General features: G+C 48.0%; 97 protein-coding genes, 1 tRNA gene and 1 pseudogene (1 of these 99 running past the window's edge). 74 read left to right on the top strand and 25 right to left on the bottom strand.

Annotated features, from left to right (window positions below; all coding sequences use genetic code 11):
• The 4 genes and pseudogenes from EOE67_RS11810 to EOE67_RS11825 all read right to left on the bottom strand — a co-directional run.
• Nucleotides 1–353 (bottom strand): annotated as a pseudogene (locus EOE67_RS11810) (IS21 family transposase); the annotation flags it as partial.
• A 382-nt stretch (nt 354–735) separates the two neighbouring features.
• Nucleotides 736–1707: a transposase gene (locus tag EOE67_RS11815; RefSeq protein WP_164852307.1), complete on the bottom strand. Its 972-nt coding sequence runs from the start codon at nt 1705–1707 to the stop codon at nt 736–738.
• A 132-nt stretch (nt 1708–1839) separates the two neighbouring features.
• The gene (locus EOE67_RS11820; RefSeq protein WP_127699288.1) at nt 1840–2271 is read right to left on the bottom strand and encodes an OsmC family protein; all 432 of its coding nucleotides are present in this window, start codon (nt 2269–2271) and stop codon (nt 1840–1842) included.
• A gap of 47 nt (nt 2272–2318) precedes the next feature.
• Nucleotides 2319–3260, bottom strand: a complete 942-nt coding sequence (locus EOE67_RS11825; protein ID WP_127699289.1) for a pirin family protein — start codon at nt 3258–3260, stop codon at nt 2319–2321.
• 218 nt (nt 3261–3478) lie between these two features.
• On the opposite strand from EOE67_RS11825, the gene EOE67_RS11830 reads away from it, so the two are divergent.
• Nucleotides 3479–5605 (top strand): TonB-dependent siderophore receptor, encoded by a 2127-nt coding sequence (locus tag EOE67_RS11830; protein ID WP_127699290.1) that lies wholly within the window; start codon nt 3479–3481, stop codon nt 5603–5605.
• Nucleotides 5606–5823: 218 nt separating this feature from the next.
• Here EOE67_RS11830 and EOE67_RS11835 read toward each other — a convergent pair whose 3' ends face one another.
• The 6 genes from EOE67_RS11835 to ppsR form a co-directional block, all read right to left on the bottom strand.
• Entirely contained in the window at nt 5824–6288 is a 465-nt protein-coding gene (locus EOE67_RS11835; RefSeq protein WP_127699291.1) for a hypothetical protein, read from the bottom strand.
• Nucleotides 6289–6361: 73 nt separating this feature from the next.
• Nucleotides 6362–7483 carry a PepSY-associated TM helix domain-containing protein gene (locus EOE67_RS11840; protein WP_240652798.1) on the bottom strand — a complete coding sequence of 374 codons (1122 nt, stop codon included), beginning with the start codon at nt 7481–7483 and terminating at the stop codon, nt 6362–6364.
• A gap of 394 nt (nt 7484–7877) precedes the next feature.
• Nucleotides 7878–9299, bottom strand: a complete 1422-nt coding sequence (locus tag EOE67_RS11845) for a DASH family cryptochrome (RefSeq protein WP_127699293.1) — start codon at nt 9297–9299, stop codon at nt 7878–7880.
• A 42-nt stretch (nt 9300–9341) separates the two neighbouring features.
• Complete coding sequence (locus EOE67_RS11850) at nt 9342–10667, bottom strand: M24 family metallopeptidase (protein ID WP_127699294.1); 1326 nt, start codon at nt 10665–10667, stop codon at nt 9342–9344.
• The gene (locus EOE67_RS11855) at nt 10664–11626 is read right to left on the bottom strand and encodes an HAD family hydrolase (protein ID WP_127699295.1); all 963 of its coding nucleotides are present in this window, start codon (nt 11624–11626) and stop codon (nt 10664–10666) included. Before EOE67_RS11855 ends, EOE67_RS11850 begins: the two co-directional genes overlap by 4 nt.
• A gap of 70 nt (nt 11627–11696) precedes the next feature.
• The gene (gene ppsR, locus EOE67_RS11860; protein ID WP_127699296.1) at nt 11697–12506 is read right to left on the bottom strand and encodes a posphoenolpyruvate synthetase regulatory kinase/phosphorylase PpsR; all 810 of its coding nucleotides are present in this window, start codon (nt 12504–12506) and stop codon (nt 11697–11699) included.
• A 139-nt stretch (nt 12507–12645) separates the two neighbouring features.
• Between ppsR and ppsA the strand changes: the two genes are divergently transcribed.
• The 12 genes from ppsA to EOE67_RS11920 all read left to right on the top strand — a co-directional run bounded on the left by ppsA (nt 12646) and on the right by EOE67_RS11920 (nt 24616).
• Entirely contained in the window at nt 12646–15021 is a 2376-nt protein-coding gene (ppsA, locus tag EOE67_RS11865; RefSeq protein WP_127699297.1) for a phosphoenolpyruvate synthase, read from the top strand.
• 84 nt (nt 15022–15105) lie between these two features.
• Nucleotides 15106–16089, top strand: a complete 984-nt coding sequence (rfbD, locus tag EOE67_RS11870) for a dTDP-4-dehydrorhamnose reductase (protein WP_127699298.1) — start codon at nt 15106–15108, stop codon at nt 16087–16089.
• Between the two features lie 78 nt (nt 16090–16167).
• Nucleotides 16168–17157, top strand: coding sequence for an ADP-ribosylglycohydrolase family protein (locus EOE67_RS11875; protein ID WP_127699299.1), 990 nt, complete (start codon nt 16168–16170; stop codon nt 17155–17157).
• 534 nt (nt 17158–17691) lie between these two features.
• The gene (locus EOE67_RS11880) at nt 17692–18072 is read left to right on the top strand and encodes a hypothetical protein (RefSeq protein ID WP_127699300.1); all 381 of its coding nucleotides are present in this window, start codon (nt 17692–17694) and stop codon (nt 18070–18072) included.
• A gap of 116 nt (nt 18073–18188) precedes the next feature.
• Nucleotides 18189–19412, top strand: a complete 1224-nt coding sequence (locus EOE67_RS11885; protein ID WP_127699301.1) for a hypothetical protein — start codon at nt 18189–18191, stop codon at nt 19410–19412.
• Between the two features lie 254 nt (nt 19413–19666).
• A complete protein-coding gene (locus EOE67_RS11890; protein WP_127699302.1) occupies nt 19667–20800 on the top strand; it encodes an alpha/beta hydrolase in 1134 nt (377 codons plus the stop codon).
• Nucleotides 20801–20903: 103 nt separating this feature from the next.
• Entirely contained in the window at nt 20904–21794 is an 891-nt protein-coding gene (locus EOE67_RS11895; RefSeq protein WP_127699303.1) for a hypothetical protein, read from the top strand.
• 158 nt (nt 21795–21952) lie between these two features.
• Nucleotides 21953–22384, top strand: a complete 432-nt coding sequence (locus EOE67_RS11900) for an acetyltransferase (RefSeq protein ID WP_127699304.1) — start codon at nt 21953–21955, stop codon at nt 22382–22384.
• Between the two features lie 93 nt (nt 22385–22477).
• On the top strand, nt 22478–22996 hold the full coding sequence (locus tag EOE67_RS11905) for a GNAT family N-acetyltransferase (protein WP_127699305.1): 519 nt from the start codon (nt 22478–22480) through the stop codon (nt 22994–22996).
• An 87-nt stretch (nt 22997–23083) separates the two neighbouring features.
• A complete protein-coding gene (locus EOE67_RS11910) occupies nt 23084–23527 on the top strand; it encodes a VOC family protein (RefSeq protein WP_206099579.1) in 444 nt (147 codons plus the stop codon).
• A gap of 81 nt (nt 23528–23608) precedes the next feature.
• Nucleotides 23609–23872 carry a hypothetical protein gene (locus tag EOE67_RS11915; protein WP_127699306.1) on the top strand — a complete coding sequence of 88 codons (264 nt, stop codon included), beginning with the start codon at nt 23609–23611 and terminating at the stop codon, nt 23870–23872.
• Between the two features lie 204 nt (nt 23873–24076).
• A complete protein-coding gene (locus EOE67_RS11920) occupies nt 24077–24616 on the top strand; it encodes a GNAT family N-acetyltransferase (protein ID WP_127699307.1) in 540 nt (179 codons plus the stop codon).
• A 318-nt stretch (nt 24617–24934) separates the two neighbouring features.
• On the opposite strand, the gene EOE67_RS11925 is transcribed toward EOE67_RS11920, so the two are convergent.
• Nucleotides 24935–26320, bottom strand: a complete 1386-nt coding sequence (locus EOE67_RS11925; protein ID WP_127699308.1) for a Na+/H+ antiporter NhaC family protein — start codon at nt 26318–26320, stop codon at nt 24935–24937.
• A 298-nt stretch (nt 26321–26618) separates the two neighbouring features.
• Between EOE67_RS11925 and EOE67_RS11930 the strand changes: the two genes are divergently transcribed.
• On the top strand, nt 26619–28070 hold the full coding sequence (locus EOE67_RS11930; protein WP_164852308.1) for a diguanylate cyclase: 1452 nt from the start codon (nt 26619–26621) through the stop codon (nt 28068–28070).
• 21 nt (nt 28071–28091) lie between these two features.
• Here EOE67_RS11930 and EOE67_RS11935 read toward each other — a convergent pair whose 3' ends face one another.
• The 3 genes from EOE67_RS11935 to EOE67_RS11945 all read right to left on the bottom strand — a co-directional run bounded on the left by EOE67_RS11935 (nt 28092) and on the right by EOE67_RS11945 (nt 32605).
• On the bottom strand, nt 28092–29090 hold the full coding sequence (locus EOE67_RS11935; protein ID WP_127699310.1) for a malonyl CoA-ACP transacylase: 999 nt from the start codon (nt 29088–29090) through the stop codon (nt 28092–28094).
• Entirely contained in the window at nt 29087–31327 is a 2241-nt protein-coding gene (locus tag EOE67_RS11940) for a thiamine pyrophosphate-dependent enzyme (protein ID WP_127699311.1), read from the bottom strand. Before EOE67_RS11940 ends, EOE67_RS11935 begins: the two co-directional genes overlap by 4 nt.
• Nucleotides 31328–31429: 102 nt before the next feature.
• Nucleotides 31430–32605, bottom strand: a complete 1176-nt coding sequence (locus EOE67_RS11945) for an acyl-CoA dehydrogenase (RefSeq protein ID WP_127699312.1) — start codon at nt 32603–32605, stop codon at nt 31430–31432.
• A gap of 96 nt (nt 32606–32701) precedes the next feature.
• Here EOE67_RS11945 and EOE67_RS11950 point away from each other — a divergent pair, with 96 nt between their 5' ends.
• Nucleotides 32702–33556, top strand: coding sequence for a LysR family transcriptional regulator (locus EOE67_RS11950; protein ID WP_127699313.1), 855 nt, complete (start codon nt 32702–32704; stop codon nt 33554–33556).
• A 419-nt stretch (nt 33557–33975) separates the two neighbouring features.
• Here EOE67_RS11950 and bdpA read toward each other — a convergent pair whose 3' ends face one another.
• Nucleotides 33976–35478, bottom strand: a complete 1503-nt coding sequence (gene bdpA, locus EOE67_RS11955; protein WP_127699314.1) for a BAR domain-like protein A BdpA — start codon at nt 35476–35478, stop codon at nt 33976–33978.
• Nucleotides 35479–35738: 260 nt separating this feature from the next.
• Here bdpA and EOE67_RS11960 point away from each other — a divergent pair, with 260 nt between their 5' ends.
• The 11 genes from EOE67_RS11960 (at nt 35739) to EOE67_RS12010 (ending at nt 45325) form a co-directional block, all read left to right on the top strand.
• Nucleotides 35739–36611, top strand: coding sequence for a hypothetical protein (locus EOE67_RS11960; RefSeq protein WP_127699315.1), 873 nt, complete (start codon nt 35739–35741; stop codon nt 36609–36611).
• Nucleotides 36612–36829: 218 nt separating this feature from the next.
• A complete protein-coding gene (locus EOE67_RS11965) occupies nt 36830–37504 on the top strand; it encodes a thermostable hemolysin (protein WP_164852309.1) in 675 nt (224 codons plus the stop codon).
• Nucleotide 37505: 1 nt separating this feature from the next.
• On the top strand, nt 37506–39110 hold the full coding sequence (locus tag EOE67_RS11970; RefSeq protein WP_164852310.1) for an AMP-binding protein: 1605 nt from the start codon (nt 37506–37508) through the stop codon (nt 39108–39110).
• Nucleotides 39107–39799 (top strand): iron-containing redox enzyme family protein, encoded by a 693-nt coding sequence (locus EOE67_RS11975; protein ID WP_127699318.1) that lies wholly within the window; start codon nt 39107–39109, stop codon nt 39797–39799. The genes EOE67_RS11970 and EOE67_RS11975 overlap by 4 nt, the downstream gene beginning before the upstream one ends.
• The gene (locus tag EOE67_RS11980) at nt 39796–40665 is read left to right on the top strand and encodes an SDR family oxidoreductase (RefSeq protein ID WP_127699319.1); all 870 of its coding nucleotides are present in this window, start codon (nt 39796–39798) and stop codon (nt 40663–40665) included. The genes EOE67_RS11975 and EOE67_RS11980 overlap by 4 nt, the downstream gene beginning before the upstream one ends.
• Nucleotides 40665–41336 carry a tetratricopeptide repeat protein gene (locus EOE67_RS11985; protein ID WP_240652799.1) on the top strand — a complete coding sequence of 224 codons (672 nt, stop codon included), beginning with the start codon at nt 40665–40667 and terminating at the stop codon, nt 41334–41336. Before EOE67_RS11980 ends, EOE67_RS11985 begins: the two co-directional genes overlap by 1 nt.
• A 41-nt stretch (nt 41337–41377) precedes the next feature.
• Entirely contained in the window at nt 41378–42037 is a 660-nt protein-coding gene (locus tag EOE67_RS11990; protein WP_127699320.1) for a response regulator, read from the top strand.
• Nucleotides 42034–43368 carry a sensor histidine kinase gene (locus EOE67_RS11995; RefSeq protein WP_127699321.1) on the top strand — a complete coding sequence of 445 codons (1335 nt, stop codon included), beginning with the start codon at nt 42034–42036 and terminating at the stop codon, nt 43366–43368. Before EOE67_RS11990 ends, EOE67_RS11995 begins: the two co-directional genes overlap by 4 nt.
• Complete coding sequence (locus EOE67_RS12000) at nt 43365–43862, top strand: cupredoxin domain-containing protein (RefSeq protein ID WP_127699322.1); 498 nt, start codon at nt 43365–43367, stop codon at nt 43860–43862. Before EOE67_RS11995 ends, EOE67_RS12000 begins: the two co-directional genes overlap by 4 nt.
• Nucleotides 43852–44604: a hypothetical protein gene (locus tag EOE67_RS12005; RefSeq protein WP_127699323.1), complete on the top strand. Its 753-nt coding sequence runs from the start codon at nt 43852–43854 to the stop codon at nt 44602–44604. Before EOE67_RS12000 ends, EOE67_RS12005 begins: the two co-directional genes overlap by 11 nt.
• Nucleotides 44588–45325: a hypothetical protein gene (locus EOE67_RS12010; RefSeq protein WP_127699324.1), complete on the top strand. Its 738-nt coding sequence runs from the start codon at nt 44588–44590 to the stop codon at nt 45323–45325. Before EOE67_RS12005 ends, EOE67_RS12010 begins: the two co-directional genes overlap by 17 nt.
• A 94-nt stretch (nt 45326–45419) precedes the next feature.
• Here EOE67_RS12010 and EOE67_RS12015 read toward each other — a convergent pair whose 3' ends face one another.
• From EOE67_RS12015 to EOE67_RS12025, 3 genes are all read right to left on the bottom strand, one after another.
• On the bottom strand, nt 45420–47084 hold the full coding sequence (locus EOE67_RS12015) for a phosphoethanolamine transferase (protein WP_164852311.1): 1665 nt from the start codon (nt 47082–47084) through the stop codon (nt 45420–45422).
• Complete coding sequence (locus tag EOE67_RS12020; protein WP_127699326.1) at nt 47077–47790, bottom strand: phosphatase PAP2 family protein; 714 nt, start codon at nt 47788–47790, stop codon at nt 47077–47079. Before EOE67_RS12020 ends, EOE67_RS12015 begins: the two co-directional genes overlap by 8 nt.
• A 125-nt stretch (nt 47791–47915) precedes the next feature.
• Nucleotides 47916–49937: an LTA synthase family protein gene (locus EOE67_RS12025; RefSeq protein WP_127699327.1), complete on the bottom strand. Its 2022-nt coding sequence runs from the start codon at nt 49935–49937 to the stop codon at nt 47916–47918.
• Between the two features lie 294 nt (nt 49938–50231).
• On the opposite strand from EOE67_RS12025, the gene EOE67_RS12030 reads away from it, so the two are divergent.
• The 4 genes from EOE67_RS12030 (at nt 50232) to EOE67_RS12045 (ending at nt 52533) form a co-directional block, all read left to right on the top strand.
• Nucleotides 50232–50639 carry a hypothetical protein gene (locus EOE67_RS12030; RefSeq protein ID WP_127699328.1) on the top strand — a complete coding sequence of 136 codons (408 nt, stop codon included), beginning with the start codon at nt 50232–50234 and terminating at the stop codon, nt 50637–50639.
• A 155-nt stretch (nt 50640–50794) separates the two neighbouring features.
• Complete coding sequence (locus EOE67_RS12035; RefSeq protein ID WP_127699329.1) at nt 50795–51505, top strand: HupE/UreJ family protein; 711 nt, start codon at nt 50795–50797, stop codon at nt 51503–51505.
• Nucleotides 51506–51514: 9 nt separating this feature from the next.
• Nucleotides 51515–52153 (top strand): hypothetical protein, encoded by a 639-nt coding sequence (locus EOE67_RS12040; protein WP_127699330.1) that lies wholly within the window; start codon nt 51515–51517, stop codon nt 52151–52153.
• A 35-nt stretch (nt 52154–52188) separates the two neighbouring features.
• Nucleotides 52189–52533, top strand: coding sequence for a DUF6488 family protein (locus tag EOE67_RS12045; RefSeq protein ID WP_127699331.1), 345 nt, complete (start codon nt 52189–52191; stop codon nt 52531–52533).
• Between the two features lie 100 nt (nt 52534–52633).
• On the opposite strand, the gene EOE67_RS20990 is transcribed toward EOE67_RS12045, so the two are convergent.
• Nucleotides 52634–52741, bottom strand: a complete 108-nt coding sequence (locus EOE67_RS20990; protein WP_276317442.1) for an MYXO-CTERM sorting domain-containing protein — start codon at nt 52739–52741, stop codon at nt 52634–52636.
• A 157-nt stretch (nt 52742–52898) separates the two neighbouring features.
• On the opposite strand from EOE67_RS20990, the gene EOE67_RS12050 reads away from it, so the two are divergent.
• The 36 genes from EOE67_RS12050 to EOE67_RS12225 all read left to right on the top strand — a co-directional run bounded on the left by EOE67_RS12050 (nt 52899) and on the right by EOE67_RS12225 (nt 100213).
• A complete protein-coding gene (locus tag EOE67_RS12050) occupies nt 52899–53804 on the top strand; it encodes a carboxylesterase family protein (RefSeq protein WP_127699332.1) in 906 nt (301 codons plus the stop codon).
• Nucleotides 53805–53902: 98 nt separating this feature from the next.
• Complete coding sequence (locus EOE67_RS12055) at nt 53903–54214, top strand: DUF6172 family protein (protein ID WP_127699333.1); 312 nt, start codon at nt 53903–53905, stop codon at nt 54212–54214.
• Between the two features lie 190 nt (nt 54215–54404).
• Nucleotides 54405–55784 carry a DEAD/DEAH box helicase gene (locus EOE67_RS12060; protein WP_127699334.1) on the top strand — a complete coding sequence of 460 codons (1380 nt, stop codon included), beginning with the start codon at nt 54405–54407 and terminating at the stop codon, nt 55782–55784.
• Between the two features lie 148 nt (nt 55785–55932).
• On the top strand, nt 55933–56112 hold the full coding sequence (locus EOE67_RS12065) for a hypothetical protein (RefSeq protein WP_127699335.1): 180 nt from the start codon (nt 55933–55935) through the stop codon (nt 56110–56112).
• 15 nt (nt 56113–56127) lie between these two features.
• Nucleotides 56128–56727 carry a Fic/DOC family protein gene (locus EOE67_RS12070; protein ID WP_127699336.1) on the top strand — a complete coding sequence of 200 codons (600 nt, stop codon included), beginning with the start codon at nt 56128–56130 and terminating at the stop codon, nt 56725–56727.
• Nucleotides 56728–56996: 269 nt separating this feature from the next.
• Nucleotides 56997–57227, top strand: coding sequence for a transposase domain-containing protein (locus EOE67_RS12075; RefSeq protein WP_127699337.1), 231 nt, complete (start codon nt 56997–56999; stop codon nt 57225–57227).
• Nucleotides 57228–57900: 673 nt separating this feature from the next.
• The gene (locus tag EOE67_RS12080; RefSeq protein WP_127699338.1) at nt 57901–78378 is read left to right on the top strand and encodes a putative Ig domain-containing protein; all 20478 of its coding nucleotides are present in this window, start codon (nt 57901–57903) and stop codon (nt 78376–78378) included.
• Nucleotides 78353–79267, top strand: a complete 915-nt coding sequence (locus EOE67_RS12085) for a hypothetical protein (RefSeq protein ID WP_127699339.1) — start codon at nt 78353–78355, stop codon at nt 79265–79267. The genes EOE67_RS12080 and EOE67_RS12085 overlap by 26 nt, the downstream gene beginning before the upstream one ends.
• Nucleotides 79268–79744: 477 nt before the next feature.
• The gene (locus tag EOE67_RS12090) at nt 79745–80875 is read left to right on the top strand and encodes a tetratricopeptide repeat protein (protein WP_127699340.1); all 1131 of its coding nucleotides are present in this window, start codon (nt 79745–79747) and stop codon (nt 80873–80875) included.
• Complete coding sequence (gene fliQ, locus EOE67_RS12095) at nt 80865–81128, top strand: flagellar biosynthesis protein FliQ (protein ID WP_127699341.1); 264 nt, start codon at nt 80865–80867, stop codon at nt 81126–81128. Before EOE67_RS12090 ends, fliQ begins: the two co-directional genes overlap by 11 nt.
• A complete protein-coding gene (locus EOE67_RS12100; protein ID WP_276317443.1) occupies nt 81129–81857 on the top strand; it encodes a flagellar biosynthetic protein FliR in 729 nt (242 codons plus the stop codon).
• A 9-nt stretch (nt 81858–81866) separates the two neighbouring features.
• On the top strand, nt 81867–82931 hold the full coding sequence (locus EOE67_RS12105; protein ID WP_127699343.1) for an EscU/YscU/HrcU family type III secretion system export apparatus switch protein: 1065 nt from the start codon (nt 81867–81869) through the stop codon (nt 82929–82931).
• Nucleotides 82928–84994, top strand: coding sequence for a flagellar biosynthesis protein FlhA (locus EOE67_RS12110; RefSeq protein WP_240652800.1), 2067 nt, complete (start codon nt 82928–82930; stop codon nt 84992–84994). The genes EOE67_RS12105 and EOE67_RS12110 overlap by 4 nt, the downstream gene beginning before the upstream one ends.
• A 7-nt stretch (nt 84995–85001) precedes the next feature.
• Nucleotides 85002–85673, top strand: coding sequence for a flagellar hook-basal body complex protein (locus EOE67_RS12115; RefSeq protein ID WP_164852312.1), 672 nt, complete (start codon nt 85002–85004; stop codon nt 85671–85673).
• Nucleotides 85670–86434 (top strand): flagellar hook-basal body protein, encoded by a 765-nt coding sequence (locus tag EOE67_RS12120; protein ID WP_127699345.1) that lies wholly within the window; start codon nt 85670–85672, stop codon nt 86432–86434. Before EOE67_RS12115 ends, EOE67_RS12120 begins: the two co-directional genes overlap by 4 nt.
• Before the next feature lie 8 nt (nt 86435–86442).
• Nucleotides 86443–87099, top strand: coding sequence for a flagella basal body P-ring formation protein FlgA (locus tag EOE67_RS12125; protein ID WP_164852313.1), 657 nt, complete (start codon nt 86443–86445; stop codon nt 87097–87099).
• Nucleotides 87071–87649, top strand: a complete 579-nt coding sequence (locus EOE67_RS12130; RefSeq protein WP_127699347.1) for a flagellar basal body L-ring protein FlgH — start codon at nt 87071–87073, stop codon at nt 87647–87649. The genes EOE67_RS12125 and EOE67_RS12130 overlap by 29 nt, the downstream gene beginning before the upstream one ends.
• Nucleotides 87649–88752, top strand: coding sequence for a flagellar basal body P-ring protein FlgI (locus EOE67_RS12135; protein ID WP_127699348.1), 1104 nt, complete (start codon nt 87649–87651; stop codon nt 88750–88752). Before EOE67_RS12130 ends, EOE67_RS12135 begins: the two co-directional genes overlap by 1 nt.
• Nucleotides 88753–88761: 9 nt before the next feature.
• Complete coding sequence (locus EOE67_RS12140) at nt 88762–89112, top strand: hypothetical protein (protein ID WP_127699349.1); 351 nt, start codon at nt 88762–88764, stop codon at nt 89110–89112.
• A complete protein-coding gene (locus EOE67_RS12145) occupies nt 89112–89495 on the top strand; it encodes a flagellar basal body rod protein FlgC (RefSeq protein ID WP_127699350.1) in 384 nt (127 codons plus the stop codon). Before EOE67_RS12140 ends, EOE67_RS12145 begins: the two co-directional genes overlap by 1 nt.
• A 9-nt stretch (nt 89496–89504) precedes the next feature.
• Entirely contained in the window at nt 89505–89783 is a 279-nt protein-coding gene (gene fliE, locus EOE67_RS12150; protein WP_127699351.1) for a flagellar hook-basal body complex protein FliE, read from the top strand.
• Between the two features lie 14 nt (nt 89784–89797).
• Nucleotides 89798–91129, top strand: a complete 1332-nt coding sequence (locus EOE67_RS12155; protein WP_127699352.1) for a flagellar M-ring protein FliF C-terminal domain-containing protein — start codon at nt 89798–89800, stop codon at nt 91127–91129.
• Entirely contained in the window at nt 91122–91403 is a 282-nt protein-coding gene (locus tag EOE67_RS12160; RefSeq protein WP_127699353.1) for a hypothetical protein, read from the top strand. The genes EOE67_RS12155 and EOE67_RS12160 overlap by 8 nt, the downstream gene beginning before the upstream one ends.
• Complete coding sequence (locus EOE67_RS12165) at nt 91403–92131, top strand: FliH/SctL family protein (RefSeq protein ID WP_127699354.1); 729 nt, start codon at nt 91403–91405, stop codon at nt 92129–92131. Before EOE67_RS12160 ends, EOE67_RS12165 begins: the two co-directional genes overlap by 1 nt.
• Nucleotides 92131–93465, top strand: a complete 1335-nt coding sequence (locus EOE67_RS12170) for a FliI/YscN family ATPase (RefSeq protein WP_127699355.1) — start codon at nt 92131–92133, stop codon at nt 93463–93465. Before EOE67_RS12165 ends, EOE67_RS12170 begins: the two co-directional genes overlap by 1 nt.
• Entirely contained in the window at nt 93462–93902 is a 441-nt protein-coding gene (locus EOE67_RS12175; protein WP_127699356.1) for a hypothetical protein, read from the top strand. Before EOE67_RS12170 ends, EOE67_RS12175 begins: the two co-directional genes overlap by 4 nt.
• Nucleotides 93903–94098: 196 nt before the next feature.
• Nucleotides 94099–94917: a hypothetical protein gene (locus EOE67_RS12180; RefSeq protein WP_127699357.1), complete on the top strand. Its 819-nt coding sequence runs from the start codon at nt 94099–94101 to the stop codon at nt 94915–94917.
• The gene (locus EOE67_RS12185) at nt 94907–95320 is read left to right on the top strand and encodes a flagellar hook assembly protein FlgD (protein ID WP_127699358.1); all 414 of its coding nucleotides are present in this window, start codon (nt 94907–94909) and stop codon (nt 95318–95320) included. The genes EOE67_RS12180 and EOE67_RS12185 overlap by 11 nt, the downstream gene beginning before the upstream one ends.
• A gap of 17 nt (nt 95321–95337) precedes the next feature.
• Entirely contained in the window at nt 95338–96519 is a 1182-nt protein-coding gene (flgF, locus tag EOE67_RS12190) for a flagellar basal-body rod protein FlgF (protein ID WP_127699359.1), read from the top strand.
• A complete protein-coding gene (locus tag EOE67_RS12195) occupies nt 96519–97250 on the top strand; it encodes a hypothetical protein (RefSeq protein WP_127699360.1) in 732 nt (243 codons plus the stop codon). The genes flgF and EOE67_RS12195 overlap by 1 nt, the downstream gene beginning before the upstream one ends.
• The gene (locus EOE67_RS12200) at nt 97247–97564 is read left to right on the top strand and encodes a FliM/FliN family flagellar motor switch protein (protein ID WP_127699361.1); all 318 of its coding nucleotides are present in this window, start codon (nt 97247–97249) and stop codon (nt 97562–97564) included. Before EOE67_RS12195 ends, EOE67_RS12200 begins: the two co-directional genes overlap by 4 nt.
• On the top strand, nt 97561–97905 hold the full coding sequence (locus EOE67_RS12205) for a hypothetical protein (protein ID WP_127699362.1): 345 nt from the start codon (nt 97561–97563) through the stop codon (nt 97903–97905). Before EOE67_RS12200 ends, EOE67_RS12205 begins: the two co-directional genes overlap by 4 nt.
• A complete protein-coding gene (fliP, locus tag EOE67_RS12210) occupies nt 97898–98602 on the top strand; it encodes a flagellar type III secretion system pore protein FliP (protein ID WP_127699363.1) in 705 nt (234 codons plus the stop codon). The genes EOE67_RS12205 and fliP overlap by 8 nt, the downstream gene beginning before the upstream one ends.
• A complete protein-coding gene (locus tag EOE67_RS12215) occupies nt 98599–99327 on the top strand; it encodes a sigma-70 family RNA polymerase sigma factor (protein ID WP_127699364.1) in 729 nt (242 codons plus the stop codon). Before fliP ends, EOE67_RS12215 begins: the two co-directional genes overlap by 4 nt.
• Nucleotides 99324–99869 (top strand): tetratricopeptide repeat protein, encoded by a 546-nt coding sequence (locus EOE67_RS12220; RefSeq protein WP_127699365.1) that lies wholly within the window; start codon nt 99324–99326, stop codon nt 99867–99869. Before EOE67_RS12215 ends, EOE67_RS12220 begins: the two co-directional genes overlap by 4 nt.
• Nucleotides 99870–99886: 17 nt before the next feature.
• Nucleotides 99887–100213, top strand: coding sequence for a hypothetical protein (locus EOE67_RS12225; protein WP_127699366.1), 327 nt, complete (start codon nt 99887–99889; stop codon nt 100211–100213).
• Between the two features lie 420 nt (nt 100214–100633).
• Here EOE67_RS12225 and EOE67_RS12230 read toward each other — a convergent pair whose 3' ends face one another.
• Nucleotides 100634–101098 carry a hypothetical protein gene (locus EOE67_RS12230; protein WP_127699367.1) on the bottom strand — a complete coding sequence of 155 codons (465 nt, stop codon included), beginning with the start codon at nt 101096–101098 and terminating at the stop codon, nt 100634–100636.
• 569 nt (nt 101099–101667) lie between these two features.
• Nucleotides 101668–101744 (bottom strand) — tRNA-Met (locus EOE67_RS12235).
• Between the two features lie 229 nt (nt 101745–101973).
• Between EOE67_RS12235 and rlmKL the strand changes: the two genes are divergently transcribed.
• The 5 genes from rlmKL to rmf all read left to right on the top strand — a co-directional run bounded on the left by rlmKL (nt 101974) and on the right by rmf (nt 108558).
• Nucleotides 101974–104094, top strand: coding sequence for a bifunctional 23S rRNA (guanine(2069)-N(7))-methyltransferase RlmK/23S rRNA (guanine(2445)-N(2))-methyltransferase RlmL (gene rlmKL, locus EOE67_RS12240; protein WP_127699368.1), 2121 nt, complete (start codon nt 101974–101976; stop codon nt 104092–104094).
• 4 nt (nt 104095–104098) lie between these two features.
• Complete coding sequence (locus EOE67_RS12245) at nt 104099–104344, top strand: glutaredoxin family protein (protein WP_127699369.1); 246 nt, start codon at nt 104099–104101, stop codon at nt 104342–104344.
• A gap of 3 nt (nt 104345–104347) precedes the next feature.
• Nucleotides 104348–106306, top strand: a complete 1959-nt coding sequence (gene uup / locus EOE67_RS12250; RefSeq protein WP_127699370.1) for an ATP-binding cassette ATPase Uup — start codon at nt 104348–104350, stop codon at nt 106304–106306.
• Between the two features lie 9 nt (nt 106307–106315).
• Nucleotides 106316–108019: a DUF3466 family protein gene (locus tag EOE67_RS12255; RefSeq protein ID WP_127699371.1), complete on the top strand. Its 1704-nt coding sequence runs from the start codon at nt 106316–106318 to the stop codon at nt 108017–108019.
• A 356-nt stretch (nt 108020–108375) separates the two neighbouring features.
• On the top strand, nt 108376–108558 hold the full coding sequence (gene rmf, locus EOE67_RS12260) for a ribosome modulation factor (RefSeq protein ID WP_068065521.1): 183 nt from the start codon (nt 108376–108378) through the stop codon (nt 108556–108558).
• 268 nt (nt 108559–108826) lie between these two features.
• On the opposite strand, the gene fabA is transcribed toward rmf, so the two are convergent.
• Entirely contained in the window at nt 108827–109339 is a 513-nt protein-coding gene (fabA, locus tag EOE67_RS12265; protein WP_127699372.1) for a 3-hydroxyacyl-[acyl-carrier-protein] dehydratase FabA, read from the bottom strand.
• Nucleotides 109340–109480: 141 nt separating this feature from the next.
• On the opposite strand from fabA, the gene EOE67_RS12270 reads away from it, so the two are divergent.
• Nucleotides 109481–109738, top strand: coding sequence for a hypothetical protein (locus EOE67_RS12270; protein WP_127699373.1), 258 nt, complete (start codon nt 109481–109483; stop codon nt 109736–109738).
• Nucleotides 109739–109825: 87 nt separating this feature from the next.
• On the top strand, nt 109826–110680 hold the full coding sequence (locus tag EOE67_RS12275) for a 6-pyruvoyl trahydropterin synthase family protein (RefSeq protein WP_127699374.1): 855 nt from the start codon (nt 109826–109828) through the stop codon (nt 110678–110680).
• 87 nt (nt 110681–110767) lie between these two features.
• Here the strand turns inward: EOE67_RS12275 and EOE67_RS12280 are convergent, their stop codons facing one another.
• The 3 genes from EOE67_RS12280 to EOE67_RS12290 all read right to left on the bottom strand — a co-directional run bounded on the left by EOE67_RS12280 (nt 110768) and on the right by EOE67_RS12290 (nt 115104).
• On the bottom strand, nt 110768–112282 hold the full coding sequence (locus EOE67_RS12280) for a pectate lyase family protein (RefSeq protein ID WP_127699375.1): 1515 nt from the start codon (nt 112280–112282) through the stop codon (nt 110768–110770).
• A 99-nt stretch (nt 112283–112381) separates the two neighbouring features.
• The gene (locus EOE67_RS12285) at nt 112382–113065 is read right to left on the bottom strand and encodes a PEP-CTERM sorting domain-containing protein (protein WP_127699376.1); all 684 of its coding nucleotides are present in this window, start codon (nt 113063–113065) and stop codon (nt 112382–112384) included.
• Between the two features lie 236 nt (nt 113066–113301).
• The gene (locus EOE67_RS12290; protein WP_127699416.1) at nt 113302–115104 is read right to left on the bottom strand and encodes a M61 family metallopeptidase; all 1803 of its coding nucleotides are present in this window, start codon (nt 115102–115104) and stop codon (nt 113302–113304) included.
• Nucleotides 115105–115173: 69 nt separating this feature from the next.
• On the opposite strand from EOE67_RS12290, the gene hinT reads away from it, so the two are divergent.
• Nucleotides 115174–115343 carry the 5' end (the start) of a purine nucleoside phosphoramidase gene (hinT, locus tag EOE67_RS12295; RefSeq protein ID WP_127699377.1) on the top strand. It continues 181 nt past the right edge of the window, so the window shows 170 of its 351 coding nt (coding positions 1–170); it begins with the start codon at nt 115174–115176; its stop codon lies beyond the right edge, outside the window.

The raw sequence follows: 115343 nt of genomic DNA on the forward strand, positions 1-115343 counted from the left end.
CACGTTTGATAATGCTCACAAAACTGTGTGTAGCCATAGGCCGTGGCCGTATCGAGATCTCGATATTCCTGCCATAACAGCAGCTTGGTCATCCCTTTACGTTTGAGTTCCTGATGCATCAAAGCGATGTCAGGCTGGCGTTTGAGCCTGGACGAGTTTTTACCTTTATAGACAGCTTTTTCTAACTCGGTATCGCTGGTTTCATCAGGCAATGGCCAGCTTAAACCGCTGGTCGAAAAGCGCGACAAGATCTCGCTAACAGTGGCGGGCCCGACAGAGCAGCACTTACTGATGTCTCGTAAGCTGAGGCCAGCATCAAAGCGAAGTCTCAGAATGTCTTTAATTTTGCTCATATCTGTTCTCTTTCTAGCCATGGTCAGCTTTTCCTAAATGCATTAAAGTTAGGGCGAGCTTACCAGTTGATTTAGTTAGAAAAAGAACGGCATTTCGGTATTCCGATCAGTGATTCCGGCATTCCGAACATCGATTTCGGAAAATGGCTAAAAGTGATCGGATAAAACCGAAATAGGCGATCGGATTAAACCGAAATGGGTGATCGGATTGGACCGAAATGAGTGTTCGGATTCATCCGAAACATGCAAAAATTAAGTTTTTGGTGTTAATAGTCAACATTTGGGGAGGTTTTTAACAAAAAAATGCCAACAGTTGGCGCAACCGTTCAGTTTGGATCAGCAATGTTTTAGTTCAGCTTTGGAATTTTTACCTTCGGAATATTTACCCAAATGCCTCGCGACACGGGGTTAATCCTCGAAGCCATTTTTGTTTTAGCTTGTCGCAGAACTGCTGGATGTCAGCCGCCGGGCCAATGACTCTGTGGTAAATTCTTTCGAGCTTACTGCAGTTGCGCAGCCAGATGCTGGGAGACATTTGTAAGCGCGCCAATAGCGGTGGAATATCTTCGCTAATATATCCGCGTTTGTTGGGGTTAATTTGCCTGCCGGTCCATTCAACCAGTTGAATATATTCGATTAAATTGTAAGAGATATGATTCGGGTCATTGATTTGATGTGAGTCACCTGCAAAAGGTAATAACAATTTTTTCATCGGCGATGTGGAATTGCAATCTGATCTCGCCTGGATTGAGGTGAAGTCTGATGTTTCCAAAGAATCAGCGATTCCGGCGCGGATAGGGTTTAAATCGACATAGATCATTAATTGAATTTCGGCGACGTCTTTGAGCAATGCCTGAGATTTGAAGCGGCTTTCCCAAAAATGGCCGGTGCAACCGTCTTCAGCGTTGGCCATTCGGGCAATTTTTTCATTTAAACAGCGCATAAACCAGCTCAGGTCGTATAAACGCTCGCGCCATAATGCAACTTTGGCACGAACAAAATCGAGTTCAGCGTCCGACATCAAATCTTTGTTGATGAATCGTTCCACCAAAAACGGCAAATGAAACAATGCTTTCCAACGGTGAATGACTTCATGGCTATCCCAGATTTTGGCTTGTTGTCGTTGAATTCTCACGACTAAATGGTAATGGTTCGGCATGATGGCGTAGGAAGTAACTGCAATTGCAAATACCTTTGCAATTTCTTTCAGTCGGTGTTCAATCCAGTCGCGACGATGACTGAAGTCTTTGTTTTCAAAGGTTCCACATAAAAAAGTGCGCCGGACACAACGACTCACCACATGATAACTTGGTGTCGTATCAACAGACACCAGCGCCTTCCTTGGTACTGGCATAATCTTCTCCCTGGAAAATGTAGACATTAAATTTAGTTGCAAAAAAGTTAATGTCAACTGCAGAAACAGGGATTAGATGGATGTCCTAGGTTTTATTACTAGGTCTTAGGGATTAAATGGATGTCCTAGGTTTTACAAACCTTCGCTACCGCTCTGCACTAACCGTGTATTTACCTGCACTGTAGCCGCCGTCATCAGTTTATGAATAGGGCACTTATCGGCAATCGCCAGTAGTTGTTGCCGATCACCATCGGACAAGCTACCAACCAATTTCAACACAACATTTAACTGATAAAGCCCCTGAGCTTCCTGGCTGTTGTCGCGGTTGATTTCGACATCAACCCAATCGAGCGGCAGTTGTTTACGTTTGGCGTACATCAGCAGCGTGATGGCTTTGCAGGCGGCGAGGGAGGCGTCAAAAATATCATGTGGATCCGGGGCTGAATCGTCACCGCCTAATGCCGCAGCAACATCGGCAAATAGGGTGTGTTGATGGCTGTCCTGATGTACACGGATGGTTTGTCGAAAGGCGCCGCTATCACTTTTTTGCAAATATATCGTCATAAAAGACCTGTCTTGATTAAGTTTGTGTTTGTTGTATTTTTGCTTGCTTACACTTTCGGCAGTGGAATAAATTCCACTTCATCACCAACCACTTTCGGAAACTTGCCGTCTTGCCAATCCTGTTTCGCCTGCGTAATTCGCTCTTTACGGCTCGAGACAAAATTCCAGTCGATAAAACGAGGGCCAATCGCAGCTCCTCCAATTAACGCAATCCGGCAGTGACTCAACGCCTGAATAGTGACACCTTCGGCAGCGGCAAAAATAACCATATTAAATTCTTCAATCTGCTGATCTTTGATTTGCAGCGTGCCCTTGGCCAGATATAGCGCCCGTTCTTCGGTATCTGGCAGCTCTAGCGTCTGGCCAGGTTGCAATTCGGCTTCCAGATACAAAGTTTCGCTATAAGTTTTAACGGGCGACAACAGGCCATACGCACTACCAATCAGGACCCGCACCGGCACCTCATTGACAATAGTTGCCGGAATAGTGGCCGCTGGGTAATGGTAAAAAGCCGGGGCAATTTCTTCAAATTCAACAGGTAAAGCCAGCCACAATTGCAAACCATGCAAACGATGTGGCTGTCCTGTTACTTCAGGTCGTTCGCGTTCGGAGTGGACAATACCGCTGCCGGCGACCATCAGATTAAGATCACCCGGCGTGATGGTTTGCAGGCTGCCCACTGAATCGCGGTGCAGAATTTCGCCTTCAAACAAATAGGTGACAGTCGCCAGATTAATATGCGGATGTGGCCGGACATTGATGCCTGAACCCGCAGCAAATTCGGCCGGGCCCATATGGTCAAAGAAAATCCAGGGGCCTACCGTTTTGCATTGGCGGTTGGGCAGGGTGCGGCGCACTGAAAACTCACCTAAATCGGTCGAGCGTGGTGTGATGATGAGTTTGATGGCGTCGCAACCATTGGAAAAATCGCATTCATGTTCTAAATCAGCTTGCTGTTGGTCAGGGGTCGACAGGTCGGTGCTGGTCATTGGTGTTCCTTTTGCTAAAAAGAAGCAAGATTGCCGCAAGATTGAAGCTAGCAAGATGTAAGCGCTTTGCGTATTGATGCAGCATCGCTGTAAAGAGCTGGTATTTCAAGCAATTTTGATCGGAAATTAATCGCAATATTAATGCGAATCATTGTCAATGGCGTTTCTTTGTTGGGTTTCCTTCGGTATGATGTGCGCAAATATGAGGAGACACTGATATGCCAAACCAAAACCACTTTATCAAATTGCCGTTAGTGATTGCGACCCAACTGGCATTGTTCAGTTTAAGTGTGAGCGCGCAGGATAATACTGCTGAAAAAGATCTGGAACGAATTGAAGTTGTTGGGAAATACACTGTTAATGAAAATATCGATACCGCGACCGGTCTTGGTTTAAGTCTGCTGGAAACACCGCAGTCGGTCAGTATCATTACTGCTCAGCGAATTGCGGATCAGGCCTTTAGTTCAATTAACGAAGTGGTGGGTCAGACGGTCGGTTTGTCGGCCAAACAAGTCGACTCTACTCGGAATACTTTTAGTGCCCGTGGCTTTGATATTGATAAATATCAGATTGATGGTGTGCCAATGGCCTGGTCTTTGGCTGGAGATTCCGGCGAGACCATTACTGATGTTTCTATTTACGAACGAATTGAAGTAGTGCGGGGCGCGACTGGCCTGTTAACCGGCGCTGGCGATCCATCGGCGTCAATTAACCTGGTGCGTAAACATGCCACCGCCACCGAATTAACCGGTTATGTAAACGCAGGGATTGGCAGCTGGAACAACAAATTTATCACTGCCGATGTTTCTTCTGCGGTGACCGTTGACGGCAAAGTGCGGGCAAGATTAGTGGCGAAAAAAGAGGCCGGTGATAGCTTTATGAGCATCGCTTCGGAAGATAAAACGGTGATTTACGGCGTGATTGATGCCGATCTGACCGATAGCACGCTGTTCAGTTTTGGTAGCAGCTATCAGGACAACCAACCTGAAGGCTCGACCTGGGGCGGCTTAGCAGCCTGGTTTACCGATGGGACTCAAACCAACTGGGACGCGTCAGTCACTTCTTCCGCCGACTGGACCTACTGGCAATCGACCAACGTCAATACTTTTGCCAATCTGGTACATAACTTCAGCAATGGTTGGCAGGGCAAAATCAGCTTTAACCACAACAAAAATACCGCCGACACCAAGCTATTATATGTCTATGGCATGCTGGATAAACAAACCGGCATCGGTTTAGAACCATGGCCCTATAAAAGCAGTGGTTTTAGTAAGCAAAGTAGCTTGGATCTACAATTAAAAGGCGATTTTGAGCTGATTGGCCGCAGTCATGAATTTGTTGTCGGCGCGCTTAAAAGCAAGCAAGAAGCAGAAACCGACACTTATCAGCAAACGTCCGCTTATGTCGGAGTTGGTAACTTTTATCAATGGGATGGCAGTTATCCGGAGCCAACTTTTGCTGCAACTGGTGCCCGTCAGGAAGACGTTGAAACCGAACAGGATGGTTTTTACGCAGCAACCCGGCTGACGTTTACCGACGATTTAAAGCTGATTGCCGGTGGCCGCTTGTCGAGCTGGCAGCGCGAAGGCGTCAGTTGGGGTGTTGATGCAAACTTCGGCGACGATAGTGTTTTTGTGCCTTATGCCGGTTTGATGTATCAAGTCGCACCAGCGCATAATTTGTACATCAGTCAAACTGAAATTTTTAAACCACAAAACGCCCGTGATGTGACCGGCAAATATATAGATCCGGTCACCGGTACCAACCGTGAATTAGGCTTGAAAAGTGCTTTGTTGAATGGCGCTCTGCAGACGTCAGTCGCAGTGTTTCAGGTACAACAGGACAATCTGGCACAAAACACCTTGGTGCCGTTCCCGGATAGACCGATTGAGATGATTTACGCCGCCGCTGACGGTGTAGAAAGTACCGGGTTTGAACTGGAAGTTATTGGTCAAATCTCTGATATTTGGAAACTTTCGGCTGGTTATTCACAGTTTAAAGCTGAAGATGCCAAAGGCACTGAAGTGAATACCGATCACCCACGCAAAAAGCTGAATATTTTTACCACGCTAGATATAGCGCAGTTCGTGCCGGGACTGGAAATTGGCGGTGGCGTGAGCTGGGAAGGTTCACAGTACAGTGGTATCGGTGCGAAAAAATTAACTCAGGATGCCTTTAGCCTGGTGAATTTGATGGCCCGTTACAATGTTTCTGAACAGTTTTCTGTGCAGCTGAACGTCGACAACCTGTTTGATGAAACCTACTTCAGTCAGATTGGTTTCTTTGAGCAATACGGCTACGGCAGCCCACGGAATGTTAGTTTAGGTGTGACTTATAACTTCTGATGATGAGGCAAGGATGTCTTTGTAAAAGTGAAAACCAACAAGGCCAGCAGTTGCTGGCCTTGTTGTTGATATAGAGTTCAAAAAGTAGGGCGCCACTCACCGTGTCAGCGGCAGTGCGCCGGGTTGTGATTTGATTCATGCCCGCGACACGGCGGACAAATATTTAAATAAAGATCATTGCCGCATAGCGCCATCGAACATGTGCCATGCAAAATAAATTACTTCAACAAAGTCTCTGGTAATTCCCAACTTGCCGTCAATTGCTGACCTTGCCAGGTTTCAATGGTGACCCACATTTTATCGGTTGCTGCAAAGGTCGCTGGTGCTATGGCATGCACGTGTTGGCCGTGGCGATTGCCGTGCAGTATGCCATCTTCGGTTTGTTGTAAAATGCCAAGCGGCAATGGGGCTGGCCCGATATTGACATACCCCTGGCGAATATCGCCAATTTTCCCTTTGTTAAACATCAACATAAAGTCTTTTACATAAGCCTCATGATGAACATAAGGTTGCTCTAAATCCAGCGGCATCGGGGTAATTTCGAAATCGCCGACCTGCTGCGCCGGCCAGGCCGGTGGAAAAACCGGTGTCATTGACTGATATAAAAACCAGAACGGCAGCACCAAGACGGAGCCGCTGAGTTGATAGCGATATTTGCGCCAGAACGAAGGTTTGTTGGTCATAAAATTCCTAAATTCGAAAAGTAGCGAAAGTCTGCTCCAGCCACGAACAAAAACTGATCACAGAGACAAGCAATTATGCGAAAGCCGATGCCGCGTCTTCACGCATGGCCTTTTTCAGCCGGGTTGCCCACATCATAAAGCCGGTGATCGACATGCCGGTTAAAATCACGCCAAAGAAAAACCACAAAAACTTGGTCCACAAACCGCCTAAGGTACCGTAGTGCAGCGGATCAGCGATATGCATCAAGGTTTGCACTGCGGTCAGGGATTCAGGTGATTTTTCGCTGGCGATGATGCCTGTCCACGGATTTATACTCAGCGCATAGGCATATTGGTCATAAAAGATATGGTCGCCACCGCCGGAAATCTGATACATGCCACGTTGATGTTCGGGCAGCATGATGAAAGAAGGTTGCAGCTGCGGGAACCGCTTGGTGGCGATATCCATCGCATCGGCTAATGACAATTTCGGGCTTTGGCTATCGGTCGGCACTTCGTTGATTGCCACGATGGGCGCATGCGGCTCAATATCAATTTCGTTGTGCCACATGATGGCCTGCGCTAAATACCAAAAACCAGTAGCCGACATCAGCATTAAAAACCAAATTGACCAGACTCCGGCCAGACGGTGCAAATCGGCCAACACTGTGGCTTTATTCGCGGTGAGTCGCACCTTCGGCTGCGTAAACGAGCGCCAGAATTTTTTGTACACCATCAGACCGGTAATCAGCGCACCCAACATTACAAATGCCATTGCTGACACCAGGTAATAACCGACGCTATAACTTTGTTGCCATGGGAACAATAACCAGCCGTGTAAACTGCGCATGAAACCAATAAAAGTCAGACCTTCATTAATTTCCTGAATCTCGCCGCTGTATTGGTTGACATAAGCAATGGCGTAGGGCTTGTCGTGATCAGTAAAGGTGATGGCGTGGACAAGATACGGTTCAAAGGTCATGACGCCGCTCACATCAGCGGTCGGGAATTTCTGTTGCACCGCCGCCACTAACTGGCTGATCGGTAGCGCTGGTTTATCCTGCGGATTGCTGGCGCGCGCAGCAGGGTTGGTCAGCCAGGTCAGTTCGTGACTCAGTACCGCAATAGTACCCGTCAAGCAAACAAAACAAAAAATCAGCCACACCGGCAATGAACACCAACCATGCAGCTTAAACCAGGATTTATTACTCAACATTGCCATCTACATCATTAAAAACGGAACAAAGTGCCGCCAGTTTAATGGTAAGAGGAATGATTATCAATAAGTTTGGGTGGCTGACACCGATTTTTGAAAGCACTTACTTAAAGGCGTCGTAATTTCAGGACAGCCACCAATGGATGGCTGTCCTGACAAAATTCACAGTGCCTTGTTGCGCGATGGCCAGTTCTGTGGCACACGGGTCAATCGCGGCAACTTGAGGCGGTTAAACTAGCCATTCGTCATCAGTAATTGCCTGCAAGCCATGGATCAGTGAGATAAGAGTTTGGACATTCGATGTTCAGGCCCTGTTTTAAGATTTCAACCTGATTTGTGCTGGTCTGGTTGATCAAAACGCCGGCAAATAAGATAAAACTCGTTCTTTGAAGCACTATGCCCCCAATTCACGTCGCCACAACTTCTGATACGCATGCTCAGGGTCATAACTCTGGATCTGTTTCTCCAGATTAAAACGTCGGTTTGAACGTGGATCGGTGCCAAATCCGGCGAGATAGAGCCAGTTGCCCTGATTGCTGTAAACGTCATAGTCAATCAACTGCGCTTCAAACCAAGCCGCACCAGCGCGCCAGTCGCATTGCAGATCGTTCACCAGATAACTCGCCACAATTTGCCGCATCCGGTTTGATAAATAACCGGTCGCCTTTAGTTCAAGCATACCGGCATCAATCAATGGCTGTCCTGTATTACCCTGGCACCAGCGCCGAAAATATTCTGGCTGGTGCGGGATTTTGCGTGGTGGTGTTGCCGAACGTTGTGGGGTTGGTTGCTCTGCTGTTTTTAAACCGTGTGCCCAATACAGCTTCCGGCCAAAACGCAGATGTAAAAAACGGAAATAGTCTCGCCATAGCAGTTCGAACCAAATCCAATAGGTACTGTCGTTTTGACCATGTTCGGTTTCGTGAGCAGTCAGCTGCTGATAAATCTGCCGGGCAGAAATGGCGCCACTGGCCAGCCAGGGTGAAAATTTGGTTGAATAATCAAAGCCAATCAGACCGTTGCGGGTTTCTTTGTAGTGCCGGGGCAAGTCCGACCGGAAATAGCTTTGTAAATGCGCCAAAGCTGCGACTTCGCCGCCGCGGGCAACAGGCTGTTGGTAAGGAAATGCGCTGCGTGTATCAGCTGTGGCAATCCCAGCCCAGCTGTGTAGATCAATGCATTCTATGGCAGTCGCTTGCTCCGGACACGCCGGCAATTGTGAAACTCTAGGCAAAGGTGGTTGCGGGCGGCAGGCCGCTTTTTCCAGCAGATTTCGAAATGTCGTAAAAACCAGCGGTAATTCGGTCATTTCAAAAGGCAGTGCTGTGGGCTCTATTAAGCTTGATTGCCACTTGGTTAAAATGAGCGGGGAAATTTGAAATCCGTTCACCAAAACAGCTTGTTGCCGCAATACCGCAATTTGATCAATTTCCTCTGGAGCGGCAATGTCTTCACAGTAAAGTGTACTGGCACCAAGCTTGTGCATTAAATCCGGTAGCGCCGTCGACGGATCTCCGGCAATCAACAGCAGCTTGTTGCCCAGAAGCTCACACTGAGCCGCCAGTGCGCGCACAGTGTCCGCCAGATACACTTTTCGATGTGGGCCAATCCGCGCAAAACCCCAGTGGGTCTGTTGGTCTTCTGGTAAGCAAACCACCAGCGCTAATCTGCTGCCGTGCTGCAAACTTTGCTGGCAGGCGAAGCTAAGCGCCGGGTTATCGGCCAACCTGAAGTCATTGCGAAACCAATACACCGCTGTGGTTGGCTGGTTTGGCTGAGTCTGTTGCTCGTTTTGTTGTTGTGGTATCTGTTGCATGGCCGCGTCCAAAAACACCCGGCAAATCACCGGGCGCTCTTTCTACGGCGTTTGGATCAGATGCAGTTCAGTCTGGCGGCCACTAAAATATTGGAATTTCTGGCCATCAAAATAGCCGTCTTCTTCCAGCATCACCCGAATGCTATTACCCCATTCAGGGATATCAACAGCAACATTGAGCTCAATCGAATAAGCGGTATTGGCAGTCAATGGATAATCACCACTGCCGGCAACCCCTTGCTGTGCATCCCACATCCCAATAGTGGGGCCAGCGCCGTGACCATGATGGCCCAGCGGGTGACTGTAAATAGTCGCTTGCAGCTGCTGCTTTTTGGCTTGTTGCAGGCTGATGTTCAGCAATTCATTACCGCTGCGACCCGTTTTAAAGTTGGAAGTTAAAATATCCTGCAGTTGATTGCCTTTCTTCAAAGCTCGTAGCAAATAATCCGGCGCTTTGGTTTCCCCCGGACGCAGCACATAAGCATGTTGCTGCTGATCCGAGTTCAGTCTTAAATAAGTCAGACCAAAATCAACATGCAATAAGTCGCCGGGCAAAATGACATTGTCGGTTTTGGCTGCGCTAAAGGCCGTAATCTGATCAAATTTATCAGAACTTGCGCGTTGCAATGAGACTGTAGGATGGAACCAAACCGGCAACCCAAGTTCGGTGCTTTGTTGACGTAACCACCACACCACATCTTCGGTGGTGGTTTTACCAGGCGTCACCACTTCATTAGAAAAAGCGCGTTTGATAAGCATGTGGCCAATTTGGGTTAGATTTGGGTATTGCTGTAGTTCAAGTTTGGAACGGGTTTCCAGCCAACCCACGGCCAGTTTTTCTGCACTGACTAATTTTTTGCTCAAATCAACGCCAAGCTGTTGTTTTAGAGTGGCAAGTTCAGTTGCAACCATGCCATCGGCATGACCAAAAAATTCCGACTGATTGATGCCAATGTTCCGCGGCTTTTTACTTTGAATAAGGTCACGCAACGCCTGCCATTGATCAGATTGCTGCTCGACATTCCAGGTTTTTTTAAATAATTCGCCAACGTCATAGCGCGCGACTGCATGCAATTGCAGCGGTTTCCCCAGTCCGGGGTTATAAATTACCAGCATGGTACGACGCCTGGCGGATAACCAGGTGGCGGGTAACATGGTTTTTAACACCGGATCTTCGTTATATTCGCGCGAAATCAGCAGCCATAAATCGATATTCTCGCGCTGCATCAAAGGTTGTAATAACTGACTAAAACGCTGGCTGAGAATTTGATCCTGTAATTGCGCTTGATTTTGTTCACTCAGAACAGCCGCAGCGCCAGCGGCAAAACCTGGCAAATATAATAAGCTAATCAACAACAACACTTTCATTCGGCGATCTCTGTGCAAGGTGGAAGGGGTTCTGGAAACACCAGTCGCCAGTCATTTTTCATATCGATCAGCGGCCAGCCATATTCGGTCGCGGCGTCCAGCACCTTACTACCCGGGCTGTATTGATATTCGCGTTCAGCATCGGTGTGATGCACCATCATGCACAATGCGCCTGGGGTGCTGCTGGCCCAGCGTAACATTTTGATATCGCCGCTGCTGTTACCAAAAGCGGCAATTGGATGGCGGTCGATCCGGCTTTCAATGGCCAGCACTTTGCCGGCGCCGTTATCAAAAAACCACGGAATAGGGCGCAGTTCCACCTGTAACTGACCGCCATGATCGGTCAGACGGGTCAACAACTGGCTGCCAATCGCTTGCTCTGGCGGAATGTGATAACAAGGTTCGCACATGGCACGGACAAAATAGTTACTGCCGCCGGAGACGATGTAATTTTTAAACCCATGCTCGGCAAACAACTTCAGCACTTCCAGCATTGGCTGATACACCAGCTCGGTATAAGGGCGCTGAAAGCGTGGATGTTGCGCCTGCGCCAGCCACGACTGCGCCCAAAGTTTATATTCATCGGTACTGATACCATCGATAAATTCGCGCACCAGCCAGCGGCCATCTGACAACATTTCTTTAATTTTTACTGCCAGAAAATGTCGTGCTTTGCTGAGGACGCCGCCCAGTGCAGCCCCAAACAACCCGCCAAAAAAGCTGTTGCCGTCAGTCACGGCCTGCTGTGGATTGTGTTTGAGCAGATCGGTGATAAACACAATCTCAGTGACTTTCGGTTTTTCGAGCCACAAAGTGCCGTCATTATCAAATACCGCAATCCGGGCAGCGTGTTGCACAAAATACGGCGACTTGTGATCGGTGGTTCGATGAATAAAGTCGAGGATCGCCTGTTTATTGGCACCCTCGTGCCAGGATGGTAATGGATCAATGCCATGCATCTGTGCCTTCCTTTGCTTAAAGTTAAGGTTCTATCCGTACAACATTGTCCATCGCATCTGCGGCAGTGACTTAATACTTCTGCCGCTTTAAGCCGGTTTCTGCCATGATTTTGGCCGAAATTTCTTCAATCGACAAGGTAGTCGAATTTAGGAACGGGATCCGCTCTTTTTTATACAGATTTTCCACTTCATCCAGTTCCAGTTTGCATTGCCGGAGCGAAGCGTAGCGGCTATTAGGCCGGCGTTGTTCGCGGATTTGCGACAACCGTTGTGGGGTGATGGTCAGGCCAAATAATTTGGTTTTATTGGCTTTGAGCACATCCGGCAGCTTCAGGCTGTCCATGTCTTCTTCGACAAAAGGATAATTGGCAGCTTTAATGCCATATTGCAAAGCTAAATAAAGGCTGGTCGGGGTTTTGCCGGAGCGACTAACGCCAACCAGAATAATATCCGCCTTTGCGTAGTCTTTAAGGTTTGAACCATCGTCATTGGCCAAAGCATAGTTCACCGCATCTATCCGAAAATCATAGGTTTTTTCGTGAATGCTGTGCGTGCGGTGCGTTTTTGGCATCGCCTGAATGCCGAGCTCTTTTTGCATCGGTTCGACAAAGGCATTTAAAAAGTCGTAACAAACGCCGTCGGAGCTATTGATGATGGCTCTAAGACCTTCATCGACAAAGGTCAAAAACACCAAAGGCCGCACTCCGGTAGTTTTATAACGATCGTTAATTCGTTGTTTGGTATGTAAGGCTTTGTCAGAAGTTTCAACAAACGGGATGGTGACATGGTCAAATTCTGCTTCAAATAGAGAGAGTAAGGCGTGTCCAAACACTTCTGACGTAATGCCGGTGCCATCAGAGATATAAAAGGCTGTACGCATCATTGATCCTTAGTTGTCGTTATAAAATTACATTATAAATTAAGGTTTTATTTAAGCCGTCTGGCAGTGTAAAATCTTTGCGCTTATGTCGCGCGCTTCGTAAGCTTACCTAACCTGCAACAAAAATTGGAGACATACTGTGCAAGAATTCGTTGTTTGGTATCAGGACTTGGGCATGCACGATGTTCCTCGGGTCGGCGGCAAGAATGCCTCATTGGGTGAGATGATCAGTAACCTGGCAAACGCCGGGGTACAAGTACCAGGCGGATTCGCCACTACTGCCGAAGCTTTTAATCAGTTTCTGGAGCAGAGCGGCGTCAACGAGCGGATTTATCAACTGCTCGACAAAACTGATGTAGACAATGTAACTGAACTTGCCAAAGCCGGCGCACAAATCCGGCAATGGGTGATTGAAACGCCGTTCCAACCAGAATTCGAACAAGCCATTCGTACCTCTTATGCTGAGCTTTGTGCCGGCTTCGAAAACGATGCTTCATTTGCCGTACGTTCCTCCGCCACCGCAGAAGATATGCCAGACGCATCTTTTGCCGGTCAGCAGGAAACTTTCTTAAACGTCCGTGGTTATGACGCTGTTATTGAAGCCATCAAACACGTATTTGCCTCTTTATTTAATGACCGCGCCATTTCTTACCGGGTACATCAGGGTTATGACCACCGCGGTGTGGCATTATCTGCCGGTATCCAGCGGATGGTGCGTTCAGATTGCGCATCTTCCGGCGTGATGTTCTCCATCGACACTGAATCCGGTTTTGAAGATGTGGTGTTTGTCACTTCGTCTTACGGTTTAGGCGAAATGGTGGTGCAGGGCGCAGTCAACCCTGACGAATTTTATGTGCACAAACCAACAGTCACTGCAGGTCGTCCGGCCGTGGTGCGCCGCACTTTAGGCTCGAAGTTGGTACAAATGGTGTACTCCTCTGAGCAAGGTCACGGCAAACAAGTCAAAATTGAAGATATTCCACAAGCCAAAAGCCGTCAGTTCTCGCTGACCGATGCGGAAGTGGAAGAACTGGCGCGTCAGGCCATCACCATCGAAAAACACTATGGCCGCGCCATGGATATCGAATGGGCGAAAGATGGTATCGACGGCAAGCTGTATATCGTCCAAGCCCGCCCGGAAACCGTGCGTTCTCGCGAAGACAGCAATCTGATGGAACGCTATCAGCTTGAAGGTACAGCGCCAATTGTGGTTGAAGGCCGCGCCATTGGTCATAAAATAGGTTCTGGCACCGCTAAAGTGCTGTCCAGCATCGCCGATATGGACCAGATTTTACCAGGTGATGTCCTCATCACCGACATGACCGATCCGGACTGGGAACCGATCATGAAACGCGCTTCAGCCATTGTCACCAACCGCGGTGGTCGTACTTGTCATGCGGCTATTATTGCGCGTGAACTGGGTATTCCGGCAGTAGTGGGTTGTGGTAACGCGACCAGTACGGTGAAAACCGGTCAACAAGTGACGGTTTCTTGTGCTGAAGGCGACACGGGTTTTGTCTACGACGGTATTTTGCCATTTAACGTGGTGACATCGCGCGTGGACCAAATGCCACCGCTGAAAATGAAAATCATGATGAACGTCGGTAACCCGGAGCGCGCTTTTAGCTTCGCCAAGTTGCCACATGCCGGTATTGGTCTGGCGCGTCTGGAATTTATCATCAACCGCGGTATTGGTGTGCACCCGAAAGCTTTGCTGAATTACGACGTACAACCGTCTGATATTAAAGCCGTGATCGATGAGATGATGGCCGGTTATGCGTCGCCGAGGGAATATTATGTCGGCAAGCTGACCGAAGGTATTTCGACATTGGCAGCAGCCTTTTCACCAGAGCGGGTGATAGTGCGGATGTCCGATTTTAAATCGAACGAATACGCTAACTTAATCGGTGGTCAGCAATACGAGCCACACGAAGAAAACCCAATGATCGGTTTCCGTGGTGCGTCGCGGTATATTTCCGAAGATTTCCGCGACTGTTTCGCCATGGAATGTGAGGCGTTAAAACGGGTCCGTAATGACATGGGCTTTACCAATGTCGAAATTATGATCCCCTTTGTGCGCACTTTAGAAGAAGCGGCATCGGTGATTGAGTTGTTGGCAGAACAAGGCTTAAAACGCGGCGAAAATGGCCTGAAAGTCATTATGATGTGCGAATTGCCAAGTAACTGTTTATTGGCCGAAGAATTCCTCGAATATTTCGATGGTTTCTCAATTGGCTCTAACGATTTAACCCAATTAACGCTGGGTTTAGACCGTGACTCAGGCTTAATCGCGCACTTGTTTGACGAGCGTAATCCAGCAATCAAAAAGCTGTTATCGATGGCGATTTCCACCGCCAAAGCCAAAGGCAAATATGTTGGGATCTGTGGCCAGGGCCCATCCGATCACGAAGATTTCGCCGCCTGGCTGATGGAGCAAGGCATTGATTCAGTGTCGTTAAACCCGGATACCGTGCTGGAAACCTGGTTGTATCTGGCGAAAAAATACGGCGGTTAATTTTCGTTCTTAACCTCTGAAAACCAAAAAGCCAACTCTTGCAGGGTTGGCTTTTTTGTCTGTAAAAGGCACACTCGGCGGCTGGTGGTGTTGCCACAGAGCACTTTGCTTTCACTACAACTCAGCGAACAAGGTTTTATGGTGATTATCGGATTATTTGGCGGCGGCGGTCAGTTAGGTCGGGCATTACAGCGGGATCTGGCGCCACTTGGCGACGTTTTAGCGCCAACGCGGCAGCAGCTTGATTTATCAAATCCGGCGGCAGTGCGGCAATGGTTACAGCAAAATCGTTGTGATTTGCTCGTCAACGCAGCAGCCATGACCCAGGTTGATATCGCTGAAACGTCCATCGGGCTTGCTACGCAGCTGAACCAGCATGTTGTGCAACAGCTGGCGGAATATGCCGCACAACAACAGATCTGGCTGGTGCATTTTTCGACTGATTATGTGTTTGACGGATCCGGTGATACACCTTGGCTAGAAACCGATGAATGCCGTCCCTTGCAGCAATATGGGCGCACTAAAAGAGCCGGCGAGCTGGCTATTATCAATTCCGGTTGTCAGCATTTATTAATCCGCACCAGTTGGTTGTATGACAGCCAGGGGCAAAATTTTCTGCTCACCATGTTGCGGTTAGCGCAGCAAACACCCACCAGTTTAAGCATAGTGTCGGATCAAATCGGTGCGCCGACCTATGCGCCGGAACTATCGGCTGTCGTCAGCGCAATGCTGACACAGCTCCTGAGCACGCAGCTACGGACCAGGCAACAACAGCATGCCACAGCGCTGAGTGGCATTTACCATGTTTGTGCTACCGGACACTGCAGTTGGCTGGAATTCGCGACCACAATTTTTGCCGGAGCCAACACAAAAGGTCTATTGGATGAATTACCGGTTCTTGCCGCGATCAAGAGTGATGAACTCGCTCGGCCAGCAGCAAGACCAAAGAATTCCAGACTAAGCACCAGCAAAGTACAGGCAACTTTTAACCTGCAGCTGACTGACTGGCAACATCAGCTGGATCTATGCCTGGATACGCTAAAAAACTCAGCTAAAACTGGAAAATAATCAATCTCTTAAGTAAGCTGAGTGCAACCGTCCTTCGCAACTGCCCGTTGCAACCGCCCGACAAAAAAGGAGAACCTGATGGAGATTGTCAACACTGCACCTGATCAGGCGGCCATAGCGGCAAAAGTTGCACGGGCACAAGCGGCCATGTTAAGTTTTCTGGCGGCCGACGCGCTGGGTGTGCAGGTGGAGTTTTTACCACTAGCGGAGCTGTCACATCGGGATCCGCAGACGTTGTTGACGATGCAGGATAACGGCCCCTGGCATTCGCTGGCCGGTCAGCCGACCGAAGATGGCGAGCTGGTGATATTACAGACCAGGATGTTGTTGTTTTATGGTTGTTACCGCGAAGATACCGCCTGGCAGGCTTATCAATACTGGTTACAAACCGATCCATTTGCCATTGCGCCTGCACTACAGCGCGCATTAACCCATCACCCCAGTGAACACGATTGCAGCTTGGCGGCCCTTTCCCGCTTACTGCCGATTTCTGTGCTGGGTGTGCATTTTTCGTTGCCACAAATTGCTGCCTGGGCAATGGAGGATACCGCCTTAACCCAGCCTGCGTTGTTATGCCAGCAAGCCAGTGGTTTGTATGCGATGTTATTGGCCAAAGCGATTGACGAAGGGACGTCAGCTGATGATTTATATCAGGATTTACAACAATGGGCGCGTGACTTAAAAGTTGATTCAGTGCTGAAACAGCTGATTGATCAGGCGTTATTTATGCCACCTGCCAACTACCAGGATCCGGCACAACCGGTGTTATGTGCTTTTCACAATGCCATCTGGCAAATGTTGTACGCAAAATCAGTCGGCGACGCCATCAGCGAAAGTATCAAACAGGGCGGTGATACCGGCAGTTACGCCGCCATCGCCGCTGCCGTGGTGGGGGCTATCCACGGCCTGTCATCGGTGCGTCAAGACTGGGTTGATGTTATGCAACACTGCAAACCGCAAGAAGGCGTCACCGGCGTCGACCAACCAAGACCCGAAGCCGTCTGGCCAACCGATGCCGCAGAGCTTGCGAAAAAGTTAGTGGAAATGACCCCTGCGGAATTGGTTTAGTTAGGAATGCTGTAGTGATTTAGTGTTGAGATGTTGTTGATTTGGCGCGGCTTGTCCATGAGCTAACTGCCTTGTTTAATTTATTGTATTTTGTGATCTTGATTGTTCTGGACTTTTATTGTTGTGCCAGCCGTTTTGTCCCGAATCTGCTGTTGAATTCGCTTGTATAGCGCCACTTTACAATTTCCGCAAATAGCCCATTTTTTGCCAGTTAAAGCCGAAGCATTGTTCCTGCAGAAATAGGGTAGCAATTTCGAGTGCAATAATTCCAAATCAGACAAATTAATCCTGTTCGTAAACACATTAGTTTTACTGAGTTTTTTCAACACCGTCTCGCGGGCTTTCCGCCGTTGTTGAGCTGATACAGATTTCTTGGGCTGCACTGAAATTGTTGATTTAATGGGGATTAAAGGTTAACTTCTCACAGGTGAAATTCATGAAAGAATGCAACAGAATTTGCGTCTTGCGGGTTTTGTCCATTTTATTAAGTTGTTAGGTTTTTTAGAGTAACTACTATTTAGCAAGGACTAAAGGATGAAGCAAAAACTCACCTTATTTTTTACAGTATTACTCATGTGTAGTTGTGCTATTGGTAACGTACCATTTGCTAAAAGATTGGATGGTGAAGTTGGCACAAAAGCTACAATTTTAGATCCTACTCGCTATGGCAATTCTGGTGATCTTATAAGAGCAGATTATTTAGTCTCAGGTGAAGGTTTCACGCACATCACAATAAATGGAAATGGTGACATCATTCAGCATTGGTTTTTAAGTGAAGTTTTACCTACTCACAGTATCAAAGAATGGGTAGGTAAATGTAAAATTTATTATGTAGTAGATTCGAAAACTAACATCATAAAAAATTGGGGCTATGATAAAGATTCAAACCCAGAAAGCTGCAGAGATTGGCTTTAGTGATTAAAGTTAAACCTAACAATCCGCAGCACAACGTGGCTACGCCACTCGGACGCGCTAACGCGCGCCCGTGTGCGGGTCGTTAGCTTAATTTTTATCGAGATTGACATTGAAATATGCAGTTACCAAAATTTCTAATCGATTTTTTCATCTACTTAAATGATTTGGAGAATGAGTCTTTAAAGAGAATATTTGAAGGCGATTTTTTTGATATCGGTGGGGTTACAATCCTATGTCAAAAGTTCGTTGAAAACAATGAGGTTTTAATAAGGAAAGTGTTACCTTTTTTTAAAAATTTCTTGGAAAATGAAGATAACCAGAGATTACTGCTGTTCGTTAAAAAAGAATCAATAAATAATGAACTGAGCGTCCTATATCAAAAGCTAGAAAAGCAACCTGGTAAATATTACGAATATCAGATTGAGCATAAAGAAAAAGAACTCTCAATGTTATCTATAAAATCATTAAGAAAAGATGCCTTTTCAATATTTGACGAGGTTCTTAGTGAAATTGAAAGCATAAAGGATAACCCTGACACGCTTACCGCCGAAAATTATTTCTATTTTAGTGCGTTAGATATTCTTTATGAAAAATTTAAATGCGATAAGGCGGTGGAAAGAAAGTATACAAAAACAAACAAGCATGACAATAAACTTTATAAATATTATGCATCTCTTGATATAAATATAATTTCTGAAGATCGCCAGTTCCACAAATATGATTTGTTGTCAATTGATGATTATGAGCAGTTAGTCATTGGGTTTCCATCCAGAATCTTTGATAAAGAAAACAATGTTCAGTTCTTACTAGACATTCCAGAACGTTTGTTGAGTGTTTTTAGAGCACTAATGGACTCGTCGGAGATTAAACAGATTTCATTTCTTGTGGAATCTGAAGTGTTTTTTGAAACAAGTGAGCAAATCTTTATTCTTCTTGGAAATGAAAGGCCGGAAGAACCTGTCAACCTAGAAAGTTTCCGTAATGACATGAGGGATAACTCTGTAACAAGGCACGTAATAAAAAAACCAGAGGAGAAGGGTGTCTTTCCATTATATATTTCAGCTGGTTTCTTTATAGAAAATAACGATAGATCTTGGTATTTTATCGATAAGTCCAATATTTATTTAGAAGAGATAATCGATGATTACGAGGTGCTGGATGACTGCGTTGTAACTCAACTAATTCATGTCGAGTATTACACGAGTGATAGTGGAATATTTATTTCACACATTGATCATGAATATATATTTTATTCTTACGACGAGTTTGATAAAAGGCAGAAAGATTTTTCACAAAAGGGAAGCGCGAGGAAAAGAATAAAAACATTCAAAATTGATTAATCTAGAATACCTCTTGTTGCAGAAGATAATACATTATTATTGAGCACGATATTGGAGTGCTACTTTGCGAAGCCATATTTACTTAATGGATTCATTCGTGAGTTAATGGTGAACAGCTAACAAGGCGTTCAAAAACAGTCGCTACGCTCCTTGGAACCTCCAAAGCTTCGCTTTTTCGGCCCTTTAACGCAGCGTTAGCGCAAAAATCGCCACATTCAAATCTCGGGTAGACGATTAAAATAAAGGGAATAAAAATGAAAACAATAATATATGGACTACTGCTGCTCATACTAGGAAGCCACTGGAGTAGTTGGGCTACAGCGAATCTCCCTGCAGTAAAAGAGCAGGTGATTGATAGTGCTTTACTTGGCGAAAAGCGCGATTTAGTGATTTACCTGCCAGCGGACTATCAAAATAGTCAGCATCGTTATCCGGTGTTATACCTGACCGATGGCGACATTCAGGGCCCACATACGGCTGGTACGGTAGATTATCTGGCAAAATTCGAGCAGATGCCGCCGATGATTGTGGTCGGTATTGTCAATCCGCCAGAAACACGTGCCAGAGACCTGACTATAACCCCTTCAGACAAGCAAAACCCCAATCAATTGGAAAATGCAGACAGATTTTTAGCCTTTGTCGAAAACGAAGTGATTCCTTTTGTGAAACAACAGTACCGCACTCTGGACTATCAAGTTCTGTCTGGTACGTCGCATGGTGGTCAGTTTGCAATCAATGCATTGGTAAAACGACCAGGCTTGTTTCATGGTGTTATCGCCATCAGCCCGTCTTTATATTGGAATAAAGACCAACTGCTTGGGTTATCTGAGATCGCTTTAAAAAGTCATCGCTTACAAGGGCGTTTTTATGTATCGATGGCCAATGAAGAATCGACCATGACAGAGTCGTATCAACGATTTGTTGATTTGCTTGCTCGTTACCCATCTGACAAGTTGGTAGTCGCGTCCCAGACTTTTAGCAATGAAACTCACAATACGACCGTATTACAAGGGCAGTATGCCGGATTAAAGTATTTGTTTGCCGAATGGCCTATTCAAGAAGATGAGCCTAAAGCTTTGGCTGATTTGCAGACAAAATTTGCCAGTCGCTCGAAACTTCTCAAAACAGACATCATGATCCCGGAAGATAAAGCCAACGGTTACGCGGGGTGGTTACAATATTTAAATCGGCAAGATGATGCATTGGCATTGCTGAAGTGGAATCGAGCAAATTATCCTCAATCGTTGAATGCGCATACAGCCTTAATCAAGGCTTATTTACATTTCAAAATGGCAGAAGATGCCAAAGCAGCACTTAAAGACGCATTGCAGATACTAAATGAGCTTAGTCCTGAACAAAAAGCACAGCTTGAGGCTTTGTTTACTTAGTATTTATTCGAGCCCAGATGCGCTAATAAACGCCAGCATACAGCGCCAGGTTGCTCGCCTGTGTGGCTGGCGTTATAAAAATCTACACCGGAGCAGAAGTTATATGGCCAAACAACATATTCAATCACTGAGAACCTTAACGCGTGTGACTTGCATCAGTCTGCGATGCTTGGTGGCTTTTTGCATGTCCGCTAGCATGTGGAAAAAGGCAATGGTCTGGAAGGTATGTTTCATAGTGGCGTCATGTGCATCGAGTAACAATGTTGTCAGGCAATCGCCGACAGAAATAATTGTAATTGGAACAACCCACGCAGAAACTGCTGATTACAGCAGTCTTGCACTGGAGCAAATGCTTGGTCGGGTTAGGCCTTCAGTCATTCTCTATGAGGTTGATTCGTCATTTTTCGATTCAGACGGGCGTTTAAAGGCTCAATACCGGGATGGGCAGGAAGGCAAGGCTGTTTGGCTGTACCATCTAAACACTGGGGTACCCATTGCGCCTTACGAAATGGAAGGTCGGAATCAATATTATGAAAAAACAAATTATTTTGCTCGTGAAGCCGCGTTTTCCGAAAAACTTTCAGCTCTTTTTGAACATGGTCAGCTTACCCCGAAATCTACAGCACAAGTAACAGCAGTATTGGCATCGTTCGAGCTGCGCGATGCATGCAGCAATGCAAAACCAGAATATATTAATTCACCGGTGTGCGACGCCATTGTTCGGAAAAAGCACTATTACATGTACGAAGTTTTACGAAGTGTTGCTGAGGAAAATGAGGGCTTGCATGAGTTTACCGACTTTTTAACGGAAGCCGCTAAATTCTGGAAAATTCGCAATGATGCTATGGCGGCTAATATTATCGCTCACGCCAAAAATCGCCTTGGTCAGCGCATTGTGGTTATTACCGGATTTGAACACAGGCCGGAGATCCTTGATCGTCTGCATTCTCAAGCCAATGACTTTGGGTACTCAGTTCGGGAATTCCATCTATGAGCGCCTATGTATTTGCGATGTTTCAAAAGAGCGGTTGTTCTTTAGTGAAGACGTAACCTCTGTAGTGAATTTACCAACATCAAGCCTCGTCATTCGGGGCCTTCTGTCCCTGCGACACGCGCATGCGCTCAGAGTTAAATTTTCAATCGGGTTTTGTGATGAATATTGAGATCGTAGAAAAAGCAGACCACCTCAAGTTGATAGAAATCTGGGGGTCCTCGGTCAGAGCAACGCATGACTTTCTGGTTGAAGATGATCTACAAGAGTTAAAGCCATTGATCTTAGAGCAGTATTTTGACGCAGTTGATCTAAGGTGCGCTAAAAATGCTCACGGCGAAATTCAAGGTTTTTGCGGCGTCCATAGCGGTAATATTGAGATGTTGTTCATCTCACCTGATGCTCGTGGAAAAGGAATTGGTGCAATGTTGTCAGCTCATGCTATCAAAGAGCAGGGCGCTTCAAAGGTCGACGTAAATGAACAAAACAGGCAAGCGCTAGGTTTTTATCAGCATATTGGCTTTAAAGTGATAGGCCGCTCAACAATTGATAGACAGGGTAAGCCATATCCACTGTTGCATATGGTGCTATAAAAAATTTAACAAGGGCAGGCTCGGCGACGACTTTTCTGTTGCGGTGTTACAACAAAGCCGCGCGCTGGCTGGCGTTAAGAGTTAAATGAAGCAATGAATATACGTCTGACCACAAAAGATGATGAAAGCCGATTAGCTGACTATTACAGTTCCAATGCACAGCACTTCTATCTTTGGGAACCTTTCCGGGAACCTGGCTATTACAGCGAGGCATCGATTCAGATTAGGTTGTTTGAATATGAAGAACAACATCGAGTTGGCAGTGCCGCTCATTTTATTGGACTTGATGATGGAAAAGTGATTGCTCATTGTTCTTTGACGAATATCGTTTACGGCCCTTTCAGGGCATGTTTTATCGGTTATGGAGTTTCAAAAGAATTTGAAGGCACGGGAACTATGAGTAAGTTATGCCTGGCAGCAATAAAGTATGCTTTTGATGTGCTTGAACTAAATAGAATTATGGCGAATTATATGCCTTGCAATGAACGGTCCTGCCGTTTACTCAAGAAGCTTGGTTTTTCCGAAGAAGGTCTGGCAAAGAAGTATCTGAAAATTAATGGTTCCTGGGAGGATCATGTCCTCACAGCATTGGTTAATCCTGCAAACGCTTAACAAGGCACAGCATTAGGCAATAAAACTATGGTCGTCAGACACTTTTTTCATAATTTATTCGCTGCACAAACCAGAAGCAAAATGACGATGATCATGATTGCCTCTGTTGCAATGTTGGTTTCAGCTTGTTCAATTCATGAGAGTAAAAATATGGTACAGAAACCGAACCCGGCGATGTATTTTGAAATTCCGGTAACCGACATGACGCGAGCCATGGCGTTCTACGAAAAAGTCTTTGGTTTTGATTTTCAACTCGAACAGATCCATCACAATCAGATGGCGCTCATGCATTTTGACCTTAATGGATCTGGGATTAGCGGCGCATTAGCAATGGGCGAGATCTACAAACCATCACTACATGGCACGCTGATCTACTTACATGCTGAAAGTATCGACAGCACGCTGACCAGCGCGCAACTGGCTGGTGCAAAAGTACTTTTCCCTAAAACTAAGGCGGGTGAGTATGCTTATGTTGCTGAAATCGAAGATAGCGAAGGTAACCGAATCGGCCTCATTGAGCCATTGCCTTGAATCGTAACGCAAAGATACGTAAAAAATAACTATTGTCGCCAGTAAAAGAACTTGCTGTGACGTCGCAAACAAGGATACAAAATGGACTTTAATTTTAGTAATTTCAATCCGGATCAAATCATGACTTTTGGCCTTACCTGGACTGTTCTGCCAATGATCGGGGTACTTTTGGTACATCTTGGTTTTGGAGCCGCTGTATTTAACGACGCCAACAGACTGCAGAAAGAGCATGGCGCTTTGGTATTTGTGAATTCTTGGTTATGGGCGTTAGCGGTTGTCGTTGGCGGAGTATTTGTAGCTTTAGCTTATTGGGTTATGCATCATTCTACACTTGCTAAGCATTAGATTGTATTTATAAAACTCAGGAATTTCGAGTTGGTCATACAATGGATATGATGGTTTCGATCCTGATGCATTTATCGAGCACTAAACCTGAGTTATTTAAACCGTGATTTTTGATCGCTTCAGTAATTCTCCATATCAGCAGCGCCATCAACACACTTCGGTGTGGCTTGGCGGCGCGGCAGTTATTTCGGATTTGGTAAAATAATGAACATACGCCTGATCACAAAAGACGATGCGCGACAGCTGGCTGACTACTACAGTACCAATGCGCATCATTTTCATCTTTCGGAACCTATTCGGGCAACTGATTATTACAGTGCAGCGTCGCTTCAGGCGCGATTGTCTGAATACGAGGAACAACATCGGCTTGGCAGTGCAGCCCATTTTATCGGGCTCGATGATGGCAGGGTGATTGCGCATTGTTCTTTAACAAATATCGTCTACGGCGCTTTTCGGGCATGTTTTATTGGTTATGGCGTGTCAAAAGACTTTGAAGGCACCGGAGCCATGCGCAAGTTATGTCAGGCGGCAATTCTATATGCGTTTGAGGAGCTCGAATTAAACAGAGTGATGGCGAATTATATGCCGTGCAATACGCGGTCAGGGAATTTGCTGCAGAAGCTCGGCTTTGCCAAAGAGGGGTTGGCAAAGAAGTATTTGAAAATTAATGGCTGCTGGGAAGATCATGTACTCACGTCCTTGGTCAATCCGGCGAATTTGGAACAAGACGCTTTGAACGGATGATTTAATCTATGCTGTTAACTTGTCACAAAATTTGTTACAAGGCGACCTAAAATGTCTGACACCCATCTCTTTCGCAACGTCCTAACCGCCTATGCAGAGGCCGTTCTCAGCAAGGATGTTGACACATTCGCTGCACTTTATGCTGACGATATCCATGTGTTTGACATGTGGGGGAGCACGTCGTTGCGTGGCCTGCCAGCTGGTGGGTGATTGGTTTTTGTCGTTAGGATATGCGCACTCACAACCTGCTTTAAAACGACCCTGTTCCAGATAAAACAAAGCCCGGCGCGAGCCAGGCTTTGTTTTAATTCGCCGATGTTAAATCATCCACCAACCCAGTATCAGATATGCGATAAAACTCAATACCGCACAAAATACCGCATAAGGTAGCTGTGTTTTGACGTGCTCTAATAAATCGCAGCCAGCCGCAACCGCACTAACGGCCGTGGTGTCGGAGATGGGGGAGCTGTGATCGCCGAAGACACCACCACCTAAAATTGCGGCCAGTACCAGCGCCGGCGGTAGGTTTAGCTCTACCACCAATGGCATGCCGATGGGGATCAAAATAGCAAAGGTGCCCCAGGATGTGCCGGTGGTAAATGAGATCAGCGCACCTGCCAAAAAGATGGCCGCCGGAATTAAAAACAACGGCATCGATTCAGCAACTAACCCGGAAATATAAGTACCAGTACCTAAGGTTTTTAAGCTGGCACCAAGCGCCATTGCCAGCAGTAAAATGGTCACCAGCCCCAGTAATTCACTCATGCCTTTATAACCAATATCAACCAGTTGCTGATGGTTAAAATGTTTGTCAAAAGCCAGCAGCAGGTATGCCACCAAACAGGCCAGAGTTGTGGAATACAGCACTGATTTAGAGCCTGAGCCCGCGGCTAGATCGCCATTACCGGTCCAGTACATAAAACCAACCATCGACACGATCATGGTCAGCAAGGGCAATAACATGTACCGGCTTTTGCTGGCCGGGATCTCGATTTCCGGCGCTTTATTGCTGTTGTTGCTCAGCAGTAATTGCTGATTCGCAAGGCGCATGGGTCCGAAATGGCGACCACTGACAATGGTAAACAGCACCACGGCTAGCGTAAATAAGGGGTAAAAATTAAGCGGGATGGTTTGCACTAAAATTGAAATTGCGCTTTCCGGCAGCTGATAAGTGCCAAGCAGTCCCAAAATATAAGCACCCCAGCCATTGAGTAAAATCAGAATACAAATCGGCGCACTGGTGCTGTCGATGATATAAGCAAGTTCGGCCCGGCTGAGTTTAAATTTGTCGAACAAACCGCGGGATAAAATACCGGCGGTCAGTACCGACAAGTTGGACTCGATAAAAATGACCACACCCGTGGTAAAGGTTAACAAACGGGTTTGGCGGGCGTTTTTGGCAATGCCTTTACTAATCAGCAGGTTGACCAGCGCACTGACACCACCGGAATAGCGCATAAACGCCATCAAAGCGCCGACTAACAAGGCGAATAACAACAAGCGGGCGTTGCCAGCATCGGTCATCACCAGCACCATCGATTCCAGCACATTAAAACCGCCTAAGGTGCTGGCTTCAACCACACCGTGGCCGGATTTGAGTAACAGGAGCAACTCAGCGCTAAACAACGACAACAGCAGGGCGACAATTACTTCTTTTTTCCACAGTACCACCACCAAAGCCACCAGGGCCGGGATAAGGGTCATCCAATCCGCCAACTTACACCTCAGAATTTTTTATGATTGTTGTTACAGATCAGACGATAACATAAAATTTATCGCCTTCGCTATGCACGAAGCGCCCGCGAGAGTTGCTATTCGAGGCATTTCCGAACCTGGTGCCAATGCGCTCACTCCACTTGCGAGGCGCAATATTCTGCAGTTGCAGTGCCCAGCATCATTATGACTTAAGCAATCACTGATATATTATTCAGCAGTCCTTGCACCTGTGCAGAACACTGTTTATGTTGAATACTGCAGGTGGTGGGTAATGGGTGAATGCGCGATGTTGAATCGGTTCAGTCTGATGTTGAGCATGCTGGCAGCAATAGTGTTGCTCAGTACAGTCTCGCAGGCGCAGCAGCCGGACGCGTTACTTTTTACTGCCGAAGAAATTGCTTATTTAAAGCAAAAACAACAGCTTCGGTATTGTATCGATCCGAACTGGTTGCCGTTTGAAGCCCTGGACGCGCAGCAAAAACACATCGGCATGTCAGCCGATTACCTGAAGCTGCTTGGTCAGTTGTTGCCACTAACCATGCAACTGGTACCAACCAAAGACTGGAGTGAATCGTTATTATTCCTGCAACAGCAACGTTGTGATTTTTTACCGCTGGCCATGCGCACGCCGTCGCGCGAAAAGTTTTTACTGTTTACCAAACCTTATCTGACCATTCCTAGTGTGATCGCAACGACCATTGATAAACCTTATCTTGAGGACTTACATCAGGTTGCCAAAATGCCAATTGGTATTCGCCGCGGTTTTGGCTTTATTGAGCTTTATCAGGCGCAATATCCGGACTTGCAAATTATACCCTACGACAGTTACGAAGAAGGGCTGCTGCAAGTGCAAAGTGGTTTGTTGTATGGGTTTTTAGGCAATATGGGCAGCATCAGTTTTAGTTTGCAGCAAAATAAAATGACCAACCTAAAAATCAGCGGCCGCCTGACCGGGGACAGTGAAATGAGCATCGGCAGCCGGATTGATGAGCCGCTGCTGTCGTCGGTGTTACAAAAAGCCTTGCTGCGGATTGATGCTAACGCGCAGCAGCAGATTAATAATCAATGGCTAAAAGTGCAGTTTGAACACAAAGTTGATTATCGCCTGTGGTGGCTGCTGGTGAGTGTCGTGCTGGTGTTGTCGCTGCTTGGCAGTTGGTTTTACTTAAAAACCAGTAGCCTAAACCGCGCTTTGCGCTTGGCGAATGCCGAGCTGGAACAGCTGAGTCAACATGATCCCTTGACCGGTTTATATAACCGGCAGTATCTGGACACCAAATTGCAGCAAGCGCTGGCGTTATGTCAGCGTCAGCAGTTGCCATTAACGCTGGCGATGATGGATTTGGATCATTTTAAGCAAGTGAATGATGAGTGCGGCCATTTGTTTGGCGATCAGTGTTTGCGCCATTTTGCTGCCTTATGTTTGCAAAATTTTCAGCGGCCACAGGATATGCTGGTCCGATACGGCGGTGAAGAATTTATTCTGATTAGCGTCGGTACCCCGGCGGCGGATATGAAAAAGCTGCTGCAAGCTTTTGTTGGCAAATTCGCCGCTGATGCGGTGGAATGGGCTGGTCAGCAGCGATTTTGTACCATTAGTATTGGTGCTTATTGTCAGGTTCCACCGCTGTCATTGGACGCAAAACAGCTGCTGCAACTGGCCGACGAAGCCTTGTATGTTGCGAAAAACCAAGGCCGCGACCAGCTGCATTTGGTAGAGCCCACTGCAGCAGAGTAAAAAAAACAACTGCAGCCGCACTTAAATCAGCGAAGCCGCTTCAATTAAAAACGGGGTCGCAGATTGTTGTAAATCAACAAAATCCTGTTTTGAACGAAGCCCACGCCAACCAATTTCGATCAGACTTTGCGCCACCGCACCACCCAGATTCTGGCCAGGGCCCAGCAAGATGATGTGATCCGGCGAAAACTCCTTCACCGCCAGCTGCACGGCCTGGGTAAAGTTGTAACAGCTGCTGACTTGAGTACCAAAAGTATATTGCTGTAGTTCGCACAGATTGTTATGCCCAGCCGGCCAAATCCGTCCGGCACCGTCGATCAGCGGTAGATTTGGCTGTTGCCAATGCTCGGGCTTAAATTTCGCGAGTGCCGCTGCAGATGCCTGTTGCATCAACGGACTGTGAAAGGCGGCATGTCCTTGTAATAACAGCGGAAAACGCTCATCCAGTGGTGGCAGGGCGGCAATCGCACTTGTCACCGCATGGTCGGTGCCGGCGAGTACCGCGTAACCACCATATTGAATCGAACGGTATAAATCCGGCGCTTGTTGCTGTAATTGGGCAGCGACCAGCGCTTGTTTTTCCGGATCTAAACGCCAGTCGGCATCTAACAGCGGATAGATAAATTGTTTGCCAGCTGCGCCTGCGGTCAGTTGTGCCATGGTGGAGACTACTTCGGTGCCCAAAGCGGCGTCCCAGACTCCGGCGCAGCTCATCGCGGTATACCAGCCCATCGAATTACCGCTGACGGCGACGATTTGATAATCATCCCGTGAAATGGCAGCAAACTGACTTAAACCGGCGGCGTAAATAAGAGCGGCATTATTGGCCGGTTGTTGATGCAGCGCCGGTAAATATTTGTCGGCGCCGTCCAGCTCGCTGACCGTCGGCAGATTTAACGTACGGCGTGTTTTATCAATCTGCGACAAAGTATCGCTGTGATAAAACGGCCGTAAACAGCCAAATTCGGCTTTTTGATAGGTGCCACGACCGGGACATAACGCCAGGGCTGTTGGTTTCATGGCAATTCCTTGCTAAGTGTAGTTTTAGAAGACGACGTGGCCAGTACCGGCTGCGGCAATAGCAATTTAGTGTGGGCGATAATTTGCGCCACTGACGGCAGCACGGTATAAGCCGCTGCTCCCAGCGGAATAAAACTGTCTTCTGCGCATAACCGTTGCAGCTGATAAAAAACCGGTTTGGTTTCATGTAAAGCGGTAAACAATTCTTCGCTTAATGAACCTCTGCGGCGACACTCATCAACAATCAGCACTTTGTGCTCGGAGCCCAAAGCGGCAACGATTTTTTCAATATTGAGCGGGATCAAATAACGTAAATCCAAAACAGTGACGGCAACACCTTGTGCCGCCAGCTGTTGCTGCGCTTGCAAGCTTAAATGCAGGCCATTGGCGTAACTGATGATGGTCAGTTGTGACGCACCAGCCGCCGGGTAAATCGCCGGTGTGCCAAGTTCTGGCAGCGGCGTATCCAAAGTTGGTAACTCGCGCGCCCATAAATTATCGCCGGGCTGATGTAAATCGCGGGTCATATAAAGTGCAATCGGCTCTAAAAAAATCACCAATCGCTGTTGTTGTTTGGCGAGCTGTATCGCCTGGCGCAGCAATAACGCTGCATCATGGCCGTTTGATGGGCAAAACAGCAAAATACCCGGAATATCGCGAAACACCGCAAACGAGTTGTCATTATGAAAGTGACCGCCAAAGCCGCGTTGATAGCCCAAACCGGCAATTCGGATCACCATCGGGTTCTGGTACTGGCCGTTGGAGAAAAACGGCAATGTCGCGGCTTCACCACGAATTTGATCTTCAGCATTATGCACATAAGCTAAAAACTGAATTTCCGGAATAGGTAAAAAACCTTGTTGGGCTAAACCAATGGCAAGACCCAGAATACTTTGCTCGTCGAGCAGCGTGTTTAATACCCGGTTAATGCCAAATTGCTGCACTAACTGACTGGTGACGTTATAGACACCGCCTTTTTTACCGACGTCTTCACCCAGCACCACCGCATTTGGGTACTGCGCCATCGTTTCGTGCAGGGTCCAGTTAATTAGTTTTGCCATATGCTGGGCTTTACCCAGATTATGTTTATCAAAATTCAGTACTTCTTCGCGTGGCGCGTTGGCAGGCAAAGGCGTGAGCGTTGTTGGTTTTGGAATAATGCTTTGCATCACGGCCGCAGCAGAAGTGAGTTTCGGTCGGCTGCAGGCAGCATCGGCAACCCGGGCAATTTGCTGATCTAAAGTTTCAGCACAAAGAGCCAGACTTGCCGGTGTATGAAGGATACGCGCGAGCAGCAGGGCGCTGGCGTACAGCAATGGGTCTTGCTCCAGTTCACCTTCAATTTGCTGTTTACGCCGGTACGCCACTTCGGCATCGGCTCCGGCATGACCAAATAAACGGAAAGTTTTCAGATGCAACAAGGCTGGTTTACGCTGGGTGCGCACAAAAGTAGCTGCGGCTTGGGCGGCAAGTTTGACTTGATTTAAATCGCGCGAATCGGCACTAAAAGTCTGCATGTGCGGGCTTAAGCTGTGTTGGATCCAGCCACAAGGGGTTGGCGTGGAAATGCCAAGACCGTTGTCTTCGCACAAGAACAAGACCGGTACCGGTAAATGCTGATAATCAGCCCAACTGGCCGCGTTAATCGCGCCTTGTGCGGTGGAGTGATTGGCAGATGCATCCCCAAAACTACAAAGCGCAATGGCATCTTCTGGCCATTGCCCGGGAATTTGTAACCGCTTGGCTAAGTCGATGGCAAAAGCAGTGCCAACAGCTTTGGGCAAATGCGAAGCGATGGTGCTGGTTTGTGGTGGAATAGCCAGCGCCAGACTGCCCAGGACTTTATGGCGGCCGCCGGAAATAGGGTCATCGCTGGAGGCAGTAAAAGACAATAACAAATCATAAATTGGCGTGCTGCCCGGCAGTTGTTTACTGCGTTCAATAAAAAAGGCACCACTGCGATAATGCAAAAACGCCGGATCGGTGACGCGTAACTGCGCTGCGACGGCCGCATTGGCTTCATGGCCGCTGGAGCCGATGGTGTAAAAGCTCTGGCCTTTGGCTTGTAGCAACCTTGAGCGTAAATCTAATAAACGGCTACTGAGCATCGATAAAAACAGCTGATTCAGCTCAGCATCGCTTAAATCCGGTGCCAGATTCAGCGGCGTTGGCAGCTGCGCGTTGCGGCATTTTTCAAAGTAAGCCGTAGCCCAGGCATGGGGTTCGTAGTTACTCATACAGGTCCTTTATTATTGTTTTTGGACAAGCCGCGATGCAGGTTAAGTTCGCGGCTGCTGGCCATGGCCGGATTGTGTTACCGGTTCTTCGCGAGCCACGTGTTAACAAAACGCCTGCAAGCCAGTCATGGCACGACCTAAAATCAGCGCATGCACATCATGGGTACCTTCGTAGGTATTGACGGCTTCCAGGTTCATCACATGGCGGATCACATGGTATTCGTCGGCAATACCGTTACCGCCGTGCATATCGCGGGCGATGCGGGCAATGTCCAGCGCTTTGCCACAGGAATTGCGTTTAATCAACGAGATGGTTTCCACCGGCAAAGTACCGGCGTCCATCAAGCGGCCGGCTTGCAAGCAACCTAATAAACCCAGGCTGATGTCGGTTTGCATATCGGCAAGTTTTTTCTGAATGAGCTGGGTAGCTGCGAGTGGCCGACCGAACTGATGACGATCGAGGGTATATTGGCGGGCGGCGTGCCAGCAGAATTCAGCGGCGCCCAAAGCACCCCAGGCAATGCCATAACGGGCTTTGTTTAAACAGCCAAAAGGTCCGCCTAATCCCTGAACATTGGGCAGTAACTGCGATTCCGGCACTTCCACTTCGTCCATCACAATTTCACCGGTAATCGAGGCGCGCAGTGAAAATTTGCCTTCAATTTTTGGTGCGCTCAAGCCTTTCGTGCCTTTTTCCAAAATAAAACCACGGATCACACCATCAAGTTTGGCCCAAACCACAAACACATCGGCAATGGGCGAGTTGGTGATCCACATTTTGGCGCCGGACAACAAATAACCACCGTCGATTTTTTTCGCTACAGTACGCATGCTGGCTGGATCCGAACCTGAATCTGGTTCGGTTAAACCAAAACAGCCAATCCATTGACCGGTGGCTAGTTTTGGCAGATATTTCTGCCGCTGTGCTTCGCTGCCGTAGGTATAAATTGGATGCATCACTAACGATGATTGCACGCTCATGGCGCTGCGATAACCGCTGTCGACCCGTTCTACTTCCCGCGCAATCAGGCCATAACTAACGTAATTGATGCCAGCACAACCATATTGCTCCGGCAAAGTGGCGCCTAAAAAGCCCAAAGCACCCAGCTCCTGCATAATGGCCGCATCAAAATGTTCGTGGCGATTGGCTTCCAGAATGCGCGGCATCAACTGTTCCTGACAATAATCCTGTGCTGCTTGCTGGATCATCCGTTCTTCTTCGGTCAGTAAAGTATTGAATGCAAATGGGTCTTGCCAGTTAAATGCGGTTTTGCTCATGGTGGTGGTTCGCCTCTGTGATTCTGATTGCCATCTTATGAAGGCTGCGTATAAAGTTAAATCATATACAACCTGTTGCAGGTATAGATAATAGCTATGGATACACGTCAGTTGGGTTATTTTGTCGCGGTTTTTGAGCAAGGCAGCATCAGCGCAGCGGCCCGGCATTGCTTAGTCGCGCAGCCTTCGGTGTCAGCGGCGCTGTTACAGTTAGAAACTGAACTTCATTGCAGTTTGTTTATTCGCTTGCCTAAAGGCGTCAAACCAACCGAAGAGGGCGAACGGCTGTACAGTCAGGCCAGCCAAATCATCAGCCAGTTGCAGGCGGTCAAAGCCTCTTTTAGCAAACCGCCGAAACGGTTGCAATTCCGGCTTGGATTGGTACGTGCTTTGGGGGTAGAGCGGATGAGTCAGTTGCTGAAAGATTTTCACAGCCAGCTGCCAGGGCTGGAGCTGCACTTAGTCGAACCGGACGAGCCTTGTGATGCGCGGATTATCAATATCCGGCAGCTGAAAGCCGGTGAGCAATATCAACATTTGTGGAGCGACGCCTATTTGCTGGCGATCCCGGCGTTGCATCCACTTTGCGCCAAGGCAGAAATCGCGCTGGAAGATTTTAAAAAGTTACCGCTGATTAAACGCACGCCTTGTGACGCCTGGGATCAACTGCAAACCGCACTCAATCGGCAAAATATCAAAGCCGATATCCGCGCCAATATTCATACCATCGAATATGCCATTGGCTTGGTGGGCGCCGGTATTGGCTGCGCGTTATTACCGGCCTTTGAAAGTCATCGCAACCGCGCGGAGATGCAAATCCGGCCGTTGCAATTGCCACTGGCAGAGCGGGAATTGGTGCTGGCTTTTAGCAAAGAATTGCAGCACCAAAGTGCGGTGAAAACCTTGTGTGAGGTGGCGAAAAAGCAGTCGTTGCTGGGTGGTTGGAACTAGGACAAGAACGGGCTGAGCAGCAAAGCCAGTATCACCAACAACCAGGCCGGTTGTCGTCAATACATTAAAAAAGTGGTCGCGAGCAGGGCTGCCACTGTGACAACACAGGCTGTAGGGAAAACCAAATGATGCCAGATTTTGGTGACAAGATTAAAACCTACATTCATCTATTTTCAAGGGCGCCACTCACCGCGTCAGCGGTAGTGCGCCGGATGATCACCCGCAATTTGGCCACCTAACGGCGGACTAGCTTCGCTGAATCCGCCCTCCGTTTTACCGACATTCGTATATTTCCGTAGGGCGTCACTCACCGCGTCAGCGGTAGTGCGCCGGATGGTCACCTGTATTATTTGAACAATGGCTGGTGGCCAACGTTTTAACCCAAGTGAGCTATTGCTCTTTGCGACCTGCCATCGCACTTACATATAAGCTTTACTAAAGCCTTCTTTCGACTGCTGAATATAAGTCCTGGCCTTTTTTGCATGTTGCTCCCAGGCGGCTTTATCTTTTGGATCGGTGAAGGGGTTTTGCTCCGGCGCTATCGAGCGTTCAAACCTGTCATAGAAGGTAATAGCCGACGCCGTAATTTGATTAAAACGCTCTTTAAATTCCTGCATCCCGTCGAGTTGCTCAGAGGTTTTCAGCATATATTGCACCAGCTCGGTGGTATTTTCGCTGGCGAGGTAACCTTGGGCTTTATTGGTGACATGGTTGCTGACCTGCTCGGCAATTTGCTGGCGATTGCTTTCTTCTTTGCTCATCACCTTGCTGTAATTTTCCTGGGTGCGCGCCATACCGCCGTGTTGCAGGTAATCGCGCAGGTGTTTGTCGAGATCTTTTCGAAACACTTCGACGTTGCGCAGCATCAGTTGCAGCTCAGCATCCAGCGTGCTGACCTGTTGCAGCTCTTTTTCCAGCTCAGATAAAAAGGTCTCGGCTTTTTCATAGACTTTCAGCCCGTTTTCTTCGGCGAATTTGCGGTCTTTGCGGTTTAAATCGGCGTTTTCATAGTTAGAACGGTCAAATGTACTGGCCAAAAACGATTTAAAGGGTTCGGCAAAAGCGGCATAAGTGCCGGCGCTGACCACGGTTAAAGTGGCAGTGACTAAATCACCAAAGGGTTTCACCATTGAATTTAATCGTGCTTGCTGCAGCGGCGACGCCACGCGTTTGGCATCCGCTAAGATGGTGCGAAACGAGGCATAGGCCATCGGATTGGACATTTTATTACGCTCGGAACTCGCGAGCACAAAAGTGATACTGGAATAAATGGCGTTGGCGTATTCGAGATATTGGCGCTGACTTTCCAGCTGCGCGGCGTAATTTTTGCCCAGCGCCCGGAATGATTCGGCCTGTACATCGTAGTTTTTATTGGTTTTTAGCTGGTCTAAAATGCCGCTGATAATCTTCTGTTCGTTTTTCTGTAGAGCGGTATCGAGCAAAATCCGGTCCAGCACAAAATCATCGAGTGCCAACTGGCCGTTGATTGATTCAATGTCGATGCGGATAAACTTGCGGCCCGGATCGTCGATGGAAATACGATGCGCCAGATAATCGGTTGCACCGGCGGCGTTTTCAATCAGGCCCACTTGTTGCCATTGGCTGTCAACCCGCACCGAGGCCGAGGTTAGAATATTGATGCGATAGCTGGTTTGGTTGCTTAAAGGTTTCACCCATAATTCGAGTAATCCCAGCTCCGAAACCGGGTAACGGCTGATCAACGATGCATTACCACGCTCGCACAACAATCCACCCTGACCGAGGCGGGCGACTTCACGGCTGATTTGGCAACCGGACAAAATATTAAAATGCTGATTATTGCTTTCAAAATCGCTGCTAAATACCGCCGATTGCGGATTGGCGACACTGGCCTGACTTATGAAACCGAATACAGTGACCAGACTTGCCACGAACCAACGCATATAAACCTCTGAATTTAAACATTCAAAACTTCTAACTTGAAGCATTAACTTGCACAGTGCTGCACGGCGAATTTACCGCAGCTGAATCGCGGTGCTAAGTGGTTGTTACCTTAGCCGAAATCGCCTTGGGCATAAAGCCTGTTCTGGGCTTTGTCGTAGTGGATTGTGCGTGTTGCAGCTGCATTACATTTGCCTGTTTCTTATTGGTGATTAAACTGTTAAGTTTGTGATACTTAGTATCGTCATACAGGGACAAGCAGATGCTCATTCAACATCGTCACCGCAGCGTTTTTCATCGTCGTTTTGGTTCTTGTCTGATATCGCTGCTTGCCACGGTGCTGGCGACGGGCGCTGCGCAAGGCCGCACTGATACGTTAACCACGGCCGAAATCAGAACCTTAAAAAATGCCGTCACAGTGTTGCAATATCGGCCGCAGATCGACGCACTTGCCAAAAATTGTTCGGCAGATGTTTTGCAGTATGTACCAACGGCGATAGCAGATACAGATGACACGTTGTTGCAGTCGTTATTGCAACAAAAGTTGAATATGACATCTGCGCAGTTGCTTGAGTTAATTCAGGAAAACGAAAAATTCGCTGATTTGACCCGCCCGGCAACGGTGAACACGCCCGATTGCAGTGACCGTGAAGCTATTGTTGATTTGTCTGAACAATTCAGCAATAACTACACTGCTCTGGAATTAAGTAATCCTTTAGGGTCATGGCTGCAGCATTTTGCCACGCCGGTCAGTGTGCCCTCGATGGACCCAGACCAACTATCTGGTTTAATCAGTAACAGCCACAGCATTGTATTGGTAAACATCCAGCCTAAATCTGTCCTGACGCCGTTACAACAAGCCAACTTTTTGCATATTCATGACAAAAGCAGCTACGTTTTCGAAGTACAACAAGGCTGGAAGGCAGTAGGGCCGCGCTTTCAGGGGTTACATATCCATATCAGCCCGAAAAATTACCCGCAGCAACCCAAACGCTGGTTATTACTGCTCGATGCCAGCTTTCATCCGAAAACTGCGCTGCATGGTGCAGAGTTGCAACAAGCATTACAACTGCTAGGTTCGCCTAACTGGTCGTTTAACCGGCAGGGAGATTTGGTAAGGGCAGGGAAGTCGTAAATGTAGGTTGGTATCGAGCCATGTACCCGCCTTAACCAGATTGCATCACTTCCATCTAAAAACCATGTTCGAACCTTAAGTTTTCTTTAAGCTTTATCGATGACACTAACCCTGTCCGCAATTGGCAGGGGAACAGCATGACCGTATTAGCTCCTACACATGAACAGTTTTGTACTGATGCTTTCAGTACCGTAGTTACGGCTGGATCCGCAGCAAACATGTCCACATTGCCCGCCGGGCAAGTTCTATCGGCACCATCACACGAACCGCAAGTCTGCTTGATCCAGCGCACCGATGTCCGGCGTCAGCAAGTCGAACAGTTTATTGCTGCGGGTTTTGCCGCGGTTTATCAGGCCGATATTCAGCAATTTATGCCGCAGTTGCTGGCGGTCAGTGCCCGCGATTCATTACAGGCAGTGCTGGGTGTACGTGGTGGCCAATCCGAAAAATTGTTTGTGGAACAATATCTGGATGCAGATATTAGTTTTGTGCTGCGTGATATCGGCGTGCTGACGTCGCGCTCGCAGATTGTCGAAATCGGCAATTTGTATGCGGCCAACCGGCACTACACCTTGTTGCTATTTGTAGTGACTGCTTACGCCTTGTATCAGGCCGGTTTCCGGCATTTAGTCTGCTGCGCGACGCCACAGGTACAAAGTTTATTAAGCCGCCATGGTTTATTACTAAAAACTCTGGCCGAAGGCGACCCGGCGCGTCTGACCGGGGATGCCAGTGCCTGTGGCACTTATTATCAAAGCCATCCGATGGTTTGCCACCTGGATTTAGCGCAAGCGATGACGCTGATTAGCGCTGACGCCAAACTCAGTCAACTGACACAGCAATTCTGGTCCTCGAGTCAGCCGTTAGTTGATGGCCAGGCGCAGGAGAATTGAGATGAATTTTTCTGCGCAGCATCAACGAACAATCAGTTCGAAATTACCATTCCCAGAAACCGCCCGTTTAACCGATGCGGTCACTGGCGAAAGTTTTAGTCTCGCTCAAATCCGGCAGCAGCAACACGCCTGGCAACAGCAGCTGCAATCATTCCAGCCCCTGAAATCAGTCAATGCGCGCCGCATCGTCTTTCGGGCACAAAGCTCGGTGCAATGGGCGTTATTGGATCTGGCTTGTTTGGAAGCTGATGTGCTGTTGGTTCCAGTACCGGCTTATTTAAGTGAAACGCAATGGCACCATGTATTGCAGCAAGTTGCACCTGATTTAATCGTTAGCGATGTACCTTTTGGCGTCGCCGCACCGTTTTTGGCGGCAAATGAGATGCGTTGGGTCACAGAATTTTCTGGTTTCCAGTTGTATCAATGTCTTACAACGACCAGGGTAGCAACCCCGATTGGCACGCAAAAAATTACCTTTACTTCAGGCTCCACCGGCCAGCCCAAAGGTGTGTGTTTATCCGCTTCGGCGCAAGTAAAGGTCGCGCAAAGCCTGGTAAGCCGGATTAACATCGAAGCGCCAAGGCATTTATGTCTGTTGCCGCTGCCAACGTTACTGGAAAACATCGCCGGTATTTATGCACCTTTGCTGGCCGGTGGTGAAGTGTTGATTGCGCCAGAAGCGGCTCGTGGTTTTAACGGTAGTCGACTGGAAACCCCGGCATTGTTACTGGGCTTAATCAGCAAAGTGCAACCACAAACGTTAATTCTGGTACCGGAACTCCTGCAGCTGCTGGTGCACGCCTGTCGCCAGGGCTGGACAGTACCTGCGAGCTTAAAATTTATTGCGGTTGGCGGCGCCAAAGTGGCGGTTGATTTACTCAAACAAGCGGCACTTTGTGGTCTGCCGGTCTATCAGGGCTATGGTCTTAGCGAATGTTGCTCGGTGGTGGCCTTATCGGGTGAAAGTGCCTTACACGCCAGTCCTTTACAGCTGCAACAAGTCGGCAAAGTATTACCTCATCTGGAAGTGAAGATTGTCGACGACGAAATCTGGGTAAAAACCCCATTTTTAGGCTACCTCGGCGATACCGCAGCTGACCATACGGAGTGGGTCGTGACCGGCGATTTGGGGGCGCTCAGTCCTGACGGCCATTTAGTGATTTGGGGTCGCAAAAAAAATCTGCTGATTTTAAGTTCCGGCCGTAACGTCAATCCGGAATGGGTCGAAGCTGAGCTGACCAAAACCGGTGTAGTGCAACAAGCAGTGTTGTTTGGCGATGCAAAACCTTATTGTGTCGCGCTGTTGTTCTGTGGCAACCCAACGATCACTGATGTTCAGCTGGCAGCCTTTGTCAGCGGTATCAATCAACAACTACCGGATTACGCCAGAGCCGAGCATTTTATCCGGTTAGCGGCACCTTTGTCAGAACCCCAAAACACCTTAACCGCCAATGGTCGTCCAAAGCGGGACGTCATTGCCGCGCTGTATGCCGCTGAGCTGGCTGCGCTATATGCTTCAAAAGAGTATGCATCTGCTGCGCAGCCGTTCGAACCATCTTTCACACCACCTTTCGCCCAAACGCAGACCGAGGAGTACCCAGTATGAGTTTTCATCGGCAGTTAATCGCAGCAACCAGTCAGGCGCGGGATTATTTACTGGCAGCACCGGTGATTAGCCGTTGTTTTCACGGCGAAATCACGCTGGACGATTATGTCGCTTTTCTCAAAGAGGCGTACCACCACGTCAAACATACCACGCCGTTATTGATGTCGGTCGGCGCCTTGTTGCCGGAATCAAAAGAATGGTTGCGTAACGCAGTCGCCGAGTATATCGAAGAGGAACTGGGGCATCAGGAATGGATCCTCAATGACATTAAAAACTGTGGCTACGACAAAGAACAGGCCCGCGCCAGTCAACCTGGTTTTGCCACCGAACTGATGGTGGCTTACGCCTATGACTCGGTGCGGCGGATCAATCCATTGAGCTTTTTTGGCATGGTGTTAGTGCTGGAAGGGACGTCTACCGCACTGGCCGACCATGCTGCTGCCACCATTGCTGCGAAGCTGCAGCTACCGAAAAAAGCATTTTCCTATTTAACTTCGCACGGCGCGCTGGATCAGGAACACGTGAAGTTTTATGCCGGATTGATGGACAAAATTACCGACCCCGCCGATCAGCAGCAAATTATCCATAGTGCCAACTGCTTCTACCGTTTATATGGTGATATTTTCCGTAATTTAACGCCTGCGCACGGTATCGGTAAAACTCTGTTTGTTGCTGAGGTATCGGTATGAAGATTCCACATGCAGTCAATCATCAGTTAGCGGGCAAAAGAGTATTATTAACCGGTGCCACCGGCGGTATTGGCCGTGCTGTAGCGAGGCGTTTAGCTACAGCAGGCGCCAGCTTATTGTTGGTAGCGCGTCAGCCGGAAGCATTGTTAGCGCTTCGCCAACAACTACCGGGTCAACATAGCTGTTTTAGTGCGGATTTAACGTCCACTGAGGAATTACAGGCGTTAGCCGAATTCGTCAACACGACCGGCGGCATTGATATGCTGATCAACAACGCCGGCACCAGCCAGTTTGCTTTGACGGCAGAGCAGAATTATCCGGCCCAAATAGCGCTGAATTTATTGGCGCCGATGCAGCTTTGCCAGTTGCTGCTGCCGCAGCTGCAGCAACGAACAGCCGCCACCATCGTCAATATTGGTTCAGCCTTTGGCAGTATCGGCTATCCGGGTTTTAGCGGTTATTGCGCCAGCAAATTTGGACTGCGCGGCTTTACCGAAGCGCTAAAGCGGGAACTGTCTTCCAAAGCGTTACGGGTGCTGTATTTTGCGCCGCGCGCCACCCAAACCAGCATGAATAGCGCTGCTGTTGTCGCGATGAACCAGCAACTTGGTAATGTAATGGACAGTCCGGATGAGGTGGCCGCGCAGCTGCTAAAACAACTGCAAAGTGGCCAAAGCCGTTGGTTCGTAGGCTGGCCAGAAAAACTGTTCGTCAGGCTGAACGCCTTCCTACCAGAACTAGTTGACCGCGCGATCAAAAGCAAACAGGCGGAGATCGGCAAGTACGCTGCAGGCGCCAACCAAAGCGTTTCAGTTCAACACAACCACAGCAATGGTGCTGCAAAAATTACCGTAACGAGGTCATGATGAAATCCATTCAAACTTTAATCAGTAGCAAGGTATTACTGCCTTCGATGTTCTGGTCAGGCATTTTGTTAAGTCCGTTATTATGGGCAGATACGCTCACCGATATCGCACCATTACAACATGGCTGGGCGCAAACCAATTACAGCCTGGCCGAGGATCAGCGTGAAAAAGCCTTTGCCGCTTTGGTGGCACAGGCTGATGCCGTCGTAGCAGCGCATGCTGGCGAAGCTGAACCGTTAATCTGGCGCGGGATTATCAAATCAAGTTATGCCGGGGCCAAAGGTGGTTTAGGTGCATTGTCGGTCGCGGAATCGTCCAAAGCTGATTTTGAGGCTGCGCTGGCGATAAATGCCCAAGCATTACAAGGTTCGGCCTACACCAGCCTGGGTGTGTTGTATTCCAAAGTACCCGGCTGGCCGATTGGTTTTGGCAGCAGTAAAAAAGCCAAACAATTATTAGAGAAAGCACTAAGCATAAACCCGCAAGGCATTGATCCAAATTATTTTTATGCCGAATTTCTGTATGAGAAACGCGACTATCAGGACGCAATGCGCTATCTTGAATTAGCCAAGCAGGCGCCAGCCCGGGTTGGCCGTGAAGACGCAGATGCCGGTCGGCAACTTGATATCGCAGTGCTGGAAGCCAGATTGCAGAAAAAATTGGGTAAATAAGCCAGCTGGCGTTGCGGCGTCAGTTGTTATGGATAAAATACATGCGGATCTTATTAGTCGAAGATGACGAAGCTTTAGCGCAGGGCGTGATTTTAGCCCTGCGTGGTCAGGGTTTTGTCGTCAATCATGTCACTCAGGGGCAGCAGGCGCTCAGCAGTATCCGCAGTCAGGATTGTGATGCGGTGGTGCTCGATTTAGGCCTACCGGATATCGACGGGCTCGATGTGCTCAAAACCACCCGGCAGAAGTTTCCGCGGTTGCCGGTGTTGGTGCTGACCGCAAGGGATGGCGTGGATGATCGCATTCGTGGCCTGGATTTAGGTGCCGACGATTATTTGGTAAAACCTTTTGCATTGCCGGAATTGTTTGCCAGATTACGGGTCATTGAGCGTCGGCTTGGTACCGCTTCGAATCATTTGATTAGGCTCAAAGACGTAGAATTGGACAGCAGCGCGCATCAGGTACGCCTCGCTGGCGAGACCTTAGCGCTGTCGCGGCGAGAATATATGTTACTGAAAGTATTGATGGAATCGGCCGGCAGGATCAAAACCCGCGAGCAGTTAGAGGCCAGTCTTTATGCCTGGGGCGAAGAAGTCGCCAGCAACGCGCTGGAAGTGCATATTTCCAATTTGCGCAAAAAACTGCCAAAAGATTTTATTAAAACGCTGCGCGGCGTTGGTTACAGCGTGGATCCGGCATGAGGTCAATCCGACGTTATCTGGTGACAATTCTGATTGCGGTGCTGACGCTGACCAGTTTTCTGGCGGCGCTGCAAAGCTATCGGCACAGCATCAGTCGCTCGGATTTGTTGTTTGATCAGGACTTAGTGTTACTCGCCAGTAGTTTATTACCGCAGTTTCAAGCCAATACCAAAACAACCACCGAATTATTGGTGGTGCAGGTGTGGCAGGGTGACACCCTTCAATATAAAAGCCAGCAGGCGCCAGCAAGCCGGATCAGCGCGCCATCAGGCTTTAGCGAACAAAACTTTGCTGGTCAGCGCTGGCGTACTTATGTCAGCCAGGCTGAGCAGTTAACGATTATCGTGGCGCAGCCGCTAAAACAACGGCAGGAACTCGCCGACGAAGTGGTGCTGGCGTCCATTTACCCGGTGGTGCTGAGTTTACCACTGCAGGCGTTGCTGATTTGGTTGGTGGTCAGTAAAGGCTTGCAACCGCTACGCCGGTTAACACAACAACTTTCCTCAAAAAAAGCCGACGATCTAACGCCGGTGCAATTGCCTGAAGTGCCCCAGGAAATGACCCAAATGCTGAGCACCACTAACCAGCTATTACAGCGATTGGACAGTGCTTTTATCCGCGAAAAACGTTTTGCATCCGATGTCGCACACGAGCTGCGCACACCATTGACCTTATTGCAGGTAACCTTACACAACGCACAGCAACAATGGTTGCAGCAAGGCATTGCAGATCCGGATGGCATGATGAACGCACTGCAACATGGGGTTACGCGGATGAGCCAGCTGATAGAACAAATTATGCTCCTCAACCGTACTAACCCGGAGCACTTTAAAGCAAAGCTACAAGCTATTGATTTAACGTCATTATGTCGCGAAATTATCGCCGAACTCTACCCACAAATTCTGTCAAAACAGCAACAGATTTCGCTGGATGCTGAAGATGGCCTGATGCTGGCGGCTGATCCCTTTGCGATGCGAGTGTTGCTACTGAACATTGTTGGTAATGCCAGCAAATACACGCCTGCGCAAGGACAAATCCGGCTGCAGTTGCAATCTTTTACTGATGCAAAAAACCTGAACAAAAACCAACACAATCACTACGTACAAATCGTGGTTGAAGATTCCGGCCCTGGTATAGCTCCGGAAGAATATAACCGGGTGTTTGACCGGTTCTACCGCGTCGGCGGCGACCGCCACAACTCCGGAACACCCGGTAGCGGCCTTGGCCTGGCGATTGTGAAAGAAATCGTTGGCCTGCATCATGGACAATTATCACTTGGCCCTTCAACATTGAGCACAGGTTTAAAAGTGACGGTGGAAATACCGGCTTGAACAGTCAATATTCGCGTCAATTTTGGCAATTTTTAAGCAGCTGTTCGCTGCTATTGGCGTTGCCGCTGCAGGCCGAAATCCGGGTGTTTGAAATTTTCTTAAAAGATCACTTATTTACGCCGACCACCTTGTACCTGCCTGCCGGTGAAAAAGTAAAACTGGTGATCCACAATCAGGATCCAACACCAGAAGAGTTTGAAAGTTTTAGCCTGAACCGGGAAAAAGTGATCCTCGGCCATGGCAAAGGCGTGGTCTTTGTCGGGCCATTGCAGCCGGGTGAACATCAGTTTATCGGCGAATACAACCCCGATAGCGCGCGGGGTCAGATTGTGGTGTTGCCACAAGCGCAATGGTTGCAGCAAATGCAACCGGCAACAGCCACCGACGGCGTGAAAGAAACAGCTGCGAACACCAATACAAACCCCAATACAAACCCCAATACAAACCCCAACACAAACACAATTAAGCCAGCCGGGGTGCCTGATGCTGATTAACGCCGTGGTGATGTTCTTGCGTGAATTATTGCCGCTGTTATTGCTGCTCAGCATGTTGCTGTTGTGGCAACGCGCGCACTGGCGCGGGTTGTTAGCGATTTTTACAGCCAGTGCGCTTGGCGGAATTTTGTTGTTAACCAGTCAGTTCAGCCGGATTTCGGACTGGCTGGACGGGCAGGGCCTGGAACTGTTGTATGCCGCGTTATATCTGCTGACGGCGCTGTTGCTGGCGCTTGCGATCTACCTCAGTCAGCGGCAACGGTTACCGATGTGGTTGGCGGCACTCGCCAGTAGTAGCCTGTGCGTCATTCATGGTGCCAATCTGGTGTTGTATTTATGGTTTTATCAACGCACGCCAGCCGAGAGCCAGAGTTTATGGTTGGGGGCAGCGATGGGCGTTGGTATTGGTCTGAGCGTAGCGGTACTGCTGTATTATTTGACGCTGGAATGCCAGCGCTACTGGCGCTGGTCGTTGCCGCTAGTGCTGGCGCTCTTGGGCGCACGACAAATCAGTATGGCGGTGGCGATATTGATTCAAACTGACTGGTTAACGCCTGGCGCAGTGCTTTGGGACAGTCAGCAATGGATCAGCGAACAATCGGAATATGGTTATTTCCTGAATGCGTTGATGGGATACGAGGCAACGCCTGGTGTCAGTTTGCTGCTGGCGATGCTGGGAAGTGTGCTGGGATTGCTGTGGCTAGGCCGTCGACTGGAGGTTCAAAATGTCCAAAACGATTAAACCGGTACAATACTGTTATCTATTGCCAGTGCTATGCGGACTGTTATTGCTGTCCACAGGCGCCGTGCAGGCCGAAGGTCGGGTGGTTGACAAGGTTTATCATCCTTATGTGCAGCCGCTGGAGCGGGAATTCGAGTACCGTTTTGCCTTTCAAAAACAAGCGGATCATCCCGACAACAACAATATCGCGCAAAAAATCGGTTATGGCTTTTCGATTGCCGAACGGATGGCGCTGGAAATGTACGTGATGGCCGAGCGCGAGAGCCCCGAAGATTACAAACTGAGCGGTTACGAGCTGGAACTGCGCTGGATGTTAACCGAACAAGGCGAGTACAGCGCCGACTGGGGTTTGTTATTCGAATTAGAGCGGCAAAACAACAACGATAATTATGAATTCACCACCGGCCTGCTGATGGAAAAAGAATTCGGGCCGACCAGCCTGACGCTGAACGCACTGGCGGTGTATGAATGGGGCAATACGCTGGAATCTGAACTTGAAAGCGAATTCCGGCTGCAATACCGCTATCGGTGGTTACCACAAGTCCAACCGGCAATTGAATTTTATGCCGGCGAGAATTTCAAAGGGGCTGGCCCCAGCATGATGGGCCTGCACCGCTTTGATAAACAGGAACTGATTAAGTGGGAGTTTGCGGTGATCTTCGCGATTAACGATTCAACCGTAAACAACACACTGCGTTTTGCGGTGGAGTATGAGTTTTAGTTGAGAACTGAGAGCTAAGAGCCGAGAGCTAGGTTGCAATCAACAATTCACAACCGCTGCCCGCAGCAGATCCATAATTTTGTACGACAGCCACTCACCCCTTGGTGCATGGCTGCAGCAGATCCAGTTCAGATTGATAAACCCTGGTCTGCACTTTAAATAATCCCAACAAGCTGTGAAACAAGTTATCGTGACTAAGTGGCGTTGCCGTCTGCTGCGCCAGGCAACTGCCCGACAGCTGTTGCGCGCTGGCAAATTGCTCTGACATCCACCAAATCATCGGCACCTGAGTTTGGGTCGCCGGCGCCATCCAATACGGCATACCGTGCAGATAAACACCGTTTTCGCCCAACGATTCACCATGATCGGACAGGTATAACATGGCCGGAACCACGTCTTGTTGCAGTGCCAAACGTTGGATCACCGCCGCCAACAGCGCATCGGTGGCAACAATGCTGTTGTCATACGCATTCACTACTTCAGGTTGGGCACAGTTTTGTAGCTGCTTATCACGGCATTCCGGTAGGAATTTTTTCTGTGATGCGTTGCTGCGCTTGAAGTACTCCGGCCCGTGACTGCCAAGTTGATGTAGCACGATTAACCTGTCGCCTGTTGCTGGTTTTGCCAGCTCCAGTTCCAGCGCTTCCAACAACACTTCATCGTGACATTGACCATCTTGACAAAGTGGCTGGTTTTGTTGCTGAAACAGCAGCTGGGTAGGCACCCTGGCACAAACGCCTTTGCAGCCAGAATTATTATCCAGCCAGCTGACATCGATGGCAGCGTATTGAAGAATATCCAGCACGTTACTACTGTTTTTGGCGGTTTTTTCCTGATAATTTTCGCGTCCCATATTCGAAAACATGCAAGGTACTGAATGCGCCGTTGCCGTGCCACAGGAGCTGACGTTGGTAAAGCTAGTCACCGGCAACCGAGCTAGTTGCGGATTGGTATTGCGTGGATAGCCGTTTAATGAAAACTGCGCCGCGCGAGCCGTTTCGCCGAGCACCAATACGACCAATCGCGGTTTTTCGGTGCGTACAGCAAACGGCTGCGTGGCGTCCTGTCCTTGCATCAAAAACGCCGTTGGAAATTGTTCCGCAGCAAAGGCTTTGGACCAGGAAATACTGGCGGCCAACGGGCTTAGTGGCAGCGCATATTGTTTTACTTGTTTGAAATTTCGAAAAAAGGTGGCGAATTCGGCGCGCTGAACGGCGGCTAAGCTCATCATCGCACTGATCACTGCAACTGTCAGCAGCAGCCATTGGCCGGCATAACGCCACAGCTTTGGATAGGGGGTGCTGATCCAGCGACACGCCAGTAGCGGTAATGCCATGAGCAAAGTAACAGACCACAACAAACCACTGGTTAACATGGCGCTGGCTTCGGCAACGTCTGTTTCAACGGCGTTTTGTAGCATGTCCCGGTCAATCACGATGCCAAAACGACTGATAAAATAATGGCTGACCGCCCCCAGCAAACACAGCAGCAACAGTACAGGCTTTTGACTGACTTTAAAACTAAACAACAGCAACAACAGCCAGTTGAGTAAAAACAGCAACGCCAGCACGCTGAGTTGCAAGCTAACTTGGCCGGGGATTTTTTGTTGCAATTGCTGCAAAAACGGCAGATTGACACTGACACTCAACCACAACGCCGCGATTAGCGAAAACAGCAGCGGGTGTAATGACAGTCGCGGTCTTCGGAAATCACGCAAAGTGCGAATGGAAAAAAATGGACGTGCAACGACTTCAGACATCTGTGGACTCCTGTGGATATAACCGGTAAAACCAACGCACATTCAAACTTGCAATTAACCAGCAAATAGCTGCTGTCGCGATATCGTGCGAAATAAAATGAGCGCCACGTAATTGTTGGGTAAAACCAAGCAGCAAGCCGAGGCTGATACAACACCATAAGCCGGTTTTGGCGAGCGAAGGGCGCACCACCAACAAGAAGTAGTAGCTGGCCAGCCAGCTGTAACCAATACTGGCGTGCCCGGCCGGAAAACACTGGTTCGCTGCCATCGACGCCGGACGGGGGCTAAACAAGCCAATAAAAGGGTGGGTGCCGCCAAATTGTTGTAAATCCCAGGGGCATTCCATCGGGATCAATTTCTTCAGCACCGCGATGCTGGTAAAACATAACACCAGATTAAATAACAACAGACCCAAAGCACGTTGGGCTATCGAGCGTTTGCCAGCAATGGCCTGACTTAGCCAATACAGTAGCAAGCTCAGTACAACCAGCTGATTGAGCTGTCGTACCGCCTGATGTAATAACGTTTCGGTCAGCCAGTACTGTTTTAACTGCCATTGCCCGCCTTGCAGCTGATAAAACCAACTGGCTAGAACCTGATCAACGCCAGCGCCGTAAGCGAGCACAAACGCCAGACTCAGCAGTGCAAGTGGCACGAACACTGTTGTTTGCCAGTGCTGTTGCTGGCCAAAAATGGGTGGCATCATCGGTTTTCGCAGCGGATTTTCCTGAATAGAAACAGCGTACTTCTAAAGGCTTAAGGTAAACTTAAGTAACGGTTTTTGAAGGGGAAATGAGCAAGTTTTTAGCGAAAAATCCTGCTCATTCAAGTCTATTTGGCGGGTGTTGGTACTTTTATTGTCGTTGTCGCTGCGACGACATCGCATTGTGCTTTGGCGGGGTATTTACGTTCGCGATACAAATAAGAGGGCAATTGCACTTGCGCCAGGGCTTTTTGATATTGCGCTGGGCTGACGGGTTGATCGCTTAATGTCAGCTGTTTAAGTTTTTGGTCATAATGTGCCAACACCGCCGTTTGATCCGGCTTCAAAATCGTCAGTTGGTGTTGTTCCATCAGCGCAAAATAGTTATCAAACTGCAGTAAAGCGCGCCCCGGACTGCTGCTGTCTAACGTCAGATCGCGTCCCAACAGTGGGTGACAAGCCGACACACCGATCATCGACAGCAGCGTAGGTGCTAAATCAATCTGGCTGCTGAGGGTCTTGATCACACCAGGTTTAACGCTGCCACCCAACATTAAGCCAGGAATTTGGAATTTTTCGACCGGCACCAGATTGCTGCCATACACCCGATTGTCGTGATCGGCGACAATCAAAAATAAGGTGTCCTGCCAGTAGGCGCTTTGCTTCGCCTGACGGATAAATTTCGCCATCGCCCAATCGGCATATTTCACCGCGTTATTGACGGTATTTTTTGGCTGCTCATGCAAGTCAATGCGGCCGTCCGGAAATTCAAAAGGTTCGTGATTGCTGGAGGTAAAAATCAGGCTGAAAAACGGCTGCTGCTGTTGATGCAGTCGCTGTAACTGGAGATGGGCGCTATCAAACACATCTTCATCACTGGCGCCCCAGCTGCCAATAAATTTCGCCGCTGGCATGTTGTTTTGATCAACCATCTCTGAAAAACCGTTGGCCGAAAAAAAGCCTCGCATATTGTCAAAATGCGCTTCGCCGCCATAGACAAACTGGGTGTGATAACCCTGTTGCTGCAAAATACTGGCAATGGTGGCGAAGTTTTGCTGACTATTCGACAGCTTGACCACACTTTGCGCCGGAGTGGGCATAAAACCAGCGACGACCGCTTCAATGCCCCGCACCGAACGGGTACCGGTGGCGTAAAGCTGATCAAACCAAATTCCTTGTGCTTTGAGTTGCTCCAATTCTGGTGTCACACCAACGCCGCCCAACGACTTTACAAAAGTAGCGCCCATACTTTCTTGTAAAATAATCACCAGATTTAAAGGCTTAGTGCGCGGCATTGTCGCTGTTTGCTGATGTAAGGTTGGATAAGCTGCCTGTTTAAACTGATAACTTTGCAGCCAGGGCCAATCGAGCGCAGCTTTGAGCATCGTTTGCGGTTCCAGCTTGCCGTAGATATCGCTGGAGCGTGCTTCGTGGCGCATGCTATAAGCCGCGTATAACACCGAATATGGCGAATTAATTACCAGCGAATTGACCAGCGCATCGGCGGTGATGGCAAAAGTGGCCGGGTTCGCCGGGCGATGATCGGTCGTCGAGCGAATGGCCATCACGACCAGGATCAGTGCCAGTGGCCAGCTGAGCCACAGCAGCAGCGGGCGTTGCAGCTTGCCTTGCGGAGTCAAAACCGGTTTTTTCAGCAGCTGCGTCGCCCCCCAAATGAGCACAGCGGTGCAGGTAAGGCCCAACAGTAACGATCCGCGGAATCCATGCCATAAGGTGGCAAACACTTCTTTGGGGTATTTCAGGTATTCCAGATACAAGCGGTTAGGGCGAATATCGTATTGTGCGATAAAAGCGGGTGTCGACAGCTCGATAAAAATAATCAGCCCTAACATCGCCAGGCACCAGAGGTAACTAAACCGTTGCCAGCGCTGGTAACTTCGCGCCAATGCTGCCAGTGGCAACAACAATAACGGGATAGCCAGCAGCAGTCCAAGCAACATCAAATCAGCCCGAACCCCTTGCAGTAATAACCAGCCAAATTGGCCGGTCTGCTGCACCCGCTCAAATTGCCATAACAAAAGTCCAAGACGACTGATCGACAATAGCCCCAGCGCCAATATTAAAAACTGCCCAAAAATCTGGTATGGCGCCAGCAGGCGTCGGAAATTTGCCACGACAGACAACAGCATAGGCAACAATGCTGGTAGCGAAACAGGGACAATCATCACAGATCTTCAGCTCTTACAAAAACATCGGAGCTAGCAGACTAAAGGGCAATTCTTAAGAAAGACTTAAGTTTGTACTCAAAACCGAGGATCATCAGGGGTAGACTGTAGTCGTCGGAAAGTTTCAGCCTCATTCGCAAATGCAAATTATTGTCATTGAGCGATGAAACCGTTAGACTTCGGTGGTTGTTTTACTGTTGGTGTCTCAATTTGACGCGTGTTCTGCTCCTGTTGATGTTTTTATGCCAGCAACTTTCGATGGCAGTTAAGCCTATGGTGCTGCATTTACCTGGCGAGTCGCATCACATGCTGGTATCGATGACACAACCGCATAGCCATGCTACAAAGCAGCATGATGCACATCAAAGCGGCCATCAACACGGTCATAACAACGGTCACGATAATCACAACGACTTCTATAACGAAGATTTCGACCACAACGACCACCGCTTAGCTCCCGAAATAACGCCGCTGGTCGCTGCTACATCCGCTGAAAGCCACGACGAATCGTCGCACGAACAGGCCAAACATCTGCAAGGACAGGCCGATGTTCCGTCCCAACAACAGCTTTTTCCTGCCATGTCAGCAGGTAATGAAAGTTATCGCTATCAAAACCAACTTATTGGTATTACCCACAGCCCACCCGTTCCACCGCCAAACGCCTGATACCAGGCAATTTAGTTCTATTTTTGATTTTAAATCAGGCGTCTGATTAGGCGTCGTAATGCATCTGATGCGTACGATACTCAAAAGGGTACTTTTGGCTGCTGGCCGTTTTGTATTCGGAGTTTACGTGTCGGTTTTACCAAGAGGAAGCAACGATGTTGTTCAAAGGATCAGCGTTTAAAAACAAATTGCTGTGGCTTTTTACGCTGCTGTGGCTGGGGTTGTGTACAACGTCAGCCTTTGGCCATGGCGTAGAAGCCGGCGATCAGGCGTTTATCGAACAGGCCAAAGGTCTGCAACTACTGCCTTTTATTTATCTGGGTGCCAAACACATGGTGACCGGTTATGACCACTTGCTGTTTCTGGCGGCAGTGATGTTCTTTTTATACCGGATGAAAGATATCGCTCTGTACGTCACGCTGTTTGCAGTGGGTCACAGTTTAACGTTGCTTGGCGGCGTATTAAGCGGTTTTCATGTCAACCCATATCTGGTGGACGCTTTGATTGGTCTGTCAATCGTTTACAAAGCCCTGGATAACATGCAGGCGTTTGAAAGTTGGTTGGGTAAAAGGCCAGATCCAAAACTTATGGTATGGCTGTTTGGGCTTGTTCATGGTTTTGGTCTTGCCAGTAAAGTGCAGGATTTTTCGCTGGAGCCACTTGGCCTGGTTGGCAATATGCTGGCGTTTAATGTCGGCGTCGAATTAGGGCAGTTGCTGGCACTGGGGTTGATCCTGATTCTGATGAATTTCTGGCGGCTGCGTCCTTCTTTTCAGCATCATGCATTCCGGTCGAATCAACTGTTGATGACTGCCGGTTTTGTGTTCTTCTTTTATCAAATGACCGGCCTGTTTCTGGTCGCCTAAGGAATTGTGATGACAACTTCTCAACCCAAAACCACTCACAGTGTTGAACACAAGACTGGAAGCAAAAAGTCGCTGTTCAAAGCAACCATTGTTGCGGTTGTTGTTGCTGCTGCGATCACCATCAGTTTTATTCTGCCGGCAGAATACGGCATCGACCCTACAGGCATTGGTAAACTCACCGGATTGACGGCAATCGCTGAAGCTGGCAGCGCTAAAACTGAAGCAGCAGCCGCTGAAATCACCGAAGTACCACCATCAGCTGCAACAGGCGGCAATTTACTTGCAGGCTCGAGTCTTAGTCCGGTGATTAAACAGCGCACTGAGCTCAAAAGTAAAACCATGGAATTGACGCTGGCGCCGGGTAAAGGTGCTGAACTCAAAGCCAAAATGGAGCAGGACCAGGCGGTGGTGTTCAGCTGGACGTCAAATGGACAACCGTTAATGGTTGATATGCACGGTGAAGCCGTGAATGCCAAAGCGGATGAATACACCAGTTATTGGCTGGAACGTGCGCAAAGTGCTGGCGGCGGTGCTTTTGTTGCGCCATTTGCCGGTACCCACGGCTGGTATTGGAAAAACAAGGGAACTGAACCGGTGACAGTCACCGTGACTATCCATGGTTTTTTTACCGATTTTTATCAACCTTAATTCACAAATAGTAATCACCAACAGGAAACACAATCATGAAAAAACTGACCGCATTTATTCTTGGCTTCAGCCTGACCCTGGCATCACCGCAGCTGCTTGCGCACAGTGACCATTCGGATGCCGAGCCAATCACCCATGACGAAGCATCGACGAAATCGCAACAAGTGCTGGAAAAGCTGGTGAGCAGCAAGAAGTTGGCTGGTAGCTGGAGTCTGGCAAAAGCCAAAGACCTGAGCCCGAAAAAATCACATCACGGTGATACGGTTTGGGTGGCCTTATTTGTGAATGCCGATGAAAAAGATGGCAACAAGCAACATCTTTACATCGTGCTGGATGAAGTCGGCAATGTATTGTCGGCTGAGCATACCGAAAAGCTGTGATCTAAAAGCTGCAAGCGAATAGTTGCAATGGATTGCGCTGATACAAAAAACCGTCTGTTGGCTACCAGACGGTTTTTTAAGGAGAACGATTAAAATTTGCTTACACTGGACGACGGCGTTGTAAGCCCAGTAACAACAGCGCGAGGCCTGTTAATGCCAGCGACACTGGCGCAGACACATCCGTCGTTGTTCCAGTCCGTTTCGGCACAGGTTCATCCGGTTGCTGCACTCAAAAAGTAAGGCTTTTCAATGATCGGGAGTTTCGGTAACGTCATTATTCAATATTGGAGCAGTCGAATTTTAGTCAACCCGGAGAACATTAGATGGATTGGTCATTATGGCCTAGCTTCACAGCTAGATTTAATATGTGGACAGCATGGTGGCTTGGGGTGTGTTTGTTGGCCACAACCAGCGTCGGTGCTGCTAGCTACGAAGCACAATTGCTGCGGTTGAATTATCAAAGTCAGATTGACCAAAGTAAGCGCCAATATCTGGTGTATCTACCAAAGGGCTACGCCAAAAATCCACAGCAGAAATGGCCTTTGTTACTGTTTTTGCATGGCAATGGCGAGCGCGGTAATGGTCTGGACGAATTGGATTACACCTTAGTCCACGGGCCCTTGTATGAAGCTTGGATCCAAAAACGCGATTTGCCTTTTATCATGCTGGTGCCGCAACTGCAGATGTTTAATATGGGTAGTTTGCCTTATATCGCGCAGCGGCAGAAATCGTCCATTCCGCAGCGACTACAAGAGGGAGTACCAGCAAGGCCGCAGCTGTTTGGCTCTGAGCAGCCGATCCGTCCGGCCAATAAAATTGTCGATATGAGCAAAGTTCAACCATTGCTGCCAGATGGTTGGGAGCGGGCAGAGCAGGATGTACTTTCCATGCTGAAAACTGTGCAGCAGCAGTATCGCGTCGACAACAACAGGTTATATCTATCAGGCATTAGTTATGGTGGTTTTGGTAGCTGGTATCTGGCCAGCAAACACCCGAATTTATTCGCCGCAGTGGCACCTGTCGTTGGTTGGGGACATCCGGATCTGATGGCGCCGATCGCCAAAGCAAAAACGCCGTTATGGGTGGTTGCCGCCGGACGCGATTCCGCCATCAACAAAGATTATTTTTATCCGGGCATCGAAACCCTGCGCCAACTTGGTCATACCAATGTGCGTTTTAGCGTATTGGAGCAGGCAGAGCACGACGCCTGGCGACAAATTTACGCTGGATCGGACTTATTTGACTGGTTGCTGCAACAAAAACGGCCTTAACCGCAGATATTCGAGGTTATGTTGGTGGTAAATCTGTAGAATGCGGTTTTAAAAGCTCAACCAGCTTTCCCCATGAATAGATATCTGTTGGAATTTTGATGAAAAAGACAATCGCTTTAACTCACCCGAAACTGAAACCTGCGCGTTTGGCGGACGCTATTAAGTATGACATTAAAAAGTACTTAAACCGCGAGCGTCGCAAGCCGCTACCAGCAGGTGGGGATTACTGGACATTCGATTGTCGCTTTGGCGCTACCGAAGAATTAGCGGTAAAAATCTTTACTTCTGAGATCAATAAACATATTGATGCTGCTATCGAGCAAGAACTGCCGCAGTGTTATGTCGAAATTCTGGCCAGAGCAGGCCAGCATCAACCAAAAATGGATGATGCAGACGGTGATGACGCTTAAGCTATAAAAGGTCAGGATGCTTATCCTTAGGGGTAAGCATTTGATTGCAGAAACCGCCTTTTGATGTCAATTTTGATGTAATAGCTGCCTGAAATTCACACAATCACAAGCATTTCTCCCTTCTGCTGCCAAAATACTGTATATTCCGCCCCTTATTTTTTGACTGTAGCAAATCTACAGAGGAACTCTTATGCAATTTTCGTCTTTAGATTTAGCACCAGACTTATTACGAGCGCTGGTCGCTTGTGGCTACAGCACTATGACACCGGTTCAGGAACAGGCAATCGTGCCAGCCCGACGCGGTAAAGATTTACAAGTGACAGCGCAGACCGGTACCGGTAAAACTGCCGCGTTTACCATCCCGTTGTTACAACGGATGCTGGATAAACCAGCGCCAAGGGTCGAGCGCCGCCCACGCACGTTAATCCTGACCCCAACCCGCGAGTTAGCGGAGCAAATTGCCGAAGCCGTTGCCGGTTACGCGCAATTTGTCGACATCAAGGCCACTGCTTTATATGGCGGTGTGAAAATGGGTGGTCAGGCCAACAAATTAACCGCTGGTGTGGATATTGTGATCAGCACCCCAGGCCGGTTGCTGGAACATATGGCACTTGGCAACGTTATTCTCAGTGATGTTGAATATGTGGTACTGGACGAAGCGGATCGCATGCTCGATATGGGCTTTAGCGCCGATGTGCTGAAGTTACTACAAATGACTTCCAATGCACGGCAGACCTTGTTGTTTTCGGCAACAACGTCGCCAGCAGTCAATGAGCTGTCGCACAAAATTCTGAAAAACCACCAGCAAATCCGGGTCGCCAAGGTCAACAGCACCGCAGATACGGTGAACCATGTGGTTTATCCGGTCGAAGAAAGCCGCAAAATCGAATTATTTGAAAAGTTACTGGCAGAGAAAAACTGGTTTCAGGTGCTGGTTTTCACCAGTACCAAAGAGCAAGCCGATCAGTTATTGGCAGGATTGCAACAGCGTAAAATTAATGCCGCTGTTTGTCATGGTGATAAAAGCCAGGGCGCGCGTCGTCGGGCTATTGCTGAATTTAAGTCCGCTAAACTGCAAGTGCTGATCGCCACTGAAGTCGCCGCCCGTGGCTTGGATATTCAGGGGCTGGATTATGTGGTGAACTTTAATCTGCCTTATTTACCTGAAGATTACGTGCACCGCATCGGCCGCACCGGTCGCGCAGGCGCCACCGGTAACGCAATTTCTTTTGTTAGCCGTGAAGAAGAGCAGACATTAGAGCGTATTCAAAAGTTAATTGGTGGCAAAATCGAACGCATCATCACACCGGGTTTTGAAGTCAGTAACCGGGTATCTTTGCTGAAAAGTATTTCACGCAAGGTATTGTCGGGTCGTTCGAACAAAGCCAGTGAAACCTTGATTGATTTGGACAGTACAGGTCAGCCACAGCCAAAGGGTAAACCACGTCGCGCAAAACCAGCTGATACAGCTACTACCACTAAAGCTGCCCCTAAAAATGTGCACCTGAAAAAAACCAACGTTGCAAAAAATACCGGTTCTAGCAGCAGTGGCGGCCGTGGCAAGCGCTGATCTGTCCGCTTCATAAGCAGTATGTCATGCTTGGCTAAACCTCGTTGCGGGTTTAGCCAGGAGCTAATTCAAACTCTGGGGCGCTATGTATATCAGGTGACGCTGATTCATTTCAACGCTATACTCGGCACTTGTACGGAGGAAACTAATGGCAACATCTACTATGAATTCACCGAGCAAGTCACCGAGAAAGTCACTGAACGATGAACCCCGGTTCACGCCAAATATGGACAATTACCGGACCAGCCTGGCCTATGAAGGGTTAGCACTGAAAAAAAATACTGAACCGAAAAGTATTGCCGATTTAAAACGCAAATATGCCCAATAGGCCCAATACACAGCTATGCCCGATAAATATGGCGTATTGCAGGACAAGTATTGTTACCCTGACACAGATGTATTAATCAATCTGCTGAATATCCGTGACGCAGACTTGCTGGCGGAAGCCGAAGCTGAAATCACCGCAGTACGTTATCAAACCTACCTTTCCTCCGTTCGGCCTCTACACGATTTTACTTTTGAACACCTGCAGTTCCTGCATATCCATTTATTTCAGGATCTCTACAGCTGGGCAGGCAAGGTGCGCGATGTCGATTTGGCAAAAGGAACCACCAGATTTTGTACCTGCGGCCGGGTTGAGGCTGAAGCACGAAAATGGTTTAAACAATTGGCGGCTTTAGCTCAGATCGGATCGCAGGAAGAATTGGTCGAAACAGTTGCGGATTTGTTCTGCGAATTAAATATAATCCACCCATTTCGCGACGGCAACGGCCGAACCCAGCGCTTCTTCTTTGAAGAATTACTTTTTGCTCTGGGATACGATTTGACGTGGCCTGAAATATCGCAACAAGACTGGGTTAATGCCAACATCTCCGGAGTGGAGCTTGATCTGGCGCCACTGATCACGATTTTTCGGCAGGCGATAGCGCCGAGTCGCGAATAACTGAAGTTGCTGTTCAAAGCAAAAAGCTGATTTCGATTCTTACTGAATTGCAGATAAAAAAAACCGACGTTAAGTCTAATGCCGATCAGATAAGCACTTTTCAGATCGGTTGACCGATCCAGCGACTGATGTATAAAGGCCTGCAACAGAAATGTCGCAGGCCCTTTTTTTATGCAATTAGCTACCGCTTTAACCCTTGCTAACCGTTATTTCCCGAACATCGAAGCCGGTGCGCTTCAGCAATTATTGCCAGAAGAGTTCATCAGCCAATGCCTGCAGGACGTAGGGGGTGCAACTGTCCGACGCCGTTGTACTGGGGCGAAGATGTCTGGAGCATTGCCGATAAAATGCAAATTGCGTTACCCGGACGACGGGAATTGGTTGCACCAAGTGCCGTCGTACAAGGTAGGCAGCGCTTAGGCTTTGAAGCAATGCAGCAAGTATTTCATCAAACCCAGCGACTCTGGCATCAGGATGCTGAACATCCGCGCTGGAACTAAACCAAGCCAGCCAGGAATTAAAAAATGGCTGGCCGGGTTTAGAAAAATGAACCACCTGAGTAGTGAAACTCTGGCAATTACCGAAAAATACGCGGTTTTCCGAAATAAATTCAGGCTAGAAATTTTCTGTTTTTGGTATTTATTTGGATGTAGTCAAAGGGCTTTAACACCAGACTTATGGTCAGCGTAAAATTTATTGAATTGGCTTGGGTTAAAGTTTGGTTTGGGCCCTTTCGACATTAACTCTTACCAAAATATGGTAGTGGTTCATCATCACGGCATAAGAAGTCTCATCAATTGCAAACATCCCTGTTAACAATCGCAAGCGCTCGACAATCCATTCCCGCCGAATTTCACCGCATAAAAATGAGCGGCGCACACAGCGGTAAGTGAAGTGATAAAACTGCGTTTAGCCGAGGGCGATTTGTTTGTTTCGAGGCCTTGGCATGATGTCATCGTGACAATTTTTCCATGATCCTCAACTTCCGTTGCAAAAATGCTAACAATCAAGGGGCAGCTCAATCTGAAAAGTGGCTGTCCAGCTCAAAAAACCATAAACTTTAAAAATATTTAATAAATATCAACATTATCGCTAAACAAATGCCGAAAGCGCTGGATGTAAAAGTAAACAACGAATGAATTTAGATTTACTAAACATTTTCAGGGGTTAAACATGTCAGCAGTAATCAGTGGATCAGGTCTCGGTTTATTCCAATCCAATCTTACTTCAGGGATTGGTGCATTTGGCAACGCAGCATTAGGACAGGCAAAAGAGCAGGTCTATGTAAATGCAGCGACTGGTAGTTTAGTGGTTCAAAATAGTGACGAAGCTTTAACTGGCCTAGGTCTTGGTTTTTCGATGTTACGCACTTACAACAGTGCGGCAGGGTTTGATGGTGACAACGATGACCAATGGCGTCTTGGCTACCTAAGCACAATAAGCCTGGTCGGTGAAGAATATAAGCGGGTTACTGCTGACGGTTTTGTACAAACCTTTCGTAAAGACGGCCTTGGCAATTATGTCAGTTTTGAAGGGGCCGCAAGTGCTGACCGTTTAACAATTGTCTCTGCAAGTGAAGTCTATGTAACCAGCGAAGGTGGTATTCGTGAGACCTATCGCGACGGTAAACTGACCGATCGCACCACGCCAGTTGGCGGGTATAGTGTGGTTTATAACAGTGGCAAACCTGAACGTATTATCCAGCGGCTCACTAACAGCCTGACTGACGAAACGTTAATTCAATATTACGGTTCGACCGATGCTGCAGCGGGCTTAATAAAATCAATTCAAACCAGCAGTGCGACCGGTCTACAAAGTCGAGTTGAGTATCGCTACGACACAGCAAAACGTCTGCAGTACGTATTAATCGATAAAACCCCGCAACTGGCCAGTGATAACAACGCCACATTTACCAGTGATAGCAATCGCTTTGTGATCCAATATGGCTATGCGGATGCGACTTCAAAACGCCTGACCAGCATCAAACAATCTCAAGGTAACAACACCAACTCTTCGGCAGATAATAAAGTCGAACTTGCGGTCACTTATTATGCCGACACCGAAGCTGAACATATGCGCGGTCGGGTACAAACGCTAACGCAAGGGCTTTATAGTACAAGCTTTACCTATATTGATGCCAACAAAACTCGGGTCACCCAAGGCAGTCAAACCGTTGATTACGAATTCGATGCCAATGAGCGTTTAGTCAACGTCAGTTATGATCTCAAAGGCGGAGCAAGTGCTAGCGCTTATACCTACAACGGCAACGGTCAACTGGAAACTATTACCGACAGCCTTGGTCAGGTCACTCGGTATACCTATGATATCTCGGGTAATTTAGTTTCTATTACCGCGCCAGGGTTCGCGGCTAATAATAGGACCTACAATAGTCAAAATCAGCTGCAAACTGAGCAGATTGGTTCGGCAATAAAACGTTATGTGTATGACAGCACAGGCCAATTTTTGCGCTTTGCGCTGGGTGCTGATGGCAGTGTCAGTGAATTCCGCTACAACGCGCTTAACCAACAAGTACAGCAACGGGTTTACCACGGTAAAACTGTTAGTCTGGCCGGATTATCGGCAACGCAAATTCCTACGCTTGCGACGATGGAGTCTTGGGTCAGCACTTTAGCTGATAAAACAGCGCAACAACTGACCGAGTTTGAATACGATATTCGCGGCAATCTCAGCAAACGTCGTCAATTTAGCGCCATTGACAATACCGGCAATGGCAGTGGTGACGTCAGTACTTGGCTGTATTTATACGATTTTCGCGGTCAACTTTTACAAGAAACCAAACCGCTTGGCAGTGGCACCTCTGCAGCCTTCGATGAAACAGTCACCTATTCCTACGATGGTTTGGGCCGTGTGTTGACGCGGGTTGATGCGCAAAACAACAGCACCAACTTTGTGTTTAACGATGGAAATCGCACTATGGAAGTGCGCTACGACAACGGCAAAGTTGAACGGAGTACCTACGATAAAAGTGGTCAGATCACCACAGTTCGTACCGAAGATGCCTTTAATGGCTCGGCATCCCTTGGTGATGTGACCTACCTGTATGATGACGCCGGACGTCAAGTCGCTGAGCGCGATCAGCATGGCCAATGGGTCTACCGGTTCTTCGAAGAAAATGGCGCAATAGCGGCAGATGTTGGCAAGGGCGGTGAAGCCCGTCGTTATTATTACGACAAAGCCGGGCGATTAATCAAAACAGTCGAATTCAGTGGTTGGGGCATGAGCCGAAGCGGCTGGATTGTCAGCAACAAACTCAATTACACCCTAGCGGCGTTAGACGTGGTGTTAGATGGTCGTTTAACTTCAGATCCTGCTCGCCGTGAGTCGATGGTTATCTATAAAGATAATCGTAAGCAATTCGATATTGATGCCGCAGGGTATGTGACTGAGTATCGCTACACTGTCGATGGCCAGTTACAGAACATGCACCGTTATGCCACCGCAGCAACTCCAGCAGAAATTGGCGCACAATTGGTTGGGTTTAATACCAATGGCGTGCTTGCGGCGCAAATTATCTACGGTTACGACATCACCGGGCGCTTAAAAACCGAAACCAATGGTGAAGGTTATCGCACTGAGTATCATTACGATGTTGCCGGTCGGAAAATCGCGACCACGCAATACGTGAAAAAAGTAGTAAATGACGCTGTAACGGCATCCCCAGGTGACGACCGCGTCGAGCATTGGCGCTACGACGCACAAGGTCGGGTTGTTGCCAGCGTTACCGCCGATGGCGTTGTTCGTCGTTTTCAATATGACGTCAATGGCCAGCTTCTGCAGCAAGATCAATACGCCACTACGGTCCGTAATTTAGCTATCGGCGCGCAACTGACGCTGCCGGGTGGCGCTGTGCGCAGCACAACTTACACCTACGACGGTAACGGCCGAGTGTTAACTGAAACAGCGCCAGATGGCATTACTTTGGCCTATCGCTACGATGCTGTTGGTAATTTGATCGAAAAATGGCAAGGGCTCGCTCAAGCGGGCGCTAATCGCGCCGCGTCACAAAGCCGTGCTGTGCTTAGTGAAACCTTCGTCAACGGTGAAAGCAATAAGCTGATTAAATCTGTATCAGCGGGTTCAACCGACCAAGTATTCGCCGAGAGTGATCGTATGGTGTTATCCCGCCAGACTGCGGCGGCTGGCATCAGCGCCAGTGGCTATTATTCCAACATGCGGTTAAGTGCCGATTTAGCAGCAAGTCTGGCTGAACCTCGCGAATATGAATTTGATTTAAGCTTTAGCCAGGCAACAGGCAACTACTTGCCTGTATATCTGTCTGCGGGAACTTGGGGGCAAGCTGATGCGACTCGCTTTGGCGTTTACGCCAACGGCTCAACTATTCAGTTCTACAAGCATTTTGCTGGCGCGAGCAGCACCACAAATGTGTTATCCATCGCGGCTAATGCCACTTATCGTGTGAAGTTTATCACTAGTCGTGAAGGTGTTGAGGTTGTTGTTAGCGAACTCGTCAACAGTCAGTATATCGAGCGTGGTCGTACCGTTCATACCGTACCGGCGCTGGTGCGCGACAAAGACTACACACTGACCTTTGAAAGCAATGCCCAAACCACAGGTTATACCCAAAAAGCATACGTTGATAACCTTGCGGTTCGTACTTTCGATGCGGCTAATCCGGTGGATACCACAAAAGCCTACACTCAAGCGCGTTATCAATATGACGTCAATTCTCGTCAAATTGCAGCACTTGATGCCAACAGCAATAAAGCGCTGGGCTTATCTGCAAGTGCTGCCGCGGTCAAAACCGCGTTTGCCACAACAGCGACAAGTCGGAATTTCTATGATTTGGCGGGTAATTTAATAGAGAGCCGCGATGCCGAGGGCAATCGCTCGTTGTTTTATTATGACAGCGCAAATCGAATGACAGTGTCAATTGATGCCGATCGTAACTTGACTCGTTATGTATACAACGCCTTTGATGAGCTAACCCAACAGTTAAATGCGGTGAAGCCGGTCCCAGAAGATCAGTACGCACGTTTATTGACCGACCGAGCGTCATTTGCCGATGCTGGGTATGAATGGTCAACCCGTGAAATCAGCAAGGTACTCATCACCTATCTCAGTGCCGATAGTGCCCTTGCGACTAATAAAGATCCTGCGGATGTGTGGCAGGTGATTACTCGCAATAAAGTTGGTCAAGGTGTCGATTTATATCGGGATTTAAGTCTCTATGGCGTGAATGCAACTGCCGGGCGAGTTTTCCAAACCTACACCGCGTTGGGGACCAATGCCAGTCAAACCATGCAACAGGCGTATACGGTTTATGATGCCACCAGCAAAACTTATAAGGCACAAACAGGCAATTTAGTTTTAAAACAAACCCAAGATTTACGCGGGCTAACTGATACCACACTGCGTAATGCCGTGGTACAAACCGACAACGACTACGATGCATTTGGACGCTTAATTAAAACTAGCGCGACTGAAGGCAGGATCAACGAAGTCGGTTACCTGTTGGACGTTGCCAACGATAAAGTTGGCCGAGTCGTGACCAGTTGGCAAACGGTTGCTGGCGCCCAACGGAAAACCATTAGTCGTTATGATGCCTTCGATCGTTTGTTAGAGACGCTTGATGCCAACGGCGTGGTCACAACCTATAGCTATGACGACCAAAAGCGCCAGTATTCGGTTACTGTGGATGGCATTACCACGCGTACCAGTCGCAATGAAATTGGCCGTATTGCTCTGATTGAAGTACTGAGCGGTGCTAGTGTGCTGCAAAGCACCAAGTTTGATTATGATGCAAATGGTAACCAAACCGACGTTTGGTTAAACAATGTGCGCCAAGAAGGGCGCTCTTATACCAAAAACAATCAGCTGGAATTTCTCACCAATGCTAACGGTCAGAAAATTCAGACTCGGTATAGTAAAACAGGCAAAAAGGTTGCGACCATTGTTGATGCCGAAGGTCTCAAACTTGAAACTTCATGGAAATTTGGTGCCAATACCACGGTAGTTCAGCAGACCAATGGCGATCGTTTGAGCTGGGTTACTTACGATAAAAATGGTCGGGTGCGTTATCAAGATGAGCTTGAAGTTATAGCGGATGGCAGTCGCTTTAAGAATCGCACCAGCTATAAGTATGACCAAGCTGGTAATCAGCTCGAAGTGACTACAGGCGTGCGGATCTCAATTGATGCTGCCAACAACGAAGTCAAAAATGCGCAGAATCAAGTCATTGTTGACACTAGCGCTCAGCTGGTTTCGCACTTTGAGTATGACATTCTAAATCGGTTGATCCGCCAGTATCAGCTCTCGGGTTCAAACGTAGTTAGCGAAGTACAGTTTGACTATGATCAAGCGGATCGCTTAATCGAACGTGTCGAAGTCCTAAGTGCTTCGCAGAAAATTCGTACTTTTTATGGCTATAACGAAGCCAGTGAACTGGCTTATGAAGCGAAAAGCCACAGCGTTAGCGCGGCGTCGTTACAGCTGTCGGTGCAAAGTTACGAATACGATAAACGCGGGCTAAAAATTGCTATCCATCAGTACAGCCAACTGTTAAACACCGGTGTTGCTGAAACCGCAGCATTAACGCCAGCAGTGCTAGCACCAAAAGTGTTGGCTTTGGCTGGGAAAATTAGTTCGTATCTCGCGTACGATGCCCAAGGGCGGCAAATTGCCACTATCAATGCGGTCGGTCAACGTAATTTCACTCGCTACGATGGTTTAGGTCGTGTTGTCGAAACATTTACCCTGGCCACCAATAGTTTGCTGTCCGGTGCTGAGTTAACTGCGTTAAAACTAGGCACTTTCACTATTCCAACTGCAGGGGCTGCGGATAGCCGAATTGCCTATTTGTACAATGAGTTAAATCAGCAAGTGCTGAAATTGGTCAGCACCGGCACTCAAGCCTTGATCAGTGCCATGACTTACGACAGTCAGGGCCAACTCATTCAAGCTCGTCAGTACGCGACGACGCTTGCCTATCGAAATAACTACGGCCTGAGTGAATTACGAGCTGCAATCGTGAGTAACGCAAGCGATCGGGTTCGTACTTATCTTTATGACAGTCTAGGACAGCAACGGTTTGTCATCGATAGCGCCGGGGTTGTTCAAGAAACTCGCTATAACCGGTTTGGTGAAACTGAACGCACTATCGTGCATAATGAGTTGATCACGAGCCAAGCCGCCTTTGCCACGGCATGGCGCAATGGCAGCTTGACCTATGCCTTGATGCAAACCAAGTATCCAGACAGTTTGAACTTAGCGGGTACACGCTCATTAGCTTATGAATACAACAGCTTAGGGCAGCTCGTCAAAACGACCTACCCAGAGAAAAATGCCCAAGGTCAAGCCTACGCAGAGCAATATGTGTATAACGCGGCCGGCCTTAAAACTCAATTTACGGACAAAAACGGTCGCATCTGGACCTACGAATATGATGAGGCGGGCCGTGTTCGTGCTGAGTTTACTCCTGCATTAGCCGCCGCTGACGGTATTCAAACGCTTACCGCCGGCGGATACAGTACGCAAGTCGGTTTTGGCAAAAAGTCCTATCAGTATGACGGTATGGGCAATCTGCTTAAGATCCAAGAGGGCATGGTCAGTAGCGCTGACAAGACAACTTTTGTCGGTCAAGTTCGAGAAACGCAATTTGAATACGACAAAGCAGGTCGCCAATTTAAAGTCATCCAACCGGACGTTGGTAGTTCTGCACCAAGCGCCTTTACTGAAACCTATTATGATGCGTTTGGCCGTGCGGCGCTTAATTTACAATATAGCGCTGGTGCAGTAACGCATGCCTCATACAAGGTTTACACGGTTGCAAGCCAGCTTAAATATGAAGTTGAAGCGAGCGAATTTACCCAAGGCCAACCGGCAAAAGGGTTTATTACAGCCTATCAATACGATGGCCTTGGCGACCAAACCACACTCACGCGTTATGCAACCGCCATTGATATTCCAAAATCAAATGTAAATGGAACTCCGACCAGCCTTACCTTGTTGTCTGAAGCGCAAGTTGCGGCTGCAGTGCGAACCAATGCCGACGATCGGGAAGTTACGACGCTGTTTGATGTTGCAGGTCGCAAAACCTCAGTGCAAGAAAAAGCCCGCAGCTATCTCTATACCGACAGCCAAGGGCAAGTGAAAAGCGGGTTTGGACAGCCAACGGTTGTTTATGAATACAATAGTTTTGGTGAAGTTTGGCGTGAAAAAGTTGCGGTCGGCGATGGCACCAACTTAGAGACACTGTCTTGGTACGATTTAATGGGGCGCAAAACCTGGCAAGTCGATGCCGGTGGTTACGTCACACAATGGCTGTATTACGACACCGGTGAGGTGCGTGAGGCTATCGAGTATGCAAGAGCCTTAGATACCAATACCCGGGCACAATTGTCACAAAATGTACCACCGTCAGCACCAGCGAAAGGTGATACAACGACAGGCCTTGATCGTCGAGTTGGCTTTGAATACGACAAATTAGGTCGTCAAACCAAAGAAACTCGTTATCAAATAAGCGCTTGGCGCGGCAATGCTCAAACCTTAGCCGACGAAAGTAGCAGCAAAACTTACGACGGTACCGAACATGTGACCTCTGTGACTACAGCGGTTGGCACCACGAAGTATCAATACGACGCTCTGGGTAATCTGCAAAAAACCACCGGCCCAACTGCTGTCGTTACTGATTTTGCGGCGAATCAGTCGTTGGCGCAATTACAGCGCACTGACAACCGCGTCAGTGAATTTGTATACGATATCTTCGGCAATGTGATTGAACAGCGGCAACGCGCTAAAAGTGCTGTGCAAGACAATAATCGCGATACCGTGACTCGTTTTGAATATAACAGTCGTGGCCAAGCAGTCAGCCAAACCACGCTTAATTCAGTGAAGACCAGCAATGGTTGGCAAGCACTTAATCAAGTGCAGACCATGAAGTACGATGCTCGCGGGAACGTCGTCAATAGTAAATTAACCTATCAAGAGCCTAATTTGGCCTCGGCCTTAGTGGTTAAGAAACAGGGGACTTACGAAACAACGGTTTGGCGTCGGGGAGAGCCTATTGATCAAATCCGCACTGCCACATTAGGCGATTGGCTGAATGTGGATTTAGTGACCGGGGAGATTTTTGGCATTGGCGGCACCAATCAGTTCTATATGACCCTGACAATTGGTGTGATTGATGGCAATGGTGAGTACAAAGAATACGTGCTAAATGACACCAGTTTTACCGTCGGCACGCCATTCCGTATCCGTGTTCCGCAAATGCCATTAATGGGCGCGGCCGAACGCAATGATATTGTTGTTGAAAGTACTTATGAATACACGTTGCAAGGTGAAGTCAAGGCCCAGACACAAAGCCGGACAGGATTATCTAACACTGCCAGTGACCAAACCGTATTCCGTGATGAAACTAAGTACAACGCCTTTGGTGAAGTGGTGCAGAAGCTAACTACTGCCACAAATACTGATAGCACTTTACAGGCCAGTATGGGCGCGCAATCGCAACTGTATCAGTACAACAGCTCAGGTCAGGTGGTGAAAACCAATGAACGGGATAATGTGCTGCTGGTCAGTGATTATGATTTAGCAGGTCGTTTAGTGCGCTCGACACACCAGCTTAATGGTGAAACCTTGTTTAAGGTGAACGCGCTGGGTCGTGTTGAACAGATTTCTGCGCAAGGTTTAGAAAGCGGCGGCCGTTTTAACACTTATCAAAGTTTCGATCGTTGGGGTAACGTTATCAGCGTCACCGACGCTCGTGGTTATTTGTATCGGTATGAATACAACCAGCAAAACCAAGTTACTGCCGAATATCGTCCGCAAGTGGCGGTTGTTAGCGATCGCGGTGATGTCAGTCAAGTGGTGACCTCATCAACTAAACGCTATGACGCGCAAGGCTCGTTGGTGCTTGAAGTTGATGCCAACGGTAAACAAAGAAAGTATCAAGTCAACGTTTACGGCGAACAAATTAGTAGCACTGATGGTGAAGGTAAAACTACCTATTATGGCTACGATGCATTTGGCCGATTGGTCACTACCGAAGATCCATCAGGTTTAATTTCTTATAGCCTGTATAACCAATTAGGTTTAGTGACTGAAACTGGGGTTACGTATAAAGAGCAAGGCTCAATACAAAACAGCTATAAAACCGTTATTCAAAATCTGTACGAATATAATGGCGCCGGTCAACGCATTTCAGCAACTGATGCCGAAGGTAATATCTTTGCCTATCGTTACGATGCCCGTGGCAGTGTGGTGTTGTCGTTATCACCAGCCCGGACTCGAAAAGTTTATGGCTATAACGCTCACGGACAAAAAGTATTAGAGGCCTTTGCTAACCAACGCAACACCAGCGGCGCGCCGTCAATTCGCCAAAACTTCGGTAGCGGTGGCCAGCTGCTTTCTAAGTCAGACCTTTCAGGCAAAGTGACCAGCAACACCTTTACCAAAGCGACCGGCTTAGTTGTTAATAACGGTGTGACTAGTGAACAGACCTCGCAAGATTCTGGACGAGTTGAGCGGGTTGTCGACCAATATGGTCGTGATTTGTCGTATTACTATTATGCCAATGGCTGGTTGAAATCTGTGGTCGATAACACCAACAACGCGACCAGTAGTTACGGCTATAACGCCAATGGCCAGCGCACTTGGGAAGTTCATAAGACCTTTGATGGCAAAAACAATTTGGTGGTTCAGCGCATTGAATCTAGTTTTGACGAACAAGGCCGGGTCAGCAAAGTCTTGGTATGGGATTCAGAAAATAGTGCAGCAGAGTCAGCCAAGCTGTTAACTCGTATTGCCTACCAATATGATGCTGTTGGTAACCGTCGTTCCATTTCAATGGCCAATAGTTATGAAGGGACTATTAGCCCGAACGCTGGCTTAGCGCTTAATACGACGAGCGTGTTGTTGGAAGAAGGGTTTACTGTTAATGAAAAAGCCCAGAAGCTCTCTGCAGTAACCGATAACATTGGCACAACTTTGCAATTTAGTGCTGAAGCTGGCTGGCCAGCATGGTTAGGGATTGCGGCGGATGGTTCGTTAACCGGCACCACACAATTGCCACTCGATTTGCCACTGTCAATCACCGTGCAAGTCACAGTGCGTGAGTTCCAAGGCGCAACTTTATTACGCACTATTACCAAACCATTGACTATCAATATTGCACAAAAGAACCAAGTGCCAATCGGTAGTCCAATTGTGGCGATTTCAGTCTCTGAAGATCAATTTATCCAGGTTGATTTGTCCAAGAGCTTCCGAGATCCAGATGGTGATAAGTTACTATTCAGCGCAGTGGGGTTGCCTGCGTCGCTGCGTCTTGATGCAAATACTGGGATGTTAATCGGCACCACGTCTTTCACTGATGCTGGTGTCTACACAGTGCAAGTGACGGCAGCCGATCCAAAAGGCTTAAAAGCAGTTCAACCGCTGACTTTGACAATCCTGAATAAAAACCGTCCGCCACAAGGCAGTATCCCGAATATTTCAACAGTCGAAACTGAGCTGTTGTCTTATGACATTAAGCAATTCTTCCATGATCCAGACGCTGAGGTTGTGACCTACAGCGCAGTCACGATTCAGCAAGTCTATGACGTCGCAACGCGCACGATGCGCGAAGTGGAAGCCGCGTTACCGGTTGGTCTGTCGATGGTCAATGGTGTTCTTACTGGCACACCAAATGATACCAGTGCCGGTTCTTATTTAATTGAAGTTCGTGGTAATGACGGCCAAGCGGTCAGCAAAACGCGGTTCAATTTAACCATCACTAATAAAAACTTACCGCCGCGGTTGATAGCGCCAATCCCTGAGCAAAATTCAACTGAAGGGGTATATTTTGAGTTTAATTTAGCAAGTAATTTTGTTGAACCAGATGGCGAGTTAATGACTTATCTAGTTGATGGCTTGCCAGGGTGGCTCAGCCTGAACGCTGCAGGCAAGTTGGTTGGTACTCCGCCTTATAATGCCAATGGATCTCATATTATTTCTGTAACAGCAATGGATGCTTCGGGGAACCGGGCTGCGCCAACGAGCTTTAAGCTAAATGTAGCGAACGTTAATGGTCGGCCTTTTGGTTCTGTCCCTGCGCTTGCCATTAGCGAAGGGCAAGTGGTCAGTTATGACACTGCAGCGTATTTCACCGATCCAGATGGCGATAGATTGACTTTCTCTGCCGTTTTCTATATTCGCGAATATGATTATGAGCTGCGCAAGTGGTTCGAATGGGAAACTGCTGCTCCAGAGGGGGTAACCTTTAGCAGTAGCGGCGTATTAGGTGGTAAACCGTCATATACCACTGCAGGTGAATATGCGGTCGTGGTTACCGCCAACGACGGTAGTTTAACGGGTCCAAGTCGTTTCATATTGACCATCGGCAATAGTTCTGCGCCGCCACAGTTAGTGGCACCGATCCCAGAGCAAAATGTTACCGAAGGGGTTTTCGCCAACTTGACACTGGCAGGCTATTTTGTCGAGCCAGATGGCGAAGCCATGACGTTCGCTGCAATCGATTTACCGGATGGCTTAAGTTTATCCAGCGCTGGCCAATTAACTGGCAGTGCTAGTTATACCTCCGCTGGACGTTATACGGTGACAATTACTGCTCGCGACACGACCAACAATAGCACCAGCACAACCTTTACCCTTGTGGTTGCCAATAACAATGCAGGACCGACCGGTACAGTCCCGGCGCAAACTGCTAACGAAGGCCAAGCCTTCAATATAAGCTTTGCAAGTTACTTTAATGATGTCGATGGTGATCCGCTAACGTTTAATTTGCGTGTTTTGGTCCGGGAATATGACGGCGAGTTCAAACGTTGGGACGAATATGAAGTAGGCCTGCCTGAAGGCTTAAACTTCAGTGCTGGCGTGTTATCTGGCACACCAAGTTTTACCACTGCGGGCAGTTATATCCTGGAAGTTACTGCCAGCGATGGCCGGCTGACTGGCACCAGTCGCGCGACCATGACAATTAACAACCAATCGGCACCACCGGTGGTTGTGACGCCAATTCCAACACACAATTCAACAGAAGGCTCGGCGGTTAGTCTTAACATTGCAGGGCATTTCTCCGATCCAGATGGTGAAGCATTAACCTTTAGCGCTACCGGCATGCCAAGCGGCTTCAGTATGAGTACTGCGGGGGTCATGTCTGGTGTGCTTTGGTACAATCAACATGGCAACTACACCATTACCGTGCGGGCGACTGATCCAACTGGTAAGTATGTAACCACAAGCTTTAATTTTGTCGTTGCTGATGCCAATGGCGGCCCTAGTGGTTCGGTACCTGCATTGACTATCAACGAAGGCCAGACAGTGAATTACAACACTGCCGCCTATTTCTCCGATCCGGATGGTGATGCATTAAGTTACACCGCTCGGTTCCTGGTCCGTGAGTATGATGCAGAACTCAGGCGGTGGATGGAGTGGAACGTTGGCATTCCAGAAGGGTTAAGTTTTGGTAGTAACGGCGTGTTAAGTGGCGTGCCGTCGTTTACCACTGCCGGAACCTACGTTGTTGAAGTGAAGGCCAATGATGGACGTATTACCGGAATTAGCCGTTTTGATTTAACGATTGCGAATACTTCTGCCGCACCGAAACTGGTTACGCCCATTCCTGAACAAAACGTCACTGAAGGTGTGTTTGCAAACTTTGCACTCGCAGGTCATTTTGTGGAGCCTGATGGCGAAGCCATGACTTTCACCGCCAGCGGCTTACCGGCTGGGTTGAATTTGACTGCGGCAGGTCAATTAACCGGCAGTGCAAGTTATACCGCAGCTGGCCGTTATACGGTGACTATGGTCGCTCGCGATGCAACCAACAATACCACCAGCACCACTTTTAGCCTTGTTGTGGCGAATAACAATGCAGCGCCAACAGGCACAGTCCCAACCCAAACGGCCAACGAAGGCCAAGCCTTTAGCGTTAATTTTGCGAACTATTTCAGCGATGTCGATAGCGATGCTTTGAGTATTAGTCTAAGGGTTTTAGTTCGTGAATTCGATGCAGAATTGCGCCAATGGGATGAATGGGAGGTCGGCGTGCCTCAGGGCATGACTTTCAGTGCTGGCGTGTTATCTGGGACACCAAGTTTTAGTACTGCAGGCAGTTATATTTTAGAGGTTACTGCAAGTGATGGACGCCTAACGGGCTCTAGCCGTGCGACATTTAACATTAACAACCAATCCGCACCGCCAGTGGTTAGCACAGCAATTCCTGCGCAAAACGTCACAGAAGGTACTGCGGTGAGTATCAATATTGCAGGCCACTTCTCAGATCCTGATTTAGATGCCTTGACCTTTAGTGCTACCGGCTTGCCAAGCGGCTTAAGCATGAGCACCGCAGGCTTAATCACTGGTGTACTCGGCTACAACCAAAATGGTAGCTACACAGTGACTGTTCGCGCCGCAGATCCGTCTGGAAACTTTGTCACAACGAGCTTTGCTCTGGCTGTTGCCAACGCGAACGGGGCACCAAGTGGTTCAGTGCCAGTGTTCAATATCAGCGAAGGTCAGTCGGTGAGTTACAACACTGCCGCCTATTTCTCTGATCCAGATGGTGATGCTTTAACCTATAGTGCGCGGTTCTTAGTGCGCGAGTATGACGCAGAACTTAAACGTTGGATGGAATGGAACGTAGGTATTCCAGAAGGCTTAAGTTTTGGCAGTAACGGCGTGCTAAGTGGCGTGCCGTCGTTTGTCACTTCGGGTTCTTATGTGGTGGAAGTGGCAGCCAATGATGGCCGGTTAACCGGAACCAGTCGTTTTACTTTAAACATCGGCAACGTCTCTGCACCGCCAAGATTGGTGAGCCCAATTCCAGCACAAAATGCTACAGAAGGTAGTTACAGCAATCTATCTTTTGCTGGATATTTCATAGAGCCAGATGGCGAAACGATGACGTTTACTGCCAGCGGTTTACCGGCTGGTCTGAGCTTAAGCAGTGCAGGTCAGTTAACTGGAACACCAGGCTATTCTGCCGCAGGCACTTACCCTGTGACCTTGGTTGCAAGAGATGCTTCGGGCAATACTACCAGTACCACCTTTAGCTTAGTGGTTGCCAATTCCAACGCTGCACCAATCGGTTCAGTACCAGCGCAAGCTGCGAATGAAGGCCAAGCCTTTAGTGTGAATTTTGCGAGCTACTTCAGTGATGTCGACGGTGATGCGCTGAGCTTTAGCTTACGAGTGCTGTTACGTGAATTTGATGCTGAGTTTAACCGCTGGGATGAATTTGAAGTTGGTTTGCCACAAGGATTGAATTTTAACGCAGGCGTGTTATCTGGTACACCAAGTTACACTACGTCCGGGAGTTACATTCTGGAAGTAACTGCCAGTGATGGCCGTTTGACTGGGACTAGCCGTGCGACTTTGACCATTAATAACCAATCAGCCCCGCCAGTGGTTGTGTCGCCAATTCCGACGCAAAATGTCACTGAGGGCTCGGCGGTAAATATCAATGTTGCTGGCTATTTCTCTGATCCAGATGTTGAAACGCTAACCTTTAGCGCGACTGGTTTGCCAAGTGGTTTAAGTATAAGCACAGCAGGGTTAATCACTGGTGTACTCGGATACAACCAAAATGGCAACTACACAGTGACCGTTCGCGCCACAGATCCGTCTGGCAAATTTGTCTCGTCTAATTTCACCTTGGCTGTCAGTAATGTCAATGGTGGCCCCAGTGGTTCAGTTCCTGCGTTGAATATCAGCGAAGGTCAGTCGGTGAGTTACAACACTGCCGCCTATTTCTCTGATCCAGATGGTGATGCTTTAACCTATAGTGCGCGGTTCTTAGTGCGCGAGTATGACGCTGAACTTAAACGTTGGATGGAATGGAACGTAGGTATTCCAGAAGGCTTAAGTTTTGGCAGTAACGGCGTGCTAAGTGGCGTGCCGTCGTTTGTCACTTCGGGTTCTTATGTGGTGGAAGTGACAGCCAATGATGGTCGGTTAACGGGAGCCAGTCGTTTTACTTTAAACATCGGCAACGTCTCTGCACCGCCAAGATTGGTGAGCCCAATTCCAGCACAAAATGCTACAGAAGGTAGTTACAGCAATCTATCTTTTGCTGGATATTTCATAGAGCCAGATGGCGAAGCGATGACGTTTACTGCCAGTGGTTTACCGGCTGGTATGAGCTTAAGCAGTGCAGGTCAGTTAACTGGAACACCAGGCTATTCTGCTGCAGGCACATACCCTGTGACCTTGGTTGCTCGAGATGCCTCAGGCAATACCACCAGCACCACCTTTAGCTTAGTGGTTGCCAATTCCAACGCCGCGCCGACGGGTTCGGTGCCTTCGCAAGCTGCCAACGAAGGCCAAGCCTTTAGTGTGAATTTTGCCAGCTACTTCAGTGATGTAGACGGTGATGCACTTAGCTTTAGTCTTCGTGTTTTACAACGGATGTACGATGGCGAACTGAGACGATGGGAAGAGTGGGACGTTAGCATTCCAGAGGGCTTAAGTTTTAACGGTCGGGTACTTTCCGGCACGCCAAGTTATAACACCTCAGGCAGTTACATTTTGGAGGTGACGGCAAGCGATGGTCGGTTAAGTTCGTCAGCACGTGCCACCTTCACCATTAACGATATGGCACCGCCAAACCGAGCACCAATAACGAGTGGATTAGCAAACCAAACGGTCAGCGAAGGTGTTGCGATTAATATCGCAACTGCGCACGCATTTAGCGACCCTGATGGCAGTGCTCTGACGTTTTCAGCAAGTGGCTTGCCAACTGGTCTAAGCATCAACACTACTACTGGCCAGATTACAGGCACACTGGGCTATTCACAGCAGGGAAGTTATGGCGTACAAGTGACCGCTCGTGACCCATCTGGTTTGACCGTGTCTGCCACTTTTACGTTGACGGTGACCGACACTAACCGCGCGCCGGAAGGTTCAATCCCTGGCACGGCCATGAATGAAGGGCAGTACGCTTCGTTAAATATTGCGAGTACGTTCTATGACCCAGATGGGGATAGTGTCAGCTATAGCGTGGTATTTAAATTCAGAGAATATGATGCTGAGTTAAAACGTTGGTTTGAGTTCCCAACCTCAATCCCGACCGGATTGTCATTTGCCAGTAATGGAATTTTAAGTGGTACGCCTTCTTATGATGCGGCGGGTTCTTACAAAGTTGAAGTGACAGCCAGTGATGGTCGCCTGAGTTCTATGCGTTCATTTACCCTGACTATCAACAATCAGGCTGCACCAAATCGTGCGCCAAATGCCTCTGCTTTGGCGAATCAGACTGTGGATCAAGGTCAGCAAGTCAATATTGGCACTGCAGGAGCGTTTAGCGATCCTGATGGTGATACGCTGGTATTTAGTTCGCCAAATCTTCCGGCGGGATTAGTAATTAACAGTTCTACTGGAGTGATCACTGGTAGCGTAGTAGGAGCCCCAGGCAGTTACACCATCACTGTAATCGCGGCCGATAACCGCGGTGGTTCAGTGTCCAGTAGCTTTACTTTGCAGGTAAATGTATCTGCGGTAAACCGGCCTCCGGTTCTTAATCGCACGCCGGTTGTACCGACAGGGCTAAGCCAGTGGGATTATTTTTATGTGGATTGGCCGGCTGATACCTTTGTGGATCCAGACGGCGGACCTATTACATATGCTGCAACAGTAATGCCTGCTGGTTTGTACTTTTCTGGTTCAAGTATCGAAGGCGACTTGATGCGGTTTGGTACATTTTCTTTCACTATCGAGGCAAAAGACTCACAAGGCGCGACCACACTGTTTTCGAAGTCATTCACTGTACGCAAAGGGTCGAATATTCCACTGCGAGCAGAAATTCCGATGACTGCAGAACTTGCTGTAGAAAGCGACTTTGCCACATCTGCGCCATCAAGCCCGACGCAAGTGTCGTTCCGAGCTTTAACTCCTGAAGTTTTGATCTATCCGATGCTCCCATTCGAGCCTGAATTCCCAGGCGAGCCGGAGTTCCCCGAAGATCCAACACCAGCGGAAGCGCAAATAAAATCGTACTGGTATACCTACGACGGCAATAACCGAGTGCTGATTGATGGCGGTTCACTGATTAACGGTCAAGTATCGATTAAAGACCAAGGCATGCAGAATTTTTACAATGATGCTGGCTTGCAAGCTTTCCGTTTGACTTCGATCAATGGCCGTATCGATGCAACTCGTTACAGTTACAACCAATTTAATCAGTTGGAAGGTTTGTGGGCTTTAGTGGATAACACCACTGATTTACTGACACAACCAGGACTGTTGTACAGTGAAACTGCAGATTGGCGTCGAGTCACATCATATCAATACGACAGTTTGGGACGAATTAAGCAGGTAGAGTCGCACTTTACCTCACAAGAGTCCGTGCTGGTTGGTTACGACAACGAAGGCGAAATACCATTTGCGCAGCTGGATAGCTACAGCGCAGCCAGTGCCATGATGGCGCTGCCGGGCAACAGAACACCTGTGTACGTGACGGTTGATTTACGTGGTGCCACCCGTGGCCTGCAAGTGTTTAGCTACAATGCTGATGGTCAGCAGACGATGATCCAAGATCTAGCGCTGTCGAGTGTCAATTATGAACAAGCTGTGGTCAATAAACTGGGGCTATCGATTGACGATAGAGACAGAACTGTCCGTGCTGAAACTGTCTTCACCAGCGCAGATGTCACACGCAATGTCAGTGTGACTAATTTCAGCAACTTCAACGAAGCTGGTTTGGCGCAAGATACTTCGTATTCGAATTATATTACTGATGGTACTCGGATTGATAAAACCAATAGTTACAAGCGCGTCTATGACAAACGTGATACTTGGCTAGAAGTTGAAAATAAAGGGACTGGCACAGTTACAACAGGCAGTATTAAACCTGCGAACACCTTTAGCCGCTACGACCAAAACGGCAATCGCATTTTGGTTGAAGAACAAAACACCCTAAATACCAGTGACATTCAAGGCCGTCGGATGACCTATGCGGCTGACGGCACTTTACTGAAAATGGAAAGTGGTACTCAAACAACTTTGTCCACGCAAACCTTAAGTACAGTCAATGGTAAAACGACGTTAAGAACTAACTATGCGGCGTTCACAACCAAAGGTGAGGCATTACATTTCACAAGTAATGGCAATTACTTAGGTGAAATTGCTAAAGACAAAGACGGCAAAATCACCGCCACGTTAAAAGATCAACACTTTGACGGTGGCGGCGCCGATGACAGCAGTAGTGTCATGCGTCATCAAGTTCGCAGTGGTGAGACACTGCGTTCTATAGCCATGAATTATTATGGCAGTAGTGAGTACTGGTACTTGCTGGCTAACCGCAATGGCGTAACCGCAAGCCCGGACGAAGCGCTGACGGAAGGCATGAGCTTAGATGTGCCATCACGTGCGCGCACTGGTAACTCTGCCACCAGCTACAAACCGATGGAGCTAGATAGAATCATCGGCGATACCACGCCTAGCCTGCCATACGTGCCGCCAGCACCGAAAAAAGGCTGTAATGCGTTAGCAATGGTGGTGATGATTGCAATTACGGTTATTGCAACGGTTGCTACAGCTGGTGCTGCGGCACTTGCAATGGGCGGTGTTGCCGGGACTACCGGCTTAGGCGTTATGGCCACCGGAACTGCAGTGCTAGGTGGGGCATCAATAGCAGCCGGAGGCGCTATCGTTGGTGCAATTGGTGCTACCGCGGCGGGTATGGCGGCTGCTGCTGTCGGGGGCTTTGTTGGCTCAGTTGCTGGACAACTTGCTGGTAAAGCCATGGGAGTTGTCGACCATTTCTCCTTGAAAAACGCTTTTGTTTCTGGGTTAACCGCTGGTGCAACCGCAGGGCTTGGTAGTGCCTTAAAAGGTGCCGAATGGGCGACTATGGGCTCTAAACAAGCGGGCTCGTTGAATATGGTGGGTAAAATGGCATCAGCTGCCGCTGGGGTCGGTGTCAATTGGGCAGCAAACGCTCTTGTTGGCAATAATGCATCGTTCCGCTGGCGAGATGTTGTCTCAAGAGCGGTAACGGCAGGTGCGATGGACGCATTCAGTGTTACCGATATTGGTTCATCTATGGGCCGTTTCGCTGCAGAACAGTCGATTTTAGGCGGAACACTGCAGGGTATTGCCGGTGCTGCAATTGGATATGGCGTGCGTAAGGCTCTATATAATGAAGGCAGCTGGAACTTCCGCGATGTCGCTGTAGATGCGTTTGGGAACTCACTAGCAAATACCGCAGTCGCCAAACTAACCCGTTATGAAGAATATCGAAATGACGTCACAGAACTGACCAAAATTGGCGCCACGCCAGAGGAAATTGAACACTTGGCTTCTGGCAAAGACGCTGCATACAATGTATTTAAAAACAAAGCAGGGATATCTCGCGAGAAACTCTTGGAATTACATCGTCATAAAGATGAAATCCTAGCTGGGCGTGCATTTGAACTCGTTGATGTAAACGCGCTGAAAGCAGGTGAAACTTTTGGCATCGCCGGATATAAGGGAGGCAGCATTAAGCTCAGTGAGCAGTTAATGGATGCGTCTAATGCCGACGGAGCCCTCGGTGAACAAATTCGCGCTGTGATCAAAAATGCCATCGGTGAAGAAACCGGTCATTTTATTGATGATTGGTTACGTGGCGGTTCAAGAAACAGCGACGGTACTTGGACATCCGGCAGTGGTGATTCGGCCGGTGACGAGGGTGCTGAATATGCGTTCGAAGTTGCGAAGTTGACGCTGGCAAGCGGTGCTTCTGGCGATCTAACGATGGATTTGTCAGCTTTTGGCGGCTCTCGTTCTGTAAGTGTCAATCGTGATATGTACGGGATTGTCTCAGCAGGTGCTTATGATCCGGTGCGGATTGCCAGAGACTTAAAAGCCGAAGATGGTACAGAGCTATATGGCAAAGAAGGCCACTACTATGCGACGGCGTTAATTACCAAGGCGATAACCAATGATCCGGATAAGGCTGTTCGGATTGCGTTTTGGAGTCAAATCCCAGATTTAATGCCGGAAATGGATGCAATCAATCGCGCGGTAAGTCTTGGCTTGAACTTAAGTTCGGCGGCCATTCAAAAGGTGGCGTCATTGCAAAACGCTTTCCATGCCTTAGGGGTGTCAAATATGGCAAAAGAGCAGGATAAAACACGAGATATCATCATCGATGGTTTGAATAGCGGCACGCTAGAAGGTGAAGTTCAAGCGGGTCTAGGTATCCATCGGTTGGCTGATACCTACGCGCATACCTCAATTTTTTCGGGGATCCCATTTTTGCCAATTATCGGGCATTTATTTGAAGGGAAGTTGCCTGATGATCCGGCGACGCGCCTACAAACAAGTACTGACTTTGCCAATGATCTTGCGCGTACTATGGCTATCGGCTTGAGCAAACCAACGGGTGGAGACAGTATAGGTAAATACACTTCCGAATGGTTAGGAGCCGTTAAAAATGCAACTGTGAACCTTAAATTTTCAGGTGATTCCGATCTGTTAACAGACTTAAGAGATAGATACAAGTTAGCCGGTATGCGAGAATTTTCGTCAGAAGACACAGGTGCATTGGGTAATAGAGTAAGTACACCAAGGTTTTCAGCATATTCAAACTTGTATGATTCTTTATATAAAGGTTTTAACGGGGACATACCGGATAAAATGAATTTTAATGTTTTTGCAAGGGGGTATGATGCGTACATGCGTTACTTCAAGTAACTTTAAATTAGTGGGCCTGCTTATGGCAGGCCTACTGCAAGGGTGTGTCAGTAAAGTTCAGTTTGAAAACATCCATGCGATGGTCATTGATGGTGATCACTTACGCTACGTGAGTCGTCACTATCTTCAGGACGCGGATAGTACCTTTGGCCATACTCGTTATCGTACTTTAGCTGAGCAAACAGAAGTTTATTTAATACCGTTAGACTTATCCAAAGATATCGAGGTATCCGCTGTGGCTGTAAGACCGCATGATGACAATTATGGGGCCGCGCTTTACAACCCCAAGACCAAAACCCTGGTCTCTGGAAAGCATGTGATGGGTTATGGGCAAGGCCGAGATGGTTTTGTCAAACAAACCCAGCAGGAGTTAGATGATGATGTTTACAATCATCATCTTTTTACTGGCGAGAAATGCCAAATAGATTTGCGCGGTTGGGTCAAAGACGATTTCAATGAAAGCCGAGAAACCTATCTGTCACAGGATGGTCGAGATTTGGTGTTAATGAAGAAAATTATTGACCCCAAAGCCCCATCAAAGGATTCTGATCGTTACGAAGTGCGTGTCTATCGAGTATGCCAACTCATTGACAACTTTGTTATCGACAAAGAACAAGACCACACCTTGTGGCCAGTATTTGCCTACGCCGAGCGTGAGTATTCTCAGATAGAACAATTTTCTAGCTATGGCATCAGCGATGCTTATCTAGATGAGCTAAAAGGAGCGAAAAGTAGTGCTTGGGACAAAACTCACCACCTGCTGTATTGGCTAGATTTAAACAGTCGTGATTTGAGTCTTGGTCGCTTTTATCGACTGAATTTAAAAACAAAACAACTGGATAGTGTGGGCATTCGATTTAATCGACCTAAATTTGAAATTCATAACTAGCTTGTTGTCGTTTTGGCCTTAATGAGGCAATAGTTAAAGGCTGGAATTTGTTTTGTACTCAAGGCAAATTTCAGCCTTCCCAACCGCAACTTTAGAAAAATATTTAGCTTTAGTGAAAAAATATGCAGCTGAATTTTTTTCATCAATCCAGGTTTTAAATTCTGTGGCTGTCGTCAATATTTGCTGTTCCAAATATGCGTAAGTGCTTACATAGCCCAAGCCTTACAAGAGGTCCAGCCAGTTTTTGTTGTAAACGGCATGTGTAATCATCGTGTGTTTGCAGGCGAGCCAGAAACATCAAAAAAACTGCATATATTAAAAACCGTACTAAATTAGCAAAAAAATCGAGCATTTTGTAATTTTTATGCTATTGCATTTGAAAATCAACGTCAGTATGATTCTGCCTCTTTTAGCGAATTTTGTACAGTAGATCGCCAAATTTTTGAGCGAACACCCCATTAATGCAGTGAGGCAATAGTGAGCATTTCCGCAGAGGCTTTATATAAGTTCTGGTTAAATGATAAAGAAAATCAACATATTATCCAGGGTTTGCTGCAATCATACGCCCAAGAAACTAGTCCACATCTCGCTTTAGATTTTATTGAACAACTGCCAGCGGAACTGTGCCAACAAACTTGGCTTATTTGTTACAAATTACAGTTTCAAATTCAAGCAGGGTTGTCGGCTGATGTTGTTAAAAATGTTAACGAAAAGCTGGCTGCTGCAGCCGATATTGACGCAATGCAGTTGTATTTGGCGATGTTGGCTGCCCACATTTTAAGGGACTCGGAGCAAGCTTTAGCGTTTTATCAGCATATTCAAGAGCCAATTGCTGAAGCAGTGTTATTAGCAGCTCGAATTCATTATCTCAAAACTGACCGTCAAATCGCCGCGCAAATGCTGGACCAAAGTGAATTTATGCATTTACCAGCAGCGCTTGGTTTGCGCGCAATGATTGCTTTAGATGATGAAGCGGAAGCGCTTGCGCTGAGCCTTGCGAACGAAGCGTTAGCCAAGGATCCACAGCAGTTTGACAGCTTGGTGGTGTATGCCTGTTTAGCCAATTACCAGCAACGTTATGGCGAATCTGCGCACTTTGTGAATTTAGCGCTGAGCAAGATGCCTGAACAAGGTCGGTTACTGTCCTTAAAGGGCCAGTATTTATTGCAGCAAGGCGATGTGCAGGGCGCGTTGCCAGTGCTGCAACATGCAACACGAAATATGCCCGAGCATACCGGTACAGTATTACTTGTCGGTTGGTGTCATTTATTGATGGGTGATTATGCGCAGGCAAAAGTACAGTTTGAACAAGCCTGTGAACAAGATCGGAGTTTTGCTGATAGTCATGGCTCATTAGCCGCTGCACTATTTTATTTAGGCGATCTGGCTGGTGCCAAAAAGGCTGCATTAGTAGCGAAACGTTTAGATCCTTCCTCATTCTCTGCTGCATATGCCGAGGCGTTATTACTTGAGCAAGCCGGTGAAAATGAACTCGCAGCGTCGAAGATCCAACAGGTTTACGCGACTCAGCATTATAACGGTCAAGGCACCAACTGGGACGTGATCCAGCGAGCGATAAGTGAAGGCAAAAAGCCCAATGCAAGCTGATTATTTCATTGGTTTGCTCGGTCAAATGTTTAAGTTGGCGTTGCAAATCGCAATGCCTTTGTTATTGACCACATTAATTGTGGGCGTGTTGATAAGTGTCTTACAAGTCGTGACGCAAATTCAAGAAATGACCTTAACCTTTGTGCCAAAAATTGTGGTTTTGTTAGTGGTGTTAGCGTTAGCCGGTCCTTGGATGCTGGAGATCCTGATGGATTTCAGTCGTCAAACTATCGCAAGCATTAAAGATTTTTAAGTGGAGCAGCAATTACCAGTTTTTTTTGCTGTGTTGTGCCGTTGGACGCCAATGTTTTTGGCGGTAGGCAGTGGGCCTATGCATTGGTTCCCAACCCCGGTTCGATTAGTGTTGTTATTAGTGTTTAGCTTGCTTTCATGGCCACTGGTAGCGCATGAGCCGGTAACGAGCATCACGTATCTCCGTGAATTTGCGGTTGGTGTGTTGCTTGCGATCCAATTGCAGCTTGTCTTTGCCGCACTGTCTTTTTGGGGGCGTTTGCTGGACCAGCAAATAGGATTTATGGCAGCCGGGATGTTTAATGCTCAATCGCAAGAGCAAGAACCGCTAACCGGCACAGCCATTATGCTTGGCGCCACGGTGTTGTTTTTTATGCTGGGTTTGCATCACCAATGGTTGCAACTGGTGTTGCAAAGTTTTCAGTGGGTTCCACTTGGCACTGAGTTAACTGCCGATTGGTTTTTAAGATCGGCCCTGGCCTTTGGTTGGATGTTTGTGGTGGCGATGGGCTTATTTTTGCCAACGGTTGTCGGGCTGTGGCTTTTTGACATTTGTAGTGCCTTGTTGTCACGGACGTTACCGCAGATGAACATCTACTTTGTCGGCATGCCGCTGAAAATAATGCTTGGGCTGTTATTACTTAGTGCTTCTGTGGGTTTACTGGGGAATTTTATCGCGCGAATGAATGAACAAGCGTTGCGATTAACTCAAAGTGTGTTTGTTGGGTAGGACTGTGTTGTGAGTGATGATTACGATAAGTCCGAAGCACCCAGTCCCTATAAATTAGAAGAGGCTCGGAAGAAAGGCCAGGTACGAAAAAGTACTGATTTAGTTATCTGGGTAACTTCGGTTGTCGCACTAGCACTCGCTGTGCTGATGGCCGCCCGTGTGGCCGCTGATTTTAGCTATTACACCAGGCGGATGTTGCGACTTTACGATGCGTTGCTGACACCGCAGGCTTTTTACCGGTTGTCGCAAGATGCAAGTTGGTTTGCCTTTGGCGCGATTGTACCGTTGTTGCTTTTATTGCTGTTGTTTTCAATTGCGATCCAAGTGTTTCAGACTGGGTTTGTTTGGACTGGCGCACAATTGAAAATGGATTTCAGCCGGATCAATCCGGTTGCCGGTTTTAAAAAAATGATCGCTCGCAAGGTTTGGTTCGATCTTGCAAAGAATATTTTGAAATTGACTTTAGTTGGCTTGGTATTTTATTGGGTCATGCCAGTTTTAGTCGATGATGCCTTACGTTTGAGTCTGGTTTCGCCGCAGTTACTGCGGGAGGGATGGGTCAAACTAATGCTGCAAGTTTGTGGGCTGTTGTTATTGCTGTTATTGCCATTTGCACTATTTGATTTTGGCTTTAGCCATCACGACTTCATGCGAAAAATGCGCATGAGCAAAAAGGAAGTGAAGGACGAATACAAAAAGCGTGAGGGTGATCCTCACGTGAAATCAAAACAACGGCAAGTGCAGCAAGATTTATTAAAGCGTTCGGCCTCGTTATCGCAAGTACCCCAAGCAAATTTGGTGGTGGTCAATCCAACGCACATTGCCGTAGCAATGTTGTTTGATAAAAACACCATGTTAGCGCCGAAGGTACTTTCGCTTGGTAAAGGTGAGCTGGCCGGACAAATAAGAACAATCGCGCGGCAACATCGGATCCCGATAGTGCAGCACAAAACATTAGCAAGACAGTTATACCGGGAAAGCCGCATTGGTGGTTTTGTCCCAGTCAGTTGTTTTAAGTTGTTAGTCCCAGTGTATCGCTGGGTACTGGAATGGCAGGAAAAGGAAGAGAGTTGATTAAGCAGTTCAACCGCTGGATGAAGCAACATCGAGATTTAGTCTTGGTGTTTTTTGTAATAGGGATCTTGGCCATGTTGTTTGTGCCAGTTCCTGCATTTCTGCTCGATATCTTGTTGATTTTCAACTTCAGCATTGCATTGCTGATTTTGTTATTGACCTTCTATACCGATAAACCAACCAAGTTTTCGACGTTCCCCTCGTTGCTATTAATAGTGACCTTATTTCGGCTGGCACTGAATATCGCCTCAACACGGTTGATTTTAAATGACGGTGAGGCTGGTAAAGTTATTGATTCGGTTGGTGTATATGTAATCGGCGGCAACTATGTTGTCGGATTGGTGGTGTTTTTCATTCTGATATTGGTGCAATACGTCGTCGTTACTAACGGTGCACAGCGCGTGGCTGAGGTGGCCGCTCGGTTCACTTTAGACTCTTTGCCTGGTAAACAGATGAGTATCGACGCCGAATTAAACATGGGGCTGATTGGTGAAGTCGAAGCGCGGCAACGTCGTTTGGATTTGGAACGTGATGCTAATTTTTATGGCTCGATGGATGGTGCAAGTAAATTTGTAAAAGGCGATGCAATTGCCGGTATTGTGTTGATATTCATCAATATTATCGGCGGTTTGGCGGTAGGTGTTGTTCAACTGGATATGTCTTGGAACCAAGCAGTTCATACTTATACTTTGTTGACTGTTGGTGACGGTATCGTGACCCAAATTCCGGCACTGATTATTTCGACAGCGACCGGCTTGTTGATCACCCGAGCAGCAACTGACGCCAGCCTCAGTGAAGAATTGGGTACCCAAATGGCATCGTCGCCGAAATCATTAGCGTTAGTTGCGATGCTATTGACCTTTGCCTTGTTATTACCTGGTTTACCAAAAATTCCATTGCTGATTGCCTTGGCGGTTTTCGTGGCGTATGGCGTGTACTTGTGGCGACGCCGTCAGGAATTTGCAGAGGCTGGATCCGAACAACCGACCGTGCCAGAAGCCAATAATGCAGCGGCTCCAGAATTTGATCATTTACTGATTTTTCATTCACTTGAGTTAGTTATTCATCACTCATTAGAACCGCTGTTGTTGCAACAAGACCCAATCGCTAGTCGATTTGATAACTTCCGTCAGCAATATGCGCGCAGCATGGGTTTTGTTCTACCGTCATTAAAAATTACTGGTTCTGTTGAACTTGCAACTGGGGCCTACCAATTAAAGATGCACGGTGCGCAGTTAACCGCTGGACGCTTGGAACCCGACTGTTTGATGGTTATCGACCATAAAGCCGAGTTTTTGGCGGTACAAGGCACCGCAACGAAAGAACCGGCGTTTGGTTTAAATGCCATGTGGGTTGATGCGGCGCAAGAAGCGGCCGCTCGAAGCGCCGGCTACACAGTGGTCGACCCAGGCACTGTGTTAACGACGCATATCACTGAAGTGATGCGTATGCATGCCTTCCAGCTCTTGTCCCGCCAAGAATCTGAACGACTTATTAAACGTTTAGATGCGTCAGTCCAAGCGATGGTTGATGAAATTGTCCCCACGCAGTTGTCATTGTCTGACGTGCAAAAAGTTTTGCAATTGTTGTTGCAAGAAAAAGTCACCATTCGGCCGTTACCGCTGATTTTAGAAAGTTTGGCTGAGCACTGTCGCAAGACTAAAGAGCCAACGGCCTTGGTTGAAGCGGTGCGCCAACATATGAAATTACAACTTGTTGAACCGCTGTTAGACAAAGAATCGAAACTGCATGTGTTATCGATGGACGGTTCACTTGAGCAGAAACTGGTTCAAAGTCTGCAATCGGATGGCTCTCGTCAATATTTCGCGGTCGATCCACGGACGATGGAACACCTAGTGCAGCAGCTGACGGCGTTGGCAGAAAAAATGCTGACGCAGCGCCTGCCTTTGGTGCTGATGTGTTATCCACAATTGCGACAACCATTGAAGCAAATGCTTGACCGTGTTTTACCGTCCTTGCATGTGATCGCAGTTAACGAAGTCCCAACCACAGTGACGGTAAAAAATGCCGGTCTGGTGTTGGCACAACCTGCAAACTCTTGAGGGAACTATGAGCAGCATCGATAGTATTAGCCAAGCAATGACCCGCGATATGCAGCATTTAGCAACTGTGAGTCACAATATTGCTAACGTCAACACCCCAGGTTATCAGCAAAGGGTGAGCTTCGATCAAGCGCTGGTGCAGGATGCGGCTTATCAAGAAACTATTAAACCTGCGACGGATTCAGGTCCGATCCGCGCAAGTCAAAGACCATTAGATTTGGCAATTAAAACCGCAGGTTACTTTGTGCTGCAGTATCAAAATGGTGTGGTACTGACAAGGGATGGTCGTTTCCACATCAATGCCGAGGGTTTGCTTGCACATGCTAGCGGCGCTTTGCCGCTCTCTAACGATGGTCCCATCCGCGTTAGCGGTACTGATGTGCGGGTAGAGCAAGATGGTTCGGTACGCGATAACACCGGCATCGTTGGTCGAATTCGCTTAGAAACAGCGCCAGCATTATATCCAGTTGCGGCAGGCCTTTATTCAGCTCAAGCCACTGAACCTGTTACACAAATTCAGCTACAACCCCAGGCGTTGAATGCATCAACGGTAAATCCTGGAACTGAAACAGTCCGCATGATGGAGTTAAGTCGCCATCTGCAATCGCTGCAAAAAGCCGCGCAAACCTATGACCAAATGCTGCAAAACGGCATTAACGAGTTAGGGAAGTCTAAATGATTGAGTCTTTGTACATCGCCGAGACCGGTTTGAATTCACAACAAAAAATGATTGATGTGATTTCAAACAACATCGCAAATATTTCAACCCCAGGTTACAAAAAGGCCAATGTCTCTTTTGCTGAATTGGTCACGCCAGTGCCAGCAGATGCGTTGCAAGAAGCCATTACCGATAGTGGCAAAGGTGTGCATGTTGCATCAGTACAGCTGGATTTTCGTTCCGGTGAACTTAAACAAACTGGACACCCAATGGATTTGGCAATCAATGGCGAAGGTTTTCTCGCGGTCGAAATGCTCGATGGTGAAACCGGCTATAGCCGAGCTGGCAGATTGCGTATCGCTGATGATGGTTTCCTTACGACTCAAGACGGGCTGCGTTTGCAACCTGGCATTCAAGTGCCACCAGAGTCGACAGATTTAACCGTGACTCAGTCAGGCAATGTATTAGCAAGAGTGCAAGGCAGCGCTGAGCTGATTGAATTAGGGCAATTAGAAGTGGCGCGATTCGCTCAGCCTGAGGCGCTTCGTGCGGTGGGTTCGAATGTATTTAAAGCTAGTGAACAAGCAGGTGCAATGACTGCGGGTGCTGCAGGCACCAATGGCAATGGCATGCTGGTTCAAGGGTTTGCTGAAATGGCCAACGTGTCGATGAATGAAGAAATGGTCAGTTTGATGTTGGCACAACGTGGCTATCAGTTGAATGCCCGTTTGGTGCAGGTCGCTGACCAAGTATTAGAAACAATCAATAACATTCGTCGTTAATGCGCTGGTTGCTGTTATTGCTCACCTCGCCAATGGCCTGGGCAGATTGCCCAGAAAGTACCGCAGGGCGAGTTCGCGAGCAGTTGCAACCGCAAATAGATGTTTGGTTAGCGGGTTCAGATACCCGGGTGCAAATCGAGCAACTGGTCGAAGGTTGCCAGAGATTACAAAACCAACAGTCCCTGCAATTGCTAGATCCTAAGCCCGCGCAATGGTTTGAAAAGACGCGGTTGCATTTGCAAGTAGGTCAGCAGCAATTGTGGATAGTTGCTGCAACGAAAATAACGCAAACAGCAATGGTCTATCGCTGCGACCTGGCTAAAGGGAGTGTTTTTAATCCCAAATGTTTGCAGGAGCAATCAGAGGTTGTGACTCATCAAAAGCCACAGTCGATGAATTGGATAGCTTTAAATGGTGCTACCGCCCGGCAGAATTTGCAAAGTGGAGAGCGTGCAGACGCTAAGCATTGGCTTGCGGCAAATACCTTCGGCAAGGGCCAAATAGTCGATGTGGTGTTGTTAGAAAATGGGATCCGTTTGCAGTTGCAAGGCAAATTGGTGGCAGACGGAAAAACAGGCTACCCAGCAGAAGTGTTGGTCGAAGGCCATACGCGCATGTTGCGAGGAATACTTGAAGATGACGGCAAAGTCTATTTGGATCGCTAGTTTGGTGTTGGCGGCGACAAGCCTGCAACCAAGTTTCGGCAATTCTTTATTTAACGAGGCAAGTTACAAGCCTTTAGTTGCGGATAAACGTGCCGGCGAAATCGGCGACACTGTAACGATTTTAGTTATGGAAAGTGCCCAGGCAAAAAGTAGTGCCGGTAATTCCACTGAATCGTCAAGCGGCATGCAAGTTAATGCTCGCAGCCCTCAAGGCCAATGGCCTTACGGCGTTGGTGTTGCGGCGACGTCAGGTGGTGATGCTGCTATTAATCGAAATGGTTTTGTCAAAGCGCAAATTACTGCGGTAGTGCAAAGTCGAGATGCAAACGGCAACTTGGAAGTGATGGGTAATCAAGAAATCACTATTGATGGCGAAGTGCAAAGTATGGAAGTTCGCGGTTGGATCCGGCCGAACGATATTTCTGCCAATAACGTAGTGCCGTCATTTCGCTTATTTAACGCTCGGATCCGTTTTGAAGGTGAAGGGTCAATGTCAGAAAACCAAAAATCAGGTTTCTTTAGTCGGGTGGTCAATTGGTTAGGTCTGTAATGCGTGCATTTATCCTGATGTTGGCAGTGCTTAGTAGTTTCGCTGCAGTTGCGAGCAACCAAGCGCGGATCCGAGACATTACTCGGGTTGATGGCGTTCGAGAAAACTCTTTGGTTGGCTACGGCATAGTGGTTGGTTTGGCTGGCAGTGGTGACTCGTCACGCAATAAAGCAACCTTGCAGTCGATCCGAAACACCCTAGAAAATTTTGGCGTTGCGGTCAGTAATGATGATATCAAGTCAAACAACGCCGCGGCAGTCATAGTAACAGCCGATCTTAATGCGTTTGCCCAACCAGGCGACAAAATAGACGTGCATGTATCGTCACTCGGCGATGCGCGCAGTTTAACTGGTGGGGCTTTATATTTAACACCATTAAAAGGTGTTGATGACAAAATCTATGCCTTGGCCCAAGGCAATTTGTCCACTGGCGGCTACAAGTTTGAGCAAAACCAGAACGTAGTGCAACGGAACCATCCAACTGTTGGTTTTATTCCGCAAGGCGCAATTGTCGAGAAAGAAATAGATCAGCAGTTCGTTCGCAACAATCAAATCCAATTTGTATTGAATCAACCAGATTTCGTCACGGCAGAGTCCATGGTGCAAGTCCTAAAGCAAAATTTCCCTGAATTAAAAGTTCGCGCATTACACGCCGGAAAAGTTGCGGTTTCTCCAGTCGCCCCAGAGCAAGCCATGATGTTGATTGCACACATCCAACAGCTGCGTGTGCAAACCGCGTCGATTGCGCGTGTGGTGGTGAATGAAAAAACCGGAACCGTGGTCGCTGGTGCTGATGTCACTGTCGGTGATGTAGTGATTTCTCATGCGGGCATTCGCCTAGAAATTCAAACGCGCTTTAGAACCAGCCAACCAGGTGCTTTTGCCGGGATCAATAATCCGTCAGTGCGCACCGAAACTATGCCTGATACCGATGTGAAAATTGAGGGCGAACGCGAAGCGTATTACGCCAGTCAAGGTGGAACCAACATTGCAGAATTGGTCGCTGCCCTGAAAAAGGTCAATCTAAGCACACGCGATATCATTTCAATTTTGCAAGCCATTAACCAAAGCGGCGCATTAAACGCCGAGTTAATAGTGCAATAGGGGTCAGCTATGAATGATGCAATTGAAGTTACGCGGTTAGCACTCACGATGGCGCGATTGGAACAACAAAACTTGGCTGAGCGCATTGCCAAATTCCAAACCGGAGTGCATAGCGTTGAGCAATATAACTTTTCGCCACTGCTGTCTCGTTTGCAGCAAGCTTCGCCAGAGCAAAGAGCGGTGATTGCCCGTCAACTTACCGATGTCGACAACCAGCGCCATACGGTCGTTGAAGAAGCGCAGCTTGATGAGTTAGTTGCAAGATCTACCATGGTTTCTGGCAAATTTAACAGCCTTGTTGAAGGCCTAAACCGGCAACTTGGCTTAATGAGTTTGGTACTTAACGGAGGCAAACGTTAATGGCTGATGGTGTGTATCAGGTGACGATGCAAGGGTTGGCAACCGAGCGGGCGCGGATTGACGCGGCCAATAGCAATATTGCGAATATGAACGCAGTGGCTTCGACGCCCGCTGGTGTTTATCAAAGCCAGACTGTGGTTGCAACCTCAGGATTTAATGCGCAGTTGCAGGGCTATGAAGTGATCCGTGAGCAAAAGGTAAAAGCGGTCCATCAACCTGATCATCCGCTATCGGACATGAACGGCGTGGTGTACATGCCTGATATTGACCTCGCGAACGAAATGTTACGACTGAACATGGCCTCGCGTGCTTATGAGGCCAACATCCGCGCTTTTAACAGTATTAAAGAGATGAACGGCAAAGCGCTGGAAATCGGAAAATAAGGAATTTCTATGATTAATGCAATTGAAGCTATTGCTCAACCCAACATGGTGATCAACACCCAACCTGCTGTGGAGATCGTTCCGGCAGCAACCGGGTTTGTTGAGCAATTGAATCAGTCGGTAAGCGCCAGCAGTCAGCTATTAAGTGATATGGCAACAGGTAAAACGGTACCAACCCATGAGTTGATGTTGAGTTTAGAAATGGCTCGGCAACATCTGCAATTGGCGGTTGAAGTTCGAAATAAGCTAGTTGATGCGTATCAAGAATTGATGCGCATGCAGATGTAACTGCGGAGAGTTGTATGTCGTTAAATGTAACTGGTACCAAACCAAAATCGTTTTATTTGCTACTAGCCTTTGTGTTGTTGCTCACTGCGGGCGCTTTAGTCTGGTTATGGTATCCAAAATATGTCGAATTGACGCCAGAAGCGGGTGTTGACCAAGCCAGTCTATTACAGCGGCTGGAAGAACAAGGCATTGACTATAAAGTCGACGCTTTGGGCAATATGCTGATCGAAGAATCTGGGCTTGGCAAAGTTAAAATCGCACAGGCATCTAATCGTCAGGCTGGTTTTGATACCCATGGTCTTGAATTGTATGACCAAGCCGATTACAGCATGACCGAACACACCCAACAAATCACCATGTTGCGTGCCTTGCAGGGGGAGTTGGAACGGACTTTAGGGGCGTTAGACTTTGTCCGTTACGCCAGAGTACATTTGACTTTCGGCGAGAAGAAAATGTTTGAGAAGCAACCGGTTCCAGCCAAAGCCGCGGTAACCTTATTTCCTGAGTATGAGTTAAATCGTTCGCAAATCGACGGCGTGCAAGCCTTAGTCGCTGCTGCTGTTCCTGGATTAAAACCAGAAGCGGTGACCATTTTAACCGAAGACGGCCGGGTCTTATCGCGGACTGCCGAAACCAATGCAACGCTCGGCGCTGCGCATATTCAACAACAAATCGAATTGGAATATCGGCAGAAAGTTGAAAGTCTTTTGGGGCTGGTTTACACCCCGGCAGATTATTCTGTGGCGGTGAATGTTGAACTGAATACTGCAGAAAAACGCATCGTACGCCAAGAGATATTAACTGATGCAGCAGGCAACGGAGTTGTTGTACAAAAACAACAATCTACCAGCAAAAACCGTGCTGTTGACGGCGGTAATCAACCCATAGATTCCAGTGAAACGACAGATGTACGTTATGCCCACGGCACCGCAACTGAAGAACTCACCGAGCCTGCTGGCGCGGTCGCAAGCGTTGCTTTGTCGGTGCTGATCCGCGCTGATGCGTCTGCCGACAAACGGCAACAATTACAGCAAGCGATTGAAGTTGCCGCCGGTTATAACCAAAAACGAGGCGACCAAGTGAGTGTGCAATTTGTTGGTGCTGCCGCTCGTGTGCCCGCAACAAAAATTGCCAGCCAAAATGTGCAGACCGCGTCAACCGACGTGGCGTCGACCGAATCAACAAATTGGTTAGTGATTGTCGCGGCCGCAGCTGTTGTGCTTGTAGGCATGATTGCCGCGATGTTCTGGCGTCGTCGGAAACCTTCATTGACAGAGGCTGAGCGTCAAGCCGTGCTTGATGAAGTACAGCAATGGCTTGCGCAATCGGAGGCGAAGCGTGGTTGATTATTGCCCTTTTAAGATGACCGCGTTGCGGCTGGCGGCTTTAAACAGCAAAGACCAACGCTGGGTTTTGCAACAATTGGCTGCGCATCAGCAAGCTCGCGTGAGATCTGAGCTCGATATGCTGTTGCAACTGGGGATTAAAAATCACGCGGAGTTGTTAGCCCAAGCAATGCCAAAGTTGCCAAAGTTTTCCTTTGTGCAAGCAATAGCGCAAGCGAAAAGCGCCAAGCTTGGGCCACGTGCCGTGCAATGGTTTAATGAGGCAGCGCAGTGATGAACTTAACTCCTAGTTTTCCGCGAGCCCTGACCACTGAACAGACTGCTGAGCCCTTGCTGGCATCAGACGTAACGTCTGTAGTGTCAGTCTCGGCGGAAGAAATTGCTGAAGATAGTCTGATGCAATTAACGCCGGACGAGCGTAAACGATTAATTGCCCGTGTATTTGCCGATGATGTTAAAGCGTTGGTTCACCAGGAAACACAAGCGGGTCGCGCCGAGGGTTTTGCCAAAGGCCAAGCTGATGCCAGCGAAAAGCTCGCCTCAGAGACTGCGGAATTGCAACAGCAGTTGGCGGAACAACTGCAGATACTGACAGGATTTATCGCCCGTTTTGACGTTGACGCATTAACGCTGCAAGAAACGAGTTTTGAGCAAATGTACGGGTGGGCCGTGAAAGCCTGTTATCAGGTGTTGTTGTGTGAGCTTAAAGATCCGTCGGTCTTAACGCGGCAATTACAAACGCTGATTAAAGAGACCGTTGCCGAGCGCGAATTGGTGCTTGAAGTTCATTCTTCGCAAGTGAGTGTAATAAAACCAGCCTTAGTGCTTCATCCAAATATCAGTAAAGTTGTGGCGAATGACCAGCTGCAGGTTGGTGAATTTCGCTTACGGCTCGGTCGTGGTGAAATTTTAAGTTCATTGCCAACCCGGGTAGAGCAGTTCCACCAACTTATTCTGGCGCAATTGCAACAATGGCAAGTTGACGCGCAAGGGCAGTCTTGATGCAAAACTGGGCAGAGTTAACTGAACAACTAGAACGCATCTCGCCAGCAAAGCGCCAAGGGATTGTGGTGAATGTGGTTGGTCTCACTATTGAGGTGACTTGCCCTGGACTCTTTGTCGGCGAGTTGTGTCAGCTTGAGGTATTGCAACCAACCCATCGTTGGTTGGATGCGGAAGTGGTTGGTTTTCGCGGTGATACCGGCATTTTAATGCTATTGGCGGTGTCTCAGGGTATTACCTTTGGCAGCACTGTTGTGGCAACGGGGGCTACCGCTTCGGTTGCACTTGGCGATGCAATGCTCGGACGGCTTTTAGACGCTTGCGGTGAGCCGATCGACGGCGGGGATGCGTTAACGCTGATGCAGCGCCAACCGTTAAAACGTCAACCCATTAATCCGCTTGAACGCCAAGCAATTACCGATGTGTTCGCCACTGGAGTACGGGTGATCGATGGCATGCTGACTTTCGGCCGTGGCCAACGTCTTGGCTTGTTTGCGAACGCCGGTGTCGGCAAAAGTTCTTTGCTGGCACAGATTTGTCGGCAGCATGAAAGTTCTGCTGCCAAGCAACATAACCAAGTAACTGTCGTGGTATTGGTTGGTGAACGTGGCCGTGAAGTCTTGGAATTTTATCAGCAGGCCAAACAGCATGACGCCTTAAAGTCGATGGTGATTATTGCGGCAACTGCAGAGCAGCCACCATTGATGCGGATCCGCGCTGTGCATACCGGGCTTGCTGTTGCCGAGTATTTTTCTGGCAAACAACAAGACGTGATGCTCGTCACTGACTCGATGACTCGGTTTGCGATGGCATTACGCGAAGTCGGCTTGGCAAGCGGCGAAGCGCCAACCTTGCGGGGCTATACCAGCTCAGTGTTTGCAGCTATCCCTGCCGTTATTGAACGTTGTGGTGCTTTTGCTCACCGCGGGGCGATCACCGGTATTTTTTCAGTGTTAGTCGAAGGTGAGTTGACTGCAGATCCTGCGGCAGATGCAATGAAGGCCGTGCTCGACGGACACATCGTGTTATCCACTGAATTAGCAGAAAAGGATCACTATCCGGCAGTGGATTTGCTGAAGTCGGTGAGCCGTCTGTTCCCTGCGCTGGCAACGCCAATGCAGCGGATGCGCGCTCGGCAAATTCGGCGGGTTTGGGCGGCCTACGAAGAAAAACGCAACATGATTGAACTTGGACTAGGTGATGAAGAAACGCGGACCCGATTGCAAGATGACATGCGTTTAGTCCGAGAATTGGTGCAACAGTCGGCCGAGGCAACGCCGATAGCAGACACTTTACAGTGGATGGAACGTTTAGATTTGAGGACAGGCTCATGAGCATCCGTCGCCTCAACCGAGAGTTAAAGCAGTGGCAATCGCTGACGCAGTTGCAGCAACAACAGCTGGAAACTGAGTTGTCGAAGCTTGACAGCATTAGTGCCGAATTACACACGCAACAGCAATTACAACAGCAGTTGCAGCAGGATTGGGACTACGCAGTTGCGTTACAGGCTCGTGATTTGGCAATGCGTGAAACGTTAATGAACTATTTGAGCCATCAACATACGCAACTACAAGCGGCGGTGGCTTTGGTGAGTGGACTCGAACGGCAAAAAACGCAGCAGACAACCAAAGTCCAGCAAACGCAGGTGGTCGACAACATGATGCAGGCCAAACAGCAATTAGCATTTCGACAATTAGCAACCAAAGCGATGGATGCGCAAGAGTTACAAGTTTCTGAATTGGCAGGAGTATATTATGCAAATCAACGTTGAGAGTCGTGATTTCATCGGCGCAGAATTAGGCCAATTGACGGGCAACGCGACACCAAATAAGCAGCAATCACAGTTTAGCCAATTGTTGGGTAAACATCCGCGAGGAGTGGTTGGCAGCGCTGCTGGCGATTCGAATCAATTGCCAGCTGAATCAGAGAAAAAAGCCGCGGATGTCGCTGCTGAACCGGCAGTGGTCATGCCATGGCAATTGCTCTTTGCATTCCCTGAAACCGCTGCGACGCCTGCTAGTGCTGACTCTGCAGTCAACACTGCGCAAAATTCGGCTGCGCTGAATGCAGAACCTACCGACGAACTTAGTTCACTAGCGATAAATGACGGCTCGTTGGTCCTGGGCGCAAAAGGCGAATATCCAAGTAACCCAGTGCAGACTTTCGCTAATAGTAAAGTAATGGTGAAAACAGGCAAGCAAAATCAAAGACTTGTTAGCTCATCGCTCCAACAATTGTCTGGGCAACAACATTATGCAGCAATGGCTGTCAACCAGGGTCCGCAGTCATCGCACAAACTTTCGGTATATTCGCCATGGGGTTTAATTGCTACAGGCTACTTAAGTTATGAAGCACAAGACAACACTACGCAAACTGCCGCATCGCGGTTGGTAACTAACAATCTTTTGGCAACATCGACGCTACAGCAGGTAGGTCAAAGCGCAGAAGCAACCTTTAACTTCAATGCTCCAAGCCGGTTAACCGTCACTGCCGATTGGGCTGCAACTGCAGAGCCATTTCAACCACTTGACCCTGTCGAAGAACAAACTCAGCTTCTGTCCACCCATGTGATGGAAGATTGGTTATCGCCGCTGCTGGCGGAACATCTGATGGTATTGCCTGACGCTGACCAAAAAGAGCGCCTCTATTATCGGAATTTCAATGCACAAGATCCCGAGCAAGCATTAAAACAAGTGCTGCAGTTATGGCAACCGGTCAACTTGCGTCACATGGATCTGTATATCAATGGTCGTTTTAGCGAACAAGGAGCTGCTTATGCCAGTTGATGGGATTGGGCAAGTATCGTCGGCACCGATCCAAAGTGCCAATAATGCGATTTCGCAAGAAGAATTCGTCAAATTGTTTTTGGCGCAGCTGAATTATCAAGATCCGTTGGAACCGTTGAACAACCGCGAGTTTTTGGCGCAGTTGGCGCAGTTTTCTTCACTTGAGCAGTCTCGACAAATTAACGATAACATTCTGGGCGTTATGGCCATGCAGGCATCAACCCAAGGGTTAAGTTTGCTTGGCAAAAATGTCGAAGTTGACACCGGCGGCGGACAATCGTTTAGCGGTGTTGTTGAAGCAGTGCACTACAACGCGGGTCAACCAGAACTAACTGTGAAAAGTTCGACCGGAAGCTTTGTTGATAAAATTTCACTGAGCCAAATTAAAGTTATTCAAAAATAAAATCCGAGGAATATTAAATGTTTCAATCTTTTTATACAGGCCTCTCTGGCATGTTATCGTTCTCTCGAAGCTTGGATAACGTCAGTAATAATATCGCGAATATGAATACTCCAGGTTTTCGTGGAGCTGATAGTTTTTATCGCAGTTTGTCGCAAGGCAGTGGTAGTTCAAACCCAGGTGCTGGAGTTGAGATTTCTGGCTTAGGCTTTCGTTTTGCCAATGGTGAGATCCGCCAAACCGGCAATAGCACAGATCTTGCAATTAACGGGATGGGCTTTTTTACCTTACTAAAAAATGGCGAAACCCTATTCACCCGTTCTGGCCAATTTACCTTTAACGATAAAGGAATTTTGGTTGAGCGCTCTAGTAATGCTGCAGTCGCTGTTCTCAATTCAGCAAATCAACCAGGCGTGCTGGATTTGTCTTCATATCGCCAAATCGCTGCGAAACCAACCACTAAAGTGAATTTCAGCGGCAATTTGTCGACGGGTTCTACGGCGGCGCATGAGATCGCCAGCATCACCACTTACAACAAGTTAGGTGAAGAAGTTAAATTAAAAACCAAATTTGAAAAACACACGACTATTCCTGGTGCGTGGACTGTCACTATCACCAAGGATGACGGCACCGCAGTCCACAGTGGTGAAATTCGTTTCTCTGCCGACGGCACTCCAACCAGCGGCTTTAATAGCCTGTCGTTTGATTTAAAAGATTCATACGGTGGCAACACACCAGTGAAGTTCGAGTTTGGGAATCCTGGTGATTTTAATAAGTCGACCTCAATTTCGACCGGCACAACCTCGTCATTAGTGGCAAAAGTTGAAGATGGCGCACCAGCAGGTTCATTACAAGACGTGACCTTTGACGAAGGCGGTGTGGTGAAACTGCGTTATTCCAATGGCGTTAGTAAAGACGGTCCTGCGCTTGCGTTGATGGAAATTAATAACAAAGATGCACTGCAACAAGTTGACGGCGCAGTGTTCCGTTTAGTCGGCAAGTCTGAGGCTATTATCGGTCAAGCTGGCAAAGCTGGTTTTGGCGCTATAGCGACAAAGAGCTTGGAGTTATCGAACGTTGACTTATCCAAAGAATTCGCCGATATGATCATCATCCAACGGGGTTATCAAGCCAGTTCAAAAATTTTAAACGTGGCCAACTCAATGCTTGACCAACTGTTTGAAAATACACGGGGTCGTTAATGATGGCGATCCGTCGTCCTGGTGTTTTCACTGCTGAGCAACAACAACTGGTGCACACTAATTTGGCCGCTTTGGCCAATGAGTGGGCACAGGCTTGGCTGCCTGGCGATGTTGACATGCAGTTGAGTTTTAATCAGCAGTTGTTTGCACAGCTGCCCTTAAATACCAAGGGTTCGCCGCGTGATGGCTGTCAATGGTTGGCTGCAGACGCTGCGGTCCAGCTTGATGCTTTGCGGGTTTATCTTTGCCAATTAGCGGCAGTAAAGCCGGCGCGACTGAGCAAAGATCCTGAGGCGCAAAACACCACCGGGCAATTTGCTTTAGCAATGTGCAATGATTGGCTGCAGCGTTTTGTACCGGTCAATCTCGATGAACAGCAAGTTGTAGTTGAGATTGCTCTTAAATTAAATGCAATCCACTTTGTGTTTCGGTTACACGAAAAACAAGTCCAAGCCTTGTTGCCGGCCTTGAGGGTAACAACATTACCGGCGTTCCGGCTCATTGATGCGTTGTACCAGCACTCAGTCACTTTCCCGTTAACGGTGAAGAGTCCGTTGATGCGTATCAGCGCAATCAAAGCGTTAAAGCCCGGCATGGTGTTACAGCTTGCGCAGTCTCTTGATGACACGTGGAAATTGCAGTTGCCAGGTCTGGCGCTTGAAGGCTATCTCGTCGCTTCAGCTGAAGAAAAAGCGCTGTATTTAGAACAAATTCAAAAGGTGAATAAATGAGTAAACCAGTTTCTGCTGTTGAGTACAGCAAAGTTGATGCTGCACCAAGCGGCGACGCACTGTTACCCGTTGATCTCGGGCTGGTGGGTGATGTCGAAGTGCAATTAACCGGTCACATTGGCCAATGTACCATGAGTGTAGCGACACTTTATGCGCTGAAAAAGGGCGATATTATTGGGCTTGGTGCTGATATCGACCAACCGATTGAGCTGAGTTTGCATGGCAAAGTGGTCGCACGTGGCCGTTTGGTTGCGCAAGATGGCAAGTTTGCGTTGGAAGTCACGGAAGTGGCGAGCGATGTGCGTATAGCATGAGTAGTGGTCTACCCTTTAACCAACAAGACATACTGAGTACTAGTCAGTTACTGCTGTTGGTTTTGCTGTGTGTTGTCCTTATTGCGATTTGGTTATGGGCGCAACGCAAAATCCGCACGCGGCAGTTTACTGCAAAAGGCTCGGTCTACCAACGAGATGCCTTGGCTCGTGGCGTGTTTCTCCATCGTTTTTCGCTGGATGGGATTGAATATCGGGTGTTTGAAACTGCAGGGCAAGTTGTACTGCTCGACAAAATTCAGCCTTCATCAGAGGCTGTCGTACCAGTGGCAAACGTCGAGGTAGTATCAACAGTTCATCATTCAGGAGTGCATCATGGCTGAGCCTATGCAAGCGGCTGCACAATTACCAGCGGTCGACCCGCTATTACAAAGCATTATCGGCAGTGTGGATAAGTTAGCACCGGAAGTGCAAACTTTTTTAATGCTATCGGCATTATCATTTATTCCGGTTTTTTTGATAGCAATGACCGCTTTTACCCGCATCTTAATTGTGCTGTCTTTATTGCGCCAAGCGCTGGGCCTGCAGCAAACGCCGCCAAATTTGGTGCTGATGACGTTAGCGTTGTTTCTGACTTTTTATACCATGAGCCCGGTTTTTGATGCGGCGTTGCAGCAAGGTTGGGTGCCATTTAGTCAAGGTTCCATCGATGCTGCGCAAGCGGTGACTTCGGCGTTGGAACCATTCAAAAGTTTTATGATCCAGCAAACGCGTGAACAAGACTTTGTTGCTATCGCGTCGATGTCCGGACAGCCGCTGCCGGCGAGTCCGAATGAGGTTAAATTTGCTGAATTAGTTCCAGCGTTTTTATTAAGCGAATTGACCACGGCTTTTAAAATGGCCTTTGTAATATTTATCCCATTCTTGCTCATAGATCTGGTGGTTTCGAGTGTGTTGATGGCACTTGGTATGATGATGGTGCCGCCGATCACCGTCTCGTTGCCGCTTAAGATTATGCTTTTTGTGCTGATCGATGGCTGGGCTTTGGTCAGTCAATCATTGGTGAGTAGTTTTCAATGATGCGCGAACAAGAACAATTGCAATGGCAGGCATGGTGCAAAGACCGCTCGCAAACTGCGCGAGATTGGATATTTTGCCATTACCATCCATGGTCAAAAAATGAAGCCAAATCTTGGCAACATAAGTTGTTCTTGTCGCTTGCTGATATCGAAGATTTCCGCCAATACGCAGCGATTGGTTTACTAGAAGCAATCGCTCATTTTGATCCGCAATTGGGTTATAAATTTGTCATGTTTGCGCGTTTTCGGGTGAAAGGTGCAATCCTCAACGAGGTATTTCGCTATAGCGACGATAGTGCGCAATTTCATGCCGCTTATAGTCGCGGCGATGAGATTGTTGATGACGATGTGATATCCGCAAAACCGCTGGTCGAGCTTAAAGACAGTATCGAAGAGTTAGCGACCGCTTATTTAATTAGCGATACCATGGTTGAACATCCACAGTCGTGGATTTATGGCGATTATTACTCGTCTACCGAATTGTCATGCCTAAAGATCCGCTACATGGATCAATTGCTCCGTCTTGCGGATCCGATGCAAAGCATCATGTTATTTCGATATCAGCTGGATTGGGATTTTACCGCCATTGCCAACATGCTCGGGATCAGTAAAGGTCGTGTTAGTCAGTTACATAAAGCGGCACTTGCTGTACTTCGAAGTAACAAAGCCGAAACCGACGTCGATAATGACGATGAATTTTTTCAATTATCAGGAATTCCAGCGTGAACACATTAGAAGAATACATTCAGCTTTGTGCAGCAAAAATGGGCCGTAATGACGATGTGACTGCAGACTTAGCGCAAGCGCTGAACCAGTTTCCTTATGCTGCGGTATTATATTTTATGCGCGGCTCGGAAACCGCAGAATTACAGAATTTTACTGACGCGATGCATGATTTCGCCACTGCTTTGGTGCTAGAACCTGAGTTCCACTTAGCGCGGTTACAATACATTTTGTGCTGTTTTAAAACTGAACAATTTGCTTTGATCCCAGTGTTACTGCAGCCACTGCTTTTGGCCGGAGGCACTTATGGGATGATCGGTGAGTTGTTGGTAAACCTATTTAGCCAACCAGTTGCTACCTTTGATGAAAAGCTGGCAGCTCTGCAAACGCAATCAGATATGTTACCAGCAGTATGGGAAAACCTGCTTTCCTTGCGTCAATACTTGCCGTTGGACGAAGCTGACACAACAAGCGAAGCGGTCTCGACGGCGACATCGGGTGAGATCAGTTCAATCCTGCTGGAAATTTATCAGCAAAAACATTAATTACGGGACGCTGCTGCATGGTTAATAAAATCGACAAGCCAAGTTCAGTAAGTCCAGTGCGTTCCAGCACTGGTCGTGCAGCGAAATCTCAACTTGCTGCACCGCAGCCGACAGTCGGCTCTCTTGAATTACCCACGCAATGGCGGCTTGAACTTGCAGCAATACCGCCCGAACAACGTTTACCTTGGTTGGCGATGCGCCTGACTAAACACGTACTGGCTGAAAAGTTTTCGCTCGTCGATGACACCGCTCCTGAGTATGTCAGGCTTTCTCGGCGGATTTGCCAAGCAATTCTGGAAAATCCTAAAGAAATTAGCAGGTTACAGAAACTTCTACAGTCATAAGTTCCCCATAATTTCATTCAATTTAAAAAATATTTCATTTTTTCGCTAAACAATTCCAAAAGCTTTTGTTATTTTTGCTTTAAGCATTGCTTATAAACATTGTTGTCGTCTGAGGTTTTTGTGACAAATGTCATCGCGGGTTCTGGTTTGGTTTATTCAACGCACAAGCGGGTTTGGCGTTGGGTCGCGCGTGAGTGCAAGATGTGCGGATAAATGCCGTAACCGGCAACTCGGCATTTTACAGTTTTTGCTTTTTCTCTCCGCAATCCGCTCGGCAATGCTTGTAAATTCAGAACTTTCTGGCGTTTCAGCAATCTTTGCGCGGATAGGGTTTAAATCGATATAAACCATGGTGTTAATAAAAGCCGATTCATCCAAAATTGCTTGAAACTTAAAGCGTCTTTCCCAAAACCTGCCGCTTCATATGTCTTCAAAATTAGCAAGCCTCGCGATATGCTCATTCAAACAGCGCATAAACCAAGGGGTGCTGGTTAAGCGCTCTGGATAGATTTCTATCATTTTTTCAGCAGCTTGAATGTCTTCTAACTCAATCAGATGATCTGCAAGAAACGGCTTCTTCAAATCAGGGACTTGGAACAGAATGCTCCAATGCCCAAAGATTTCATCTGCACTCCACATTGCGGCCTTTTCGACATGAACTCTTACCAAAACATGATAATGGTTCATCATCACGGCATAAGACGCCACATCAATTGCGAACATGGTTGTCAGCAGTCGAAATCGCTCGGCAATCCATTCTCGACGATGCCGAAAGTTAAAACCATCGATTCCATTACACAAAAATGAACGGCGCAAGCAGCGGTAAGCTAAGTGATAAAGCGGCGTTTCGCTCAGGGCGATTTGTGTGTAACGCGGTTTTGGCATGATGTCATCCTGACAATCTATTTTTGAGCCTGAACTGTGGTTGCATAAATATTAATTATCAAGTGTGTGAGTTATTCGAAAAATGGTTGTCCTACTCTAAGAAATGAAGGGATTGTTGAGCAGTGGCTGTCCAGTCCAGCTCTAAAAAAGCCGACACAAAGTCGGCTACTAAGTTAGTTGCGGGAGCCGCCCGTTTTTGTGAAGGGTGAACCGACGACTTTTATCCAAGAACTCGAAATAACAAAAGGCAAATCACTGAATCGCAGACACAAAAAAACCGACATCAAGTCGGCTTTTAAGTAAGTTGGTTGCGGGAGCCGCACGGTTTTTGTGAAGGGTGAACCGACGACCTTTATGCAAGAACTCGATATAACAAAAGGCAAATCACTGAATCGCAGACACAAAAAAACCGACATCAAGTCGGCTTTAAAGTAAGTTGGTTGCGGGAGCCGCACGGTTTTTGTGAAGGGTGAACCGACGACCTTTATGCAAGAACTCGATATAACAAAAGGCAAATCACTGAATCGCAGACACAAAAAAACCAACATCAAGTCGGCGTTTAAGTAAGTTGGTTGCGGGAGCCGGATTTGAACCGACGACCTTCGGGTTATGAGCCCGACGAGCTACCAGGCTGCTCCATCCCGCGTCCGTCATTGCGGGGCGCATCTTATGGTTTTTAGGCCAACGATGCAAGCAACAAATCACAACTAATTGCGATTTAGCAACTGACTGCTGCTTTAATCTACGATCTGCTTAAATAAGCGCTGATTTCGCAAAATCAGGGTGTTTATTCTGAATCAGCATGGCAAATTCGCGCGGCGTACTTATAGTTGCTTCTGCTATAATGCCGGCCAATTTGCGAAAAGGGTGCGACTATGCAGGAATTCTGGGCCTTAACCTCGAAAGGGGTTGAAGAAGTGTTAGCCATTGAGATTAAGCAACATGGCGGCGAAGTAGTGAAGTTGGGTTTAGGGATGGTGCGTTTTACCGCCACACTCGACACTGCTTATCGGTTATGTTTGTGGTCCAGGCTGGCCACCCGGATTATGCGTCAGATCCATGCGGTTGCCGTCGATGCAACCACCGATGTGTATGAAGCTGCCAACGAGATTGACTGGCTGCAACATATGCAGCTCCACCAAAGTCTGGCGGTGGAATGCGTCGGTAAACATCCAACCATCGATAATACTCAGTTTGGCGCGATGCGCATTAAAGACGCTATCGTCGATCAATTCCGCGATAAAACCGGCGAACGGCCGAATGTCGACCGGCTGGATCCGGATGTGCGTTTTCAACTGCGGATGGAACGCAGCCACTTCTATTTTGTGCAGGACTTTTCTGGTCCATCTTTGCATCAACGCGGTTACCGTAAAGAGCAGGGCGAAGCGCCGCTAAAAGAGCATTTAGCTGCTGCGCTGCTGATCCGCTCCGGTTGGCAATACAGCCAAAGTCTGTTTGACCCATTCTGTGGTAGCGGCACCTTATTGATTGAAGCGGTACTGATGGCCCGCAATATCGCTCCTGGTTTAAAACGTCCGCAATTTGCCTTTGAAAAAATGGCCGATTTTGACAATTCGTTATTACAGCAATTACGCGCTGAAGCCTTAGGTGCCAGAAAGCCGTTGGCCGCTGGTGTAAGGTTTATTGGTTCTGATCTGGATGCACGTTCGCTCGATAAAGCCAAGCAAAACGCCAATCGTGCCGGTTTAAGTGATGTGATTGAATTCCGCCAGGGTGATGCCACCGAGCTTACGGCCATCGAAGGCGTCAGCAATGGTGTGATTGTTACCAACCCACCTTATGGCGAGCGCTTAGGCGATTTACCTGCGCTTATTCCACTGTATGCCGATTTCTCTTTGCGCTTAAAACAGCATTTTCAGGGCTGGCGTTTGGCGGTGATCACCTCCAACGGGGATTTACTGCGGGCACTGAAGCTTTCTAAACTGAAAAACTACAAATTTGCTAACGGTCCGCTGGATTGTGAATTCAGCATTTTTGACTTAACCGAACAACAAGTGCAAGTGAGTGCAACCGCTGCACCAGCGTTGTTTTTCGCCGAAAGTGACTCCTTTGCCAACCGCTTAAAGAAAAACGTCAAGCAACTGGAAAAGTGGGCCAAACGCGAACAGCTGACTTGTTATCGTTTATACGATGCGGATATTCCTGAATATAACGTGGCGGTGGACTGGTACGACGGCGAAGTGGTGGTGCATGAATACGCAGCTCCTTCTAATGTCGACGAAGCCATCGCGCAAAAACGTCTGTTTGATATTGTGAACCTAGTTCCGAAAGTGCTCGGTATTCACACCGATAAAATGGTGCTGAAAGTTCGCGAAAAACAAAAAGGCAAAGATCAGTATCAGGCACTCGCCAAAGCCGCTCAGTACAAGGAAGTGACTGAATACGGTACGAAATTCCTGGTCAATCTGCGTGATTACCTCGATACCGGTTTATTTTTGGACCATCGTATTACCCGTCATTCGATCCAACAGCAAAGCAAAGGCAAAGCGGTGCTGAACCTGTTTGCTTATACCGGCACAGCGTCGGTGCATGCGGCTATTGGTGGTGCGCGTTCGGTCACTACGGTCGACATGTCGAACACTTACCTCGATTGGGCTCGCCGTAACTTTGATTTAAATGCTCTGGCTGGCAAGCAATATCAGTTTGTGCAGGAAAACGTGCTCGATTGGCTGCATGGCTGTAAAAATCAGTTTGATTTAATTTTTGTTGACCCACCGACCTTTTCTAATTCAAAACGGATGGAAGACACCTGGGATGTACAGCGTGACCACGTTAAGCTTTTGAATATGCTGTCAAAGTTGGTCAGTACCGGCGGCAAAGTGATTTTTTCCAACAACAAACGGCGCTTTAAGCTCGATTATGAAGCGCTACAACAAGCTGGCTGGCAGGTCAAAGATATTTCGGCGGCCAGTTTGCCGGAAGACTTTAAACGTAATCCGCACATTCACGTTTGTTTCGAGTTGACGCGGGTCTGACCGAATGAGTGCAACACCACTGGTTTTGTATAGCACCTGGGGCTGTCATTTGTGTGAAGAAGCGCAAAGTTTACTGACGCAGCAGCAGTTGTCTTTTACCGTACTGGATATCGTTGATGATCCGGTGGCATTTGCCAAGTTTCGCACCAGCATTCCGGTGCTGGGTGCAGGTTCTTTATATTTATACTGGCCGTTTGATGAAAATTCGCTTCGCGACTTTATCAACGAGCACAGTTTGCAAGGAAAGTAAGGCGTGGAATTATTACGTTTTCAACAGGCTAGCTTAGCCTTTGGTACCAACCCGGTGCTGGATAAAGTCGATTTCAGTTTGTTTGTCGGCGAGCGGGTTTGTCTGGTCGGCCGTAATGGCGCTGGCAAATCCACCATGCTGAAATTGCTGACCGGTCAGCAAAATCTCGACGATGGGCAGATTGTTAAACAAAACAATGTGTTATTAAGCCGGTTGGAGCAAGATCCGCCAGCGCGGGTTGACGTGAAAATCGCCGATTTTATCCGCGAAGGCGCTGGCGATTTAGCTGAAAAACTGCAGCATTTTTATGAGCTGTCTGATCACCTGCATGATGCCACCGACGCGCAGATGAACGAGTTTGGTGATTTACAAACTGAACTCGACGCCCGTGACGGCTGGCAATTAGAAGCTCGGATTTTACAGCTCTGTGAACAGTTTGAAATGAATCCGGAAGCTACGCTGGCTTCGTTGTCGGGCGGTTGGTTGCGTAAAGCGGCGTTAGCGCGGGCTTTGGTTGGCAAACCAAACATTCTGTTATTGGATGAACCGACTAACCACTTAGATGTTGCTGCCATTCAATGGCTGGAACAGTTTTTAATCAGTTTCCCCGGCGCCATTATATTTGTGTCGCATGACCGAGCCTTTATCCGCGCTGTAGCAACCCGCATTATCGATTTAGACCGCGGTATTCTCACCTCGCATCCAGGCAACTACGCCGAGTATCTCGAGCGCAAACAAAAAGCGATCGAAGTCGAGCAGCAGCATAACCATCTGTTTGATAAACGTTTGGCCGAAGAAGAAGTTTGGATCCGTCAGGGTATTAAAGCCCGCCGCACCCGTAATGAGGGTCGGGTCAGGGCGCTGAAAGAGCTACGTAAAGAACGCGCGGCACGGGTCGAACAGCTGGGTAAAGTCGATTTTGCCATCGAACAAGCGGCGAAATCCGGCAAATTGGTGTTTGAAGGTAAACACTTAAATCTGGCGTTTGACGGTAAACCGGTACTGATTGATTTTGACTTACTGTTGATGCGCGGTGATCGCGTGGCGTTAATCGGGCCAAACGGTGTTGGAAAATCCAGCTTAATTAAAATTTTGCTGGATGAGTATCAGGCGCAAAGTGGTGACATCAAGCGCGGTACCAATCTGGAAGTTGCCTATTTTGACCAACACCGAATGGCGCTTGATTTAGATAAAACGGTGCAGGACAACGTGGCCGAAGGGCGGCAGGAAATTATGCAAAATGGGCAGAGCCGCCATGTGCTGAGTTATCTGCAGGATTTCCTATTTCCACCAGCACGCGCCAGAACGCCGGTGCGGGCGTTATCAGGTGGTGAGAAAAACCGTTTATTACTGGCGCGGTTATTTGCCAAACCCAGCAATTTACTGATCCTCGATGAACCGACCAACGATCTGGATGTGGAAACACTGGAGCTGCTGGAAGACATTCTGGAGCAGTATCAGGGTACCGTCATTCTGGTCAGCCACGACCGGGAATTTGTCAATAATACCGTGACCAGTTCGTTATGGTTTGCCGGTGAAGGTAAAGTGATTGAAGTCGCTGGTGGTTATGAAGATGTGATTGCCTATCAGCAACGTTATCTTGCTTCGCAGCAACAACGGGCACAAAAACCGTCTGTTGTGGCAGTTGCTGTTGAAAAACCAGCAGAATCGGCACAATTAATTACAAAACCGACGCCAGAAACCGCTGCGCAGCCTTTAGCTCAGAGCGGTAAGAAGTTATCATACAAAGAAAAACGTGAACTGGAATTATTGCCTGCACAAATTGAAGCACTGGATGCAGAGTTAACAGCATTGCAGGCAAAGGTGAATAATCCAGATTTTTTCCGGCAGAACGCCGATGCCACCGAAGCTACATTGAACCAATTACAGCAGACTGAGTCGAAGCTGGCGCACGCATATGAGCGATGGGAACAATTAGAAGCACTAAATCAGCAGTCGTAGGGGATTTGAATGAAATTAACGCCTATTTTTTTCGCAATGTTACCAGCATTAGCGGTATTTGCGAGCCAGGCTGAAGTCTATCAGGTGGCAGAACTTGGCCTTGTTGAAGGTTATAAATCAAGTTTTGCTGCCGGCATTAACAATAATAATCAAACAGTTGGTACGGCGAGTGGCCAGTTTAACTACCCGGTTGATCTGGCCGCAGTGAATTATGCTAACGCCAGCATTACCGGTAGTTTATCCGCAGCTGAGATTGAAGAAGTTAAAAAAGGCAATGTCAACGCCAAAGCTTTACAGGCGCTGCTGTTTTATCTGAACAGCAATATTTCGGACTATACAGTTCAGCGTTTTGCCGGTACTTTTCCAATCCGGTATGACATTCGCCAACAAATCAAACTGCGTGAAACCAAAGCACCACAGACCAACTATGAATACCTGCTGGATATTACTGATAACGGCACCATGCTTGGTTACGGTAGTGCACCTTTTGTAAAGCAGGCATTTACGCCAGCAGCCACTGAGGCTATACCTAATCCGGTAACAAAACAATTGTGGGTGCCAGAAAGCGGTTCAGTGCTGGGGATGGTGCTGAACAACGGTAGCCGTTACCCATTGTTGCCAATTTACACCCAATATGGTGGTGGTATTTCAGTTCCTAAGGCGATTAGCAATAGCGGTATTGTTGTTGGAACTGGTAGTGTAAGTCTGGCGGAAGCAACAGCAACATCAATCAACACCAGCTGCAATGGCGCGACTGAGCCAAAAGCACTTTGCTATTATCAATTTATATCAAATGTAAACTCGGCGCCTTACGACATGGCTGGTTTAGTCTGGACACTGGATGCCAATGGCAAACCGGGGCCGGCGACTAAGTACGGATATTTAGGCGACAAAAAAACCGGTTTACCTCATACCAGAACCGACTACGCACCAGTGCTTTATGCCAGTGTTCCTAATGATGTAAACGATGCTGGTGTTGTGGTGGGGATGTCAGTCTATACCGACAGTACCGATATTCGTTATAACCCGAGAACATTCCGTGATGAAGTTTTCACCGCATATCAGGCCACGATTTTTCAAGGTACTGAACTTGTCACATTTTTCGACCTGAAAGAGTGGGAAGGCTCTCGTGCAACCTCGATTAACAACAAAAACATTATTGTGGGTTCTGCGGTCAGACGGGTCAATTACGATCAAGAGCGGTTTTTTGTGTACGATATGAACACGCAAAAAATCACTTTCCCGAAAGATTTGTTTGCCTCGGCTTCGGTCGTACCGGCTGCCATCAACAATAACAATCAGGTTGTAGGGATCTCCAGTGCATATACTGATGGTTCTTCAACAATTCGCCAGGTGGGCTTTTGGTACGATCTGACGACCGACAGCTTTCATGACCTCAATAAACTGTTGCCATGCAACTCAGGTTTTACAGTGATTGCGGCGCAAGATATCAACGATAAAAATGTCATTGTCGCGACCGCAACCAAAAAGACAGAAGCCCGTGATTTGAAAGGTGACATTATTAAAGACGCCGCTGGCAACGCTATCATAGAAGAGGTGGCTGTAGTGGTGCAATTAACCCCGGTCGCAAATGGTACTCCTGACAACTGTACGACAGTTGTTGAAGAAGGATACGAACGTCAGGGCGGTGGCCTGGGTTTTGGCTGGTTGCTATTATCCCTGTTTCCGCTGTTACGTCGTCGTTCGAGCTAAGCGCTGCAAGCTCGGGAGCAGATGAAAGCTAGCCACCTTCGGGTGGCTTTTTGTTTACTATGGGATTGCGTAGTTGGATGTAGTGCATGCCAAAAGACTGCACAGCAGCAATGAAGATCAGTAATAAAGAGCAGTAATTTTGTACTTTTTGAAATATTTTCGAAAAATTACAAAAAAAATTTCATTATTTTTTCTTCAAATTGTAATCAAGTTCAGGTCGTTAGCTGTTGTCAAGTGTTATCGCTGCAGATTTGGGTTGAACCTTTACGCCACAACAGCTATCTATTAATCACAGTGTTCAGACGCAATGTTTGAGGCACTGTTGGTTAAATAATACAGTTGAGGAAGACTGCCGTATGAAAAGACAAAAACGTGATCGTCTGGAACGTGCTCATGCTCAAGGTTACCGTGCTGGTGTAACAGGCCGTTCTAAAGAAATTTGTCCGTACCAGAATTTAGATGCGCGCTCGCAGTGGTTAGGGGGATATCGCGAGGCGATGGAAGACCGCGGTGGCGGTTTGTTTAGTAAAGGTCAATAACTATCCTGGCGCTTATTGAGCGCCCATCAACAGAAACCCCACCATTGGTGGGGTTTGTCGTTTTATCCCCTTCATCCTTGAAAATGCAGGGATGTTGGCCGCCTTCACTCATTGGAGCGCCAACCCGGCCCATCGCATAGACAGCTATGCTCATGGGGCGGACTGGCGTTCCAGATTCGTTCAGTTGCCGCGGTTCCACCGCGGCCTTTGCATATTCAATGATTTTGGGGATAAGCGTAAAGGTTTTTTAAAAGCTAAGGCAATTAGATTAGAAGTTCGAAGTATCCTGAAACAATCCTACTTTTAACTCTTCAGCGGCGTAAATGTCGCGACCATCGACACTCACCACACCATCACCAATGCCCATATACAATTTGCGCTTGATAACACGTTTCATATCAATGGTGTAGGTAACTTTTTTCGCGGTTGGCAAAATTTGACCGGTGAATTTCACTTCACCTACGCCTAAAGCGCGGCCTTTACCAGGACCACCGGTCCAGCCTAAGAAAAAGCCAACCAGCTGCCACATCGCATCCAGACCTAAACATCCTGGCATCACCGGATCACCTTCGAAGTGGCAGGCAAAAAACCACAAATCAGGATGAATATCGAATTCAGCGATAATCTGGCCTTTGCCATATTTACCGCCTTCTTCTGAAATATGCACAATACGATCAATCATCAGCATGTTGGCAACCGGCAACTGACTGTTACCAGGTCCAAACAATTTACCCTGGCCACATGCGATTAATTCTTCTTTTGTAAAGCTATTCTGAGTCATGTATGTTTGATCCGAAAAAAATTGCTTGTCACTTTAGCGAACAGCTGTACGCTAAACAAGTCCGATTAGTCATATAATCAACAACTGCAGCAGAAAATTTGCCACAAACGCTGAGCTTAACCTGACAATGAGATCAATTGCATGACAGAACAAGCAAAAAAAAGCCTGAGTAATGCTGAAAAGCAACAGCGGTATCGGGATCGGCAAAAACAATCTGGCCGTAAAGAGCTTCGCGGTTATCTGACGCCGGAAGCCTTAGCCTGCTACGAAGAAATTCAGGCGAAAACGCAGTGGAATGATAGTTTGCTGATGAGCAATGCCATTCGCCTGATGTACGCCGCGCACAAATTAGGGCAAATCGGTTTACTGAACGGCTGGTTGAACGACCACAAAAAGTAATTTTGTCGTCGTTCAATCACGAGTTGCTTAATATACCGCGCCAGTTGCCGTATAATGCCGCCATCTTTTTGACCAGCTGAGTCCACCATGATTTTATTTGTCCGCGATTTAACCGTCATCGATTTTTCCTATTTATGTCAGCAACGGGGTTTGCTCGGTGAAAGTTATATTGTTGATGTCGAGCTGCAGGGCGATTTAGATGCGACCTCGATGGTGTTTGATTTTGGCAGCGTGAAAAAAGTGATTAAAAAGGCCATTGATCAGCTTGTGGATCATAAGTTGGCTTACCCAGCGCAGGCGTCCTGTTTAACGCACCGTAGCGAGCAGCACACCGATATTCTGCAATGGCACAGCGCAAGAGGCTCCATTCAAATTGCATCGCCGTTTGAAGCGCACGTTGCCATCAACACACTGGCGATTGACGAGCACAGTGTGGCGGCATTTCTGGTTGAACAAATCAAACCCTTGCTACCAGCCAATGTGCAGAAACTGACATTTACTTTGCGTGCGGAAAAGAGTGCAAGTTTCTATTATCACTACAGTCACGGCCTGAAAAAACACGATGGTAATTGTCAGCGCATCGCCCATGGTCACCGCTCAACCATTGAGATTTTCCATAACGGCATGTTGTCGCCACGGCTGAATAAATATTGGACCGAACGCTGGCAGGATATTTATCTGGCAACCGCTGAAGATCAAATTACCGCAGACCAATGTCGCTATTTGCAACCAAACGACGGCGACTGGTGTTTCCAGTACCAGGCGCCACAAGGGCAGTTTGAAATTACTATTCCGCAAACGCACTGTGAAATCGTGCCTTGTGATACCACGGTCGAATGTCTGGCAGATTATATTGCCGGCCAATTGCAACAACGGGAAGCCGGCAGTTATAAAGTGGTTGCTTATGAGGGTGTGGGTAAAGGTGCGATAGCTGTTATCTAACCAGCTGTTTTTCGTCGCGGCGCTAAAGTGCCGCCGCGACGTACATCTTCTGTTGTTATCCAAAATCATCAAAGACCAAGGATAAGATTAAAACGGACATTTCCCGACACCGGCGTTTGCCAGTACAAAGTTTTTCACATCACTCGTGGGCACTATTTTGTAGTCATACGGCAGGTTTAAAACGCCTGTAGACAACATGTCGGCACCAGCGATCACGCCGTCGGCCGGACTTTCAACCCAGTTTGCATCAACCAATGCATTATCCCGCGTATCCCAATAACCCAATGCTGCTGAGTAAAATGACACTACCGGATTGGTCACTTGCTCAAACAAATTGTTTTCGATACGGATAATGGCGCCCATCCGCGGATTAATGCCGGTTTCCAGCATATTGCGGTAGTAGTTGTTGTAGATGTGGCTTTGGCCAAACCGGAACAACGGCAGCCGTGAGTTCACATTTTCAAAATAGTTGTGATGGAAAGTCACCCGGCGCTGATAATCGTCGGTATCACTGGAGCCCCACAATGAAGTTTTCCAGCTGGTATGCAAATAGTTAAATGACAAAGTCACGTTATCGATATCTTTTTTGCCGCTGACCAGTTCATCAAAATGGTCTTTATCGACATCCAACCGGTTGGAAATTTCGTTGTGGTCAATCCAGATATTGCGAGCCGGACCTTCGATAGTGATACCGTCTTTGTCACCGGTGTCGACATTGCGGATTTTTAAGTTGCGGATAATCACATTGTCGGCGCGGAAGATTTTAATGCCGATGCCATCTAACAACGCGGTATTGCCAACGCCAATAATGCTGACATCGCGCAGATCTTTGACTTCAAACTTGCTGGCGCCACCAGAGTTGGCGATGGTTAACGTGCCATTGACGCGCACCGTTAACGGCCGGTTTGGATCTTTGTTTTTAAGCGCAGCAACCAGCTGTGCGCCGGTAGTAACGGTTACACGGGTTGAACGTAAACCCAGGCCGCCGGTGGTGCCGTTTTGTAAACTGGCAAAACCTTGTGGGCTGCTGGCGCAAGCATTAAAAGCGCCCCAAACTGGTTTGCCGGTAGCGCCCGGATTACCGATGGGGGGTGTGATTGGGCCCGGTTCTGGATCCGGATCAATCGGTGGTTCCGGGTCCACTGGATCTGGTTCTTCAGTATCGGTGCTTTGATACACTTCAAATTCGGCAATTTTTGGTGCGTTATTGGCGGTGATGATCAGTAAGTTCAGCTTTTTCATGCTGACTTCACCGAGGTTCACTTTAAGCGCTGGGCCAATGCTGCTGCCAGCTGCGAGCACAGTACCGTTGTCATGATTGACCAAACGCCAGCTCGTCACTTCATTGCCATCTTCACGCAAGATCACTTGGTTAAAAGCAATTGCGCTGCTCCATTTTACCGAAACCCGCTCATTGCTGGCGCCAGCTGGTTGCCAGAAGGTCGCGAGATTGGCGTCTTTGACAAAACCATAACTGCTGCCAGCACCTTTACTGGTGCCGTCAGATCCGGCACCAGGGCCGGTGATGGCAAGATTATCTGCCGCGAGGGAACTAAAACTAAGCGCACATAAGGTGCTGGAGATTAATAATTTCGATTTCATCGTCTTTTATCCTGTTGATTTATAGTTATTTATTTTTGAATATCAACTTGTCACGAATTGCACCGAAAACAGCTTTTGACGGCGAACCATCGCAGGCAGTTAACGGGGAGAACGTTGCAGGTGCCTTACCTGGATACGCCAAGCGATCAGCAGCATTGCAAACAACGCAGCCGGGGCAGGGCTTGGGACTTCATCAACGGCGGCGAGGCCCAAAGTCAGATTGTCAAAAGCTGCCCATTGGCTGGCTGCAGAAAAATCAATGGAGCGGGCAGTCCCTTCGAACAGCACGCTCGCCAGGCTCCAACTACAAAACAGCGAATCGCCGGCACAATCACGGTCAAACTGATTGCTGATATTAAAGCTGGCGACCAGATTGCCACTGCCATTTTCGCCGTCATACAGGTTAATTATGGCGTCCAGCGCCGAGCTGAAATACAACGAAAAGCCACCGCTAAAACCAGCTGCGATATTTAACCAAGCGGTGGAACTATCAAAAAACAGCACCGTAGCACCAGATGGCACATTGCTGAAGCCACTGCTGCCGTCGGCGGTAGCAATCAAGGCGAGGGCGCTGCTACTAAAACCAACACCATGGTTATCGCCACTGTTGCCTTGACTATCGGTACCCAGATTATAAAAATCCAATAACTGACTTTCGTTGCCGGCACCTTCAAAATCCAGTTCAATCGGTGCTGCAACTGCAGCAAAACTACTGATACTCAGCAGCAAGCTTAAGGCCGTAACTTTTAGTCGCTGGCCAATATTCCTTGGTTGGTTATTCATAATGACTCCATCGGTTGTTGTTGAAAAAAGCGCCAATGTTGCGCTTACCGATAGAATCTGACCCAACAAGCTGCCGCGTGCTACTTCATATCTGGAACAAAATGCAGATAGTGGTTTTGAAATATTCTGAACAACATATCTGATTGATAAATATACGAATATTGAAATGCCACCGAGAGACATTTTTACACTCATTTCTCTTGATGAGGGCAAGCTGCGTGCTGGTGACTTTTAAACTAAAGCGTCGCCAACCAAAGCTGTTGTTGCGGGGTTTCTTCAGCTGCTTGCAACCAGGCAATCAATTCTGGTGCGGCCTGTAGTTGCAAACTGGTAGTTAGCAGCCGTTGTTGGCGAAAAAAATGGAGCTGTAAGCTTTCACCAAGCGGTAACCGTTGCAGCAATTGCTGGAAGTTTTGCTCAGTCGCTTTCAAACCGCCGATGGCAATCAGCACATCTCCCACCATCAAACCAGCCTGATAAGCTGCTGAGCCAAGTGGCACAGCGCTAATCGTCAATCCTTCGTTATTGGCTTGATATAAAGCGCCAAAATCACGCACCGCTTGTAACGCTTGCGCAGGGCCGGACAGATCTTTATTCGATTCAGCGGCGCGCCACTGTAAAGTAATGCCTAAGATCAAAAGCGAGGCTTCAAGTGGCAGCGGCTCAGTGCCATGCACCCAATCTTTACATTGCTGGACCAGTTCGTCGTTTTGACTGTAATGGCGTAGTTGATCGAAAAACTCATGCTCGTCACTGCCTAAACCACTCACGCCAAACTGCTGCCAACATTGTCGCATCAGCCCGTCCAGCGATAAATCGGCTGCTCGCAACTGCGCATCCAAACAGAGCGCCACTAAACTGCCTTTGCCGTAATAACTAACCACTGAATTGATGGCATTTTCATCTTGCTGGTAAAACTTGGTCCAGGCGGTGAAGCTACTATCGGCTAGACTTTGCCTGGAATTACTCGGCGCCCGATTGACCCGGCTGATGGTTTTACTGAGGGTGGTCAGGTATTGCGGCAGTTGAATTAAACCAGCGCGCAGTAGCGCTAAATCGTCGTAATATGAGGTGAAACCTTCGTACAACCATAGCTGGCTGGTGTATTGCTCTGCGTCCAACTGATAATTCAGGAAGGTCGCAGGCTTGGCGCGTTTTACCCACCAGGTATGAAAATACTCGTGGCTGCAAAGCGCCAGATAATTTTGATAATCTTCGGTCAGTTCTGTCGGCAGTTGTGGATTGGGCAAGTCATAACGATTACATAACAACAAAGTTGAATTGTGATGCTCCAGCCCGCCGTACCCGTTGTCAACAATCCAGTTTAAAAACCAATATTCGTTTAAATCAGCCGGCAATCCGCCAAACACGGCCGCCTGTTGCTGGCAAATCGGCAGCAAATCCCGTTCAATCCTCGCTAAATCGGCAAGCACTGCACCAGCAAATACCAGATGATGGGTAATGCCTACAACTTCGAAGCTGCGATGGGCTAATTCACCCATTAATAGCGGGCTGTCAATCAGTTGCTGGTAGTCGTTGGCCCGATAATCACCAAAACCAAGCAGGGCGGTATTATCCAGCCGTTGTAGACCGGTCGCCAGTTGCCATTGTGGTTTGGCGCTAACCGGCCGCACGGTGACACGCTGCGGCACATGTTCCAGACCCTGGACGCTGAGGCAACAAGCAGCAGGATTCAGCACCGCCACCTGGTCGTTGACGTAACAGGCCCGCACTGACAAATCAAAGGCATAAACGTGATAGCGGACGGTGATGGGTTTGCCGCGGTTTTGCACATGCCAGCTATGTTTATCGATGGCGGTGACAGTTAATTCACCATGCTGATCATGGGCGTTTAATGCGGCGAGATGCCTTGCAAAGTTTCTGATCAGATAACTGCCGGGGATCCACGCCGGAAGTTGCAATGTGATAGGCTGATGGTTGCCGGACAAATCAGCACCGGGCGGCAGAAAATCCAGTTGAACCCCAACCAAATGGGCGGTTAAATCCTCAATCCAAAGCTGGAAAGCAACTTGTTGCATCACTTATACTCGGCGTTATCTGAAAAACGTCAGTATATACTCAAAGTATTTGATTAAAAGGACCTTGTTATGGCCGAAGAAACCATTTTTTCAAAAATTATCCGCCAGGAAATTCCTACTGAATTGTTGTATCAGGACGAACTGGTCACCGCTTTTCGCGATATTCACCCGCGCACACCCACCCATATTCTGATTGTGCCAAATGTGTTGATCCCAACCGTCAATGATGTTGAACCGCA

The sequence above is a fragment of the Rheinheimera riviphila genome, from assembly GCF_004005945.1.
GTDB classification, from domain to species: domain Bacteria; phylum Pseudomonadota; class Gammaproteobacteria; order Enterobacterales; family Alteromonadaceae; genus Pararheinheimera; species Pararheinheimera riviphila.

Excerpts from the sequence above, each read along its gene's own strand:
- EOE67_RS12145 (WP_127699350.1), top strand. The coding sequence starts at position 89,112 with ATGGCTGATGGTGTGTATCAGGTGACGATGCAAGGGTTGGCAACCGAG.
- EOE67_RS11960 (WP_127699315.1), top strand. The coding sequence starts at position 35,739 with ATGCTCATTCAACATCGTCACCGCAGCGTTTTTCATCGTCGTTTTGGT.
- EOE67_RS12205 (WP_127699362.1), top strand. The coding sequence starts at position 97,561 with ATGAGTAGTGGTCTACCCTTTAACCAACAAGACATACTGAGTACTAGT.
- EOE67_RS12140 (WP_127699349.1), top strand. The coding sequence starts at position 88,762 with ATGAATGATGCAATTGAAGTTACGCGGTTAGCACTCACGATGGCGCGA.
- EOE67_RS12065 (WP_127699335.1), top strand. The coding sequence starts at position 55,933 with ATGGCAACATCTACTATGAATTCACCGAGCAAGTCACCGAGAAAGTCA.
- EOE67_RS11945 (WP_127699312.1), bottom strand. The coding sequence starts at position 32,605 with ATGAGCAAAACCGCATTTAACTGGCAAGACCCATTTGCATTCAATACT.
- EOE67_RS11975 (WP_127699318.1), top strand. The coding sequence starts at position 39,107 with ATGAGTTTTCATCGGCAGTTAATCGCAGCAACCAGTCAGGCGCGGGAT.
- EOE67_RS12165 (WP_127699354.1), top strand. The coding sequence starts at position 91,403 with ATGAACTTAACTCCTAGTTTTCCGCGAGCCCTGACCACTGAACAGACT.
- EOE67_RS11940 (WP_127699311.1), bottom strand. The coding sequence starts at position 31,327 with ATGAGTAACTACGAACCCCATGCCTGGGCTACGGCTTACTTTGAAAAA.
- EOE67_RS12015 (WP_164852311.1), bottom strand. The coding sequence starts at position 47,084 with ATGTCTGAAGTCGTTGCACGTCCATTTTTTTCCATTCGCACTTTGCGT.
- EOE67_RS11905 (WP_127699305.1), top strand. The coding sequence starts at position 22,478 with ATGAATATACGTCTGACCACAAAAGATGATGAAAGCCGATTAGCTGAC.
- EOE67_RS12280 (WP_127699375.1), bottom strand. The coding sequence starts at position 112,282 with ATGAAATCGAAATTATTAATCTCCAGCACCTTATGTGCGCTTAGTTTT.
- EOE67_RS12255 (WP_127699371.1), top strand. The coding sequence starts at position 106,316 with ATGAAATTAACGCCTATTTTTTTCGCAATGTTACCAGCATTAGCGGTA.
- EOE67_RS11915 (WP_127699306.1), top strand. The coding sequence starts at position 23,609 with ATGGACTTTAATTTTAGTAATTTCAATCCGGATCAAATCATGACTTTT.
- fliE (WP_127699351.1), top strand. The coding sequence starts at position 89,505 with ATGATTAATGCAATTGAAGCTATTGCTCAACCCAACATGGTGATCAAC.
- EOE67_RS12270 (WP_127699373.1), top strand. The coding sequence starts at position 109,481 with ATGACAGAACAAGCAAAAAAAAGCCTGAGTAATGCTGAAAAGCAACAG.
- EOE67_RS12245 (WP_127699369.1), top strand. The coding sequence starts at position 104,099 with ATGAGTGCAACACCACTGGTTTTGTATAGCACCTGGGGCTGTCATTTG.
- EOE67_RS12130 (WP_127699347.1), top strand. The coding sequence starts at position 87,071 with ATGACGGCAAAGTCTATTTGGATCGCTAGTTTGGTGTTGGCGGCGACA.
- EOE67_RS12115 (WP_164852312.1), top strand. The coding sequence starts at position 85,002 with ATGAGCAGCATCGATAGTATTAGCCAAGCAATGACCCGCGATATGCAG.
- EOE67_RS12180 (WP_127699357.1), top strand. The coding sequence starts at position 94,099 with ATGCCATGGCAATTGCTCTTTGCATTCCCTGAAACCGCTGCGACGCCT.
- EOE67_RS12060 (WP_127699334.1), top strand. The coding sequence starts at position 54,405 with ATGCAATTTTCGTCTTTAGATTTAGCACCAGACTTATTACGAGCGCTG.
- EOE67_RS11840 (WP_240652798.1), bottom strand. The coding sequence starts at position 7,483 with ATGTTGAGTAATAAATCCTGGTTTAAGCTGCATGGTTGGTGTTCATTG.
- EOE67_RS11845 (WP_127699293.1), bottom strand. The coding sequence starts at position 9,299 with ATGCAACAGATACCACAACAACAAAACGAGCAACAGACTCAGCCAAAC.
- EOE67_RS11970 (WP_164852310.1), top strand. The coding sequence starts at position 37,506 with ATGAATTTTTCTGCGCAGCATCAACGAACAATCAGTTCGAAATTACCA.
- bdpA (WP_127699314.1), bottom strand. The coding sequence starts at position 35,478 with ATGCGTTGGTTCGTGGCAAGTCTGGTCACTGTATTCGGTTTCATAAGT.
- EOE67_RS11850 (WP_127699294.1), bottom strand. The coding sequence starts at position 10,667 with ATGAAAGTGTTGTTGTTGATTAGCTTATTATATTTGCCAGGTTTTGCC.
- EOE67_RS11885 (WP_127699301.1), top strand. The coding sequence starts at position 18,189 with ATGCAGTTACCAAAATTTCTAATCGATTTTTTCATCTACTTAAATGAT.
- EOE67_RS11980 (WP_127699319.1), top strand. The coding sequence starts at position 39,796 with ATGAAGATTCCACATGCAGTCAATCATCAGTTAGCGGGCAAAAGAGTA.
- EOE67_RS12030 (WP_127699328.1), top strand. The coding sequence starts at position 50,232 with ATGGCAGTTAAGCCTATGGTGCTGCATTTACCTGGCGAGTCGCATCAC.
- EOE67_RS12075 (WP_127699337.1), top strand. The coding sequence starts at position 56,997 with ATGCCTGCAGGACGTAGGGGGTGCAACTGTCCGACGCCGTTGTACTGG.
- EOE67_RS11930 (WP_164852308.1), top strand. The coding sequence starts at position 26,619 with ATGTTGAATCGGTTCAGTCTGATGTTGAGCATGCTGGCAGCAATAGTG.
- EOE67_RS12045 (WP_127699331.1), top strand. The coding sequence starts at position 52,189 with ATGAAAAAACTGACCGCATTTATTCTTGGCTTCAGCCTGACCCTGGCA.
- EOE67_RS11835 (WP_127699291.1), bottom strand. The coding sequence starts at position 6,288 with ATGACCAACAAACCTTCGTTCTGGCGCAAATATCGCTATCAACTCAGC.
- EOE67_RS12290 (WP_127699416.1), bottom strand. The coding sequence starts at position 115,104 with ATGCAACAAGTTGCTTTCCAGCTTTGGATTGAGGATTTAACCGCCCAT.
- EOE67_RS11920 (WP_127699307.1), top strand. The coding sequence starts at position 24,077 with ATGAACATACGCCTGATCACAAAAGACGATGCGCGACAGCTGGCTGAC.
- fliP (WP_127699363.1), top strand. The coding sequence starts at position 97,898 with ATGGCTGAGCCTATGCAAGCGGCTGCACAATTACCAGCGGTCGACCCG.
- EOE67_RS12050 (WP_127699332.1), top strand. The coding sequence starts at position 52,899 with ATGTGGACAGCATGGTGGCTTGGGGTGTGTTTGTTGGCCACAACCAGC.
- EOE67_RS12010 (WP_127699324.1), top strand. The coding sequence starts at position 44,588 with ATGTCCAAAACGATTAAACCGGTACAATACTGTTATCTATTGCCAGTG.
- EOE67_RS11995 (WP_127699321.1), top strand. The coding sequence starts at position 42,034 with ATGAGGTCAATCCGACGTTATCTGGTGACAATTCTGATTGCGGTGCTG.
- EOE67_RS11950 (WP_127699313.1), top strand. The coding sequence starts at position 32,702 with ATGGATACACGTCAGTTGGGTTATTTTGTCGCGGTTTTTGAGCAAGGC.
- EOE67_RS12040 (WP_127699330.1), top strand. The coding sequence starts at position 51,515 with ATGACAACTTCTCAACCCAAAACCACTCACAGTGTTGAACACAAGACT.
- EOE67_RS12035 (WP_127699329.1), top strand. The coding sequence starts at position 50,795 with ATGTTGTTCAAAGGATCAGCGTTTAAAAACAAATTGCTGTGGCTTTTT.
- ppsR (WP_127699296.1), bottom strand. The coding sequence starts at position 12,506 with ATGCGTACAGCCTTTTATATCTCTGATGGCACCGGCATTACGTCAGAA.
- EOE67_RS11855 (WP_127699295.1), bottom strand. The coding sequence starts at position 11,626 with ATGCATGGCATTGATCCATTACCATCCTGGCACGAGGGTGCCAATAAA.
- EOE67_RS12085 (WP_127699339.1), top strand. The coding sequence starts at position 78,353 with ATGCGTACATGCGTTACTTCAAGTAACTTTAAATTAGTGGGCCTGCTT.
- EOE67_RS12120 (WP_127699345.1), top strand. The coding sequence starts at position 85,670 with ATGATTGAGTCTTTGTACATCGCCGAGACCGGTTTGAATTCACAACAA.
- EOE67_RS12215 (WP_127699364.1), top strand. The coding sequence starts at position 98,599 with ATGATGCGCGAACAAGAACAATTGCAATGGCAGGCATGGTGCAAAGAC.
- EOE67_RS11900 (WP_127699304.1), top strand. The coding sequence starts at position 21,953 with ATGAATATTGAGATCGTAGAAAAAGCAGACCACCTCAAGTTGATAGAA.
- EOE67_RS12070 (WP_127699336.1), top strand. The coding sequence starts at position 56,128 with ATGCCCGATAAATATGGCGTATTGCAGGACAAGTATTGTTACCCTGAC.
- EOE67_RS11985 (WP_240652799.1), top strand. The coding sequence starts at position 40,665 with ATGAAATCCATTCAAACTTTAATCAGTAGCAAGGTATTACTGCCTTCG.
- EOE67_RS11910 (WP_206099579.1), top strand. The coding sequence starts at position 23,084 with ATGATCATGATTGCCTCTGTTGCAATGTTGGTTTCAGCTTGTTCAATT.
- EOE67_RS11990 (WP_127699320.1), top strand. The coding sequence starts at position 41,378 with ATGCGGATCTTATTAGTCGAAGATGACGAAGCTTTAGCGCAGGGCGTG.
- EOE67_RS12195 (WP_127699360.1), top strand. The coding sequence starts at position 96,519 with ATGATGGCGATCCGTCGTCCTGGTGTTTTCACTGCTGAGCAACAACAA.
- EOE67_RS12020 (WP_127699326.1), bottom strand. The coding sequence starts at position 47,790 with ATGATGCCACCCATTTTTGGCCAGCAACAGCACTGGCAAACAACAGTG.
- EOE67_RS11965 (WP_164852309.1), top strand. The coding sequence starts at position 36,830 with ATGTCCACATTGCCCGCCGGGCAAGTTCTATCGGCACCATCACACGAA.
- EOE67_RS11820 (WP_127699288.1), bottom strand. The coding sequence starts at position 2,271 with ATGACGATATATTTGCAAAAAAGTGATAGCGGCGCCTTTCGACAAACC.
- EOE67_RS11825 (WP_127699289.1), bottom strand. The coding sequence starts at position 3,260 with ATGACCAGCACCGACCTGTCGACCCCTGACCAACAGCAAGCTGATTTA.
- EOE67_RS11815 (WP_164852307.1), bottom strand. The coding sequence starts at position 1,707 with ATGCCAGTACCAAGGAAGGCGCTGGTGTCTGTTGATACGACACCAAGT.
- EOE67_RS12005 (WP_127699323.1), top strand. The coding sequence starts at position 43,852 with ATGCTGATTAACGCCGTGGTGATGTTCTTGCGTGAATTATTGCCGCTG.
- EOE67_RS12275 (WP_127699374.1), top strand. The coding sequence starts at position 109,826 with ATGATTTTATTTGTCCGCGATTTAACCGTCATCGATTTTTCCTATTTA.
- EOE67_RS11925 (WP_127699308.1), bottom strand. The coding sequence starts at position 26,320 with ATGACCCTTATCCCGGCCCTGGTGGCTTTGGTGGTGGTACTGTGGAAA.
- EOE67_RS12080 (WP_127699338.1), top strand. The coding sequence starts at position 57,901 with ATGTCAGCAGTAATCAGTGGATCAGGTCTCGGTTTATTCCAATCCAAT.
- EOE67_RS11935 (WP_127699310.1), bottom strand. The coding sequence starts at position 29,090 with ATGAAACCAACAGCCCTGGCGTTATGTCCCGGTCGTGGCACCTATCAA.
- rlmKL (WP_127699368.1), top strand. The coding sequence starts at position 101,974 with ATGCAGGAATTCTGGGCCTTAACCTCGAAAGGGGTTGAAGAAGTGTTA.
- flgF (WP_127699359.1), top strand. The coding sequence starts at position 95,338 with ATGTTTCAATCTTTTTATACAGGCCTCTCTGGCATGTTATCGTTCTCT.
- EOE67_RS12055 (WP_127699333.1), top strand. The coding sequence starts at position 53,903 with ATGAAAAAGACAATCGCTTTAACTCACCCGAAACTGAAACCTGCGCGT.
- EOE67_RS12170 (WP_127699355.1), top strand. The coding sequence starts at position 92,131 with ATGCAAAACTGGGCAGAGTTAACTGAACAACTAGAACGCATCTCGCCA.
- EOE67_RS12285 (WP_127699376.1), bottom strand. The coding sequence starts at position 113,065 with ATGAATAACCAACCAAGGAATATTGGCCAGCGACTAAAAGTTACGGCC.
- EOE67_RS12025 (WP_127699327.1), bottom strand. The coding sequence starts at position 49,937 with ATGCTGTTGTCTGTCGTGGCAAATTTCCGACGCCTGCTGGCGCCATAC.
- EOE67_RS12225 (WP_127699366.1), top strand. The coding sequence starts at position 99,887 with ATGGTTAATAAAATCGACAAGCCAAGTTCAGTAAGTCCAGTGCGTTCC.
- EOE67_RS12200 (WP_127699361.1), top strand. The coding sequence starts at position 97,247 with ATGAGTAAACCAGTTTCTGCTGTTGAGTACAGCAAAGTTGATGCTGCA.
- fabA (WP_127699372.1), bottom strand. The coding sequence starts at position 109,339 with ATGACTCAGAATAGCTTTACAAAAGAAGAATTAATCGCATGTGGCCAG.
- fliQ (WP_127699341.1), top strand. The coding sequence starts at position 80,865 with ATGCAAGCTGATTATTTCATTGGTTTGCTCGGTCAAATGTTTAAGTTG.
- EOE67_RS11880 (WP_127699300.1), top strand. The coding sequence starts at position 17,692 with ATGAAGCAAAAACTCACCTTATTTTTTACAGTATTACTCATGTGTAGT.
- EOE67_RS12175 (WP_127699356.1), top strand. The coding sequence starts at position 93,462 with ATGAGCATCCGTCGCCTCAACCGAGAGTTAAAGCAGTGGCAATCGCTG.
- EOE67_RS11890 (WP_127699302.1), top strand. The coding sequence starts at position 19,667 with ATGAAAACAATAATATATGGACTACTGCTGCTCATACTAGGAAGCCAC.
- EOE67_RS12135 (WP_127699348.1), top strand. The coding sequence starts at position 87,649 with ATGCGTGCATTTATCCTGATGTTGGCAGTGCTTAGTAGTTTCGCTGCA.
- EOE67_RS12230 (WP_127699367.1), bottom strand. The coding sequence starts at position 101,098 with ATGCCAAAACCGCGTTACACACAAATCGCCCTGAGCGAAACGCCGCTT.
- EOE67_RS12155 (WP_127699352.1), top strand. The coding sequence starts at position 89,798 with ATGTCGTTAAATGTAACTGGTACCAAACCAAAATCGTTTTATTTGCTA.
- EOE67_RS11830 (WP_127699290.1), top strand. The coding sequence starts at position 3,479 with ATGCCAAACCAAAACCACTTTATCAAATTGCCGTTAGTGATTGCGACC.
- EOE67_RS12185 (WP_127699358.1), top strand. The coding sequence starts at position 94,907 with ATGCCAGTTGATGGGATTGGGCAAGTATCGTCGGCACCGATCCAAAGT.
- rmf (WP_068065521.1), top strand. The coding sequence starts at position 108,376 with ATGAAAAGACAAAAACGTGATCGTCTGGAACGTGCTCATGCTCAAGGT.
- EOE67_RS11895 (WP_127699303.1), top strand. The coding sequence starts at position 20,904 with ATGGCCAAACAACATATTCAATCACTGAGAACCTTAACGCGTGTGACT.
- EOE67_RS11875 (WP_127699299.1), top strand. The coding sequence starts at position 16,168 with ATGGAGATTGTCAACACTGCACCTGATCAGGCGGCCATAGCGGCAAAA.